Source organism: Leucothrix mucor DSM 2157, from assembly GCF_000419525.1.
In the GTDB taxonomy this organism is placed as follows: domain Bacteria; phylum Pseudomonadota; class Gammaproteobacteria; order Thiotrichales; family Thiotrichaceae; genus Leucothrix; species Leucothrix mucor.
Genome location: NZ_ATTE01000001.1, coordinates 2,872,501 through 2,987,843 on the forward strand (window position 1 = coordinate 2,872,501; position 115,343 = coordinate 2,987,843).

99 protein-coding genes and 1 tRNA gene (2 of these 100 only partly in view) are annotated in these 115,343 nt (G+C 47.3%); 38 read left to right on the plus strand and 62 right to left on the minus strand.

Annotation, left to right across the window (positions count from 1 at the left end; all coding sequences use genetic code 11):
• The 11 genes from LEUMU_RS28575 to LEUMU_RS0113045 form a co-directional block, all read right to left on the minus strand.
• Positions 1-1,286, minus strand: partial view of a glycoside hydrolase family 9 protein gene (locus LEUMU_RS28575; protein ID WP_211223027.1) — the 5' portion only. It extends 1,153 nt beyond the left edge of the window; 1,286 of the gene's 2,439 nt are visible here — the first part of the coding sequence; it begins with the start codon at positions 1,284-1,286; the stop codon falls past the left edge of the window.
• Between the two features lie 264 nt (positions 1,287-1,550).
• Positions 1,551-2,744 (minus strand): amino acid aminotransferase, encoded by a 1,194-nt coding sequence (locus tag LEUMU_RS0113000; protein ID WP_022952720.1) that lies wholly within the window; start codon positions 2,742-2,744, stop codon positions 1,551-1,553.
• Between the two features lie 81 nt (positions 2,745-2,825).
• Positions 2,826-3,818 carry a hypothetical protein gene (locus LEUMU_RS0113005; RefSeq protein ID WP_022952721.1) on the minus strand — a complete coding sequence of 331 codons (993 nt, stop codon included), beginning with the start codon at positions 3,816-3,818 and terminating at the stop codon, positions 2,826-2,828.
• 83 nt (positions 3,819-3,901) lie between these two features.
• Positions 3,902-5,209 carry a 3-phosphoshikimate 1-carboxyvinyltransferase gene (aroA, locus tag LEUMU_RS0113010; RefSeq protein ID WP_026744741.1) on the minus strand — a complete coding sequence of 436 codons (1,308 nt, stop codon included), beginning with the start codon at positions 5,207-5,209 and terminating at the stop codon, positions 3,902-3,904.
• Positions 5,210-5,217: 8 nt separating this feature from the next.
• Positions 5,218-6,084 (minus strand): prephenate dehydrogenase, encoded by an 867-nt coding sequence (locus LEUMU_RS0113015; protein ID WP_026744742.1) that lies wholly within the window; start codon positions 6,082-6,084, stop codon positions 5,218-5,220.
• A 9-nt stretch (positions 6,085-6,093) separates the two neighbouring features.
• A complete protein-coding gene (pheA, locus tag LEUMU_RS0113020) occupies positions 6,094-7,221 on the minus strand; it encodes a prephenate dehydratase (RefSeq protein WP_022952722.1) in 1,128 nt (375 codons plus the stop codon).
• Positions 7,218-8,300: a 3-phosphoserine/phosphohydroxythreonine transaminase gene (gene serC, locus LEUMU_RS0113025; RefSeq protein ID WP_022952723.1), complete on the minus strand. Its 1,083-nt coding sequence runs from the start codon at positions 8,298-8,300 to the stop codon at positions 7,218-7,220. Before serC ends, pheA begins: the two co-directional genes overlap by 4 nt.
• A 27-nt stretch (positions 8,301-8,327) precedes the next feature.
• A complete protein-coding gene (gyrA, locus tag LEUMU_RS25980; protein WP_022952724.1) occupies positions 8,328-11,027 on the minus strand; it encodes a DNA gyrase subunit A in 2,700 nt (899 codons plus the stop codon).
• 118 nt (positions 11,028-11,145) lie between these two features.
• Positions 11,146-12,186 carry an ABC transporter ATP-binding protein gene (locus LEUMU_RS0113035; RefSeq protein WP_022952725.1) on the minus strand — a complete coding sequence of 347 codons (1,041 nt, stop codon included), beginning with the start codon at positions 12,184-12,186 and terminating at the stop codon, positions 11,146-11,148.
• A complete protein-coding gene (locus LEUMU_RS0113040) occupies positions 12,183-13,829 on the minus strand; it encodes an ABC transporter permease subunit (protein ID WP_022952726.1) in 1,647 nt (548 codons plus the stop codon). The genes LEUMU_RS0113035 and LEUMU_RS0113040 overlap by 4 nt, the downstream gene beginning before the upstream one ends.
• Before the next feature lie 75 nt (positions 13,830-13,904).
• Positions 13,905-14,927, minus strand: a complete 1,023-nt coding sequence (locus LEUMU_RS0113045; RefSeq protein ID WP_022952727.1) for a Fe(3+) ABC transporter substrate-binding protein — start codon at positions 14,925-14,927, stop codon at positions 13,905-13,907.
• A gap of 226 nt (positions 14,928-15,153) precedes the next feature.
• Between LEUMU_RS0113045 and LEUMU_RS28080 the strand changes: the two genes are divergently transcribed.
• Positions 15,154-16,221: a glycosyltransferase family 4 protein gene (locus LEUMU_RS28080; protein WP_022952728.1), complete on the plus strand. Its 1,068-nt coding sequence runs from the start codon at positions 15,154-15,156 to the stop codon at positions 16,219-16,221.
• Here LEUMU_RS28080 and cobC read toward each other — a convergent pair.
• The 6 genes from cobC to LEUMU_RS25990 form a co-directional block, all read right to left on the minus strand.
• Entirely contained in the window at positions 16,212-16,808 is a 597-nt protein-coding gene (gene cobC / locus LEUMU_RS0113055) for an alpha-ribazole phosphatase (RefSeq protein ID WP_026744746.1), read from the minus strand. The two genes, LEUMU_RS28080 and cobC, sit on opposite strands and share 10 nt — an antisense overlap.
• A gap of 64 nt (positions 16,809-16,872) precedes the next feature.
• The gene (greA, locus tag LEUMU_RS0113060) at positions 16,873-17,352 is read right to left on the minus strand and encodes a transcription elongation factor GreA (protein ID WP_022952730.1); all 480 of its coding nucleotides are present in this window, start codon (positions 17,350-17,352) and stop codon (positions 16,873-16,875) included.
• Complete coding sequence (carB, locus tag LEUMU_RS0113065; RefSeq protein ID WP_022952731.1) at positions 17,349-20,579, minus strand: carbamoyl-phosphate synthase large subunit; 3,231 nt, start codon at positions 20,577-20,579, stop codon at positions 17,349-17,351. Before carB ends, greA begins: the two co-directional genes overlap by 4 nt.
• Positions 20,580-20,584: 5 nt before the next feature.
• Positions 20,585-21,721: a glutamine-hydrolyzing carbamoyl-phosphate synthase small subunit gene (gene carA / locus LEUMU_RS0113070; protein WP_022952732.1), complete on the minus strand. Its 1,137-nt coding sequence runs from the start codon at positions 21,719-21,721 to the stop codon at positions 20,585-20,587.
• 263 nt (positions 21,722-21,984) lie between these two features.
• Positions 21,985-22,992 (minus strand): hypothetical protein, encoded by a 1,008-nt coding sequence (locus tag LEUMU_RS0113075; RefSeq protein ID WP_022952733.1) that lies wholly within the window; start codon positions 22,990-22,992, stop codon positions 21,985-21,987.
• Positions 22,993-23,303: 311 nt separating this feature from the next.
• Positions 23,304-23,627 carry a DUF4190 domain-containing protein gene (locus LEUMU_RS25990; protein ID WP_022952734.1) on the minus strand — a complete coding sequence of 108 codons (324 nt, stop codon included), beginning with the start codon at positions 23,625-23,627 and terminating at the stop codon, positions 23,304-23,306.
• 138 nt (positions 23,628-23,765) lie between these two features.
• Between LEUMU_RS25990 and LEUMU_RS0113085 the strand changes: the two genes are divergently transcribed.
• The 7 genes from LEUMU_RS0113085 to LEUMU_RS0113120 all read left to right on the plus strand — a co-directional run bounded on the left by LEUMU_RS0113085 (position 23,766) and on the right by LEUMU_RS0113120 (position 31,550).
• Complete coding sequence (locus tag LEUMU_RS0113085) at positions 23,766-24,263, plus strand: paraquat-inducible protein A (protein WP_022952735.1); 498 nt, start codon at positions 23,766-23,768, stop codon at positions 24,261-24,263.
• A gap of 248 nt (positions 24,264-24,511) precedes the next feature.
• Positions 24,512-25,867 (plus strand): OmpA family protein, encoded by a 1,356-nt coding sequence (locus tag LEUMU_RS28085; protein ID WP_051156031.1) that lies wholly within the window; start codon positions 24,512-24,514, stop codon positions 25,865-25,867.
• Between the two features lie 56 nt (positions 25,868-25,923).
• Complete coding sequence (locus LEUMU_RS28970; protein ID WP_022952738.1) at positions 25,924-26,073, plus strand: hypothetical protein; 150 nt, start codon at positions 25,924-25,926, stop codon at positions 26,071-26,073.
• A gap of 2 nt (positions 26,074-26,075) precedes the next feature.
• Positions 26,076-28,115 (plus strand): helix-hairpin-helix domain-containing protein, encoded by a 2,040-nt coding sequence (locus LEUMU_RS26000; RefSeq protein ID WP_022952739.1) that lies wholly within the window; start codon positions 26,076-26,078, stop codon positions 28,113-28,115.
• A 202-nt stretch (positions 28,116-28,317) separates the two neighbouring features.
• Entirely contained in the window at positions 28,318-28,785 is a 468-nt protein-coding gene (locus tag LEUMU_RS0113110; RefSeq protein ID WP_022952740.1) for a DUF4124 domain-containing protein, read from the plus strand.
• A gap of 88 nt (positions 28,786-28,873) precedes the next feature.
• The gene (locus LEUMU_RS0113115) at positions 28,874-30,583 is read left to right on the plus strand and encodes a proline--tRNA ligase (RefSeq protein ID WP_022952741.1); all 1,710 of its coding nucleotides are present in this window, start codon (positions 28,874-28,876) and stop codon (positions 30,581-30,583) included.
• Positions 30,584-30,806: 223 nt separating this feature from the next.
• Complete coding sequence (locus LEUMU_RS0113120) at positions 30,807-31,550, plus strand: Spy/CpxP family protein refolding chaperone (protein ID WP_022952742.1); 744 nt, start codon at positions 30,807-30,809, stop codon at positions 31,548-31,550.
• 63 nt (positions 31,551-31,613) lie between these two features.
• On the opposite strand, the gene ntrC is transcribed toward LEUMU_RS0113120, so the two are convergent.
• Both ntrC and glnL read right to left on the minus strand, forming a co-directional pair.
• Positions 31,614-33,020, minus strand: coding sequence for a nitrogen regulation protein NR(I) (gene ntrC / locus LEUMU_RS0113125; RefSeq protein WP_022952743.1), 1,407 nt, complete (start codon positions 33,018-33,020; stop codon positions 31,614-31,616).
• A gap of 13 nt (positions 33,021-33,033) precedes the next feature.
• Positions 33,034-34,068, minus strand: coding sequence for a nitrogen regulation protein NR(II) (gene glnL / locus LEUMU_RS0113130; RefSeq protein WP_022952744.1), 1,035 nt, complete (start codon positions 34,066-34,068; stop codon positions 33,034-33,036).
• 384 nt (positions 34,069-34,452) lie between these two features.
• On the opposite strand from glnL, the gene LEUMU_RS0113135 reads away from it, so the two are divergent.
• The 6 genes from LEUMU_RS0113135 (at position 34,453) to LEUMU_RS26005 (ending at position 39,633) form a co-directional block, all read left to right on the plus strand.
• Positions 34,453-34,791, plus strand: coding sequence for a P-II family nitrogen regulator (locus LEUMU_RS0113135; protein ID WP_022952745.1), 339 nt, complete (start codon positions 34,453-34,455; stop codon positions 34,789-34,791).
• A gap of 15 nt (positions 34,792-34,806) precedes the next feature.
• The gene (locus LEUMU_RS0113140) at positions 34,807-36,090 is read left to right on the plus strand and encodes an ammonium transporter (RefSeq protein ID WP_022952746.1); all 1,284 of its coding nucleotides are present in this window, start codon (positions 34,807-34,809) and stop codon (positions 36,088-36,090) included.
• A gap of 121 nt (positions 36,091-36,211) precedes the next feature.
• Positions 36,212-37,291, plus strand: coding sequence for an A/G-specific adenine glycosylase (mutY, locus tag LEUMU_RS0113145; RefSeq protein WP_022952747.1), 1,080 nt, complete (start codon positions 36,212-36,214; stop codon positions 37,289-37,291).
• Positions 37,288-37,557: an oxidative damage protection protein gene (locus LEUMU_RS0113150; protein ID WP_022952748.1), complete on the plus strand. Its 270-nt coding sequence runs from the start codon at positions 37,288-37,290 to the stop codon at positions 37,555-37,557. The genes mutY and LEUMU_RS0113150 overlap by 4 nt, the downstream gene beginning before the upstream one ends.
• A 9-nt stretch (positions 37,558-37,566) precedes the next feature.
• Positions 37,567-38,313, plus strand: a complete 747-nt coding sequence (locus tag LEUMU_RS0113155) for a ferredoxin--NADP reductase (RefSeq protein ID WP_022952749.1) — start codon at positions 37,567-37,569, stop codon at positions 38,311-38,313.
• A gap of 9 nt (positions 38,314-38,322) precedes the next feature.
• On the plus strand, positions 38,323-39,633 hold the full coding sequence (locus LEUMU_RS26005) for a DASH family cryptochrome (RefSeq protein ID WP_022952750.1): 1,311 nt from the start codon (positions 38,323-38,325) through the stop codon (positions 39,631-39,633).
• On the opposite strand, the gene LEUMU_RS0113165 is transcribed toward LEUMU_RS26005, so the two are convergent.
• The gene (locus LEUMU_RS0113165; protein WP_022952751.1) at positions 39,609-40,193 is read right to left on the minus strand and encodes a DUF4124 domain-containing protein; all 585 of its coding nucleotides are present in this window, start codon (positions 40,191-40,193) and stop codon (positions 39,609-39,611) included. The two genes, LEUMU_RS26005 and LEUMU_RS0113165, sit on opposite strands and share 25 nt — an antisense overlap.
• A gap of 102 nt (positions 40,194-40,295) precedes the next feature.
• Between LEUMU_RS0113165 and LEUMU_RS0113170 the strand changes: the two genes are divergently transcribed.
• Positions 40,296-40,652 (plus strand): DUF4870 domain-containing protein, encoded by a 357-nt coding sequence (locus LEUMU_RS0113170; RefSeq protein WP_022952752.1) that lies wholly within the window; start codon positions 40,296-40,298, stop codon positions 40,650-40,652.
• Positions 40,653-40,709: 57 nt separating this feature from the next.
• Here the strand turns inward: LEUMU_RS0113170 and LEUMU_RS0113175 are convergent, their stop codons facing one another.
• Entirely contained in the window at positions 40,710-41,255 is a 546-nt protein-coding gene (locus LEUMU_RS0113175) for a hypothetical protein (protein WP_022952753.1), read from the minus strand.
• A gap of 486 nt (positions 41,256-41,741) precedes the next feature.
• Between LEUMU_RS0113175 and LEUMU_RS0113180 the strand changes: the two genes are divergently transcribed.
• Positions 41,742-42,164: an anti-sigma factor gene (locus LEUMU_RS0113180; RefSeq protein WP_157474339.1), complete on the plus strand. Its 423-nt coding sequence runs from the start codon at positions 41,742-41,744 to the stop codon at positions 42,162-42,164.
• A gap of 22 nt (positions 42,165-42,186) precedes the next feature.
• Here LEUMU_RS0113180 and LEUMU_RS0113185 read toward each other — a convergent pair whose 3' ends face one another.
• Positions 42,187-42,486, minus strand: coding sequence for a non-heme iron oxygenase ferredoxin subunit (locus tag LEUMU_RS0113185; protein ID WP_022952755.1), 300 nt, complete (start codon positions 42,484-42,486; stop codon positions 42,187-42,189).
• A 12-nt stretch (positions 42,487-42,498) separates the two neighbouring features.
• Between LEUMU_RS0113185 and LEUMU_RS0113190 the strand changes: the two genes are divergently transcribed.
• From LEUMU_RS0113190 to LEUMU_RS0113205, 4 genes are all read left to right on the plus strand, one after another.
• On the plus strand, positions 42,499-43,362 hold the full coding sequence (locus LEUMU_RS0113190) for an SDR family oxidoreductase (protein WP_022952756.1): 864 nt from the start codon (positions 42,499-42,501) through the stop codon (positions 43,360-43,362).
• Positions 43,363-43,492: 130 nt separating this feature from the next.
• On the plus strand, positions 43,493-43,912 hold the full coding sequence (locus LEUMU_RS0113195; RefSeq protein ID WP_022952757.1) for a rubrerythrin family protein: 420 nt from the start codon (positions 43,493-43,495) through the stop codon (positions 43,910-43,912).
• An 85-nt stretch (positions 43,913-43,997) separates the two neighbouring features.
• Positions 43,998-45,329, plus strand: a complete 1,332-nt coding sequence (locus LEUMU_RS0113200; protein WP_022952758.1) for a heterodisulfide reductase-related iron-sulfur binding cluster — start codon at positions 43,998-44,000, stop codon at positions 45,327-45,329.
• Positions 45,330-45,341: 12 nt separating this feature from the next.
• A complete protein-coding gene (locus LEUMU_RS0113205) occupies positions 45,342-45,923 on the plus strand; it encodes a DUF3501 family protein (RefSeq protein WP_022952759.1) in 582 nt (193 codons plus the stop codon).
• Between the two features lie 227 nt (positions 45,924-46,150).
• On the opposite strand, the gene LEUMU_RS28090 is transcribed toward LEUMU_RS0113205, so the two are convergent.
• The 5 genes from LEUMU_RS28090 to LEUMU_RS0113230 all read right to left on the minus strand — a co-directional run bounded on the left by LEUMU_RS28090 (position 46,151) and on the right by LEUMU_RS0113230 (position 51,581).
• Positions 46,151-47,215 carry a glycosyltransferase gene (locus LEUMU_RS28090; protein WP_022952760.1) on the minus strand — a complete coding sequence of 355 codons (1,065 nt, stop codon included), beginning with the start codon at positions 47,213-47,215 and terminating at the stop codon, positions 46,151-46,153.
• A 152-nt stretch (positions 47,216-47,367) separates the two neighbouring features.
• Positions 47,368-48,879, minus strand: a complete 1,512-nt coding sequence (locus LEUMU_RS0113215) for a Ppx/GppA phosphatase family protein (RefSeq protein ID WP_022952761.1) — start codon at positions 48,877-48,879, stop codon at positions 47,368-47,370.
• A 3-nt stretch (positions 48,880-48,882) separates the two neighbouring features.
• Complete coding sequence (gene proB, locus LEUMU_RS0113220) at positions 48,883-50,010, minus strand: glutamate 5-kinase (RefSeq protein WP_022952762.1); 1,128 nt, start codon at positions 50,008-50,010, stop codon at positions 48,883-48,885.
• 12 nt (positions 50,011-50,022) lie between these two features.
• Positions 50,023-51,063, minus strand: a complete 1,041-nt coding sequence (gene cgtA, locus LEUMU_RS0113225) for an Obg family GTPase CgtA (protein ID WP_022952763.1) — start codon at positions 51,061-51,063, stop codon at positions 50,023-50,025.
• Positions 51,064-51,092: 29 nt separating this feature from the next.
• Positions 51,093-51,581 carry an FKBP-type peptidyl-prolyl cis-trans isomerase gene (locus LEUMU_RS0113230; protein ID WP_022952764.1) on the minus strand — a complete coding sequence of 163 codons (489 nt, stop codon included), beginning with the start codon at positions 51,579-51,581 and terminating at the stop codon, positions 51,093-51,095.
• Between the two features lie 174 nt (positions 51,582-51,755).
• On the opposite strand from LEUMU_RS0113230, the gene LEUMU_RS0113235 reads away from it, so the two are divergent.
• The 4 genes from LEUMU_RS0113235 (at position 51,756) to LEUMU_RS28095 (ending at position 56,369) form a co-directional block, all read left to right on the plus strand.
• Positions 51,756-52,160 carry a DUF4332 domain-containing protein gene (locus LEUMU_RS0113235; RefSeq protein WP_022952765.1) on the plus strand — a complete coding sequence of 135 codons (405 nt, stop codon included), beginning with the start codon at positions 51,756-51,758 and terminating at the stop codon, positions 52,158-52,160.
• 44 nt (positions 52,161-52,204) lie between these two features.
• Positions 52,205-53,491 (plus strand): lipid IV(A) 3-deoxy-D-manno-octulosonic acid transferase, encoded by a 1,287-nt coding sequence (gene waaA, locus LEUMU_RS0113240; RefSeq protein WP_022952766.1) that lies wholly within the window; start codon positions 52,205-52,207, stop codon positions 53,489-53,491.
• Between the two features lie 136 nt (positions 53,492-53,627).
• Entirely contained in the window at positions 53,628-54,443 is an 816-nt protein-coding gene (locus tag LEUMU_RS26015) for a phosphate/phosphite/phosphonate ABC transporter substrate-binding protein (protein WP_022952767.1), read from the plus strand.
• Positions 54,444-54,467: 24 nt separating this feature from the next.
• Positions 54,468-56,369 (plus strand): response regulator, encoded by a 1,902-nt coding sequence (locus LEUMU_RS28095; RefSeq protein ID WP_022952768.1) that lies wholly within the window; start codon positions 54,468-54,470, stop codon positions 56,367-56,369.
• 66 nt (positions 56,370-56,435) lie between these two features.
• Here LEUMU_RS28095 and LEUMU_RS26025 read toward each other — a convergent pair whose 3' ends face one another.
• From LEUMU_RS26025 to hemC, 5 genes are read right to left on the minus strand one after another with little or no spacing between them, the layout of a single operon-like run.
• Positions 56,436-57,668: a PilT/PilU family type 4a pilus ATPase gene (locus LEUMU_RS26025; RefSeq protein WP_022952769.1), complete on the minus strand. Its 1,233-nt coding sequence runs from the start codon at positions 57,666-57,668 to the stop codon at positions 56,436-56,438.
• 57 nt (positions 57,669-57,725) lie between these two features.
• The gene (locus LEUMU_RS0113260; RefSeq protein WP_022952770.1) at positions 57,726-58,973 is read right to left on the minus strand and encodes a heme biosynthesis HemY N-terminal domain-containing protein; all 1,248 of its coding nucleotides are present in this window, start codon (positions 58,971-58,973) and stop codon (positions 57,726-57,728) included.
• On the minus strand, positions 58,970-60,049 hold the full coding sequence (locus tag LEUMU_RS0113265; RefSeq protein WP_022952771.1) for a uroporphyrinogen-III C-methyltransferase: 1,080 nt from the start codon (positions 60,047-60,049) through the stop codon (positions 58,970-58,972). Before LEUMU_RS0113265 ends, LEUMU_RS0113260 begins: the two co-directional genes overlap by 4 nt.
• Positions 60,050-60,066: 17 nt before the next feature.
• The gene (locus LEUMU_RS0113270; protein ID WP_022952772.1) at positions 60,067-60,837 is read right to left on the minus strand and encodes a uroporphyrinogen-III synthase; all 771 of its coding nucleotides are present in this window, start codon (positions 60,835-60,837) and stop codon (positions 60,067-60,069) included.
• Positions 60,837-61,769 carry a hydroxymethylbilane synthase gene (gene hemC / locus LEUMU_RS0113275; RefSeq protein ID WP_026744752.1) on the minus strand — a complete coding sequence of 311 codons (933 nt, stop codon included), beginning with the start codon at positions 61,767-61,769 and terminating at the stop codon, positions 60,837-60,839. Before hemC ends, LEUMU_RS0113270 begins: the two co-directional genes overlap by 1 nt.
• Before the next feature lie 82 nt (positions 61,770-61,851).
• On the opposite strand from hemC, the gene LEUMU_RS26030 reads away from it, so the two are divergent.
• Positions 61,852-62,367, plus strand: a complete 516-nt coding sequence (locus LEUMU_RS26030; protein WP_022952774.1) for a thioredoxin family protein — start codon at positions 61,852-61,854, stop codon at positions 62,365-62,367.
• On the opposite strand, the gene LEUMU_RS0113285 is transcribed toward LEUMU_RS26030, so the two are convergent.
• The 7 genes from LEUMU_RS0113285 to LEUMU_RS0113315 form a co-directional block, all read right to left on the minus strand.
• Positions 62,351-63,100, minus strand: a complete 750-nt coding sequence (locus LEUMU_RS0113285; RefSeq protein WP_022952775.1) for a metallophosphoesterase — start codon at positions 63,098-63,100, stop codon at positions 62,351-62,353. The genes LEUMU_RS26030 and LEUMU_RS0113285 overlap by 17 nt on opposite strands.
• A gap of 8 nt (positions 63,101-63,108) precedes the next feature.
• A complete protein-coding gene (locus tag LEUMU_RS0113290; RefSeq protein ID WP_022952776.1) occupies positions 63,109-63,951 on the minus strand; it encodes a DUF7281 domain-containing protein in 843 nt (280 codons plus the stop codon).
• Positions 63,936-65,177: a hypothetical protein gene (locus tag LEUMU_RS0113295; protein ID WP_022952777.1), complete on the minus strand. Its 1,242-nt coding sequence runs from the start codon at positions 65,175-65,177 to the stop codon at positions 63,936-63,938. Before LEUMU_RS0113295 ends, LEUMU_RS0113290 begins: the two co-directional genes overlap by 16 nt.
• Positions 65,174-65,800: a condensin complex protein MksE gene (locus tag LEUMU_RS0113300; protein ID WP_022952778.1), complete on the minus strand. Its 627-nt coding sequence runs from the start codon at positions 65,798-65,800 to the stop codon at positions 65,174-65,176. Before LEUMU_RS0113300 ends, LEUMU_RS0113295 begins: the two co-directional genes overlap by 4 nt.
• Before the next feature lie 2 nt (positions 65,801-65,802).
• Entirely contained in the window at positions 65,803-69,900 is a 4,098-nt protein-coding gene (locus LEUMU_RS0113305) for an ATP-binding protein (protein WP_022952779.1), read from the minus strand.
• 72 nt (positions 69,901-69,972) lie between these two features.
• Entirely contained in the window at positions 69,973-71,091 is a 1,119-nt protein-coding gene (locus LEUMU_RS0113310; RefSeq protein ID WP_022952780.1) for a GGDEF domain-containing protein, read from the minus strand.
• Between the two features lie 4 nt (positions 71,092-71,095).
• Positions 71,096-71,695 carry a putative pterin-binding protein gene (locus LEUMU_RS0113315; protein WP_022952781.1) on the minus strand — a complete coding sequence of 200 codons (600 nt, stop codon included), beginning with the start codon at positions 71,693-71,695 and terminating at the stop codon, positions 71,096-71,098.
• 145 nt (positions 71,696-71,840) lie between these two features.
• Between LEUMU_RS0113315 and LEUMU_RS0113320 the strand changes: the two genes are divergently transcribed.
• The 3 genes from LEUMU_RS0113320 (at position 71,841) to queF (ending at position 74,595) form a co-directional block, all read left to right on the plus strand.
• Entirely contained in the window at positions 71,841-73,328 is a 1,488-nt protein-coding gene (locus LEUMU_RS0113320) for a protein adenylyltransferase SelO (protein WP_022952782.1), read from the plus strand.
• A 177-nt stretch (positions 73,329-73,505) separates the two neighbouring features.
• On the plus strand, positions 73,506-73,964 hold the full coding sequence (locus LEUMU_RS0113325; RefSeq protein ID WP_157474343.1) for a zinc ribbon domain-containing protein: 459 nt from the start codon (positions 73,506-73,508) through the stop codon (positions 73,962-73,964).
• 166 nt (positions 73,965-74,130) lie between these two features.
• Positions 74,131-74,595, plus strand: coding sequence for a preQ(1) synthase (gene queF, locus LEUMU_RS0113330; protein WP_026744753.1), 465 nt, complete (start codon positions 74,131-74,133; stop codon positions 74,593-74,595).
• Positions 74,596-74,657: 62 nt separating this feature from the next.
• Here the strand turns inward: queF and LEUMU_RS0113335 are convergent, their stop codons facing one another.
• From LEUMU_RS0113335 to LEUMU_RS0113355, 5 genes are read right to left on the minus strand one after another with little or no spacing between them, the layout of a single operon-like run.
• Positions 74,658-75,107: a potassium channel family protein gene (locus LEUMU_RS0113335; protein WP_022952785.1), complete on the minus strand. Its 450-nt coding sequence runs from the start codon at positions 75,105-75,107 to the stop codon at positions 74,658-74,660.
• Between the two features lie 58 nt (positions 75,108-75,165).
• The gene (locus LEUMU_RS0113340) at positions 75,166-76,641 is read right to left on the minus strand and encodes a mechanosensitive ion channel domain-containing protein (protein ID WP_245570701.1); all 1,476 of its coding nucleotides are present in this window, start codon (positions 76,639-76,641) and stop codon (positions 75,166-75,168) included.
• The gene (locus tag LEUMU_RS0113345; RefSeq protein ID WP_022952787.1) at positions 76,625-77,674 is read right to left on the minus strand and encodes an AI-2E family transporter; all 1,050 of its coding nucleotides are present in this window, start codon (positions 77,672-77,674) and stop codon (positions 76,625-76,627) included. Before LEUMU_RS0113345 ends, LEUMU_RS0113340 begins: the two co-directional genes overlap by 17 nt.
• Before the next feature lie 40 nt (positions 77,675-77,714).
• Positions 77,715-79,094 carry a Na+/H+ antiporter NhaA gene (gene nhaA / locus LEUMU_RS0113350; protein ID WP_022952788.1) on the minus strand — a complete coding sequence of 460 codons (1,380 nt, stop codon included), beginning with the start codon at positions 79,092-79,094 and terminating at the stop codon, positions 77,715-77,717.
• A gap of 9 nt (positions 79,095-79,103) precedes the next feature.
• Positions 79,104-79,286: a PLDc N-terminal domain-containing protein gene (locus LEUMU_RS0113355; protein ID WP_022952789.1), complete on the minus strand. Its 183-nt coding sequence runs from the start codon at positions 79,284-79,286 to the stop codon at positions 79,104-79,106.
• A gap of 418 nt (positions 79,287-79,704) precedes the next feature.
• Here LEUMU_RS0113355 and sbcD point away from each other — a divergent pair, with 418 nt between their 5' ends.
• Positions 79,705-81,021, plus strand: a complete 1,317-nt coding sequence (sbcD, locus tag LEUMU_RS0113360) for an exonuclease subunit SbcD (RefSeq protein ID WP_022952790.1) — start codon at positions 79,705-79,707, stop codon at positions 81,019-81,021.
• On the plus strand, positions 81,018-84,713 hold the full coding sequence (locus LEUMU_RS0113365; RefSeq protein WP_022952791.1) for an SbcC/MukB-like Walker B domain-containing protein: 3,696 nt from the start codon (positions 81,018-81,020) through the stop codon (positions 84,711-84,713). Before sbcD ends, LEUMU_RS0113365 begins: the two co-directional genes overlap by 4 nt.
• On the opposite strand, the gene LEUMU_RS0113370 is transcribed toward LEUMU_RS0113365, so the two are convergent.
• Entirely contained in the window at positions 84,691-85,542 is an 852-nt protein-coding gene (locus LEUMU_RS0113370) for a cupin domain-containing protein (protein ID WP_022952792.1), read from the minus strand. The genes LEUMU_RS0113365 and LEUMU_RS0113370 overlap by 23 nt on opposite strands.
• A 111-nt stretch (positions 85,543-85,653) precedes the next feature.
• On the opposite strand from LEUMU_RS0113370, the gene LEUMU_RS0113375 reads away from it, so the two are divergent.
• The gene (locus LEUMU_RS0113375; RefSeq protein WP_022952793.1) at positions 85,654-86,184 is read left to right on the plus strand and encodes a peroxiredoxin-like family protein; all 531 of its coding nucleotides are present in this window, start codon (positions 85,654-85,656) and stop codon (positions 86,182-86,184) included.
• A 66-nt stretch (positions 86,185-86,250) separates the two neighbouring features.
• Here the strand turns inward: LEUMU_RS0113375 and LEUMU_RS0113380 are convergent, their stop codons facing one another.
• The 3 genes from LEUMU_RS0113380 to LEUMU_RS0113390 form a co-directional block, all read right to left on the minus strand.
• Positions 86,251-87,210 carry an NAD(P)-dependent oxidoreductase gene (locus tag LEUMU_RS0113380; protein ID WP_022952794.1) on the minus strand — a complete coding sequence of 320 codons (960 nt, stop codon included), beginning with the start codon at positions 87,208-87,210 and terminating at the stop codon, positions 86,251-86,253.
• A 109-nt stretch (positions 87,211-87,319) separates the two neighbouring features.
• Positions 87,320-88,069 (minus strand): hypothetical protein, encoded by a 750-nt coding sequence (locus LEUMU_RS0113385; protein WP_022952795.1) that lies wholly within the window; start codon positions 88,067-88,069, stop codon positions 87,320-87,322.
• A 116-nt stretch (positions 88,070-88,185) separates the two neighbouring features.
• A complete protein-coding gene (locus tag LEUMU_RS0113390) occupies positions 88,186-88,617 on the minus strand; it encodes a VOC family protein (protein ID WP_022952796.1) in 432 nt (143 codons plus the stop codon).
• Positions 88,618-88,788: 171 nt separating this feature from the next.
• Between LEUMU_RS0113390 and LEUMU_RS0113395 the strand changes: the two genes are divergently transcribed.
• Entirely contained in the window at positions 88,789-89,943 is a 1,155-nt protein-coding gene (locus LEUMU_RS0113395) for a GNAT family N-acetyltransferase (RefSeq protein ID WP_022952797.1), read from the plus strand.
• Between the two features lie 47 nt (positions 89,944-89,990).
• Here the strand turns inward: LEUMU_RS0113395 and LEUMU_RS0113400 are convergent, their stop codons facing one another.
• Positions 89,991-90,962 carry a hypothetical protein gene (locus LEUMU_RS0113400; RefSeq protein ID WP_022952798.1) on the minus strand — a complete coding sequence of 324 codons (972 nt, stop codon included), beginning with the start codon at positions 90,960-90,962 and terminating at the stop codon, positions 89,991-89,993.
• A gap of 205 nt (positions 90,963-91,167) precedes the next feature.
• Between LEUMU_RS0113400 and LEUMU_RS0113405 the strand changes: the two genes are divergently transcribed.
• Positions 91,168-92,928 (plus strand): chloride channel protein, encoded by a 1,761-nt coding sequence (locus LEUMU_RS0113405; protein WP_022952799.1) that lies wholly within the window; start codon positions 91,168-91,170, stop codon positions 92,926-92,928.
• A gap of 5 nt (positions 92,929-92,933) precedes the next feature.
• Here LEUMU_RS0113405 and LEUMU_RS0113410 read toward each other — a convergent pair whose 3' ends face one another.
• The 4 genes from LEUMU_RS0113410 to LEUMU_RS26040 all read right to left on the minus strand — a co-directional run bounded on the left by LEUMU_RS0113410 (position 92,934) and on the right by LEUMU_RS26040 (position 96,175).
• A complete protein-coding gene (locus tag LEUMU_RS0113410; RefSeq protein ID WP_022952800.1) occupies positions 92,934-93,905 on the minus strand; it encodes a hypothetical protein in 972 nt (323 codons plus the stop codon).
• Positions 93,906-94,004: 99 nt separating this feature from the next.
• Positions 94,005-94,787 (minus strand): lysophospholipid acyltransferase family protein, encoded by a 783-nt coding sequence (locus tag LEUMU_RS26035; RefSeq protein ID WP_022952801.1) that lies wholly within the window; start codon positions 94,785-94,787, stop codon positions 94,005-94,007.
• Positions 94,788-94,797: 10 nt separating this feature from the next.
• The gene (locus LEUMU_RS0113420; RefSeq protein ID WP_026744757.1) at positions 94,798-95,532 is read right to left on the minus strand and encodes a UDP-2,3-diacylglucosamine diphosphatase; all 735 of its coding nucleotides are present in this window, start codon (positions 95,530-95,532) and stop codon (positions 94,798-94,800) included.
• Between the two features lie 7 nt (positions 95,533-95,539).
• Positions 95,540-96,175: a peptidylprolyl isomerase gene (locus LEUMU_RS26040; protein WP_040504423.1), complete on the minus strand. Its 636-nt coding sequence runs from the start codon at positions 96,173-96,175 to the stop codon at positions 95,540-95,542.
• A 115-nt stretch (positions 96,176-96,290) separates the two neighbouring features.
• On the opposite strand from LEUMU_RS26040, the gene cysS reads away from it, so the two are divergent.
• Positions 96,291-97,676 carry a cysteine--tRNA ligase gene (cysS, locus tag LEUMU_RS0113430; protein ID WP_022952804.1) on the plus strand — a complete coding sequence of 462 codons (1,386 nt, stop codon included), beginning with the start codon at positions 96,291-96,293 and terminating at the stop codon, positions 97,674-97,676.
• Positions 97,677-97,876: 200 nt separating this feature from the next.
• Here the strand turns inward: cysS and LEUMU_RS26045 are convergent, their stop codons facing one another.
• The 9 genes from LEUMU_RS26045 to LEUMU_RS26060 all read right to left on the minus strand — a co-directional run bounded on the left by LEUMU_RS26045 (position 97,877) and on the right by LEUMU_RS26060 (position 111,402).
• The gene (locus tag LEUMU_RS26045; protein ID WP_022952805.1) at positions 97,877-98,788 is read right to left on the minus strand and encodes a DUF1853 family protein; all 912 of its coding nucleotides are present in this window, start codon (positions 98,786-98,788) and stop codon (positions 97,877-97,879) included.
• Positions 98,781-99,536, minus strand: a complete 756-nt coding sequence (locus LEUMU_RS26050) for a lipoprotein intramolecular transacylase Lit (protein ID WP_022952806.1) — start codon at positions 99,534-99,536, stop codon at positions 98,781-98,783. Before LEUMU_RS26050 ends, LEUMU_RS26045 begins: the two co-directional genes overlap by 8 nt.
• Positions 99,537-99,595: 59 nt before the next feature.
• Positions 99,596-104,944 (minus strand): SdrD B-like domain-containing protein, encoded by a 5,349-nt coding sequence (locus LEUMU_RS0113445; RefSeq protein ID WP_022952807.1) that lies wholly within the window; start codon positions 104,942-104,944, stop codon positions 99,596-99,598.
• Positions 104,945-105,061: 117 nt separating this feature from the next.
• Positions 105,062-106,096, minus strand: coding sequence for a zinc-binding metallopeptidase family protein (locus tag LEUMU_RS28100; protein ID WP_022952808.1), 1,035 nt, complete (start codon positions 106,094-106,096; stop codon positions 105,062-105,064).
• 132 nt (positions 106,097-106,228) lie between these two features.
• Positions 106,229-106,489, minus strand: a complete 261-nt coding sequence (gene rpsT, locus LEUMU_RS0113455) for a 30S ribosomal protein S20 (protein ID WP_022952809.1) — start codon at positions 106,487-106,489, stop codon at positions 106,229-106,231.
• Positions 106,490-106,691: 202 nt separating this feature from the next.
• A complete protein-coding gene (gene groL, locus LEUMU_RS0113460; protein WP_022952810.1) occupies positions 106,692-108,344 on the minus strand; it encodes a chaperonin GroEL in 1,653 nt (550 codons plus the stop codon).
• An 81-nt stretch (positions 108,345-108,425) separates the two neighbouring features.
• Positions 108,426-108,716: a co-chaperone GroES gene (locus LEUMU_RS0113465; protein WP_022952811.1), complete on the minus strand. Its 291-nt coding sequence runs from the start codon at positions 108,714-108,716 to the stop codon at positions 108,426-108,428.
• 132 nt (positions 108,717-108,848) lie between these two features.
• Positions 108,849-109,331 carry an FxsA family protein gene (locus tag LEUMU_RS0113470; RefSeq protein WP_022952812.1) on the minus strand — a complete coding sequence of 161 codons (483 nt, stop codon included), beginning with the start codon at positions 109,329-109,331 and terminating at the stop codon, positions 108,849-108,851.
• Between the two features lie 97 nt (positions 109,332-109,428).
• A complete protein-coding gene (locus LEUMU_RS26060; protein WP_084708102.1) occupies positions 109,429-111,402 on the minus strand; it encodes a sensor domain-containing protein in 1,974 nt (657 codons plus the stop codon).
• A 321-nt stretch (positions 111,403-111,723) separates the two neighbouring features.
• Here LEUMU_RS26060 and LEUMU_RS0113480 point away from each other — a divergent pair, with 321 nt between their 5' ends.
• The 4 genes from LEUMU_RS0113480 to rimP all read left to right on the plus strand — a co-directional run.
• Positions 111,724-112,041, plus strand: coding sequence for an H-NS histone family protein (locus tag LEUMU_RS0113480; protein ID WP_022952814.1), 318 nt, complete (start codon positions 111,724-111,726; stop codon positions 112,039-112,041).
• A 283-nt stretch (positions 112,042-112,324) separates the two neighbouring features.
• The gene (locus tag LEUMU_RS0113485; protein ID WP_022952815.1) at positions 112,325-114,805 is read left to right on the plus strand and encodes a protein-disulfide reductase DsbD; all 2,481 of its coding nucleotides are present in this window, start codon (positions 112,325-112,327) and stop codon (positions 114,803-114,805) included.
• Positions 114,806-114,882: 77 nt separating this feature from the next.
• Positions 114,883-114,959 (plus strand) — tRNA-Met (locus tag LEUMU_RS0113490).
• A 128-nt stretch (positions 114,960-115,087) separates the two neighbouring features.
• Positions 115,088-115,343, plus strand: the 5' portion of a protein-coding gene (rimP, locus tag LEUMU_RS0113495) for a ribosome maturation factor RimP (protein WP_022952816.1). 188 nt of this gene lie beyond the right edge of the window; 256 of the gene's 444 nt are visible here — the first part of the coding sequence; the start codon lies at positions 115,088-115,090; the stop codon falls past the right edge of the window.

Genomic DNA, 115,343 nt, shown 5'->3' on the forward strand with positions numbered 1-115,343 from the left:
AACGTTATCCCCTCCTCGGCAGTCATTTTATTTGATCCCCAAATAACCCGGTCATTTGCCAGATTAAACGCCGAAAGCTGAGTGCGGACCAAGAGCTCATCGGCACGAGCCATCAACTTGCGCCTAACGTCAGCTCGAATACTTCGTAACTCAGGGCTTTTATCTTCATGCGTCAAATGCCACAACGACAATGAAGAAGCATCTTTCCACTCATACAGTGAATAATCCTTCTCCGGTTCAAACGCCTGGATGTAATCCCTGTAAATTGCCTTTCCGGTTGTTAGATACAACTCGACAGCAGCCGTGACTCGGTCATCGGTATCTGTTTCCAAATTTGCTTCAGTATCAGTTTTGGAGCTCAGGTAACTCCCAGAGCCAGTATCGTCTTCTTTCTTCCAATCAACACTTTGCTCTGGTTGAAACTTCAACCAATCCCATGCTTTCTCTGCTGCAACCAAATAACTATGAGCACGCTCAGGATCTTGCTTTCGGTATGCCCGGGCAGCCAATGCCATACTGGCACTAAATTTCCCAGTTTCAGGTGATGAAACTCCATAGATATAACGAGGTTGCGTATCTTCATCCGGCGATATAACACTTGGCCACTTTGCCCCTGACAATTTGCGATAAACCGCACCATCAGCACGCTGCATTTTGATCATCCAATCCAGTTCGTAGGCAACTTCATCCAACAAGTCTGACACTTTATTACCAGACTCCGGAATCCCTAACGCGCCATCCGGATAACGGTGTGGCGCTCTCAAGTACAAACTCAGTAAACGATTGACCGTCACCGAAGCGGGAGCCAGATACTTTCCATAGTCGCCGGCATCATGCCAACCACCGACAGCATCTTGAAACTCACCACCTTTATTGACCTCATCATCACGTGCATAAACACCATCACTTAAGTGGCAGGCCTGATGTGACAATCCAGTCTCTTCATCCAATAATTCCACACCGCAACGCTGTAAGTAATAGCTACGTAACAATAGTCGAGTCGTATTCTCAAATGCTGTCTTACTAATACTGAAGCTGACGGAACGTAAATCACCACCTTCAAGATAATATTCACCAGGCTCGGTTACTTTACTGAAGTCTAATATTTGAGTTTGTATTCCCTTGCCACCGGACTGCGCCGGCTCAGGTGTAATCATTTGAATCGGATCGCCTGTTGATTTTTCTATCAGCGCTACAAACTCGATCGAGGGCTCATTAATGATCATTGCACGCTTAGGCCAATCAGGGTGGTAACCGACCTGATTCAATACAATTGCGGCTTTCACCTCTTCGGCTTTTACACTGGTGTGACTGCTAAGAACTAGCAGACTAAAAAGCATCAATTGAAGAAATAATGCGGGAAAATTTAAGTATTTTGTGCGATGCATGAATAAGCCTGAAATTAGAATGTGACGTCTGGTTGTTATACTTTTCAGCAGGCTATCATAGGAGCCCTATCCTTGGCTGAATAACACCGATAGGGTTTATTTCAGGCATAAAAAAGCCCGACACATTGACCTGTCAGGCTAGATAAGCATGTTACGGCTAAATTACGCGTCGCTGGAAACGGCTAATACCGCTTGGACAAAACGCTCAACATTAGCTTCTTGCATACCGGCAATATTGAAACGGCTGTCACCGATAATATAAATCCCAAACTCCGTCTTCAGACGTTCAACTTGCTCTGGCGTCAGCCCTAACAATGAGAACATGCCCCGATGTTCTGCGATGAAATCAAAACGATTGCCACCACTTTGCTTACGGAAACCTTCTGCTAACTGAGTGCGTAGACTTAGCATGCGCTCACACATGGCATCCAGCTCATTTTTCCATTGTTGACGTAGCTCGGCATCTTCCCAAATGATCCGCACTACTGCAGCGCCGTGATCTGGCGGCATTGAGTAAATCCCACGACCAATATTTTGCAGATGCGCATAGGCAACATTGGTGGTTTTCGCATCCGCGCCCATCGCAAAAGCACAACCAACGCGATCGCGGTAAATACCAAAGTTTTTGGAACAAGACACGGCGACCAACATCTCTTTCACCGTATCTGCAAATTTGCGCACGCCATAAGCATCCGCTTCCAAACCATCGCCAAAGCCTTGGTAAGCAATATCGAAAAATGGCAAGAAACCAGTCTCAGCAGCAATTTGCGCAACTTCATCCCACTGGGCATTGGTTAAATTAGCTCCAGTCGGGTTATGACAACAGCCATGCAGCACAACCACATCATCCGGACCGAGAGTCCGCAACTTGGCCGTCATCGCTTCAAAGTTGACTGTGCAAGTCTCAGGGTCAAAATAAGGGTATTCACCAATTTCAACCTGACCGGTTTTCAGCAATGCATAATGGTTGGGCCAAGTGGGGCCACTTAACCACACTCTAGCATTTGGACGCATACGCCCCATCAACTCAGCCAGCACGCGCAGCGCACCACTTCCACCCGGCGCTTGAATACCGTTAATACGGTCATTTGAAACCGCATCTTCACCAAACACAATTGCCTTCATCGCCTGGTTGTAACCTAAGTCACCCGCCAAGCCCACATACGTCTTGGTTTTTTCTTCATCCAACAGACGCTTTTCAGCCGTCTTAACTGAGTCCAGAATAATCGTTTCGCCACGGTCATTCATATACACACCAATACCGAGGTTCATTTTATCAACTCGGGTATCGTCTTTATAAGGAGCCATTTGTGCAAGGATTGCATCGGGCTTTGGCGGAGTTAGTGTCTCAAACATAATGAACTCTGTTTATGGTCAGTCGTAAGGCTAAGTATACGTAAATTCGGGCTAGCGAATACAGCATTTCCGCCCAGAAAATTAGTTTGCTTTGCGTTTGCCGCCAATGCTGGCAACAAACATTAAGGCACAGAATAATGACACTAAAGCACTGAGGATTAGCTCAATGGTCAGACGTAACATTTTCACTCCTCGAACCGCACCTTTTCCCAGTAAACGGAAGATGCCGGTCGTCTGTACACCATAGCGCTGAGTGACCCGATGCAGTCGGCTTAAATCTTGCGTGTTATCAACATATTTCAGCAAATTGACACTGTCGGCTACTGAAGTGCTTTTGCGAATATCGTTGGCTTGCCCTGCGATAGCACTTAATCTATTAGCGGCTTGCGGGTTATACATTTGTTTGGCAATTCGGGGAATCGAACTCAAGCTTGCGCCCTTTACCTGAGTGAAAAAGGCATCCCAGTTAAATACTCGGCCGGCAATATGTGTCAACTCATCACGAAAGCCCCGTGTCAGTCGATTCATTTTAGTGGCCAGCTTTAAGGTGGATGCGCCTGCTTTTACCGGAGCTGCAAAGCCTGCCGAGCCAATGGTCGCAGCGGTCAACCCAACACCAACCCCCGCTAAGGATGTGACTAGTTGATTAATCGGTAAGCCTTGCTGATATCGCCCATACTGCTCATTTAAATCACGCACATCCCCAACAACGGTAAAATCAGCGACTAGAGCACCCGCCACACCGGAGGCTTCCTGCCCCTTTCCTGAAATAAAGCCATCGGCAAAGCCACTGACCTGACGAACAAGTCTGGAGGTAGTGGTGTCGTGCTGAATGAGATATTGCTGGTAGGCGGGATAATCAAGCGGGTGGTTAAACTGTTGAGCGGTGGTGAGTAGCGAGCGAGCTTCGTCAAATTGCTCATCGCGTAACGCGGTATCGATTTCAGTTTTGATTTGCTGAGTGCTGACCTGAGTGGCAAGCATCTTATCAATGTCAGGCGCTTTAAAGTCGTAATCCCAATACTCGGCAATACTTAACACTCCGAGCACAAATCCGGCCAGCCAGACAAGCATGAATAATTGCCGGATCAGGGATAACATAATTTTTTAGAAGCACTCTGCGACTGAAAAGTTCATCCGCAGAGTGTTTTTACCATTTACTCTGCGCTTACCTGCAAGCCAACACCGGATGCCAGTGTGACAAAGCCAGGGAATGAAGTATCAACATTAGCACAATTTCGGATTGTCAGCGGTGCTGTTGCACGCAAAGAAGCAATTGAAAATGCCATTGCAATACGGTGATCGCCATGACTCTCTACTTCGCCGCCACCAATCGTACCGCCATTAATGACGATACCATCTGGCGTCGGCTGCGCATCCACACCACAAATAATCAAGCCATCAGCCATTACCTGAATGCGGTCACTTTCCTTAACTCGAAGTTCTTCTGCGCCAGTCAATATGGTTTGACCTTCTGCGCAAGCGGCAGCCACAAACAATACTGGGAACTCATCAATCGCTAACGGGACTAAATTTTCAGGAATATTGATCCCTTTCAGCTTAGCTGAGCGAATACGAATATCAGCCACTGGCTCACCACCAGCCTCGCGCTCGTTTAGCACTTCAATATTGGCACCCATTAAGCGCAAAATATCGATAACACCGGTACGGGTTGGATTGATCCCTACGTGCTCCAGCGTCAGGTCAGAACCTTCAGCGATGCTAGCACCTACCATAAAGAATGCTGCGGATGAAATATCAGCTGGTACATCAATGCTGCAAGCGGTCAATTTACCGCCGCCTTGCAAACTCATGTGATTGCCAGTAGTTTTTACATCGTAACCAAAGCCACGCAACATACGCTCTGTATGATCACGCGTAATTGCAGGCTCACTGACAGAGGTTTCGCCATCGGCATACAAACCCGCCAGTAAAACTGCTGACTTGACTTGGGCGCTCGCCATGGGCAAATCGTAGTGGATACCTTTTAACTGGCTACCGCGTTGAATCTTTAGCGGTGGCGTACCATCGCTTTCAGTCTCAATAGCCGCGCCCATCTCTGACAAAGGCTGCGTGATACGACGCATTGGACGGCCATTTAATGACTCATCACCAAACAGGGTCACTTCAAAATCTTGCCCAGCCAACAAACCCGCCATCAAACGCATTGCCGTACCGGAGTTACCCATATCTAAAGCAGCAGTTGGTGCCTTCAAGCCGTGCATACCGACGCCTTTAATCACGACGCGCCCTGCTTCAGGCCCTTCGATTTCCACACCCATTTGGCGGAAGGCTTTCAGAGTTGCCATGCAATCTTCGCCATTTAAGAAGCCACTGACTTCGGTGGTGCCGTCAGCAATCGATCCCAACATAATGGAACGATGAGACATAGATTTATCACCCGCAACACGCAGGGTTCCGCTCAGGCTGCCGCCGGGCTGTGCAATAAAGGTAACTTGGGACATAGGGCTCTCTAAGATTGATTCTTCATGTACGCATCACGTACCGATTTTGCATGACTAAATACGTCCAGAATGCCATCACTGTCGGCACCTGCAACTTGATCACGCAGTTGTTGTAAATTTTCCTGAAAATACTCGATGGACTCCAAAATGGCATCACGATTTTCTAGACAGATATCTCGCCACATCACCGGATCGCTGGAGGCAATGCGGGTAAAGTCACGAAAACCACCAGCTGCGTAATGAAAAATCGCATCCGAGGCTTTGGAGTGTGACAAGGTATCCACTAAGGCAAAGGCTAGAACATGGGGTAAGTGACTTGTGGCTGCCAGCACTTTATCGTGCTTTAACACATCCATACTCTCAACTGCAGCGCCGCTGGCTTGCCACATTTGTGTGACTCTTTGCTCAGCTTCGGGGTCCGTTTCAGGCAGTGGCGTCACGATCACCTTATGCTTTGCATACAAGTCAGGAATCGCTGCTTCCACACCACTTTGCTCACGACCTGCAATCGGGTGAGCAGGCACAAAACACGGTGGGATTTCACCAAACACTTCACGTGCTGCAGCTACAACACTGGCTTTGGAGCTGCCAGCATCGGTAATGATAGCGCCAGGTTCGGTATGCCCTTTGATTGATAGCAGCACAGAGCGCATTGCGCCCATCGGAACGGCCAGCAATATCATGTCTGCGCCTTTAACGGCTTCAACTGGGTCCAGCGTGTAACTATCAACCACGCCCAATTCACAAGCGCGTTTCAAATTGGCTTCATCGCGACTGCAACCAACAATCTGCTCGCAATAGTGTTGCTGCTTTAAAGCCAGAGCCAAAGAACCACCAATTAAGCCAACACCAAATATAGCCAGTTTCTTAATCATTGATTGCGCCTACAGAATGGCTTTGGCGTAAGAGCCAAGCACACGCACGTATTCCGCTTCAGCTTGTAACTCAGCCATGGCAGCCTGCATCGACTCACTCGCAATATGACCGTTTAAGTCCATAAAGAAGAAGTAATCCCAATGCGTATCCGGTGCTGGTCGTGACTCAATGCGAGTCATATCCAAACCGTGGCGCATTAGTGGCTCTAATAGATGATACAAAGCACCCGAGCGGTTATGTGTGGAAATCAGAATCGACGTACGATCGTTGCCACTGGGTGGCACTTCTTCCTTACCAATCACTAAGAAGCGCGTCACGTTATTGGGTGAGTCTTCAATGTGTGGCGATACAATTCCCAAATCATACAATCGAGCTGCGTTTTCACCAGCAATCGCTGCTGCAGTGCTATCTTGCGCAGCCAATCGAGCGGCCTCTGCATTACTAGCAACGGCAATTCTTGCAAGATCAGGGTAATTGCGATCCAACCAATCGCGGCACTGCATCAATGATTGTTCATGTGAATAAATGCGCGTAATACCGCTCATATTGCGGCTTTTACTCATTAAATTCTGGTGAATAGCCAAGTGAATCTCGCCACAAATTTTCAATGGTGAATTAACAAAGCGATCTAAGGTATGGGAGATTATGCCGCCAGTTGAGTTTTCAATTGGCACCACACCATAATCGGCGGTACCTGCTTCAACTTCACGGAACACTTCTGGAATCAGCGCAAATGGCACGGTCGCAACCGCTTGGCCAAAATGCTTCTGTGCGGCTGACTCGGTAAAAGTACCCGGTGGACCCAAATAGGCCACCTTAATCTGCTGCTCTAAAGCCAGACAGGATGAGATAATTTCACGGAAAATAGCCGTAACGCGCTCATCTTGTAGTGGACCTTTATTGGTCTCACTCACACGACGTAAAATTTGTGCTTCACGCTCTGGGCGGTAAAACTTAATATTCTGTTCGCCGGCTTCACGCTTCGTGGTCGCGACTTCTTCAGCACAGTTAGCCCGCGCACTTAAGAGATCTAAAATCTGCGTATCGATCGAATCAATACGCTCACGAATCGCGCCTAATTTTTCGGTGATTTCCTGCTCGATAGCAGCCTGTTCCGGATTCAGCTCGTCACTCATACACTCGTCCGCTCAAACTCTTTCATGAAAGCAATCAGGGCATCGACGCCAGCTTCGGGCATCGCATTATAAATACTCGCGCGCATACCACCCAACAAACGATGTCCTTTCAGATTCACCAATTGATGTGCGGCTGCTTCCTGCATAAAGGCCTGCTCACGTGCCGCATCACCTAATAAGAAGGTGACATTCATCCATGAGCGACTGTCTTTAGCGACCACATTGCGGTAGTAATCAGATTGATCGATGAAGTCGTATAGCTTGCTGGCTTTGCGCTGGTTTAATGCGGCCATCGCATCCAAACCACCCTGCTGCTTTAACCACTCAAACACCAAGCCCGCCAGATACCAACTGTAAGTCGGCGGCGTGTTGTACATCGAATCGTTTTTGGCATAGACCTCATAATCAAACATGGTCGGCGTTGCAGGTCGGGCGTGACCAATCAAATCATCGCGCACAATGACAATGGTTAGGCCTGCGGGCCCGATGTTCTTTTGTGCACCTGCATAAATCAAACCAAACTGACTAACATCCACCGGACGCGCCAGAATATTGGATGACATATCACAAACCAATGGCACGCCATTCGCTTCGGGTACTTGATGGAACTCAACACCAGCGATGGTTTCATTCGCGGTGTAATGCAGATAAGCCGCGTTTTTATCGCATTGCCAATCTGAAAAATCAGGCACTTGCATATAGGACTGCGCTTCACTGCTGGCAGCAACACGAACATCACCCAAAATACGGGCTTCGTTAATTGCTTTCTCAGCCCAAATACCGGTGTCGATATAATCGGCAGAGCCACCGAGCGGCAATAAATTCATTGGCACCATTGCAAACTGGCTAGTCGCGCCACCCTGCATGAACAGGACTTTATAGTTCGCCGGAATCTTCAGCAGTTCACGAAGATCTGCCTCCGCTTTCTCGGCAATACCAATATAGTCTTTACCGCGATGGCTCATTTCCATCACAGACATGCCCGTGCCATGCCAATCCAGCATTTCCTCACGGGCCTGTTCCAGTACGGCTTCCGGCAATACTGCCGGACCCGCACTAAAGTTATAACAGCGGCTCATAAACCATCCTGTTTGATTTGTCTAAACCTACTCGTCACCAGTGTCGTCAGTGCCTGCAGCGGCACTATCGCCTGCATCACTTTGACTATCTGCTTCGTTCGCTGTTGGCGTATCGCTTGCCTCTGGAGTATCGGCTACATCGGCGTCAACCACTAGCTCACCGGACTCAGAAAGTTCGCCTTCTTCAGCGTCCTCTTCTTCGCCAGCCATGCGGGCAATTCGCTCAACCTGTGTTAAACGCTCACCTTTGCTCAGCTTAATCAGCGTCACACCCTGTGTGTTACGACCAGTGATCGATACATTATCAACCGCTGTACGCACCAAAGTACCACCATCAGAAATCAACATGATCTCATCATCGTCAGTAACTTGAACCGCGCCAATCGCCTGACCATTACGCTCAGAAGTCTGGATTGCAATAACACCCATACCACCACGCTTTTGAACAGAGAACTGATCAACTTCAGTACGCTTACCAAAGCCGTATTCTGTTGCCATCAATAAGCGGCCTTCACTAAGAATCAGCAGCGCATTAACCTTCGCGCCCTCTTCCAGCTTAATACCACGTACACCAGCAGCCGTTCTGCCCATGCCACGCACGTCATTTTCATTGAAGCGAATCGCTTTACCATTGCTGGTAAACATCATCACATCACTGTTGCCATCTGTAATGGCAACATCAACCAGTTGATTGTCATCACGCAAGTCGATAGCAATAATTCCGGCTGCACGCTGATTAGAGAATGCCTTCAAATCGGTTTTCTTAACGGTACCGTTTTCAGTGGCCATAAAGATAAATCGATTATCTTCATATTCACGAATAGGCAATACCGCCTGAATCTGTTCGCCCTCTTCTAGTGGCAGCAAATTAATCATCGGCAAGCCACGCGAGTTGCGGCTAGCCATTGGCAATTGATACACCTTCAGCCAGTAGAGCTTTCCACGGCTAGAGAAACACAGAATCGTATCGTGAGTGCTGGCAACGAATAACTTCTCGATAAAGTCTTCATCTTTCATCTTGGTTGCCGCTTTACCGCGACCACCACGACGTTGCGCATGATACACATCCAAGGCTTGGGCTTTTACATAGCCGGCATGAGATAGCGTAACCACCACTTCTTCATCGGGTACCAAATCTTCCATGCCGAGGTTTTCGCCAATCGCATTGATTTGGGTACGGCGCACATCACCGTATTGCTCACGCATTTCTTCCAGCTCTTCACGTATAACCTGAAGCAAACGCTCAGGGTTCGACAGAATATCCAGGAAGTCGATAATGCGGACCAAAATCTCACGGTACTCATCCAGAATCTTATCTTTTTCAAGACCGGTTAAGCGGTGTAAGCGTAATTCCAGAATCGCAGAGACTTGCGCGTCGGATAGCCAGTAGCCATCGTCTTTTAAGCCAAAGCGTGGGTGCAGGTCTTCCGGGCGGGCATCCGAAGAATTACCGCGTGACAGCATTTCCAGCACAATTTCAGCTGACCAAGGCTTCGCCAATAATGCGATACGCGCATCCGCAGGCGTCGCGGAGGACTTAATGGTCGCGATAACTTCATCAATACTGCCTAATGCAACCGCCAGACCTTCTAAAAGATGCGCACGTTCGCGGGCTTTTCTTAACAGGTAAATCGTACGACGCGTGACAACTTCACGGCGGTGACGAATAAACGCCGCCAGAATTTCTTTAAGGTTAAGTAGCTTAGGTAAGCCATCAATCAGCGCGACCATATTGATACCAAAACTGGCTTGCAACTGGGTGTGCTTGTAGAGATTGTTCAGAACGACTTCAGGAACTTCGCCACGCTTCAGGTCAACGACCATCCGCATACCGTCTTTATCCGACTCATCGCGTAGCTCTGAAATACCTTCGATCTTTTTATCTTTAACCAGCTCGGCAATCTTTTCGATCAAACGCGCTTTGTTAACTTGATATGGCAGTTCGGTTACGACAATCTTATCGCGACCGTTTTTATCCTGTTCAAAGTCAGCCACACCACGGATGCGAATACTGCCGCGCCCTGTGTGATAAGCCTGATGAATTCCTTGTGAGCCGTTGATGATACCCGCTGTTGGGAAATCAGGACCGGGGATAAACTCCATCAGGTCGCTAATATCCATTTCAGGATTATTAACCAACGCCAAGCAGCCATTAATGACTTCAGTGAGGTTGTGCGGCGGGATATTCGTTGCCATACCTACCGCAATACCGGAAGAACCGTTGATCAGCAGATTAGGTAAGCGTGTTGGGAATACGGAGGGCTCAGATTCAGAACCATCGTAGTTTTCAATAAAGTCGACCGTCTCTTTATCCAGATCCGCTTGCAAATCGTGCGCCAGGCGCGACATACGCACTTCGGTATAACGCATGGCCGCCGGAGAGTCACCATCCACCGAACCAAAGTTACCTTGACCATCGATCAGCATATAGCGCATGGAGAATGGCTGGGCCATCCGAACCATGGTGTCATAGACTGCGGTATCACCATGAGGGTGATATTTACCGATTACGTCACCGACCACACGGGCCGATTTTTTATATGGCTTGTTCCAGTCGTTATTTAACACGCTCATCGCGTACAGAACACGACGGTGAACAGGCTTGAGACCATCACGCACATCAGGCAAAGCACGCCCAACGATAACGCTCATTGCGTAATCCAAATAGGATTTTCGCATCTCATCTTCTAAATTTATTGGAATAATTTCTTTTGCAAATTCAGCCATAATTATCGTCTACGACACTTCATAAAATACGTCGACGGAAGTATAACAGAATTGTTACACGATGGATTGTTTTGAAAGGCATTTAAGGCAATTTCAATACCTTATCTCAGCGCATAGATTATGGGTTTGCAAACAGGCTTAGTTGGTCCGTGGATAATGAGATTGCAACCGACTCTCCAAGCTCATGATCTGCTAAAGATGAGAGCAACATTTGCACGGTTTCATCGCTAGGTAAGCGCAAAGTATAAAGGTAATAGCCGCCTCTAAAATCTCTGGAAATCAGCGTCGCAGGCACACCATTTTCCTGATCGAGCTGCAAGTACTCAGGGCGAACTAACACCTTGACGGTATCGCCGGATTTGTGACCCGATAAAGACGCCGCTGAGACCGTCCCAATCGCCGTTTTTACCCCATCATCGCTTACCGTGCCCTCTAAGAAATTGCTGCGCCCGATAAAACGTGCCACAAAGGCCGTCTTTGGATGATGATATAAGGTTTGCGCACTCCCCCATTGCAACAACTGACCACCACTGAGCACACCAATCTGATCCGCCATACTAAAGGCTTCATGCTGATCATGCGTCACCATTACCGTCGTAATACCCTCATGCTTTAGAATCTCACGAATCTCTTTGGCCAACACCCCGCGTAACTCCACATCCATACTGGAAAAGGGCTCATCCAATAACAACAAACGTGGCCTAGGTGCCATTGCACGCGCTAATGCCACACGCTGCTGCTGACCACCAGATAATTGATGTGGGTAACGCTCACCAAAGCCTTGCAAGCCAACCAGCTCCAATAATGCCTCCAAGCGTGAACGCTGATCCGCCTCACTTAACTGCCGAATACCGAAGCAAATATTGCGGGCAATACTCAAGTGTGGGAATAAGGCAAAATCCTGAAACACCATGCCGATTTCACGCAGTTCAGTCGCAACACTCTGCTCTGGCGTACTCAGCACGCGGTTACCGGCTTTAATCACACCATGCTGAAGCGGCTCAAAGCCTGCAATCGAGCGCAACAAAGTCGTCTTGCCGCAACCACTAGGGCCAAGCAAACAGGCAATCTTCCCATCTTCGACTTGCAGCGAGATACTTTCCAGTACCTGCTTACCATCGTAACTTAAGCTGACATCTTCCAGTATCAGTTCACTCACTTTGTCTCTCCTGATGGGTTTGCGTGGGCAATTGCGCGGCTCAATAAAATAACAGGCAATATACCTGCCAATACAATCATTAGGGATGGCGCGCCGGCATCCGCCAATCGCTCGTCGGAAGCCATTTCATACGCCCGCAGTGCCAAGGTATTAAAATTAAAGGGACGTAGAATTAAAGTGGCCGGCAGCTCTTTCAGTACATCCACAAAAACCAACAGTAATGCGGTGAGCACGGTGCCTTTCATCAATGGCAAATGGATATAGCGCAATACGCCGAAGGATGACAAACCCAAACTGCGACCCGCCTCATCCATCGAAGGCTTAACCTTGCTAAGCCCTGCATCCACCGCCTGCACAGAGACGGATAAAAAGCGTACGGTATATGCGAAGATCAAAGCAAATAAGGTGCCGGATAACAGCAAACCACTAGAATAATCAAAATTATCCCGCAGCCACTGATCCAGCGTATTATCAAACCAAGCCAGCGGTAATAAAATACCCACGGCAATAATGGTGCCGGGAACGGCATAACCCATTGACGCGAACACGACACTCACAGTCACCAATGGCGTTTTCATAGTGCGCTTGGCATAACTAAGCAGTAGCGCCAAACATACCGCAACCAATGCAGCAGTAGCTGCCAGCCCTAAGCTATTAATTGTCAGGTGGAAAAACTCGGGCGTTAGCGAATATTGAGAGGTGGCAATCGTCCAATACAATAATTGCGCTGCCGGAATAATAAAACCAAAGATCAATGGCAATACGCAAGATAGCGTTGCCCAAAACGCCATCCAGCCACGCAGCTGGTAGCGACGAGGCCGCACATCTTTACTGGAAGTATGATGGAAGCGCGCTTTACGCCGCGAATAGCGCTCCAGCAAAATCAGCATCACGACAAAGCCAAGCAGCATTCCCGATAACTGAGCGGCAGTGGCACTATCATCCATTCCATACCAAGTACGGAAAATACCGGTGGTAAAGGTGTTTAATCCAAAATATTGAACGGTGCCGTAATCGGCTAAGGTCTCCATCAAAGCCAATGAAAGGCCAGTGATAATGGCAGGACGTGCCAGGGGCATTGCTACTCGGTAAAAGCCTTGTAACGGAGAATTCCCTAAAGTACGACTGGCTTCAAGCACGGCAACGGACTGCTCTAAAAATGCAGCGCGCGCCATCATATAAACGTAGGGATATAAAACCAGAGATAGCATGGCGATGGCACCCGGCAGTGAGCGCACTTCAGGAAACCAATAGTCCCCATAGCTCCAACCGAACCAATCACGCAACTGACTTTGCACAGGACCTGCAAAATCTAGAACCCCAGTATAGGTATAAGCAACAATATAGGCCGGGATGGCCAGAGGCAGCAGCAGCATCCATGATAGCAATCGACGCCCGGGGAATTCACAAATCGAGGTCAACCAAGCGGTTATCACCCCCATACTGAGCACACCGACACTCACTCCCAGCATGAGCCACAGGGAGTTCGCAACATAATCAAATAAGAGATTATCGACCAGATGTTGCCAGTTTTCATTAAACGGCTGCAGCAAAAAACTCGTCACCACCAGAACCGGCAGCGACACAATTAGTGCGATCAGTACCACCCACCAGGATCGGGCATTTTTTACCAGTGCTAACAATTCAGCTATCCTACTTAAAAACAAAAACCCTCCGAAGCGATCCGGAGGGTCAATTAATCAGTACAGCAGGAAAAATTACTTCCAGCCGGCGCGATCCATTAATCTTACCGCGTCAGCATTGTTTTCACCTAATTTTGCCAGATTCAATGTGTCTGATTTGAATTCACCCCATGATTTCAGGATATCACTTTGCTTAGCGCCTTCCAGAACTGGGAACTCGCTGTTCACTTCAGCGTACCATGCTTGTGACTCAGGGCTCACCAAGAACTCCATCAGCTTCTTAGCATTTTCAGCATTTGGCGCTGCTTTAGTCATGGCGATACCGCTAACATTCACGTGAGTACCACGGTCATCTTGGTTAGGCCAGAAGATTGCCATTTTATTCGCTGCATCAATCTGATCCTGATCACCGCTGGTTAACATGCCACCAAAGTAATAGGTATTGGCAATCGCAATATCACAGATACCTGCTGCTGCCGCTTTGATTTGATCACGGTCGCCGCCTTTTGGTGGCTGCGCAAAGTTTGCAACCAAACCTTTGGCCCACTTCTCAACCGTTTCTTCATCATGCGCTTCCAGCAATGATGCAACCAAAGACTGGTTATAGATATTAGAGGAAGAGCGGATACAGATACGGCCTTTCCACTGCGCATCAGTCAATGCTTCGTAAGTTGATAACTCTTTTGGATCAACCTTACCTTTTACATAAAAGATAGGACGCGCGCGCTGAGACAATCCAAACCAGTAGGACTCAGGATCACGTAGATGCTCTGGAATTGCCGTTTTTAGTGCTTCGGATTCAACTGCCTGAATAACCCCCACTTCTTTAGCGCGGTGTAAACGACCGGCATCCGTTGTAATCAACAAATCAGCTGGAGTGTTTTTGCCTTCAGACTGTAAACGCTTCAGCAGTGCATCAGCACCACCGGTAACCAAATTAACCTTAATACCCGACTCTTCAGTAAACTTGTCCAGCAGTGACTTGATCAGTTGCTCTTTGCGTGCAGAGTAGAGATTAACTTCATCCGACTCAGCTGCTTCCACAGCACCGACCAGTGAAAAAAGACCAGCTAGCACGGCGATACTTAGAAATTTCATTTTCGAACATCCATTAATTTGAAAACAGAAATGCTAATGCAAATAGAAATGATTCTCAATATCTTTATCATCCTATCCGCCAGATATATTCATTTATCCGTTAAAAGATGCAGTCATTTCACTCTTCACTTAAACTGGTCAAACAACTGAGCGATGAAAAATCAAATCACGAAACACCTAACGCTCGTATAACCGCACAAAGCTAATAATAAAGGCCACTATTGCCATGGAAAAGATCGCCCTGATTATCAACTCGCTAAGCTCAGGTGGCGGAGAACGCGTTGCTGCAACCCTGTCACAAGGCTTTGCCAAGCAATACGATGTCACCATTGTTGTGTTTGATAGTAGGAATATTGATTATGAATTCGGCGGCAAGCTGGTTGATCTCAACTGCCCTGAAAAGCCATCGATTCCGGGTAAAAGCTACAACCTGCTTAAACGGGCCTATAAATTGCGCAAACTCTTTGATGACCAGAATTTTGACCATATTTTTGGTTTTATGGAATCAGCTAATTACCCGTCAATATTGGCTTCACGCAAAACGATTGCCTCACTGCATATCGACTTCAACTTTCTAAATAAAATTGAGCGCGCCTTGGTCCGCCACACTTACCCACGAGCAAGATGGGTGGCACCTGTTTCGGATGATATCGCCAGCACACTGAGGCAGCAGCTCAATCTGAAAAATGTCGCTCGCATATACAACCCAGTACCCTTTGAAGAAGTAATTGAACTCGGTAGTGCTCCCTTTGAACACCCACGCAAGTTCATTGTCGCCGTCGGCCGTCTGACTTACCAAAAACACTTTGATCTGATGATTGATGCCTTTGCCGAGTCAAAAGCACAAGAAAGTTGTGACTTGATTATTTTAGGTGATGGCAAGCTAAGAGAAGAATTGCAAACTCAGATTAATCGCTTGGGCATGCAGGATAAAGTACATCTACCAGGCCGCCTGAAAAATCCGTTTCGTTATATGAAAAATGCTGAGTTCATGGCTTTATCAAGTCGTGCGGAAGGCTTTCCAATGGTGATGATCGAAGCGTTAACCCTGAAGTGTCCAGTCATTGCGACTGACTGCCCAACCGGGCCACGTGAAATTATTCAGAATGAAGTAAATGGCTTGTTGATTGAGATGGATAACAAGCAGCTACTGACCGAGTCGATCGATCGATTGTATTTTAATGAGGCCCTACGCAAAACGCTTAGCGACAATGCGCAGGACTCGGTTACTCATTTATCCGTTGAAAACATCTGCAATGAGTGGGTAAAGCTGTCTAAAACCAATCAGCCGTGAGAGATTAGGGTTCCCCACTCTCCGGTTTCATCGTGATAGATACGAATCTTTGTCATACTGGCGTAATCAACATTCAGGCGGAATAAATTTTCATCCTGCATGCCAAGAATATGCATCATAATCACCCGAATAACACCGGCATGAGTGATCAGCAACAGATTCTCACCTTCGTATTTCTTAGCCATTTCATGGAATGCTTTTAACACACGGCTACGAAAATCCAGGAATGCTTCACCTTCTGGTGGTACAACACGAGTCGGTGACTTCCACCACTCACTCAGCAATTGACCATCTTCTTCCTGAATAATTTTAGGACTACGGCCTTCCCAAGCGCCAAAATCCATCTCTTTAAACTCAGGGTTAACCAACAGCTCGACTTCTTCCTGAGACGCTAGCGACTCAGCAAACTCAAAGCAACGCTGTAATGGTGAAGTGATAATTCTGTTCCAGCTTTCCTCATCCTCTAATGACTTCTGCATTTGCGCCCAACCGAGGTCGCTCAAGGTCGCATCGGTGCTTCCGCAAAATACATTGCCTAACTCTACTTCACCATGGCGAAGTAGATTAATTATTGTTGTTTCGGACATATTATAATTCTTTGGACGCGCCAATGGCGCGTCCATCCTTGTGATTACCGGTCAACTGAGCTAGTCAGTCAGTATAAGTGGCCGAAAGGATCTCATACTCACGCAGGCCATTAGGGGCTTTTACAACTGCAACATCACCCTCTTCACGACCAATTAATGCACGAGCAATAGGAGAAGAGACGGCAATTTTATTTAGCTTAATGTCCGCCTCAATATCTCCCACAATCTGATAGATCACGATATCGCCGCTTTCCAGATCTTCTAGTTCAACCTTTGCCCCAAATACCACTTTACCCTGAGCATTCAGCGAAGCCACATCAATAATCTGGCCAGAAGACAATACAGACTCTAGCTCTTGGATGCGCCCTTCAGTGAAACTCTGCTGCTCACGAGCAGCATGGTATTCCGCATTTTCTTTAAGATCGCCATGCTCTCGAGCATCGGAGATCGCCTGAATAATGCGCGGGCGCTCGATAGTCTTCAAACGCTGCAATTCAGTTTTAAGTAGTTCTGCGCCTTTAGCGGTTATTGGAGCTCTGTTCATGATGCCTTATTTAATCCTTGATGTAGGTCCTGCAAGCTATACACCTGCTCTTTATCCTTAAATGCCATCGCTTCGCACAGCGCCCACGCACCTGTAATGGTCGTGGTGTAAGTCACTTTGCCCTGCAATGCTTCACGACGTATCTCGTAGGAATCGTTGATCGCTTTTTTGCCATCAGTAGTGTTAACGATCAAGTTTACTTCATCATTCTTGATCATATCAACAATATGTGGGCGACCTTCGCGCACCTTATTCACACTGTCGCACTGAAGACCAGCATCCGTCAACAAACGAGCGGTACCGCGAGTCGCAACCAAACTGAAATTCAGATCGATTAAACGCTTGGCAATATCCAGAATATACTTACGGTCAGCTTCACGCACACTGATAAAGGCTTTACCGCCGGTGTCTGGCAGGTCAATACTTGCACCACGCTGAGATTTTCCGAAAGCTTCGGCAAAACTCATACCAACACCCATAACTTCACCCGTCGACTTCATCTCAGGGCCAAGAATCGGATCAACACCAGGGAACTTGATGAACGGGAATACTGCTTCTTTAACAGAATAATAGTTTGGAATAACCTCATCCAAAATACCCTGCTCTTTCAGTGATACACCCGCCATGCAACGTGCAGCGATCTTAGCCAATGGACGACCAATTGCTTTAGATACAAACGGAACTGTTCTTGATGCACGTGGATTCACTTCCAGCACGTAAATATCGTCGCCTTTAACCGCGAACTGAGTATTCATCAGACCGATAACGCCCAGAGCTTTAGCCATTTTCACGCACTGATCACGCATGCGATCTTGCATCTCTTCGCTCAAAGAATATGGAGGCAAAGAACACGCAGAGTCGCCGGAGTGAACACCAGCCTGCTCGATATGCTGCATGATGCCGCCGATCAGCACATTTTCGCCGTCACAGATTGCATCAACATCCACTTCAATCGCGTCATCTAAGAAGCGATCCAGCAATACTGGAGAGTCATTAGAAACTTTAACCGCATTAAGCATGTAGTGACGCAAATCATCTTCATTGTAGACAATCTCCATCGCACGCCCACCCAATACATAAGATGGGCGCACCACTAATGGATAACCAATCTCAGCGGCCAAACGCACACCCTGCTCTACGTTACGCGCAGTACGGTTTGGTGGTTGCTTCAGATCCAAACGCTCAATCATCTGCTGGAAGCGTTCACGATCTTCCGCCAAGTCAATAGAATCAGGGCTAGTGCCAATAATTGGCGTGCCACTGGCTTCTAATGCTTCTGCCAACTTCAACGGAGTCTGGCCGCCGTACTGGACAATAACGCCCTTTGGCTTTTCCAGATCAACGATTTCCATGACATCTTCTAATGTTAATGGCTCGAAGTACAAGCGATCAGAGGTATCATAGTCAGTTGAAACCGTCTCAGGGTTACAGTTAACCATGATTGTTTCATAACCATCATCGCGCATTGCCAGTGCGGCATGCACACAGCAATAGTCAAACTCGATACCTTGACCGATACGGTTTGGACCACCACCCAATACCATGATTTTTTCACGATTGCTCGGTGCAGATTCACACTCTTCATCATAGCTAGAGTACATGTAAGCCGTGTCCGTTGAGAACTCAGCTGCACAGGTATCAACACGCTTGTAAATTGGGCGAACACCCAAATCACGACGGTGCTTGCTCATCACTTTCTCGCTCACATTCAGCAATTTTGCCAAACGACGATCAGAGAAGCCTTTACGCTTTAGCTCAAACATTTCAGGCGCATTCAAATCATTAATGAATTTACCAGCGAGCGCCTGCTCCATCTCAACTAATTCCTGAATTTGATCCAGGAACCAAGGGTCGATAGACGTCTGCTCGAATAGCTCTTCAGCCGTCATACCAAAGCGGAAACCATCAGCCACATACAAAATGCGCTCAGGACCTGCTTCAGTTAACTCGCGACGTAGCTCATCTTTAGGATCTTCAGCCGTCAGATCAAGACGCTCATCCAAGCCATCAATACCCGTCTCCAAACCGCGCAAGGCTTTCTGGAATGACTCTTGGAAAGTACGGCCAATCGCCATAACTTCGCCCACAGACTTCATCTGTGTCGTCAAACGGTGATCTGCTTTCGGGAATTTTTCGAACGTGAATCTTGGAATCTTAGTTACAACGTAGTCAATCGTCGGCTCAAATGAAGCCGGCGTTGCGCCACCTGTAATTTCATTGCGAAGCTCATCCAGCGTGTAACCAACCGCCAGCTTAGCCGCGATTTTTGCAATCGGGAAACCGGTTGCTTTCGACGCCAATGCAGAAGAACGTGATACCCGCGGATTCATTTCGATAACCACCAAGCGGCCATCGGCTGGGTTTACCGAGAACTGTACGTTAGACCCACCAGTATCCACGCCGATTTTACGCAGCACATCAACGGAGGCATTACGCATGATCTGGTATTCTTTATCCGTCAGCGTTTGAGCTGGCGCTACAGTGATCGAGTCACCGGTATGAATACCCATTGGATCTAAGTTTTCGATGGAGCAGATGATAATGCAGTTATCTGCAGTATCACGCACCACTTCCATCTCATATTCTTTCCAACCTAACAGAGACTCTTCCAGCAAAATCTCAGTGGTTGGCGACATATCCAAACCGCGTGCAGCAATATCTTCAAATTCTTCGCGGTTGTACGCGATACCACCACCGGAACCACCCATGGTGAATGACGGACGAATAATCGTTGGGAAGCCTAAGCCCTTTTGGATTTCACGTGCTTCTTCGATAGAGTGAGCAACACCGGAACGTGCTGACTCTAATCCAATCTCATCCATTGCCTGACGGAATTTGGAACGGTCTTCAGCCATATCAATGGCTTCTTTCTTGGCACCAATCATCTCGACGCCATATTTTTCCAACACACCTTCGCGATCAAGATCCAACGCACAGTTCAGTGCAGTCTGACCACCCATGGTTGGTAGCAGCGCATCAGGACGCTCTTTTTCGATGATGTTAGCAACGGTTTCCCACTGAATCGGCTCGATGTAAATGGCATCGGCCATTTCAGGATCCGTCATAATCGTCGCAGGATTCGAGTTAACCAGAATCACGCGGTAACCTTCTTCGCGAAGTGCTTTACAAGCCTGAGCACCGGAATAGTCAAACTCACAAGCCTGACCGATAACGATCGGGCCAGCACCAACAATTAAAATACTTTTTATGTCTGTACGTTTAGCCATGAGAATTAACCTTGCCCTTCCATCAGTACAATAAACTTGTCAAACACGGGTGCGATATCGTGTGGCCCTGGGCTTGCTTCAGGGTGGCCCTGAAAACTAAATGCCGGACAATCCGTACGCTCGATACCTTGCAAACTTCCGTCAAATAATGAACGGTAAGTGGGTCGCAGTGTATCCGGCAAAGTGTCTTCATCTACCGCAAAACCGTGGTTCTGGCTGGTAATCATAACCTTTGAGGTTTCCAGATCCTGAACCGGATGGTTAGCACCGTGATGACCAAATTTCATTTTGACCGTCTTTGCGCCACTGGCTAAGCCCAATAACTGATGGCCTAAACAAATACCAAAGGTAGGAATCTTTTTCGCCAAAATCTCCGTGATTGCTTCAATTGCATAATCACAAGGCTCTGGGTCACCAGGCCCATTCGACAAGAAAACGCCGTCTGGATTCATGGCTAGCACATCAGCAGCAGGTGTTTTAGCGGGTACAACCGTGACATCACAACCGCGGTCAACCAACATGCGTAAGATATTGCGCTTCACCCCGAAGTCATAAGCAACGACTTTAAAACGAGCTTTATCCGCATCCAGTGTCAATTGAGCGCCCGGCTTTAGCTGCCAGCTGCCTTCATTCCACGAATACGTTGTCGCAGTGCTGACTTCTTTTGCCAGATCTAAGCCCTTAAGGCCGGGGAATGCTTTAGTCGCTTCTAGTGCGATTGCTTCATTCAGGTCATCACCTGCAACGATACAACCACGCTGCGCACCCTTCTCACGCAAAATGCGGGTCAGACGTCGAGTATCGATATCAGCGATAGCAACAATGCCTTTACGGACCAGATAGTCTGGCAGACTTTCTTTTCCACGCCAGCTGCTGTACAAACGAGGCACGTCTTTGACAATTAAGCCTGTTGCAAAGATCGTGTCACATTCCTCATCTTCCTCATTCACACCGACATTACCGATGTGTGGGCAAGTTAAGGTAACCATTTGCTGAGCGTAGGATGGGTCTGTCAGGATTTCCTGATAACCACTCATTGCCGTGTTGAAGACAACTTCGCCGACGCTAGTTCCATTAATTCCGATTGATTCACCCTGAAAGACACTTCCATCTTCCAAGACTAATAGTGCACGTTTTTTCAACGTTGCCTCCACAGTAGACTGTTCAAGAGTTTGGTTGTTAACGGCTGTTGGACGCCTCGGCAGAAAACCTTCTGGCAGCCTGGCGCAGGGAACAATACCCGATACCTGTATGTTTCACATACGAAACGGGATGGGTATTCATTATTGAAAACCCATCCCGTCTTTGTGTCAGCGTAAACCTCCGTTATTCTACTAGAAACACGGAGCAAGATCTATGCTGAAACGACTAAAAAACATGGCGATTATAAACCTACGCTGAATCATTATTTTGTTGTTAATTCGATAATCTTTTGATTAATTAGATTAATTTTTTCATCCATCTCGCGATTTTGGCTCGCCGCCTCAACAAAGCGGTCTTTAAGTGCTTTGTTTTTCTCATCTGCCCGACTTAGTTTACTAGTCACCAATTGCAGCTTTGCGTAGGTTTCCCGATATTGCTCACTCAGCTCACCTACACCATTCATTAATTCATCATCCGGGTCAGGAATACTAATGACTGCGGGCTCTGGTGTCTCACCACTGACTAACACTGAAGTTTCTGCAACCTCGATCTCAGCAGTATCCCCTGTAGCAGAATTCAACTCAACCTCTACAGACTCCAAGGTTTCCGGCACTAATTCCGGATCTGCTGCCACCGAAGCAACGACAGTCTGATACTTAGTTAAATCTTCGTTGATATCATCCAGAATCAAATCATCCCCTTCAATCAGCTTCAAATCGATAGAGGTTGTTTCTGTCAGATTCAAATCCAAAAAGCCCGTTTGCTCTGGCAGGACATCCACATCGGAATCAACAGCAAGCATTGGCTCAGTGCCCTGCTCTTCTTCCGAAGTATCAAAACCACTCTCAACTGAAGCAAGCTCACTACCTTCTTCTGCAATCTCTACAGATGGTTGCTCATTCTCAGAGGCTACTTGTTGATCAGGCATTGCTTCTTGGGCTTCAGGTTGAGCTAGCACTTCCTGCGCAGACTCATCCTGATCTAATTGATCTTCCGTAGACACAGCCTCTTCCACTTCGGCCAGCACTTCAGCAATATCACTTGAAATAGACTCTGGCTCAGAGACCTCAACTTCAACGGCTAATCTCTTGGCAGTCTCAGCGATTTCACCCGACACCTCAGCGGCATCCAATACTATTACGGGAGATTGAGTCTCGCTCAGCCCTTCCGAGACACTCTCAGTAGAAATCACCGGATTAATATCAACCAACTCATCGGATGCACTCTGGGTGATCGCTGGAACTGGAGGCGCAGGCTCATCACTCATCATTGAAGTATCCGATACAATCTCAGGCTTACTACTAAGGAAGCTATATATCAGTCCAAAAAAAATAAGGACTAACAAACCAATAAGGATAATTTTTATATTACGTTTTAACATCTGATCTATCTCGTCGCTAGAGCCTGAGACGCAGTGAAGACACAGCACTACGTTGCGCAGAAGGATTAAGTTGAGAAATAGATTAGATCAAAGTAAGACAGAAGCACGGGTGGTTCCCGACGAACTACCCGAACTCAAAGCCCGAATGAAGATAGGTGGTTTTGTATAAAATCGAACGCGTGGAAACACATGACGAACGGTTAGTAGTGAACACTCTCCGCCAAAATTAAACTCTGGCCAGTGTGATGCGCGACCCACTCCAGGTACTCGGGATAGATAAACATGCAGGTGAAAAATACCAGACTCATTAATAAGCCCAGATAGCTAATACTCAAACCCGCTAATGCCAAGCGAGAACCACCAAAACGATACGGATTATTTTTAATTCTGGCTCGTGCAATGTGCCCAACAATAATGCCGGGAATCGCCGCCACTAATCCTAAAAATAACGATAACACACCACAAAATAATGCAGCTATCGACATACGCACACTTGGAAAACCTATACTAACCGGCATTGACATACGACACTCCCTCCTTGCAGGGCTGACTCTCGGTCCTTCGAAAGTACTTAGTTCAACAAATCTACCACCGGGGGATGGCTGTTTGTTAGAATATGTTAACAGTAAAACAAAACAATATAAGCTAATACATAGGCAAGCATGACAAAATCTCTTATCAGACGTTTTACCAAACAGGGTATTGCGATCAATATACTCTTACTGTGCAGCTTGGTAGCATTAGTCATTGGAGTTACTGCACCTCTATTAACACTACAGAAACTCTATTTCATAGAAAACACCATTTCTTTAATTTCCACCATTAAAAGCCTCTATAATGATAAAGAATGGCTACTATTTGTCATAATTTTGTTATTTAGCCTAATTATCCCAGTGATAAAAATAACCAGCCTGCTGCTAATTACCAATCTTGACCATAATCCGGGCTCACCACTTGATAAAACACTGTCGCTGATCGAGACTTTAGGTAAGTGGTCAATGCTAGATGTCTTTGTGGTCGCACTACTGCTCGTTTCCGTAAAACTTGGGGCATTGGCTAAAGTAGAAGTGCATTATGGGCTTTATGTTTTTGCAGCCTCTGTCATATTGACCATGGGGCTTAGCTTCTGGATCTACAAACTAGCCCACAATCAACAATAAACGGCCATTTTTAAAAAACTACAAGCCTATCGTTAATTAAAGTTTAATCCTTTTGGGAGATTTCACTACTACCTAGACAGTATTATGTCGGACACATATCATTAATTGATAACCGAAAGCCGGATTAGCGGTTGATTTCATATACACAATATTCACAAAAAACCGAAGATGCATATCGATCAGGCACTGACATTAGCCCACAAAGCTGACTCCGTCTGACCAATCATTTACAGGAGATAACATTCATCATGATAAAACGAGCATTACTATTGCTGCTGTTAACCGCCGTTTGGGCATTTGGTAGCTGGTGGTATTACACCTGTATGATTAAAGGCTTCTGCAGAGCAAATGGTGTTTTTACCAGTGCCGCTGAACGAGCAAACACTGCAGCACTTCCGGCGACTGTCGCAGCAACTGGCGCACTTGCGCTGGCTGACTCCGATGCAGACACAAGCACAGAAACTGCCGCTGACACGAAAGCAGATACGCCTGTAGCACCAGTGACAACCACCACTGACTTTATCGATGCGGATAACGATGCGATCTCCGATGAAACTGAGCGCAGCCTCGGCACTGATCCTGAAAATGATGATAGCGATGGCGATGGTATTAAAGACAATATCGAGCTAGGAACGGATCTGAAGACACCAGTCGATACTGATGGCGATGGCATCATCGATGCGCTGGATGAAGATGATGATAACGACACCATCTCTACCATGGATGAAACCACTAATGGCACCGATCCTCGCTCCGCTGACAGCGATGCCGATGGCTTAAGCGACTCCATCGAAAACAAAGCCACTGGCAAGCTTGGCACTGACCCAATGAGTCCTGACAGTGATGGCGATGGTTTGAACGATGCGGCCGAAGTTGGCCCAGATCCTGAAACCCCAATTGACACGGATAAAGATGGCATTATCGATGCATTGGATGACGATGATGATAATGACGGCATCCCAACCAGCCTTGAGCTTAAGCTAAACAGCGATCCAATCAATGCTGATAGCGATGGCGACGGCATCAAAGATGGCGATGAGCTTGGCGAGTCTGGCATGCCTGCCGATACCGATGGCGATGGCGTAATCGATTTGATTGATTCCACCAACGACACGCCTAACGATGCTGACCTAAGTGCGGCACCTGCAGACGCTCCGGCTGATGACAAAGCGGCGGTAACTGATGAGCCTGCTAGCGATGATGAAGTCACAATCACCTCATCTGAAGATGGAACAGGTGCCAGTGCCAATGCTGACATTACTATCCAGAAGAGTCGTCTGTACTTCCCATTCCACTCAGCGAATCCAAAGCTGTCAAATGCTGCGACCAACTACTTTAAAGAAGTTGTGCAATGGCTAAACAGCAACCCTGCTCACAGCGTAGTGCTGACCGGGCATACGGATGACATTGGTAAAGCTAAGAACAACCTGAATCTGGGACTCAAGCGTGCGGTAGAGATCAAAAACATGATGATCAAACTCGGGGCAAATGCCACGCAGATTGATGTTGCATCCATGGGTGAGACTCAACCAATTGCCAACAATAAGACAGAATCCGGCCGCCGTAAAAATCGTCGCGTCGAACTGGTTCCGTTAATTAAATAATAAGCCCTGATACCAAAGGCCAGCTGTTATCAGCTGGCCCAGCCTGAGGATACGAAATGTTTGAACATGCTGTTACTAAAACCTATGAAATGAAGGATGCCAGCCTGGAGTTATTGATTATGCTGGCAGGCGCTTTTTTATTAGGCTGCCTGTTTTGCTGGGCGCTAGGCTCTCGCAAACGTAAGCGCAATGTGAAGGAGGTATAATTATGCTGCCTGAAAATTACACTTTAATGGATGCATCGCTCGAAATTGCTCTGATGCTGTTAGCGGCATTTTTGCTGGGTTGGTTATTTTGCTGGCTCATGAAGAAATTATTTGGCAAGAAACAGATCGATGAGATCGAATACTCTGCTGATGCTGACATGCCTGATTTAACGGCCAACCGCCCATTAAAAACGGGCTTATCGGCCAGTAGCCGTGAGCGCCTGTATGACCCAGAGGTAGGAATCCCTCGTGGCGATGCGGACGTTGAAATCCCAACCGTAAATACACCCGAAGTTAACGTTAACTCGCCAAGTGTATCTGCCTCGGCCGCACGCCCACGCATCGATTTACCAGACCTTGATGGACCAAAGCTTGACCTAGAAGGCAAATTAGATGCTGGCCTAAGCGCAGGTAAAGGCGCACTCGGCAAAGGTGCTGGTATTGCTGCGGCAGGTATCGGCTCTATTGCTGCAGGTGCGGTGGCACTTAAAGGACAGATCGGCGACAAAGTTGATGATATTGATTTGAAAATGCCATCGGCTGAGATACCAGACATTGATCTGCCGGATGCCTCATTGCCTAATGTGAATATCCCGGATATTGACCTGCCTGATGTTGAGCTTCCGGATGTCAATATTCCAGAGATTGATTTGCCGAGTGCTGAATTACCGGATGTCGATCTTCCAGAGCTTGAGCTTCCAGATGTTAATGTGCCTGAGATCGACTTACCTAGTGCCGAACTACCGGATGTTGACTTACCTGACGTAGAGCTTCCGGATGTTAATATTCCTGACATTAATTTGCCAGATGCTGACCTCCCGGACGTAAACATCCCTGAAATCGACCTTTCCGGCAAATTAGATGCTGGTGTGGAAATGGGTAAAGGTGCTTTGGGTAAAGGCGTCGGCGTTGCTGCAGCGGGCCTAGGCTCAATTGCCGCAGGTGCTGCTTCACTAAAAGGCAAAGTAGGCGAAACGATTGATGGCGTTGATCTTAAAATGCCCTCTGTCGAAACTCCTGAAATCGACTTACCAGATGCTGAACTGCCTGACGTTGAACTACCAGATGTTAATGTGCCTGACATTGATTTGCCCGATGCAGACCTGCCGGACGTGAGTGCACCTGATATTGATTTACCAGATGCTGAAATACCAGATGTCGACCTTCCTGACGTTGAGCTACCGGACGTTAATGCAGCAGACATTGACCTACCCAATGCGGAAGTGAACTTACCTGATGCCAAGCTTCCTGACGTTGACGTCCCAGACCTCTCCGGAGAGTTAGATGCCGGCTTGGAAAAAGGTAAAGGTGTGCTTGGAAAAGACGCTGGAATTGCGGCAGCAGGTCTTGGCTCACTTGCCGCTGGCGCCATGTCGCTTAAAGACAAAGCGACAGATAAAGTTGATGACATCAAGGAAACACTTAATGCACCGGACTTACCAAAAGTTGCAACGCCAAGCAAAGGCACCAGCACTGTAACAACACCCCACTCTGGTGACGATCTGACTCGCATCACCGGTATTAACGATAAAGTCGTTAGTGCACTGAATGCCAATGGCGTAAAAACCTATGCGGATTTGGAAAAGCTTGATCGCACCACACTCAAGCGTTTTCTGAATGAGACAGATGATGCCTCACTGCATATAACTGAACCCGCCAGCTGGCCTCATCAGGCGAGACTGTGTTCAGAACACAACTGGTCGAAGCTTCGCGAGTATCAGGACTTTCTATCGGGCAACCGACCAGAACTAACTGAGCAAACACCTGCCGATGACGATGGCTCAAGCTCTGCCCGCGACAATCTGAAGAAGATTGAAGGTATCGGTCCATTCTTTGAGCGCACACTCAATGAAGCGGGTATCACCACCTTCGCTCAGCTGAAAAATGCAGACCGTGATACGCTCAAAGCGATCATTGATGCGGCTGGCCCTGAGTACCACTCACACGAACCTGAAACCTGGCCTTATCAAGCCGGCCTTGCCGATCGTGGTGAATGGAAAAAACTGAAGGATTACATACACTTCATGACAGGTCGCAGCTAAGCTATCAAGCTTAGCTAAGTACTGAAAGCTCTCGTTTTTACGAGGGCTTTTTTTATGGCCGTCAGTCCGATTCTTTAACATAACAGACGGGCTGTAGTGGCACTTTATGTACTTGAAAGCCGTCCATGGTAATATCAACTCGGTATATTCTGTTTATCTTATATAGACAGGCAAAAATAATTAAAACAAGCAAGGTATCAAAATGAACAAGCTAATCCTGCCATTCTTATTGCTTGCTGTTGGATTAAGTTCGACAGTGCAAGCCGAGATTTACAAGTGGACAGATAGTGACGGCAAAACTCACTATTCGGCAACCCCGCCACAAGACTCAAGTGCTAAGGCTGAACAGATCGGCGAAAAAATCAAATTCAATGTCGGCAAAGTGAAGTCCTCTGAAGAAAAAGACGATGAGCCAGAGCAGACAGCGACACCGGCTGCTGAAGAAGCTGACAAAACGCCTAGAAAAAACATCTACAAAGGTGATCGCTCACCGGCGCGTTTAGCCTATTGCAAAAACCTTGAGAACAATATTCATATTCTGGAAAATAATGAGAACGCCAACATCATCGAAGAAGGTGGCACTGAGCCACTAGGGACTGATGAGCGTAACTTGCGTCTGACACAAGCCAAAGAAAAGCTGGCGAAAAACTGCGAAGACATTTCCTCATAAGGTCGACTGAGTGCTGCAGTGCTTTCTGAATGTTTGATTTAACAGTATACTAATCTGCTACATCAACTTCAGAAACCTGCAGACACACATGAAAGTATCCCAGTTCCCTATTTCCACTTTACGTGACACTCCGGCTGATGCCGAGGTGATTAGTCATCAGCTGATGCTAAAAGCCGGCCTTATCAAGCGACTTGCTTCTGGCCTTTACACTTGGGGCCCGTATGGCCTTCGGGTTATGCGCAAAGTTGAAAATATTGTCCGTGAAGAAATGGATCGCGCCGGTGCTGTTGAAGTCCTGATGCCGACCATTCAACCGGCAGAACTGTGGCAGGAATCTGGCCGCTGGGACGAATACGGCCCTGAGCTGTTACGTGTAACCGACCGTAGTTCACGTGAATTCTGTTTCGGCCCAACGCACGAAGAAATCATCACCGATTACGTGCGCAATGAAATTAACAGCTATAAACAACTGCCGGTTAATTACTACCAAATTCAAACTAAATTCCGCGATGAAGTACGCCCACGTTTTGGTGTGATGCGCTCTCGTGAATTTATCATGAAAGATGCTTACTCATTCCACCTGACTGAAGAATCGCTACAAGAAACTTACGACACCATGTATGCGGCTTATCAGCGCATCTTTAACCGCTTAGGTTTAGACTTCCGTCCAGTACAGGCGGATAACGGCTCCATCGGTGGTAACGCTTCTCATGAATTCCATGTATTAGCGGACTCTGGTGAAGATGACATCGCATTCTCAGATACCAGCGACTATGCCGCGAATATCGAGATGGCAGTTAATGCCCCAAGCACAACCCCTCGCCCTGAAGCGACTCAGGAGATGGTGGAGTTTGCAACGCCGGGCCTGAAGACAATAGATTCACTGGCTGAAGCGATGAATATCCCAGCCACTCAGCAAATTAAGATTTTGCTGGTTAAAGGTGAAGAAGGCTCAACTGTTGCACTGCTAGTGCGTGGCGACCATAACTTAAATGAAATTAAGGCTGAAAAGATTGATGGCATTTTATCGCCACTGACGTTTGAAACCGAAGAAAAGATCATTGAGTTAACAGGTAGCAGACCTGGCTCACTGGGTCCGGTTGGCTTATCCATTCGTATTATTGCTGACCATGCCACGGCACCACTGGCTGATTTTGTGTGCGGCGCGAACAAAGAAGATCACCACTTAAAAGGTGTGAACTGGGTACGCGACTTACCAGAGCCTGAGTTTGCCGATCTGCGTAATATTGTAGAGGGTGACCCAAGCCCGGATGGCCAAGGTAAGGTACTGATCCGCCGTGGTATCGAAGTGGGTCACATCTTCCAGCTAGGCACCAAGTATTCTGAAGCGATGAATGCAACCGTGCTGAATGAAAACGGTAAGAGCCAGACAATCACCATGGGTTGCTATGGTATTGGTGTTACCCGTGTTGTGGCCGCCAGTATCGAACAGAACTACGATGACAACGGTATTATCTGGCCTGCATCAATGGCACCGTTCCAGATTGCTATTGCACCGCTGAACTACAACAAGTCTGAAGAAGTGAAAGCAACTGCAGATAAGTTGTATGAGGAACTGGTTGCAGCGGGTTATGAGGTGTTATTGGATGATCGCATTATTCGTCCCGGCGCAATGTTTGCGGATATGGAGCTGTTAGGCTTACCACATCGCATCGTTATTTCAGATCGCGGCCTGAAAAATCAACAGCTTGAGTACAAATCACGTACCGCAGCTGAAGCCGAAGTGATCGAACTGGCTGACGTACACAACGTTATCAAAGCAAAACTGGGCGCATAACCCAATCAATCGGCAGTGACGAGTCTCCGTCACTGCCGATACACTACTTCCTCCCCTCGCAAACCCCACCGCTCACCGCTTCTTTCCCGACCAACTGCACTAGCTTTACACGGTCTTTACGCTCGCTTTACCCAAACTAACATTTACTCAGTGCATAATTCCCTTATCAGCTCAACACACAGACCGAGTTGGCAAAATTCAAATATCACTAAAGGGAAGAAAAATGAATAAAACTAAAACTGTATTAGCCGCTTTATTGGTAACAGCAATGAGCGCTGGCGCAACGACTGCAATGGCTCACGATGACGATGGTCACCACGGTAAGCGTAGCCACGATTACTCTCAGGAAGGTAAACACCACGGTTCAAAACATCATGGCGAGAAACGTCACGATGGCGAGCGTCATGGTAGTAAGCATCACGGCGAAAAGCGCCACAATGGCGAGCGTCATGGCAACAAGCATCACGGTGAAAAGCGCCACGGCGGCAAAGGCCATGGTAACAAGCACCAACATGGAAAACGCCAAGGTGGCGAGCAGATGATGCGCTTCATGGCAAAGAAACTCAACATGACTGATGCACAGAAAATGCAAATTAAAGAATTACGCACCGCACAAAAAGCTAAAATGCAGCCTCTGCGTGAGCAAAGCCGCACACTTCGCCAAGAAATGATGAAGCTGGATACAACTAGTGCCGATTACAGCACTCAAGTTGCAGCACTAGCTGACAAGAAAGCGAACATTGATCGCCAGAGCTTTATTCTGAAGAGCGAGCTTCGCCAACAGTTTAATGCCGTTCTGACCGATGAGCAGCGCGCAACGATGAAATCTATGCAGGAAAAGCGTCAGGAACGTATGCAAAAGCGCATGGAAAAGCAGGAAGCAAAGAAAGCAGCTAAGGCAGAAAAAACCAAAGCTGAGACCCCAGCGCCAGCTGAAGCAGATAAAGAAACTAAAGCCGCTGAATAATCTCTCAGCAGCTTGCTAGCATGATAGGCGGCACTTCGGTGCCGCCTTTTTTGTGCCTTAAAATTACTCGGGGTAGATATCTTTTAGCTTACGAGTGAGTGTATTGCGCCCCCAGCCTAGCAAGTCAGCGGCTTCTTTTTTACGCCCTGCCGTTTGCTGCAATGCCACTTCTAGCGCCAAACGTTCAAACTCCGGCGTCAAATCATCCAGAATACGGGTCTCACCGGACACCAATCGCTGTTGAATTTCCTGACTAAGCAAGGCTCGCCAATCACCACTCGGCTTGACCTCCTCCGTGTCCATTAGCTCTGGCGGCAGATCATCCATGGTAATTTCACGACCCGATGCCATCACGGTCATCCAACGACTAACGTTTTCCAACTGACGAACATTACCCGGCCAAGGCAAGGTTTGTAAAAACTCCTGCACTTCAGGTAATAAGACTTTGCGTTCTGTTTGCAAGTCTTCAGCGGCTTTCTGCAAAAAGTGGGTCAGCAATAACGGAATATCCGTACTGCGATCGCGTAGCGGTGGAATTTGCACACGGATAACATTTAACCTGTGAAATAAATCCTCTCGGAACAAGCCTTGGCGAACACGCTCTTCCAAATCCTGATGCGTTGCCGCTACTACTCGCACATCCACATCAACCGGCACATGGCCACCGACCCGATAGAATTTGCCATCCGCTAGCACGCGCAGCAGACGCGTTTGCAGGTCTGCCGACATATCACCGATTTCATCCAGAAACAGAGTCCCTTGATTGGCTTGCTCAAAGCGGCCTTTACGCAGCGCATGCGCACCGGTAAATGCGCCCTTCTCATGACCAAACAGCTCTGACTCCAAAAGCTCTTTAGGAATCGCCGCGGTATTAATCGCAATAAATGGTTTTTCTGCGCGGGGACTATGTTCATGCAGTGCGGCGGCAACCAACTCTTTACCGGTACCCGACTCACCCGTAATTAACACGGAGATACTGGATTTACTCAGGCGACCAATTGCCCGAAACACGCCCTGCATCGCAACTGATTTACCGATAATGCCAGACTCGGTAATTTCATCAGATTCGTCAACGGCAGTCGCCTTAACCTCTTTTACCCTGCCATGCTCACAAGCACGACGCGCCAGCTCGGTTGCCTCATTAATATCAAATGGCTTGGGCAGATATTCAAATGCCCCACTCTCAAATGCCGATACCGCGCTATCCATATCAGAATGCGCAGTCATAATAATGACGGGCAGGTCTTGATAATCGCGCTGCACGGCTTCGAGTAGCTCAAAGCCATCCATATCCGGCATCCGGATATCGCTGATAATCGCTTCAGGGCGGTCACGTTTTAAGGCACGTAATAACTCAGTGGCAGACTCAAAGGTTCGGACAGACATCTGCGCACGGGTCAGTGCGCGCTCCAAAACCCAGCGGATAGATTGATCGTCATCCACGACCCAGATTGCTTCAGATTGAGGCATGCAGTTTTATCTCCTAAAGCACTTGAATTGGTAGTAATAAAGTAAAGCAGGTATCGCCAGGCGTTGATTGAAATTCAATTAAGCCATCATGCGTATTAGCCAGTGATTGCGCGATTGAGAGCCCTAATCCCGTACCTTCAGCAGAGCCGCTGACCATTGGGAAGAAGACCTTGTCCTGTATCGCTGGCGGGATACCGCCGCCGTTATCAATAATTTGTAGCTTGAGCACTAACTTGTGCGTTTTATGATTCAGCATAAAGCGGCGTAATACCCGAGTTCTGAAGATCACCTTACCCTCATCGCCCACGGCCTTTAGCGCATTCACCACGATATTTAGTACGATCTGAATCAGCTTATCTTTGTCGGCGCGGATTTCAGGAATACTGGGGTCATAATCAAACTCGATTGTCACGCCTGGCGACAAATCAACACTCACCAACTTGCGCACGCGCTCCAGTACTTCGTGAATATTCACATTTTCCTGAATCGGCGGCGACTGTGAGCCCATCATGCGATCAACCAATACCTGTAATCGGTCTGCCTCTGAGATGATGATGCTGGTGTATTCTCTTAACTCCGGGCTGGGTAGCTCAGTCTCTAATAGCTGCGCTGCGCCTCGCAAACCACCTAATGGGTTTTTGATCTCATGCGCCATGCCCTTTACTAAGGTCTGCGTAGTACGCAATTGGCTTAGTAATAGTTCTTCCTGTGAAATCCGTAACTGCTGGTCAATGCGATAGAGCTCAAGAATCAAACCCTGCATTTCACCTTCAGCTATATAAGTACTCACCACTAAATCAGCGATGACCATTTCACCTTGCGCCGTTTTTAAGTGAAGCTCCCTTAAAGACTGATTCTCATGCGTCTCCAGCGCCTTCTCCAGCGCAATATCTAAAATCTCTTGCTCCAGTAAGCGCTTATAAGACTTACCTAGTAGCCGGCCTCGACTGTTGCCAAACAACACTTCGGCGGCAACATTCATGTAAGCGATCTTCAGCCCCTCATCCAGCATGACCACCGAGGTGGCTAATGCATCTGTAATACTCATATATTTAACTCATCCTAATTTGCCACAGTCAGTCTTGCCACGAGCAAACAGTTAATCTCCATCAATACCTGCAGTGGTAGCAATTATCAGGCCAACTAAAAACACCCTGACCAGCCGGTCAACACGCCCATAGCGCACCATAATAGTGCAAATGCACGATTTTATGCACCTCATTCCACCCTTTGCACTCAAATAGCGCACCGCTTTCAAACATTAACAAGCGGTAAAGCTAGGTTTTATCACTGCTTAGAAAAGTTGGCACGGGAAATGCTTGTGGCTATATAGCAACAGAAAAGCACAGCGAAACAGCTGCGGCAGAAAACCAAGTTTGATTCGGTGACTGTCAGTTGTTTGTTAAATTTTTTATTCAGGAGAGTATCTGCAATGAAGCTAATCACTGCAATTATCAAACCCTTTAAATTGGATGACGTTCGGGAAGCACTATCCGAAATCGGCGTTGCCGGTATCACCGTCACCGAAGTAAAAGGTTTTGGGCGTCAGCAAGGGCACACAGAATTATACCGCGGCGCGGAATACGTTGTTGATTTCCTGCCGAAGGTAAAAATCGAAGCTGCTGTTGATGCAGCACTGTTGGATCAGGCGATCGAAGCGATCACCAAAGCAGCCAACACGGGCAAAATCGGCGACGGTAAAATCTTTGTTACTGCTCTGGAGCAGGCAATCCGTATCCGTACTAATGAAACCGGCCCGGCAGCGCTTTAAAGACAGGAGATAACAATGGAAAACAATATTTTTCACTTGCAGTACGCGATGGATACTTTCTACTTCCTAGTGTGTGGAGCACTGGTTATGTGGATGGCAGCCGGCTTCTCTATGTTAGAAGCAGGTTTAGTTCGTAGTAAAAGTACCACTGAAATTCTGACTAAGAACATTGTTCTTTTTGCGATTGCTTGCACCGCATACTTAGTGGTCGGTTACGACATTATGTACGACGGCGGCATCATGCTTAAAGATATCGCACTGGATGGCGCTGAAAACGCAGACGCTTTAGTGGCTAAAGTACTGGCAGATTCAGCAGAAGCCGGCTTCGAAGGCGATTCTGTTTACTCAAATGCTTCTGACTTCTTCTTCCAGGTTGTATTCGTTGCTACGGCAATGTCTATCGTATCGGGTGCGGTTGCTGAGCGTATGAAGCTGTTCGCATTCTTCGTATTTGCTTTAGTGATGACTGCCTTTATCTACCCAATGGAAGGCTCTTGGACTTGGGGTGGTCAATCAGTATTCGGCCTATACTCTCTAGGCGATGACTATGGATTCTCTGACTTTGCGGGTTCTGGTATCGTTCACATGGCAGGTGCTGCAGCGGCATTGGCTGGCGTAATTCTATTGGGCGCTCGTAAGGGTAAGTACGGTAAAGATGGCAAGATCAACCCAATCCCTGGTGCTAACCTGCCAATGGCGACACTGGGTACCTTCATCCTGTGGATGGGCTGGTTCGGCTTTAACGGTGGTTCGGTTCTGAAACTGGGTGATATCGCTAACGCTAACTCAGTTGCAATGGTATTCCTGAACACGAATGCGGCAGCAGCCGGTGGTGTAATCGCGGCGCTGTTTGTTGCAAAAATCCTATTCGGCAAAGCTGACTTAACAATGATCCTGAACGGCGCGTTGGCTGGCCTGGTTGCTATCACTGCTGAGCCTTCTACCCCTTCTCCAATGATGGCGACCATCATCGGTGCAGTCGGTGGTGTATTAGTTGTCTTCTCAATCCTGTTCTTCGACAAGATCCGCATTGATGATCCAGTGGGTGCAATCTCGGTACACGGTGTTGTTGGTCTGTGGGGTCTGTTAGCAGTACCTCTCACTAACTCTGGTACCACATTCATTGGCCAGTTAGTTGGTGCAGGAACAATCTTTGTTTGGGTATTTGTTACTTCATTCATTGTTTGGTTACTGATCAAAGCCATCATGGGCATTCGTATCTCTGAAGAAGAAGAGTACGAAGGTGCCGATATTGGCGAGTGCGGTATGGAAGCTTACCCTGAATTCACTAAGGGCTAATCAAGCGCTAACCTACTGAAAAGTAATGGCCGGAGCAGCAATTGTTCCGGCTTTTTTGTGCCTGCTTTCAAACACCTAAAGCAATGCGCTACACTGCCGTTTTGAACAAGCAGCCTATCTTATGCCTGATATCGCCCCATTCCCCGATCGCATACTTAATTGGTTTGATCAGCACGGTCGTAAAGACTTGCCATGGCAACATCCGATCACGCCGTATCGGGTTTGGATTTCAGAGATCATGCTGCAGCAAACTCAAGTGCAAACAGTCATTCCTTACTATGAGAAATTCATGCAGCGCTTTCCGGACTTACACAGTCTGGCCAATGCACCAACTGATGATGTGCTCAAGCACTGGTCGGGATTAGGTTATTACGCACGTGCTCGTAATCTGCATAAAGCGGCACAACAGATTCGTGATGAGCATGGTGGCGAGTTTCCAGATACATTGGAGCAAGTCACTGCGCTTAGCGGGATCGGTCGCTCCACCGCCAGCGCCATCTTATCGATCGCCTTTAAACAAGCGCACCCTATTTTAGATGGCAATGTAAAACGCGTACTGGCTCGCTTTCATACCGTTGAAGGTTGGTATGGGCACACGGCGGTACAAAAGCAGCTGTGGGCTTTAGCAGAGCAACACGTGCCTGAACAAGTTGAGCCACAACGCTATGCGGATTATACCCAAGCAATGATGGATTTGGGGGCGACCTTATGCAGCCGCAGCAAGCCACGCTGTACCGAGTGCCCTTTGCAAGATGACTGCATGGCGCATCAAACTGAAACCGTCAGCAAATACCCCACCCCCAAGCCAAAGCGCACACTGCCCGAGCGACAGGCGATTATGCTGCTAATGCACCAAGATCAATCCATCTATCTGGAGCGTCGGCCACCCAGCGGAATTTGGGGAGGACTCTGGAGTTTTCCGCAATTTGAAGACGCTGATTCCGCACGCAATTGGCTAGAGAAACAAGGGCTTGATCGCAGTGAATTGGAAACCGGTACGCCGCTTCCGGAGTACAAACACACTTTTAGTCATTACCGCTTAATGATTCAGGCAATTATGATTAATCCACAAAAACCGGATACTAGTAGTGTGATGGAGACCGACGGCAGCATTTGGTATAACATTAACGACGAATTCGATGGTGGTCTCGCGACCCCGGTCCAAGATTTATTGAAAACCTTTAAGGAAAAAACACTATGAGCCGAATGGTAAACTGCGTCCTGCTAAAAAAAGAAGCGGAAGGTCTTGAGCGAATGACTTACCCGGGTGATCTAGGCAAGCGCATTTTTGCAAATGTTTCTCAGGAAGCTTGGAAGCAATGGGTTGGCCACCAGACCATCCTGATGAATGAGTACCGTTTATCACCAGTAAACCCAAAAGACCGTAAGTTTTTGGAAGAAGAAATGGAAAAGTTCTTCTTTGGTGATGGCCCATCTCAGGTTGATAACCTGACTCCACAGGCTTAAGGCTGATATATGGCTTCTGCGTTTATCCCTGCAACCGTGATTAATAACCAGCAATGGGCTGAGAACTTATTCACATTGACACTGGACACCGAACTGCAGCCCTTCAAGGCCGGACAGTTTGTACGTTTACAACTGTCAGTGGATGGCGAGCAGATCGCCAAGCCCTACTCGCTGGTTAACCCACCACAGCAGGCAAGCGCGGAAGTCTTATATAACACAGTCCCTGATGGCGTGATGTCGCATGCGCTGGCTGCGCTTAAAGCCGGTGATGTGATCGAAATATCTCAACCAGCCTATGGCTTTTTTGTGCTGGATGAGCTGCCTGAAACCAAGCACCTTTGGATGTTTGGAACCGGCACTGGCTTCGGCCCCTATTTATCGATTTTGCAGGATGGTGAAGTCTGGCAACGCTTTGAAAAAATTGTACTGGTGCATGCTGTTTCTTATACCAACAACTTGGTATATCAGGAACTCATTGAGCGGCTCCTTTTGGAGCATCCGGATCAATTTATCTATCAGCCAATTATTAGCCGAGAGCCCCACAGCGGCGCACTGCAGGGTCGCATTCCAGCACTGATTGAAAATGGTGAACTGGAAGCTGCAACAACTCTGACTATTACACCAGAGCAAAGCCATATCATGCTCTGCGGCAATCAACACATGATTACAGATGCCCGCACAGTACTGGCTGAGCGTGGCCTGAAAAAACACTTACGGCGCAAACCCGGCCATATAACCACTGAACAATACTTCTGATTAATAACGATGACAAAAACAGACGGCATACTTTGGTTTCGAAAAAACCTACGCATACATGACAATCCTGCACTGCTACAGGCAAGCGAATCCTCAGAGCGACTGCTGTGTGTTTTTATTTATGATGAAGTGATTCATTACCAGCAACATGGTGTTGAAAGTCTGGGCCCCTATCGGGCCGAATTTTTATGGAATAGCCTGCTTGATCTGAAGCAATCATTACAAGCACTTGGCAATGATCTGGTTATTCTTAAAGGCAATGCCAGCACTGTACTAAAAGAACTAGTCGAGAGAACCGGTGCACGCACGGTGTACGCACCGTATGAGTGCGGCTATTGCGAACGACTACAAGATGATGTCATTACCCAATTTTGCGATTTAAAGCTGATTGGTGGCGCGACACTGTTAGATATCAATGATCTGCCCACTGACCCCGCCACGCTACCCAATAGCTATATCATTTTCCGTCGTTTGATTGAAAAGAACTGGGAAGCAGACATAGGCACGGTTTCAGCGTGCTGCAAGACGCCAACACAATTGCCAGCAGCTCCAGTCATTCCACGACTTGAAAGCATCACGGAAAACCCTGTCGCAGATAGCCGCCCTGTTCCTGATAAGGCAGTACTTAATTTTAAAGGCGGCGAGCACGCTGGCCTGCAGCGCTTGAATGATTTTATATGGGAAGGCACGGCGCTAGAGTCTTACAAGCAAACCCGCAATCAATCGCTGGGCAGTGATTACTCCAGCAAACTATCGCCTTGGATTGCCAATGGCTCTCTTTCTGCGCGTTTTTTGTATCATGAAATCCGTCGTTATGAAGCTGAGCGACTCACCAATGAGTCAACACACTGGATGGTATGCGAGTTACTCTGGCGTGACTATTATCACTTCTCATCCATAAAACATGGTGCGGATTTGTTTTTGCACGATGGCGCTCAAGGACCAAATTGCTCGAAACGCCCGGTTAACAAAACCAATAAAGCCAAAGCACAAAGCTGGTGTGAAGCTAAAACGGGACAGTCATTTATTGACGCGCACATGACTGAGCTGCTGGAAACTGGCTATATGAGCAATCGGGGCCGCCAGTGCGTGTCTGCATATTTTGTACGAACGCTAGGATTGGATTGGCGCTTAGGAGCCAGCTGGTTCGAACATTTCCTGTTAGACTTTGAGCCTTGTAATAACTACGGCAACTGGAATTTTCAGGCAGGGATTGGCCACGACAGTAAAAACCTGCGCAACTTTGATGTCGAGGTCGAAGCCAAGCGCTACGACCCGAATGGTGAATATCAGGCTTACTGGTTGGATTCGTTTAAATAAGGATTGAACGGCTTTTTATTTAGCGCAGAAGCCCGCAACACACTAAAGCTCGCGCCACTACTTTTCAATACAGTATTTTTGCGATCAACAATTGAAACTTCCAACTGATGTGATCCACGGCTTAGGTTACTTAAGTTAGCAACCCGTTGAGTGCCACGGTATTTCTCTACACCATCCAGCTTGATGACCACATTATCACCCGCTCGCAGCTTTGGTGATAAAGTCAGCGCGACCGACACATCGCCATCATTTGCCCTTATGACTTGCTCAGGCTTTGGCGCAATAAGGTTAAGCGATTTATAATAGTCCGTTGCAGTTGCTGGTTTAGGCGCGGATGTCGATGTACCACGTGTATTAACAACGCCAGCATTTGTTTTATAACGAGTGGAAAAATTCTCAAGTACGGTGAGCTTGGGCGGATTAATCGGCTTAGCCACAACGGACTCGGGAGGGCTATCGCCAAATACCAAATTTCCTGACTCATCAGTCCAGCTATAGATACCACCCGCTGATGCGGTTTGCACTACGACACACAGCGCGAGCAACAATATATTCCGCATACACTTAAACCTATCGGCAATTATTTCTAACATTGATTGTAGCAAGACCTTGAAAACATCGGCGAAATACCCGATAACAGGGCATTAAACAAGGAGCAAGGGATGACAGAGCAAATGACTACAAAAGAAGAAAGTATCTGGGGCATGGGGGCGCACCTCGCGGCTCTAAGTGGCATTTTAATCGTACCTGGGTTGGTACTAGGCCCATTAGCCATTTGGATACTGAAGCGTCATAAGAGCAGCTTTGTTGAAGCCAATGCCAGAGAGGCCATGAACTTTCAAATCACCATATTGGTTATTGCTTTTGTAATGGTGCTTCTATCCAGATTCAGCAGTTTGTTTATGATCCAGGCGATGATTGTTGGCATTATCGGAATAGGCTACGCGATCTACGCAGCGCTACAGGTAAGTAAGGGAAAGCAGTACCGGTACCCCTTTGCCATCCGACTGATTAAGTAATTTACTTGGATTACCGGCGATATACTAGCTGCATCGCCGGTAAATCCAACGCTCTAGCTACTGACAATTACAGTCTTCATATTCAGGAAAATAGGCTTCCTGCAGATCATCATTCACCGCCGCACTATCTGTTGTGTAGCTTCCAGTATCAACATAACTAGTATCCGCCTTTTCAGGCACATCATACTCATGCAAGGTTGTGACCCCGACATAAGGCTCGATCTTATGACTGCTAATTAAGAAGTCAGCCCCAGCCGTCAGATAACTTCCCGTGGCACCTGCTGTTAGCAAGGCTTGCTTCTGCTGCAAGCTATATCCAGCGCCATAAGTGGCCTGCATATTCTCATCACCAGTAACCGCTTCCAGCTTGATTTTATCCACGCCAGCATGAGGTCGGTACGACACACTGCCCTGCCAACCATCAGCATCACCGTCGGTTTCAACATCGACCGAGCGGTAACCAATAGTCACATCCGGCTTTAGCGTTTCTGAGCCAAATGTCCAGGTCAATGCTGCAAAAGGATTGCTCTCATCTTTTGCTAACGCGGCATTGCTTATGCACATCACTGCCGTAAGACAGGCGACAGATTTCCATATCTTCATTGCGCACTCCTTATCTAAAGTTCGGCGACAATCTCATGACTATCGCAAAGCTTTAGACAAGGCGGCCGGACAATAAACTTTACAGCTTACCGCCAAATTAATACCATTCATCGGCGGACTCTCAGACACCGCTCAGGCAATCCCCACTTAAACTAAAGGGCCTCTTAGTGACGCTAAAATTTACTGGCATCTGAAGCCAATCATTTTTCGTATTGCTAACACTAGGTGGTGGCTTAACAGGCCTTATCGCTTGCTCAGAAACCCAGCAGGAATTTTTCGTTGACGCGTTATCGCTCACGCCATAACGTTAAAAATAGCGTACTATACCTCTCACAATATTGAATTTACTGACCCCCAAAATACAAGATGCCCTCAGATTCGCCTTTTAAACCAAGTCACACCGACCGCAGTTCAAACTGGATTTGGCCAGTCTTGATTATTGCGATCGCAACGACGATTGCTGCTAGTTTGCTCTATGTGCAGAAAATGTCTAAGCAAATTGACACCATCACTGAGCAGCAACAGGCGCAATACGAGTCTCGGAAATTTTTGCTGAGTAGTCCGGATGTAATCAATGTTAACTGGATGCGCACCCTCAACCCGCTGGCTAAGAATATTAGTGGCGATATCGTCTGGAGCAGCCTGAACCAGCAAGGGATTATGCGTTTTGCGAACCTGCCAAAGCTTCCTACTGATCAGCAATATCATTTGTGGATTTACGACTTAACCAAGCGCCCTGATGATGTGATTTCTGTTGTGGAGTTTGCACCGGTGACTAGCCTACCAACTGAGCTACTGATCCCCTTCACCAGCTCACGCCAGATTGAAAAGCCCTATAAATTCATGATCATGCTAGACAGCACAGAAACAGATTTCACCCCACAGCCACTATTACTGGGCCAACCCTAACAGCGCTTATTGATAGCCAAGACTAGCCATCAATAAATACGCCATCCTCCTGAATCACTACTGGAAAGGTCTGTAAAGCACAGTCCGCAGGCTCATGCGTTGGCGCACCGTTTCGCACATCAAAGCGCGCACCATGCAGCGAACATTCAATATCATTCCCTTTCAGGCAGCCGTAAGACAATGGAAAGTCTTCATGGGGGCACAAGTCCTTAACTGCGTAATATTCCCCACCCACATTGCAGAGTAACAACGCCTGATTGGCGCTTGTGATACGCTTAATTTTTCCGGGCTTGAGCTCATTTATTTCAGCGGCTTTAATCATAGGATAGGCATCATGAAGAATATTTGGATTATTGGCTGCGGCGACATTGGGCGGCGCGTTGCCAAACGGATCAATGCATTGTATCAAGGCCAAGTGTACCGCATTAGCGCACTCGTCAGTAGCGAAGCATCGGCTGCCAAGTGTCGGGCGCTTGGTATAAATACCCTGATTCACGACCTTGATAGTGATGTCGCATTACCTGTGTCAGAGTTTCAGAATGCAGAGCTCTATTACTTTGCACCACCTCCGGGCAATGGCGAACAAGATAGCCGCCTGCAAACCGTACTTACCCAGTTGGGCGACTTGCCAAAGCGTATCGTACTAATCAGCACCACCGGCGTATATGGTAACTGTGAAGGTGGCTGGGTCGATGAAAACTCACCCGTGAACCCACAAACCGATCGCGCCAAGCGTCGAGCCTCCGCAGAGAGCATCTTGCAACACTGGGCAGAACAATATCAGCGTGAATACATTATTCTGCGAGTGCCCGGCATTTACGCACTAGAACGCTTACCGCTCGAACGGCTTCGCAAAAATCTGCCCGTGGTGCAACGTAGTGAAGCGGCTTATACCAACCGAATTCATGCCGACGACTTGGCTGCAATTTGTATCACAGCGATGGAAAGCTCACTGACGGCTGAGATCTTTAATACAACCGATGGCCATCCCAGCACTATGGTTGATTACTTTAATCAGGTTGCTGACTATGCAGGCTTACCTCGCCCTCCACAGATCAGCTTGCAGGATGCGAATGAAAAATTAAGCAAAGGGATGCTTTCTTACGCGCTGGAATCGCGCCGCATAAAGAATGATAAACTATTGAATTTATTAGATATTGAATTAATTTATCCGGACATTTCCAGCGCCTTAAAATAATCTTCGTTTTTATCGATCGAAACGATCTAAATAATCTATTGCGCCCACGGTGTTTATTTCCTATTGTAATGTTGGCTTACTATGCAAAACATGGTAAGCCAATCATCTTTACACCAATCCGGAGCACGCCATGTCACTTAAAGGAAGCAAGACCGAACAGAATCTCAAAGACGCCTTCGCGGGTGAGTCTCAGGCAAATCGTCGCTATCTTTACTTCGCATCAAAAGCAGACATTGAAGGCTACAACGATGTTGCAACCGTTTTCCGTTCCACCGCAGAAGGCGAAACTGGCCATGCGCACGGCCACTTAGAATACCTCGAAGAATGTGGAGACCCTGCAACAGGGATGCCATTCGGTGGAACTGCAGCCAATCTGGCAACCGCCATTGCTGGCGAAACTCACGAATACACAGATATGTACCCAGGCATGACCAAAGAAGCTCGCGAGGAAGGCTTTGATGAGATTGCTGACTGGTTTGAAACACTAGCCAAAGCGGAGCGTTCTCATGCCAACCGTTTCCAGAAGGCGCTGGATAGCTTGGATGCCTAAGCAGCCTAGCTAGCGACCGTTAGCATTTCCCTCTCCGGAGGTTTTGGAGGGGGAGATCTGTCATCTTACTTGTTTGGAGAGGCTCATGGCACAACGTGAAGGCAATCTGGAAGCACCCACACGACATCCCCTTGACTGGAAATCCGACGACTTTTACAACGAAGACTCGCTCAATAAAGAGCTGGAACGTGTGTACGATATTTGTCATGGCTGCCGCCGCTGTGTCAGCCTGTGTAATTCATTCCCCACCCTGTTTGATCTGATCGATGAATCTGAAACCTTCGAAGTGGATGGCGTCGATAAAAAAGATTACATGAAGGTCGTCGACCAATGTTACTTGTGCGACCTGTGCTATCTGACCAAATGCCCTTACGTACCGCCTCATGAATGGAATGTCGACTTTCCTCATCTGATGCTGCGTGCTAAGGCGGTAAAATTCCAGAAAGGCGAAGTTAAAACCCGCGATAAAATTCTCTCCGCCACCGATACGGTCGGTAGCCTCGCAGGAATTCCAGTGGTTTCCACCATTGTAAACGCCATGAATAAAAATGGCCTTGCCAGAAAGGGGCTGGAGAAAGTACTACAAGTCCATCCAGATGCTGTGGTGCCTGAATATCACAGCAAGACTGGCCGCAAGCGCTTAGCGAATCACAACTCAGCACACACTGCCGAACCCATTGGCCGCACAACCGGTAAAGTTGCCTTATTTGTCACCTGCTATGGCAACCGCAACGAGCCACACATCGTTGAGGATATGGCGAAAGTCTTTGAGCACAATAAAATCCCACTCGCCTTAGTTGATAAAGAACAATGTTGCGGCATGCCAAAGTTAGAGCTAGGCGACTTAGAAGCCGTTGCCCAAGCTAAAGATGTGAATATTCCAGAGCTGATTAAAAAGATCGATCAGGGCTACGACATTATTGCGCCGGTGCCTTCCTGTGTTCTGATGTTTAAACAAGAATTACCGCTCATGTTCCCAGATGACGCCGACGTGCAAAGAGTTAAGGCGCATATTTTCGACCCCTTTGAGTATCTGATGCTGCGCCATAAGGAAGCTAAGCTCAATACCGACTTTAGCCGCAGCCTTGGCAAGGTCAGCTACCACGCCTCCTGTCATCTACGGGTTCAAAAGATTGGCCTGAAAACACGCGAGCTGCTAGAGCTTATTCCAGAGACTAAACTGGATGTGATTGAGCGCTGCTCTGGTCATGACGGGACTTATGCAGTGAAATCCGAATACCACGAAATCTCTATGAAGATTTGTAAGCCGGTGATTACTCGCGTACAAAAAGCAGAATCTGATTATTACAGCAGTGACTGCCCGATGGCCGGCCACCAGATTGAAAACGGTATGAAAGACGACTCCGTGCCGCACCACCCGATGACACTGCTGCGCATGGCCTACGGCCTGTCGTAAAGGAGCTATACGATGCAATTGACCCGAGATGACTTACTCTCATTGGAACAATATTCTGCCGAGCGCAATGCGATGCGCCAACAGGTAATGGCACATAAGAAAAATCGCCGGTTGGCAATTGGTGAGCACTTGTCGCTGTACTTTGAAGATAAGCTCACCATGCAATACCAAATTCAGGAAGTACTGCGCGCGGAGCGCATTTTTGAAGCGGCAGAGATCAATCAAGAACTGGACGCCTACAATCCATTAATTCCCGATGGGTCTAACTGGAAAGTGACGCTGATGGTGGAATATAAAGATCCGCTAGAGCGAGCTTCTGCACTCTCTAAGCTGATTGGTATTGAGCGCCAAACTTGGTTGCAAGTGAATGGCTTCGATAAAGTTTATGCAATTGCGAATGAAGATCTGGAACGTGAGACCGAGGAAAAAACCTCAGCCGTTCACTTTCTGCGCTATGAGCTTAGCCCTGAAATGATTGCGGCGGCTAAGCAAGGCGCAGCCATTAATGCGGGCGTTGAGCATGAGAACTATAGTCATTCATTGCTGCCGATTCCTGCCAATATCCGAGATTCTATTGTTCAAGATTTTGAGTAATACGGCAATATAGCGCCCATAAAAAACACCGGCCTGCTTTATGCAGTGACCAGTGTTTTTTGAATAGATTTTATCGTATAGTTTTATCAATCGTAGAATCAGCTCGCTTAGTTTGAGTTCCCAGAGCCCATCATTTCAAATAATTTACTTAGCTTGTGTACCTAATGTTAATAATCTCAAACAACTAGCATTAGCTTATGCAGCTAATGCTAGTTGCTTCATGCAACTCACTTAGTTTGAGCGCCTAGCGCCAACCACTCTTTGACAACTTCGTCAGCTGACAAATGCTGCACAGAACCCAGGGCAATCTCACGGCAATGTGCTAACAAATCCTTATCAGAATATAGACGATCCATGGCTTTACTCAATGCATCTGCATTTTCATTCTCAACCAACAAGCCGTTCTCACCTTCTATTACAATCTCACGCGGCCCTGTAGGGCAATCAGTCGCCACGACCGGACATGAGAGAACCAAAGCTTCAATCAGCACCATCGGAAAAGCTTCGGTGCGACTGGATAATACTAAAAACTCAGCATTCGCCAAATACTTAAACGGGTTTGACTGCACGCCTTCCAGAATCACTTTGCCTTGCAGTGACAAATTGGCAATCTGTTGCTCCAGTTCTGGACGACACTCACCCTCACCCACAATCAGTAAATCGCAGTGCTGCTGTAACTCTGATTTGGCATAGGCCTCTATTAAGATATCCAGTCGTTTAACTTCAGATAAACGCCCAAGCGCCACAATATAAGGTCGCGGGTGCGAGTAAGGCTCAGCGCCTTGCTGCTGGATATCATCAAATGACACCAGATTATAGATTCGGGAAACCGCAGGCATTTTGTATTCTTCGCGCAGCAAGGTTGCGACATCTTCAGAGACGGCAATAATATGTTTTGCGCGAGGGTAAGTCAGCTTCATCAGTAGTGTTTCAAAGAAGCCCAACTCGTGTGGATTACAGTGTACAGATAGTAGTGAATTGGGTTCAGCTAAGGCTGTTGGATAGTTAGCCGACTCCATGAAGCCAAACACATAATCGTATTTTTCCTGCCGAAAATGCTGCTTTAACCTAACCGTACGCTTTAAAACATTGTAAGCTTTAAAAAATAGGCCAAACTTCTCAGGACAATTAAGATTTACCTGACGGCACGGAGACTGATAATGCATATCAGTATCCTGAAAAATCACCAAGGTTACGTCGTGGTCTTTGGATAAGGCACTTGCCAAATTGAGGGCCGAGCGCTGCCCGCCTCCCAGTTCCAGGTCGGCAATCACTATCGCTATTTTTTTCATTCGATTACACGCCAGTTTCTACATTTATGAGTTAAATAATTAAGCTTCACTGATGTACAAACACTACGCGTGTAAACTAATAGTGTAAACCTTTACAAGACGAGTAGACCTTGTCCGAAGACCAACGACCAACGACCAACGACCAACCTTGCTTATTCATAGTCCAACTGATACGCCAATCGTTGCAACCAATTGTGCTCACGGCGCAAATCGGCTTCCAGCAATTCACGATCATCCAGACCACGTTTGGTGGTCAGTTGAATCTTACGGCCCTTTGCTGTTAAGAATGGCCGTATCTTATTAGAGTCCCGGCGTCGGTGTAGCAATACCGACAATCGCAATAAGATACTTAAACGAATAATCATTTCACGGTCTTGCTTGGGGAAATCGCTAAACCGACCCAGGTCAATTTTCCGACGATGTGACTTCACCAAGGTTGCCAACCAAACCTGTTCACGAAGCGAGAAGCCCTGCATAAAGGCATATTTCAGAATGTAGGCACCCTGAAAGTGATGTTTACTGTGGGTAATAATTAAACCGATCTCATGCAGCTTGGCACCCCAAGACAACATCTCGCGGGCTGCTGGCGGCAAGCCCCAACTTTCAGCAACCTGGTCAAACATATACAATGCGGTACTGCGCACGCGCTCTGCTTGCTCGGTATCGACCTGAAAGCGAGTTGAGATCTCTTCAATACTGCGGTCACGCACGTCTTCATGCTGTATGCGACCAAGCATGTCGTATAGCAGACCTTCACGCAAAGCCCCTTCAGACACCGTCATATGATCGATTTTCAGCGCTTCAAACACCGCAATTAATACCGCCAAACCACCGGCATACACAGGCAGCCGATCATCACCCAAGCCCGGTAAACTTACTTCGCTGATGTTCTTGGCTTCGATCATTTTGTCACGAATCGCATACAGCGCAGTCAGCGTAATGCCAAACGGCTCTAAGCCCAAAGCCAAAATAATATTCAGGGTACTGGTAATCGTGCCAGAGGAGCCTGTCGCACGCGACCAGCGTCCCTGCATATAAGTCTTTTGTATTGGGAGAATTTCCAGACGAATTTCAGTACTAGCTTTGGCCCAATTCTTCGCACGAACGTCACCATTGCGGAAAAAACGCTGCGTACTGCTCGCCGCACCAACATCTAAACTTTCCAAATCCTGTGGTACAAAATCTTGCCCGATAATAAATTCGGTACTGCCTCCACCAATATCAATAACCAACTGCTTGCCGCGATCATTAGATAAGGTGTGCGAGACGCCAAGATACACTAAACGCGCTTCTTCACGACCCGAGATGATATCGATTGGATGCCCTAATAACTCACTACCACGACGCACAAACTCATCAGAATCACGCATGCGCCGCAAGGTATTGGTTCCGGCAATCCGGACATTTTCAGGAGGGATTGAGCGTAGGCGATCGCCAAAGCGCTTCAGGCATTCATAAGCACGAGCCTCGACGTCATCATCGAGAATACCATTCTCATCCAGCCCGCCACGCAGACGAACCATTTCTTTTTCTTTATCGATTAGGGTGAAGCTGCCGTTTTCATCACTGCGCGACACAATCATATGAAAACTATTCGAGCCCAAATCAACTGCTGCCAGCATTCTGCCGTTCAGCGAATTCTCTTCTACCGCATTATCTGCCATAACTTAATCTTCCAGTACCAGATTATCACGATGGATCAGTTCAGCCTCCCCCATATACCCGAGTACTTCAGGGATAGACTGACTAGGTGTTTTACAAATTAGGCTAACATCCTTGCTGGCATAATTACAAAGGCCACGTGCAATCACACGGCCCTGAGCATCTGCGCAATCAACCCGATCGCCTCGCTCAAAGTTTCCTTCACAACGCTCTACGCCAACTGGCAACAAGCTCTTACCTAATCGTAGCAATGCGTTAACCGCCCCATCATCCAGATACAAAGTGCCTTTAGCCTGTGTTTGGCCAGCGATCCATTGCTTACGGGCAGCCAGTTTACTGTCATCGGGTGTTAGCAAGGTGCCTAAATTCTCGCCTTTGCGTAGGCGGGTTAGCACGTCTTTCTCACGACCTGAGACGATGACTGTAGCACAACCGGCTCGCGCTGCACGACGTGCGGCTTTTACCTTAGTTGCCATGCCACCACTGCCGATGGCCGTTCCCGCTGCGCCAGCAAAACTGACGTAGTCCGGATTCATCGCTGCGCCTTCGCTGATAAATTCAGCGTCAGGGTTATGTCTCGGATCTTTGTTATACAAGCCTTTTTGGTCGGTGAGAATGACTAATAAGTCCGCCTCAACCAAGCTGGCAACAACTGCGCCAAGTGTATCATTATCACCCAAACGAATTTCTTCAAACGCCACGGTATCATTCTCATTAACAATGGGAATGGTACCTAAGCGAATCAACGTTCTTAAGGTATTACGAGCATTGAGATAACGCAGACGATGCCGAACATCATCATGCGTTAATAGAATTTGAGCGACTTGGACTTGGTATTTTTGAAATTCAGTCTGATAGGTCTGAATCAGACCAGCCTGCCCTACCGCAGCAGCAGCCTGCAGCTCTGGCAAGGTCGTCGGGCGGACTTTCCAGCCCATCCGACTCATGCCTTCGGCAACTGATCCGGATGAGACCAGAACGACCTCAATCCCTTGCTCACGAAGTGCCGTGATCTGGCCAGCCCAGTCTGCAATCGCAGCATAGTCCAACCCTTCCCCGTCGCGCGTGAGTAAGGCACTACCAATTTTTACAATCCAGCGCTGGCTTTGCTGAGTATATTTAATGCGACTCATAGAGGTTCACACTTAAGGGGCGTGACTCGATACTTCGGCTTCCATTGACTTCTCATCCATATATTGCATGATTTTATAAGCCAATTCCTGAGTACCATTTTTGGTGGCGGCAGAGAGCATAAAGACCGGTTTATCCCAGCCCAGCTCATCAATGATCGCCTGACAATGCGCTTCACGCTCATCCTCAGGTAACACATCAATTTTGTTCAGCACTAACCAACGCTCACGATCACCCAACTCATCGCTATATTGGCGAATTTCGTTTTCGATGATACGGAACGCTTCTGCCGGACTACTTTCATCCAACGGTGCGACATCCACCATGTGCAATAGCAAGCTGGTGCGGGTTAAGTGCTTAAGGAATCGTACCCCAAGCCCAGCACCCTCTGCCGCACCTTCGATCAAGCCCGGAATATCGGCAATCACGAAGCTTTTAAAGTCACCGACGCTAACCACACCCAAGTTTGGATAGAGTGTAGTAAACGGGTAATCTGCGATTTTCGGACGTGCCGAAGACATGCTGGAAATCAGTGTTGATTTACCTGCATTCGGCATTCCCAACAAACCCACATCGGCTAATACGCGCATTTCCAGCCGGAGCTGTCTCAGCTCGCCAAGAGAACCTGGCTTTGCCTGACGTGGTGCGCGATTAACCGAGCTTTTATAACGGAGGTTACCAAGCCCATGAAAACCACCCTGAGCAACTAACAAACGCTCCTGATCGCTAGTGATGTCACCGATTAACTCATCGGTTTCATCATCATAAACCGCCGTACCGATAGGGACTTCGATAATTTTATCTGCCCCACGGTGTCCGGTCATATTATTGCCATGGCCGTTCTTTCCGCGGTCCGCTTCATAATGACGCGAATGACGGAAATCAGACAGGGTATTCAAGTCCTTACTGGCTTGAAGGTACACGCAACCACCATCGCCGCCATCGCCGCCATCCGGGCCGCCGAACTCGATGTATTTTTCACGCCGAAAACTCACGGCTCCGTTGCCACCGTCGCCGGCTTTAACCTGGATGCGTGCTTCATCTACAAATTTCATGGGATTATCTTAGCTTTCCTAAAGGTGCCTTAGTGGTGGTGGCCGCCTGGGCCGTGTGGGTGACCATGGCTGATTTCTTCAGCCGATGCTTCACGCACGTCAATCACATTGACATCAAAGTTTAAGGTCTCACCAGCCATTGGGTGATTACCATCAATCTTAATGGTATCGCCTTCAATAGCGGCTACCGTAATAATTTCTACGCCCTGATCAGTCTGCGCCTGAAATTGTGCGCCAACCACCATATCTTCATCCGTCACGCCAGCGAACATTTCGCGAGGTACGTCTTGAGTCAGGTTAGGGTTGCGCTCGCCATAGGCTTCAGCCGGTGGTACTGATACCACAATATTATCGCCAGCAGCAGCGTTCTCAAGTGCTTTTTCCAGACCTGGAATCATACCACCCACACCGTGCATATATAAAAATGGGTTGTTCTCGTCTGCAGTGTCGAGTACTTCGCCATCATTATCTTTCAGGATGTAATGTAATGTAGCGACTGAGTTTTTAACAATATTCATGCGACTTTCCAAGCTTTGGCAAATTCGGGAATTTTGACACAATTAAAGAGGCAGTGATAGTAAATGGCCTATTAAAAATACAGCTTGTCGTATGGTACTTCGCCTCAGCCTCTTTTGGGTGTTAAAATTATCCACAAAATATGACCAAGCAAATAACTAATAAAAAGGTACATTATGGCAAAGCTCTCTGAAATCAAGGGAATAACCATCCGAATTTCCTATACCATCGAAGCGCAGGGCATCAAAACTGTTGAAGCATTGCTCGCCACTTGCAGCACCCGTAAGGGCCGTGAGGAGCTAGCACGCAACACAGGATTCTCTGAAAAAGACATCTTAACCTGGGCAAACCGTGCGGACTTAGCCCGTATCAAAGGAATCGCCACTCAAAATGCAGACTTGCTCGAAGCAGCGGGTGTTGATACCGTGCCCGAACTGGCTCAGCGTAATCCGGAAAACCTGCATGCGACTATTCTGGAAGAGAATAATAAGCACCGCATTGTTTCCAAAATGGCCAGCCTGAATCAGGTAATTGACTGGATTAGTCAAGCCAAACGATTACCCCGCGTCATTACTTACTAACTCTGCCACAATGAATATGGCAGAGTTCATGCAAGGAAATATTAATGTCCCTGTATCGCCTGCTGTATTCATTGCTGTGGTTTATCCTATCCCCTTTCGTATTGCTGCGCCTGTTTTGGCGTTCCCGGCAAAACCCTGCACACCGTAATAATTGGCAGCAGCGACTCGGATTGATTAATCTGGAACCTGCGCCAAGAATCTGGCTGCACGCGGTTTCAGTGGGCGAAACCATGGCAGCCAAACCGCTAATCGAAGCCCTGCTCGAACAATACCCCAAACATCGCTTACTCCTTAGTAACACCACAGCCACTGGCTCCCAAACCGCGCAGCGATTGTTTGCCGACCGGGTTGAGCACGCCTATTGCCCTTATGATCTCCCCTTTGCGGTCAGCCGTTTTGTAAAATCTGCCAAACCTGAGCTACTGGTGATTATGGAAACTGAGATCTGGCCAAACTTGATTGCCAGTTGCCATAAACAAAGCATTCCAGTGATGATTGCCAATGCCCGTTTATCCAAGCGCTCAACCAAAGGCTATTCGCGCCTTAGCAAATTGATTCAACCAGCGTTGCAGCAAGTATCCAGTATTGGCTGTCGTAGTGAACAAGATGCTGAACACTTCAAACTGCTTGGCGCTAAACCAGAATCGGTCATGGTTACGGGGAATATCAAATTCGATATTCTGCCAAAAACTCAAACCACTGATGCGCCAGCCTTGCGCCAACAACTAAAACCCAACGCTAAAATCTGGGTGGCGGCCAGTACTCATCAAGGTGAGGATGAGCAAATTCTGGCGTGTTATCAGCAGCTCAAAACCCAACATACCGAGTTGGTATTAATTTTAGTGCCGCGCCACCCCGAGCGTTTTGAGGCGGTTTATCAGCTCTGCATCAATACGGATTACACTGTACAACGGCGCAGTGAATATGCCAGCTTTAGCGCTGACTGCGACATTATTCTAGGCGATAGCTTAGGTGAGATGGCTTACTGGTATAGCGCTGCTGATATAGTATTTATGGGTGGCAGCTTAGCTCCAACCGGTGGGCATAACCCGTTGGAGGCCAGCGTTTATGGCATTCCAGTGGTCAGTGGGCCGGCTATTTTTAACTTTAATGATGTGTTCGACATTTTGTGTGATGCTGAGATTGCTTGGGTTGAAGCCGATCAACATGATTTGCAATCACGAATTTTAAGCCTATTACAACTCACCGAGGCTGAGCGCAACGCCATCCATCAGCGTGCAGAGCAAACCTTAAGCCAACACCGTGGTGTAACGGACAAATTATTGAGACAAATCAACAGCCTAGTGGGTAAGCAACACGCTGAGCATTAATCAAAACCATACCAAGCATTAACAGCGCCTCTCATTACGGCCCTTCATCGTTAAAAACTGGACACTCGTCGACCTGATCTCTAATGTGGGGATAACAATAAAAATCCCCCTAAAAATCAGAACGTCGAGTGTAGCCATGCGTGCCATTGTCCTAAGCTTAATCCTCTCCAGTGTTTCCGGAGCAGCCTTCGCCGAAAAATACACACTGGGTATCGTCCCCCAGCAAAGCCCTCTGAAAATGTTTAAGGCATGGAAACCCATCGCCGATCACTTATCCAAAGAAACCGGCCATGAGATTGTGTTCAAAACCGAGCGTTCAATCGCCGAGTTTGAAAAAGTCTTATATAGCGGCGGCTACGATATGGCCTATGTGAATCCCTATCATTTTGTGGTGGCTCACCGCACTCAAAACTATCAGGCAGTGGTTCGTGATAGCAAAGTCATTCGCGGTATTTTAGTGGCGAATAATAGCAACCAAGACTTTGACAGCCTGATCAAGTCGAAAGAGACTCGCTTCCTATTCCCCTCACCAAATGCATTTGCAGCGACCTTGCTGACCAAATTTGAGCTACTGAGCAAATACGGGGTTAATATCAATCTGGATAGAACTCAGCAATATGTAAACTCGCACGACTCGGTTTACTCCGGTATTGCACGAGGCACGGGTGAGATAGGCGGCGGTATTCAACGTACCTACAATAATTTTTCGAATACCGATGACAAGAACAAACTTAAAGCCATCTATACAACCAACGCCTACCCCAGCCACCCGATTGTTTTAAAGCCTAGCTTAGATTCAGTGACTCAGAACAAGCTAACCAAGGCTTTACTCGGTCTACCCAAAGCGCTAACTGACAAGCTAAGTATGGTAAAACTGATCCCCAGTAATAACGAAGAATTTCAACCCATTGCAGAGCTTGAAGCTAGCCTCTCCACCATAGAGCGAAATTAATACGCTGACTGAGAGGTAAACATTATGTCATTTAGATTTCGGTTCGTTATTTCCTTTATCTTTCTGGAAACGCTATTCACGCTAGCCATTGTTGCGGTTAACTTCAACTCATTGGATCGTGAATCTCGCCAACTCATGCGGGATAAAACCAGCCTTGCCAGTACCATGTTCAGTGAAGTGGTCACCACCCCATTAATCGTCAATGATTTAGCAACGATTGATGATGCGGCTCAACGCTTTGTCGCAATGGAAGGCGCTGTTCAAGTGCAACTGTACAATACTGATGGTCTGTTATTAGCGCAGGCTTACAGTGATGTGCCGAAGTATCAGGAACCCGCTTTAAAGCAAGGCTTATCCGATAACCTTCAGGACCAAGCGGTCGATGAAAATGGCGTAAAGGAATATGAGAAAAACTTCTTCCTGACAGTGAAAGATCCAATCAGTATTGATGGCTCTGAAATCGGTTCGGCAAAATTTGTGTATGACATTACGCGCAGCATGACCGCCCTGTCCAATAATGCATTTTGGACGTATTTACTGGCAGCGGTTGAAATCTTTATCAGTACCATTGTGTCTTTAGTCATGGGCTATCGAGTGGCCACAGCGATCGACAAACTCAGCTTTGTCACCAAAGAAATTGCACACAATCGACCGGTTGAAATTCCAGTGTATAAACGCCGTGGCGATGAGATCGACCAGCTTTATCAATCGATTCAGCTAATGCGCGACAATATTGATGAACGCACTCAGTCACTCATCGAAGAGTCCAAAAAAACCAAAGCGGCAAACCGGGCAAAGTCCGAGTTTTTAGCGGTGATGAGCCATGAAATCCGCACCCCGATTAATGGCATTGTTGGCTCACTAGAGCTAGTTGAAGATAAAAAGCTCTCACCCCAAAATACAGAGAATATTAATACCGCACTGTGCTCTGCAGAGCTATTAATGGGTACGGTTACCGATATTCTGGATTACTCATCAATTAGAGAAGGCGAGCTTACGCTTGCACCGACTCCGATTAGCATTCCAGTATTAATTAGTGAAATTGACGCGATTTACCGCCCACTGATTGAGCACAAGTCACTATCTTTCAAAGTGGATAGCAGTGAGCTTAATAATCATTATGTGTTTGCGGATAAAAAACGTATTCGCCAAATGCTCAACAACTACCTGAATAATGCCATCAAGTTCACTGACACTGGCACCATTACGCTTAAAGTCTTTAATAATGCCGAAGGTGATACGGGGTTTTCGGTCACGGATGAGGGCATTGGTATTGAGCAAGATGACCTTGGTCGCTTGTTTAAAACCTTCGTACAACTTGATAGTGGGTCAAACCGACACTTTGGTGGCACAGGGCTTGGTTTAGTTATTGTTCGTAAACTCACTGAACTGATGAATGGCTCAGTAACAGTCGCTAGCGTGCCCGGAGTCGGCTCAGTATTTGGAACTATACTCCCGCTTACGCCTGCCACTCAGGCAGACTATCAAGCAACCTTGCCCAAACCAGAAAAACCAAAAGCGGTGGCGACTCCGACGCTTACTGCCGATGTATTATTGGTTGAAGATAATAAAATTAACCAGAAAGTCGCCATGCGCTTACTGGAAAAAGGTGGCTGTACGTTATGGGTGGCCAATGATGGCAAGGAAGCGGTGGATTTAGCCAAACAGCAGACCTTTGATATCATCCTAATGGACTGCCAAATGCCGGTCATGGATGGCCTCACTGCGACAGCAAAGATTCGTGAATTCGATCAGCAGATACCGATTATTGCACTCACTGCTAATGCACAAGAGTCTGATCGTCAAGCCTGCATGCAAAGTGGAATGAATGACTTTATTAGCAAGCCATTTAAGCCGGCTAACTTATTCAGTGCCATGGAAGCCCAGTTAGCGGCTAGTAAACAGCCTTATCTTGAGTCAGCCTGACAGGCATTAAAAAGGGCCGCTTAATACGGCCCTTTGATTCACAACAATACGTTTGTTATTTAAGAATTAACTCTCAACCTTCTCGCGCTGCTGTGCTTGCCTTCTAATCAAAGCCTCCAGCTCGGTTTCACCCTCAACAGAGTCATCATCTTCCTCTTCTTCCAGAATCGGCTCCAGCATTAAGCTATTCAGCTCAGATTCTTTGGCTTCTCTGTTTGCTTCATTATCCTGACCTGGCAAATCCTGCATCAGATTCACTTTTACTTTCATATTATTCGGCGAGTCTGCATTTTTCAGTGCCTCTTCCAGAGAAATACGGCCTTCTTTGTACAAGCGGAACAGGTGGCTATCAAACGTCTGCATGCCCTGCTCTTCCGATTTATCCATGATTTCTTTCAGCGCGTGAATATCGCCCTTCATAATCAAATCCTGAACCATTGGCGTGCCAATCAAAATCTCAATGGCTGCCACGCGTTTGCCATCAATCGTTGGGATCAAACGTTGAGAAACGAAGGCTTTAATATTTAGCGAGATATCCATCAATAGCTGATTACGGCGCTCTTCCGAGAAGAAATTGATAATACGGTCCAACGCCTGATTGGCACTATTGGCATGCAAGGTGGATAAGCAAAGATGGCCGGTTTCCGCAAAGGCCAAGGCATGTTCCATGGTTTCTTCGGTACGAATCTCACCAATCAAAATCACATCAGGTGCTTGGCGTAAGGTATTTTCCAGAGCATCTTCATAGCTATCGGTATCCACACCCACTTCACGCTGGCTGACCAGACATTTTTTATGCGGATGCACATATTCAATCGGGTCTTCAATGGTGATGATATGGCCGGTGGAATTAGCATTTCGATGATCAATCAATGCGGCTAGCGAGGTTGATTTACCAGAGCCTGTTCCACCCACAAACAGAATCAGGCCACGCTTTTCCATGATGATGTCTTTGAGCACACTCGGCAAACCGAGCACATCTGCATTGGGAATATCCACTTTGATATTTCGGATAACCATTGCCAGATGCGTGCGCTGCTTGAAGATATTAATCCGGAAGCGACCAATACCCGGCTCATCCAGTGCCAGATTCATTTCCGGCTTTTTCTCAAACTGCTTTTGCTGATCTTCATTCATCAGCTCTTTAGCCAACTCATCCAGCGTTTCAGCATCGAGCTTGTCTGGCCCTAGCGCACGCAAGGTACCTTGAAACTTGGCGGCAGGCGGCGCGTTGAATGTTAAATAAAGATCTGATCCGTCATTGCGAACCAAGATTCGCAGCAAGTTTTTAAAGTCCATATCGGGCACCGATTTTGTTGTTATTTTGTGCCAGTTTACGGTATTAAACGTTGCAGCTTAAGGCTTTTCCGATAAGGCGGTTACTTGCTGCAGGTCTCGCTTAAAGGGGCGTGCCTTGCCTTGAACGCAATAACGTAAACCTTGTCTATTACAGCGTGCTGAGTTCTCAATATCACCTATTTGCCAAAGCAGCTCGGCAAACTCATGATACACACGTTTATCCGGCACCAGCCCCAACGCTTGCTCGTAAAAGTCTGCACTCGCTTTCATATCTTTGCATTGCTTAGACAGTCGAGCCATGCAGAGCATATACTCCGGATCGCCCGCCATCGCTAGCTGCCATTGCTTGGCATGAGCTAAGGCTTGCTCGGGGTAACGGTGCTGAATACGCCCATAACAGGCGACTAGTTCGCGCTGTGGTTGTTGATCAATTCTAGCTTCCAGTAAAGGTGCGACTAAGTCACCACCACCGGCATTGGTCAAGGCTTTGCAGTAAGCCTCAAGCGCATAGGTTTCCGCTTGCAGAATCTCAGGGAAATGCTTCCAGATGGCTTCAAGCGCGGGTAAATCTTGCTTGCCAGCCGTGGACTCAAATAAACCAATGACTGCACGCTGCATATAAGGCACATATTCTGCAATATCCGCAGGATTTTTCTCCACTAACTCGGGTACTAACTGTGCCAACTGCTTCCAATCTTCCTGTAACAAATACACTTTCGCCAGTAATTGATTGGGATAAGGATGCTCTGGAGACAGCTTTCTAAGATGAATCAACGTCGCCCGAGCTTGTTCAATTTGCTCACTTTCCATCTGCATGGCCGCTTGTGATACGGCAACGGCAATCTCAGCCTCTTCACCATAGGCGCTGGCCGCTTTGAGATACTCATCACGCTTCAGGTAGTTTTGCTTCATGTGAGCCGCTCGTGCAGCCCCCAGATAGTTTAGTAATGGAGTTTCAGAATCAAACACACTGGCGACTAGAGCAGTTTCAGCTTGATCCCAATGCCCTTCAACCAGACTCACCAAACCACTGTTTAACTGATTTTGTGCCTGCGTAATCCGCTTTTGCTCACGGGCTTTAGCCACTCGACGCGGCATTGAAAATGTCCAACTCAGTACCATCAATGCGAAGTAGCCCACAATAAAAGCTGCCAGTAAGCCAAACACCAAAGCAAAGGTACTCGTCTCAATCGTGACGCTATTTCCCCACAAGATCACCAGATCCTGAGAGTTGCGCAACAGCATCAACCCCGTAATGTAGATAACGCCGATAAATACGAGGATTAGAAAGGGATAAAGAATCATTGGTGAGCCTCATCCAGTGTTGCCAGCAATTCATCGAACTGTTTTGCCGCCAACAGCGCAGGTAGTGGTGGGCGAAGATTAACCCGCTCCAGCTCGGCCAAGCTATCGGTAATCGCTGGGCTAACACCCGTTTGCTCCTGAGTTAGCAAAACACGAATTTGTTTAAGCTGTTGTTGATACGCCGCTTGCTCACCCCGCAGTGCCAACAGGTTTAAACTCTCCAATCTCAAGCGCAGCAGCTGATAGCGCACTTCAGTGGCATCGCCACTAATCTGTTGGGCCAAGGCTTCGTCATAAGGGCGCACCACAATGGCATCATTAATGCTGTCTTTCATACGATCGAGTAATGAATCATTACGTCCGCCGCTCTCCAAGAGCGGAACGGCCTCACCAGTCGTTGTCGCCGTCACAATCGCAGCCGGTTTTAAATCCTGCATCAATCGGTCGATACGGCTGTTAAATGCGGCAAAGTCTAGCGGCTGATAGTTTTTCAGCATGGCTATATCGCGGCTAATTTGTGCCCGAATCGGCAATAAGTCCGGGTGAGCCAACTCCACCAATAAGGAATCAGCCTCTCTTAAAGCCTGCTTGGCACTCAGCGAGTCACGCTCCAATGTCAGTTTTCGGGAAGCCATGCGTAGCAGATAGCGTACTTCATTAAGCTGCCATTGCTGCGTTTTCAAGGAGGGAGAACTTACGATGTGTTGCTGGATGGTTAAGGCTTTGACTTGATCATTCAATGCATCCGCAACCTGAGCCGTACTATCCTTTATGACCCGCAGCTCTTCCAGTTCATTGGCATACTGCAGGCTGCTGGTTTTTAATTGTTGGCGAACGTCACGCTGCCAGCCTCCTACGTCATCTTTACGCGCCAGTTGCGGTAACAAGGTTTTGGCAATCTCGGCATCAGCTTTCGCTTGAGTCGCCCGATCATGCACCCGCAGGAAGTTTTTATAACCCGCAGCGATACCAATGAGTGTAAAAAACAGTGCCATCCACGTTAGAAATAACGTGAAAATCGATCGTTTACGCAAGGTTTTGAGTTGCTTTTCAACGCCTGCTGACTGCTCAATCATTAGTATTTACCTTATATTTATAAATGCCGCGCCCAATCCAAAAGTGCCTGATACATACTGTCATCACTAGGGTCTGCTGCCAGATGAACTGGCCCATGGTGCGTTGTTTCTTTAAGCGCTAATTGCATGCGCTCACTGCCTAGCAATAATGCTACCCCATCCAGCCACGCCGCGCCGCCTGCTAATGTAAAAAGATTACGCAAGCTTTCAGCACTGGTCAACGCGATTATATCCAGTTGCCCCCCTTGCTGAAACTTAAGCAATGGCAATAAATCGTGCGCAGGACAAATACGGCGATACACATCAATATAATCGACGCTAGCACCACGTAGGCTTAAGGTGGATTTTAATAAGTCGCGACCGCCCTCACCCCGAATGATGGCAACGCGCTTACCCTGCATTTGCTGAAACTCGGGCTCTGCCAGCAATGCTTCGCTATTAAACACCGCATCGGGCACGATGGAGACTTGCACTCCAAAGCGCTCCAGACTTTGCGCAGTTTTTTGCCCAATACAGGCAATGGTCGCTGATTCCGGAATGCTTGCGCCCAGTTTCTGCAGTGCAGACTCGACCGCATTAGGGCTGGTAAATAAAAGCGTATCGTAATGCGCTAGGTCAGCTAATTGCTGCTGACTGCGGGCAATATTCTGAGGTTCGGCAATTCCCAGTAATGGAAACTGCAACACTGTCGCGCCCAGTAACTCCAGACGCTGGCTCACCGGTCCGGCTTGGTGCGCAGGACGGGTAATCACAATGCCCCGCCCTTTTAACGCTAAGCCGGCTTCCATCAGGCGACGTGAATGCCAATACTTTCCAACACGCTGCGCCCGCCTTGTGCCAACAGGTCTTCAGCGACCGCAACACCAATCGCTTCGGCGTCATTCACAGATCCGGTCATTTCTGCGCGGTAAATCTTTGAGCCATCCGGAAAACCGATTAGTCCACGAAGGTAAATCTGATCGCCATTCAGCTCAGCATAACCCGCTACCGGCACCTGGCAACCACCATTGAGGCGATTGTTTAAAGCGCGCTCAGCACGAACTCTGATTGAGGTTTCTTCATGCGTTAATGGGGCTAATAAGGCATTAATTCTCGGATCATCACTACGACACTCAATACCTACAGCACCCTGCCCAATGGCTGGCAAACTTTGCTCGGTGCTAATGCCTTGGCGAATTCGGTCTTGAAAGCCCAAACGAATCAAGCCAGCGGACGCCAGAATAATGGCATCATATTCATCGTTATCCAGCTTGGCTAAGCGCGTATTGACGTTGCCGCGCAAATCCAGAATTTTTAAGTCAGGGCGGTATTCGCGAATTTGGGTTTGGCGGCGCAAACTACAGGTTCCCACTCGCGCATTGAACGGCAGCGCATCAATCGATTCAAAGGTATTTGAAACAAACGCATCGGTTGGGTCTTCACGCTCCATTATTACCGGTAAATGCAGCCCTTCCGGAAACGCCATTGGTACATCCTTCATCGAATGCACGGCAATATCCGCCACGCCATCAAGCATCCCAGTCTCTAACTCTTTAACAAACAGGCCTTTACCCCCTACTTTTGCTAATGGAGTATCCAAAATAATATCGCCACGTGTCATCATACCGACCAGCTCCACCTGAAGATCTGGGTGGATCTGTTTTAAACGGCTAGCGACGTGTTCTGCCTGCCAGAGCGCCAACGCACTCTTGCGCGTTGCGATACGTAGAATATTGGACATAGAAGACTTTATGTTAACGGCTTGAAAGTGCAGCACTTTACGATAAAAGCGGCTGCTAGGCAAAATCAATCAGGAATTACAAATGAAATTACAGTTGGCGTGTATCGTATTCTTTATCACACTATTTAATACCAGCTCGCTATTGGCTAATGACAGCGATATAAGCCCCACACCATTGAAAGAACGCGTACTGATTGAAGCACACGACCTGCAAGCACTTGGCAAAACCATGCGTAGTGATCAATTGGGTTTGGTGATTATGTTTCACGCGGAATATTGCGAGTATTGCAAACGGCTAGAGGCGGATTTATTGCAACCGATGCTGCGCAGTGGCGACTATGACGATAAGGTATTAATCCGCAAAATTCAGATTGATGGCGCGTACGATATGGTCAATTTTAATGGTCAGAAAATCGCCGCCAGCCAGCTAGCCACACTCTATGATGCCTCAATGACGCCGACCTTGGTGTTTGTCGATGCTAATGGCGCTGAGCAAGCGAAGAAGCTATTAGGCTATACCTCACCGGACTTTTTCGGTGCGTATTTAGACCGTGCAATCGGGCAACTGCACGCGGCAGTGATTAAGCCGTCTCAATAATCAATTGGTCGTTAAACGCGGTACCCTTTTCCTTAGGATAGCCTCGCGGATTACAAATCACCCGACATTCTCCAATCATATAATCACTCAGATTATGGCAATGACCATGCAACCAATAATCCGGCTGCCAGCGATCGATAAAGCCCTCTAAATTTGATAAAAAAGCCGCTGTCATTTCATCGTCACTATAGCATTCTGCGGAAGATTTCAGGCTTGGGCCATGATGGCTTATTACGACATTGCTTGTTGCCTTGGAGCTTTCCAGGCTTTGAGCCAGCCAGTTTAGTGAGTCGGTATGGATTTGCTGGGTGATATCGGGCGTCAGGTATTTGGCGCTGGGGTCATACCAAATGACTTTATAATCCGGCATCGCATATTGGGCCATGGCCTTGCCAGTCCACTCTTTGCCGTAGAGTTTAAAATCAGTCCACAAGGTCGCGCCATGAAAGGCGACGCCATCTAGCTCTAAAGACTCATTCTCCAGAAAATGGACATTGCTGCCTGCAGCCGCTGCCCGAAGCTCGGCCTGTAGCGTGGGATAAGCTTGGTTGTAGTATTCATGATTTCCCGCCACGTAGATCACAGGAATATCCAGCCCCAGAGAAACCGCCCATTCGACGCCTTTAGTGCCGACATGAATATCACCCGCCAGCACTAACACATCTGCTGCTGCGTAATTGGCCTCAAACTCTGCAAATTCTAAATGCAGGTCGCTCTGAAGCTGGATTTTCATGGGGTCTCCTAACGGTTTGTTTCGATGAAATACTCTTGCGGCAATCCTACACCATGCTCGCGAATTAGCGGCCAGTATTTAAGGATATCAGGGTGGTTACTATTATTTAGCGTTATCTGCCAAGTTCCCAGCTGTTTTTGATAGCGCTCATGATTTTTACATTGCTTGAGAGCGGCTAGCAACTGATCGTCAGGCGGGGCAATTAATTTCCCAAAGCAAGGTAAACTCTGTGCAATACCTAAACCAGCCGGATCAAAATCACCAAAATAAAACACGGGCACTTGCATCGCCTCTAAGAGCGACATAACCCATTTTTGATTATATTCATCTCCCCCTCTGAAGATGACTAGCGGGTTATCTGCATACTGGGTGATATCAAAATTTATTTTGTGAATATTCTCAAATGCTTCCCAGTTCTCAACAGCCATAATGCTGCGGTGTTGACAGTTATCCAACAACCACTGCCAGTTCACATCCAGACTACTGCCATCAGGCAGCGTTAACCTTTCAATGCCAAGTAACAAAGCTTGTGCAGGTAGAGCCTTCACAGCAATCCGATCTTCACGAACAGGACGGGTAGTTAGTTTTTCATTGCTCCCCAGCTTTGAAGCTTCAGCTCGGGTTAGGTCATTAAATTGCCCTGCTTTAACTTTATCAGGATCAACACCCTCACCTTGAATCAGTAGACTCTTGATCAGAGCTTTATCCTTCTCTGAAAACTCAATCTGAGTACCAACTAAACACCCAAGCCCATAAGTTTTGCTAAAGCCTTTTAGCATAGCCGTTGCTTGAACGCGGCTCTCTTCACTTTGAACTAACTTCAATAGTCGATTTATTAAACGCCTTTCCATACAGAAATATCCGAAACAGTAATGTTCCCGGACAGCCCATAGGCCGCCGGGGCCTCCATGCGCTCAACCTGTAACTTGCGCCAACGCGCATTGGTACTCACATTTAACATCTGCGTGGCATGCAGTACATACAACAACCACATTTCATCTTTCAGCGAAGAAAACTCCTCATGTTGCTGTTTCCACTGAAGCGCCGAAAGCGGCTTGGCCGACTCAATCGCCGCCCCTACATAATGATGAAAAGCCAGTTGAACAGGGTTCGGCTTGATTGTCACCGTGGCTTTATCATGACCTTCACCGACCAAACTTCCCGCTTTACGCTCACGATCAATGGTCATAGGAGCAGGCGGAATACTTTGCGCCACTTCTACCAATGCTTCTCTGGTACGGTTTTCACTTAAATCCGGATGGATTTTTAAGCGCAAGCCATCAAATCGCGCCGACCACGCTGGCAGTTCCAGCAGGTCTTCGGCATCCGGCACCTGATAATCCCGATTCTTATTCAAGAAATGGGCAAAGTTACGAATGCGGCGCGCCTCAGGCTCCACTTGGCGCAAGCGATATAAATAGTTTTTCAGTGTGCTAGTAATATCCAGCAAGGAAGCGCGCCACTCCGGCAACATATTTTGCAGCTGATATTGGTAAACACCAAATAGCGGTACCAACAAATCCGAGCTACTTAACTGCTCGTTCAGACCATCCTGCTGTAATGCCCGTAGTGCATCACTAATTTTCTCTGCCTGATGAATGTAGTACTCATTTTGCCGACGCTTTTCATCTAAGGTACTGACATTCGCAAAGCGGTTTTCAGTGAGGGTACGCAGAAACAGCAGCATCGAATCAATCCCTTCGCGCAGCTCAAACACGCCAGACTCGAAGTCGTTTTCATAGGTATCGCGATCTTCCGCGCGATTTTGATGACAGGCTTCTAAATACTCATCAACCAGATGTTCCAGCCGGTTAATTTGCTCGCCAAAGTTTCCACTCAGTGCATAGTTACGCTGGCGCTGAAACACTTCATCTAAATGGCGGCTAAGGCTCGGACTTAAACGATATTCATCCTGCACATACGGCAGCAATACCCGATGCTGCTGCAAACGGCGAATAGCCCGCTGATTTTCAGAATCGAGGTGTACGCCATTATTATGGTAAGCCTCTGAAATCAGCTGCTTATGGTTATGCAGCACATTCAGATAAGCAACAATGCTATCGGCATCCTGACTCACAGCAAATCACCTGCCTGATTCAACTCGGGCTCTTCATCAATATCAGTGACAGATTCGTGCTCCATCAGGAACTCAATGGCTTCTAGAATGTATTCAACTTTGCCGGTCATGCGGTAAATTTCACGTTCGGCATTGGCCAAGGTCAGATAGCCGTGATCTTTAAAATAACTCAGCACTTTATTGAGCCGCTGATGATCCGTGCCATCGGAAGATTTACCCTTAATCTGGTTTAGCAGCGACTGCAGCTCATTGCGAAAACTAGGGTTAGCATCAATCACGCTCATGAGTTTATTCACCTCAATCACCGCGCCGACTTCCAACATATCATCACGCTCCAGCGCGCGCATCAGTAGCTCTAAAAAGCTTACCACCGGCCGCAAGGTATGCTTGATTTGGCGGAAGGTTTCCTTTGCCGCTTTTTTCTCATCCGCCTCAGTATCGATATGTGCACAGAAAAACGCACCACCATGGCGAGTGGTACTCAGTTTTAAGCCCATCTGCTCTAAATAGGCATCGATCTGCGCATAATTGTCAGTATCACTTAAAAAAGAGAAACCATCCTGATGCGACACCGGACAAATAAACTCGCCACCCAATAACTCGGGTAAAATCTGCTTAAACATACTCACGCCATCTCCCCAAGTTCAATTTTCACTTCGGCCAAACGACGGTCTGGCTCTACGGTAAATCGATTTTTAAACAAGGAAAGCGTATCGGGATCAGGATCTGGGAACGCTGAAACCAATGTGATGTTATTGCGTTTAAGCAAGGCCATTAGCTGTGGCACATTTCCGCTATCCAAGTCTTTCAACTCGTCCAGCGCCCACACAATATTGACCGGCGCATTGCGGCGAATGCGATTAATAAAGGCGATAAAAATCGTCACCAGTATCAAATACGACAAGCCATTGGAGGAAATCCCCTCCAGATCAGACGCTTTACGGAAAGTACGGCGATTGCCATTTTCCACCACTTCACCCTGAATACGGATTAGGTGTTTCAGGTCGGCACGAATGCCAGACTTCACTTCCCAATGCTCCAACAAGCGCTCTAAAGTTTGTGCAAATTCCGGCGGTGGCAGCTCATTGCTGAGCGCATCTAACCAATGACGATTAGTTTCAGCAATATCACAAATGGCATTCCAGTATTTCAGCTCTTTAATAGTGGAAATCACTTCCACACTCACTTCGCTAATGCTTTCAAACGTTAGACTGGTATCCAGGTGCGTTTGCAACTCGCGGTTAAATTGCAGCACTTTGCGATGAAAATCTTCCATCGTATGGTGAAATGCGGAGATATCACTGGCGATGGTTTTGGCTTCAGTCAGCAAAATACGCTGATACTTAAAGTGTTCCTCATCGAACCAGCTTTTCAACGGTGCAATCCATTTGCGGCTAGACTGCATATTTTCATTATTATGGCTCTGGAAGAATTGCTCCGGTGGCGTATCAATATGCACACGGAAACCACGCTGCATGGCAGTCACCAGCTGATGAATTTCCCGGTTTAACTTGCTTGCCTGATCGCTGTATTGATTGGCTTGAGCAGTGAGCATATCCAACGTCCAAGTGACATCATACTCCGGCGCTTCAAGTTGCGGGTATTGGCTCATGCCGTCCAGATGCTGACGCACCAAGCGTTGCTGTTCATACAGAGCTTCTAAGTTTTTATTTAGCTCGCTCATTTGCTGCATAAAGATCGCATGCTGCGCTTTCCAGGCGGCATCAGCTTCGTTAACCGCCGTTTGGTGTCCCTGCTCTATCTTGCGCGACTCTTCTGCGCGAGCGCGGAATGTGTCCATCTGTGGCCACTCATTACGACACCATAACTGCCACTGCTGTACCGCTTCAGTGATCTGGTCAATCTTGGCCAATGATTGATTAATGGCCTTTCGCTCATCTTCAAGCTTTTGTACACGCTCAGAGTCCACACCCTCGGCTTGCAGGGCGAGATGGCGCTCAGAATCCAACTGAGAAATCGCCACCTGCTGACGCGCCTGTGCATCAGCTAGCTGTGTTTTTAACTTAGCCTGTACCTCATCGCGCTTCGCTAAACGCGCTTTGCGGGATTGCTGGTATTGATTCTGGCGAGTCTGGCGCTCATTTTTTGCCTGTTGCTCAAACGCCGCCAAACGCTGACGACCGGTGCTCAGTTGCTGCTTAGACTCAACCACCGCAGCTTCGGCGTGTTGCTTGGCCAAAGCCCGACTCTCAGCCACTTGACGCTGCGCCGCTTGTACCTCTGTTTGCACTTGCTGAATACGATGATCGCATTGCTGCAAGGCTTGGCGCTGCGCCTGGTAATTCGACTCAGCCTTCTTGCGGTCCACGCCAGCCTGCTGCAGATTTTGCTCGGCTTTTTCTAGCTGCTGCTTCAGCATATCCAGACGCGCTTCAGCCTCTTCAATAGCTTTAGCTGCCGCTGAGTGATCCGCTAAAGGATGTGCCTGTAACTTCTCCAGCTCCAACGACACGCCATAAATACTTTGCGTCTGCTCCAGCAATGCAGGCGATAAATCTTTCTGCGTTAAAATATCACCACGAATCACCTTGGCAATATCAACAGTCCAGTCCGGCCGCTCATTACGCAGAAAGTGCAGCAAGGTACCGGCTTCAGGCGCATAAAATCGCTCAATCTCAATGCGCTTTTGCTTTGCATTCTCCAGCTCAGATTGCGCATGATTTAGCAAACGCTCCTGCTCTTGAAAGGCTTGCTGCGCGCTTTGATAAACACGGCTCAGCTCACTGGCTTTTTCTTCCTGAAGTGACTTATGCTGATGCGCCGCATCTAAGGCTTCGCGCTTATTCGCCAGCAAAGCTTCCAGCGATGCATCAGGCATTGGATTAGATACTGCCTGCTCATTTCGAGCATTTAATTGCAGGGCTTTTTCGATCGCCTCCTGCAACTTTTGCCGAGCCGGAGTCAATGCTTCATCCGCCGTCTGCTCAGCCTGCTGATACTGTGACTCCAGCGCCACCAAGTCAGCTTCCGAGCTTCCAGCCTCAGCCATTAGCTGTTCCTGAACTTGCTCGCGGATGTCATTAAATTTTTCTTTTTCATCCTGCTTATGGCGTTCGTAGCGATTAAAGATTTCGCTTTGTTTACCCAGCAGCGTTTCACGTCGGTCTTCCAGATTTTTACGCTCTGAACGTAGCTGTGGCGCTTGCTCTACCAGCTCCGCCTGCTGCTGGATCTTTTGGCGATCATAAGCATCCGATTGCGATTGTAAATCAGCCACTTTTTTCTCAGCTGACTCCGCATCATTCTTAGCCTGCGTGCGCTGTTCGATTAAGCGGGTACGCTCCACATCATAAGCATCTTTAGCGCCATTACCGGTGACCTCAAGCTCACGTTTAGCCGCCAGCTTTTCCTCTATTGCTGCATCCTGATGATTGGCTAAGCTTTGGTATTTTGCGCGAATTTCACCTAAGGATTGCTCGACTACCTGCAGCTTATTATCCGCTGCTTCCGCCTGCTCCATTTTCGGAGCCAGCGCCATAACTTCGCGGTACGACTTAAAATGCCGTGGCCAGTCTTCGATTTTACGACGATCTCCAGACAGCGATAAATCACCGTCCTGCAAAGCCACGCAATCCACCGTCATGCTTTGCAAATCTTCAAAATTCGTTTTACGGCGGAACATGCCGCTTACAATTTTTTCGATTTGTCCTAAGGGATGATTAATGGAGGTGCAGGCGTAATCTGCAGTCAGTGCCCGAAGGTATTTTTGGCGCTGACGGTCACGCGTGCCGCTGCCAACGGCCTGAATAATCGCGCGGTATTCGGTAAGGGATTCAATCTGTTTTTCGCTGTAATGGTAGCCAGATAACTTCAGATGACGGACTAAATCCTGCGCCTGCACAATTTTGCCATCTTCCGTAATAAACTGATTCAGCTCAAAGCCATGGCGCACAAAGCGATAGAAAACGCGCTCGCCACTGCTATCCGCATACGCCACAACTAAGCGCTGCTCGCCGGCTTCACGCTGGTATTCAAAGATAATATAGGAAGTAGAACGTGGCAGGTAATAGCCAATAAAGGAATCGCGACCCGCTTGTGCGGTGACAATCCGGTTCGGGCTTTCCCCGTAGAACAGCATCAGGAGTTGGAGTAGTGAGGTTTTGCCGCGACCGTTACGGCCGGTCAGTACACTACCGCCATCAACCGGCATTTCAACAATGCGGCCAGTGCTCAAGGAGTCGACCAGAATCATACGCTGCAAACCGAAACTACGGTCAACTGCTGGTGCATTAGCCGCTTGATCTGATTCAGACTCAGGCAAGTCCAATATGAGCTCTGGCTCGGCAGGTGACTCAAGCTCTAGCGAAAGCTCAGTCGATGGCTTGGCTTCTAGTACTAATTCAGAGGCATCTACCTCAACACCAATGGGCGGCTCTGGCTTGACGGGAGCAATAGGAGACTCTGCCTCACCATCTGCAGTTAGCACTAGCTCAACAGCATCAGGCTTAGCTTTCTCATCAGTACTCACTTTGCGCTTAGCTTTTGAGGGTTTAGCCTTCAGCTTTTCAGCCGGTGCTGGCTCAAGCAACGCAAACTCTTCGGCAAATAGCTCAATCGTATCAGGGTCCTTATGAACTTCCGCCGCCTCGTCTTCAGTCGATACTTCGGGTTCTGCGTCCTCTGCTTCCAACGTTGCCGTTGGGGGTAATTCTATTTCAGCTACTAAGCCCGATGAGAATATATCGGTCTGAAACTCTGCCATTTACCTGTCCTGTTTAAAATATTTCTCCAAGCCGCAGCATTTTACTCTGATGACAGGCTCACGTGTAAATATTTAACAGCAGACTTCTAAATGAGATGGCTGATCTTGCCAACAAATGGTTTTTAATTGCCCGCCTTTAGCTTGGTACATCATTGCATCAGCTTCTTCTAACAAACCAGTCACACTAAACCCGACCTCACTCGCTTTCGCACCGCCCGAACTCACACGTACTGGTATTTGAATATCGCCATATTGATAAGGTGCTTTTAAGGCTTCAATCAAACGCGCATGGTAACGATCAACCCGATGCTGATTTTCGGTATGACACAGCCATAGGAATTCATCACCACCGACCCTGCCCACCAAACCAATTTCTGATAACTGCTCAGTAAACTGTTTTGCTAAATAAATCAGTATCTCATCGCCCGCCATATGGCCATGAGTATCATTGACTTGTTTAAACTTGTTCAAGTCAAAAGCAACCAAGGTGCATGGTGTTTTCGAGCGACAATATTCTTTGATCTTACCCATAATATGATCACGGCTGGCCACACCAGTCAGCGAATCATGATCCAGCATAAACTGATGAATCGCACGCTCGCGCATTACGAAGTACAACGAAGAACCAAGATAAACAATAAATGCCAAGACAACTGAGGAGAGCAATGACAACGCTTTTAATAACTTACCCCAGGCAGCATGTGAATACTCACCATCCGCATCCGTCACCTCATGAATGAGATACTGGTTCATATTATTGCTGTCTTGCTTGAGTATGCTGGCCCACCTTAGTAAGCGTTGCGGGTCAATTTCACTGGTGTAAAGATCCGGCTCCATCGCCTTAACATGTTCAAACACGCTGGAGACTAAAAAGTACAAACCTTGAACCTGCCCCAGCATATCGTCTTTTTCCAAGCTATTTAAGCTCACCGGCAAGCGGCTCCACAACACATCGTAGCGCAGTTGCAGGGATTTCAAATCATTCGCACCCGCCACATACAACTGCGTTTCATATTGCGTCGCTTCCAGCTCCGCAATAAGGTGCCCTAAGCTCCATAAGGACTCCCGCTTATAGTTTTCCAGCAAAAAATAGGTCGACACTAAATTGAGTGCCGACAAATAAATTGCTACGAGCAATACCGGCGCGAGAAGCCAGTGAATCCATTTGCTCTTAATACCTAGGTTGTTCATAGCACTACTTAGTTTCCAGAATCTTGATGTGCGAAAGCTGCCAAACCAGAGCCTCGTCCAAACTACGCTCCGGAACGCTGGTATGCTTATCGAATGGAATCATGACCCAGATCGGACCTTTATTACGAATCGTCAAACGCTCACCATTCATGCTTAATGCAAGTACCGGCTCATATTGCTTAATCTTGTCAAAATCCAGATCAACCTGATAATCGTTGATCGCTTTTAACTTCAGTTTGCTAGCTTTAGGACATACCTGATTCAAGACATCCTGCAACAAAGGGCCTGAAAACTCGTCCGCCTCTTTACTCCAGGTGTGATGGGTTTTAAATGTTTGCTGCGGTAATGACAACAACGCGGTGTCGCTCAAGTTAAACGCTAACGGGCAACCAATCCCCTCGACTGACTCCATCTTTAACAATGCGTCATCCGGGTTGGCCGTCGTTACAAGATTCACCGTGGTTTTTGGCTCACTGGTGTCAATACTGACTTCGATAGGGTCATCGATTTGGGTAGGAATTAGCGACTTGCTGAAATAAAAACCAGCCAGCACTAATACAAGACCTAAAACTAATGTTAATACACACGACTTTCCACATTTCATTAAATAAATCCCTTTAAATTAAGTTTAGGACATAAAACACCGCTCATCATGACATTCAATAGCTGACATACACCTGAACGGGTTACTCGCTTTCCGCTGCCTCAGGCGTTAGCATGAAGCCTATTTTTAGCAACGGCCCAAAGTAATGTCTAACGCTCCTCTTTTTAACTTTGACAATAGCTATGCTCGTTTATCAGATTCATTTTATGCCCTTGTACCGCCAACCCCGGCGATGTCCCCTGAGCTAATCCAGTTCAACCAACCACTCGCCGAGTCGCTAGGGGTTGATTTTAGCGCGCTATCAAGCGAAGAAATGGCACTTATTTTCGGTGGAAATACCATTCCGGAAGATGCTGAACCTCTGGCCATGGCGTACGCTGGCCACCAATTTGGTAACTTAAACCCACAACTGGGCGATGGCCGAGCCGTATTGCTGGGCGAAACCATTGGCAAAGATGGTTTGCGTTACGATATTCAGCTTAAGGGTCCAGGCCGCACCCCGTTCTCCCGGAGCGGCGATGGCCGTGCAGCACTTGGCCCGATATTGCGTGAATACTTGCTCAGTGAGTCCATGGCAACCCTGAATGTGCCCACTACTCGCGCCTTAGCCGCCGTCACCAGCGGCGAATTTATAATGCGTGAACGCATGGTGCCGGGTGCGATCATTACCCGCATATCCCGCAGTTTTGTGCGCGTAGGAACCTTTCAGTTTTTCGCGATACGGGATAATCCCGAAGCGCTAAAAGAATTAGCCGACTATGTGATCGCTCGCAACTACCCTGAACTAGAGGGCAACGACGCACCTTATCTGGCTCTGCTTAATGCAGTCATTAAACGCCAAGCCAGCTTAATCGCTCGCTGGATGCAGCTCGGCTTTATCCACGGCGTCATGAATACCGACAATATGTCGATTGCCGGTGAAACCATCGACTATGGCCCCTGCGCATTTATCGACGAATACCATCCTGAAAAGGTATTCAGCTCGATTGACCGTGAAGGCCGCTACGCCTATCAAAACCAACCCGCTGCCGGACACTGGGATTTATGCCGACTGGCCGAAGCCCTGATGCCTTTGCTGGATGAAGATCGCGAGGAAGCAGCCAAGCTGGCTCAAACCGCGATTAATGAATTCCCGCCACTGTATACCGCCTACTGGCTCACAGGCATGTGCAATAAACTTGGCCTGACTGAAGTACAAGATGGCGACAAGGAACTCGTGGAAGACCTGCTGGAACGTATGGCCACTAACAAAGCCGACTTCACGCTAACTTTCCGACACCTCTCTGATGCCTTAAGTGGCAGTGATGAGCGAGATCAGCCAATTCGGGACTTGTTTACCAATGCGGCCGACTTTGATGGCTGGGCAGTGAAATGGCGGATACGTTTACAGCAAGAGACTCGTAACGACAGCGAGCGGCAACAGGCAATGTATCAGGTGAACCCTATCTACATTCCCCGCAATCATTTGGTAGAAGCCGTGATTCGCGCCGCTGAAGATAATCAGGACTTTGGGCCATTTTATGAGCTACTAAAAGTATTAGAGCAGCCCTTTAGCCAGCAGGAAAACCGGGAGCAGTATGCCTTGCCGCCAAAACCTGAACAGGAAGTATTACGCACCTTTTGCGGCACCTGATTAACACCTAAGGTGTGCAGCAATCACGATTAGGTAAGCGATCACTGTTTATCTGATGATCGCTCGTGAGCTTTGACAATGATCAAGCCAGCTCACATGATAGAGGAGCGTTAATCACCGGAGGAAGTTGCGATGCGCTGTCAAAGTACTGCGGGAAAAATATGCCTGGCTGTCTCAGTGTTTTTTGTCCTTACAGCCCTGCTGGTCCCTTTTACCACCGATGCCAATTGGTTAGATGGCATGCTTGGTTTACTAATGTTTGCAGCACTGGCGGGTTTACCCGGTTGGCTACTGTGCTCTCGTGACAATCGCCAGCGACAAGATGTCGACCAACTATTCAAAGGCTTTATTCGAAGCCGCGATAGCTTTTACATGCCTGATCTGGCCGAGGCTGTTGGCTTGCATGAAATCGAGACCCGCCGCAAAGTGCTCAAGCTCATTCAAAATGATTCGTTGGATCTGATTTATGACTCCGATGCCGACTGCTATATCCGCCGCAGTAAAGTCACCGTGCAGCAAATCATTGAAGAATGCCCTTCTTGTGGCAGTAAGATCGCCGCCAGCAAATACATTGGCCATCAGGATGTAAACTGCCCGTACTGCGGCAACTCCTTACCGCAAGAATCGAATCATTAAGCGCCTGCAAATAAGCTAAACCCGATGCGGACTCTGTGGTATAAATCCCGCCCATTTTAATGCGGCTATCTGTAATAGCCTCTGTCATTGCATCAGGTTGATTTGATTTCGAGCGCGCCATGCGCAGTACTTCAGATTGCCTGCTAGCTTTCAAAGGAATACGAGTATGAGCGACAATATTTACCAAAATCTGGAACAACTGGGCGGCCAAACCAAACTGCCAGACAGCCCTGAAACGGCTATTTTAGAAAGCGTACAAAACCCACAGGCAGATGTGGATTATGTGGTGCGCTTTACTGCGCCGGAATTTACTTCGCTATGCCCAATGACCGCTCAGCCAGACTTTGCCCATCTGGTGATTGATTACATTCCGGATCAGTTATTGGTAGAGAGTAAATCGCTGAAATTGTTTTTGGGTTCGTTTCGTAACCATGGTGCATTTCATGAAGATTGTACTGTGAGTATTGCCCGTCGCCTGATTGATGAGATTAAACCGAAATGGCTACGCATTGGTGGCTATTGGTATCCACGCGGAGGGATTCCGATTGATGTGTTTTATGCCTTTGGGGAAGTGCCGAAAGGCGTTTGGCTGCCAGAACAAGGCGTTGCTGGGTATCGTGGGCGGGGTTAAATTTAACCACATTTGAGGCTGGGAGTTATGCCAGCCTCAAGACCATCAAGGCGTATGCCTGCTTATTCCTCAATCTGTGGCACCCACAGGCGCTGCATCTCAATAAACATAAAGGAAGCGGTCCAGGAAATCAGTACCAAGCCGGCCAACGATTCAAGTCCGGCTAAAAAGCGCACGTCTCCAATCGGCTCGATATCGCCAAAGCCCAGAGAGGTGTAGGTGGTAAACGAGAAGTAGCTACAATCCATTAAGCTACCACTGAAAACACCGGGAGGCCCTCCCCTAAGCTCTCCGAAAGCCTTATCCTGAATCATATAGAAATACGCAAAAGCAAACAGCCATACTTCCATGACATGTGCGATTAAAGCACCAAAGACAGCCACTAAAATACGTAGCCTTGGCTTGAGAAAACTCAGCCGAGGAATCAAGCGTGAGAGGCGGTACAGCATTTCATAATGTACCAACACCGCAGCCGCCACTAACACACTATTAATAAGAAAAAGTTTGATCATCCAATAAGGCTAACACTCAGCCAAGGCAAATCAAATATCTCTTAGGTAAGCGGTGTAGCTACTCTTTTTTCGCTTCTTCGTTGAGTAGGTTTTCGCCCTCACCTTCGTGGTTTTCTTTGGCTTGCTCTTCGATGACTTTGTTTTCCACGGTGCGGTCTGGCGTCACATCCTGCACATCGCGAATATCATCTTCATCGGCCACCGGAGTGACCGCCACCTTTGGCTGCTCAACCGGCTTGATGATTGGCTTACTTGCTTGGCTTGATTGACTTGGCTCTGCCGGTACCACAGAGGCCGCGCTAACCAAATTACTCACCTGCCCATCGGCTTGCATTAAGCGCAAGGTATAGGTTGGGTCTGGCATCACAATATTGGCTTCATCGTAAGCTTGTTTCACAGCGCGAATGGTTTCACTGCGCACTTTAGCGTAGCTGTATTGCACCTGATTAACCCATGCATAAATGCGGATAATGACATTAGAATCGCCTAATTCCTGAATAACCACCAGTGGCTTGGGGTCGTCCAGAACACCTTCGGTGGCTTTCAACACCTTCATGGCTAACACTTGCGCTTCCAGCAAATCCTGCTCGGTATCAATCCCTACATCAAACTGGAAACGACGCTCTTCATGACGCGTAAAGTTAGTGATTACCGCTTTAAATACTGTCGCATTAGGAATACGAATATGATTACCATCGGGCGAAATCAGAATCGTGGCTCGTGAGGTTAGACGTAAAACGTTACCCTGATTGCCGTCAATACTCACAAAATCATTCACCTGAAACGGGTTTCTTAAGCTCAATAAAATACTGGCAATGTAGTTTTCAACCGTATCGCGAACCGCAAAACCAACCGCCAAACCGACGATACCCGCCGCACCCAGAATGGTGCCAATCAACGCTGTGGCATCGAGCAACACCAACGCAAGCACGATACCCAAAACAATAAAAATCAGGTGCGTGATCTGGCCTAGCAAATTCGCAATAAAATGGTTCGGAGTAATGTGTTTATAAAACTCACGATTCGATATCCAACGACCACCTAACCAAAATATCACCAGCACTAATACCGCAATCAAAAATAGAGGCAGGCTGGAGGCCGTTTGCTTAGTTAAGGCCCAGAGTTTATCCGTGGTATTTTTCAGGCGAAGCTGCAGGCTGCGATTGACCGTTAACTCATTCTCAACCTCGACTACGCCCTCAACCTGACTGGCTAATTGCAGCGCTTTGGTTTCTGTTTTGCTGGAATCCACTTCACCAGATAGCGTGATAACGCCTTTGTTTACCGCAATGCTGATGCCCGATAGAGAGTCCAGCTCAATAAAAATCTCGCGTAAACGCGTTCGGATTTTAAAGTCACTTTGGATTGAGCTATCAGTAGTGATAACTTTATCGGTGGTGGTCGGGGCTTCGCTGGCCGCTCCGGTCAGCAGTTCGGTCAACTGGTCGGCCTGAGCCATCGGGGTCAGCCCAAGCATGACCGCAAATAATAGCCATCTCAGCCGACCCATGAGTCTGTCACTTCTCGCTTCCATGCGTACCTGCCTCCTTACGTTGATCAAAAATGATTTTCGCGATTACCAATAATGGCACGGCCATAAAAATACCTGCCATGCCCCACAACCAGCCCCAGATCAGCACAAACAAAAAGACAATGACTGGGTTAATCGTGAACATTCGCCCAATAAACATGGGCTGTATAAACTGCCCTTCCAGTAGGTTTAGCAGCAATAACATAGCTGGCGGCAATAAAATCTGTCCTAAACTATCAAAGGTAATTAATGATACTAATGCCACTATGCCTAAATTAATGGCTGGCCCTACATAGGGTATATAGTTTAAAAAGGCGGCTGATGCGCCCCATACCAATGGCGTTGGCATATCAAGAAGCCACATAACACCCGCAATCACTAATCCCAATACCGTATTAATCACGGTAATGAGTAACAAATAGCGACTGACTTTAGATTGCACGTCGGTCGCGATTTGCGCAATATTGGCTTTATAGCCTTGATCCCGAAAAAACAAACCAATCTTTATGGTGAGCGAATGGCCAAAAGCTAATAAAAAATACAACAACACAACAAATGAAAGCACACCTATTAAAAAGGCCTGCGTACCATTTAATAAGGCATAGAAAATATTGGGGCCTTTAACCACCACGTCCGGCGCTTTTTTCTTACCTTCATCCATCGAGGTAATTTCTTGCACCGTTTCGGTTGTTTTCTGCATGGTCTCGATGGAGTCTTTAAATGGCGACAGCTTTTTCTCAATCTGCTGTACTTCCGTCGGCAGGCGATCTATCCACACACCGACGGGGTCAGACAGGTAATTTAGCAAGCCGACGATTAAGCCGGAGACCAGCAAGATTACAATCGCGCTGCCCAGTGAGCGAGGTATGTAAAACCGCTTGAGCCAGCTCACCAGCGGCGACAATAACAGCGCAATTAAGATCGCTAAAAAGATCGGGATAAATATGGACTTAGCCAGATAGAGTGTCGCCATCAGGCTGATAATAAACAGTCCCCACAACGGAATTTTCAAACTCTTAAGCCGCTCTTGTTGCATGAAAGCACCATCCCTACATTAAGACCTGAGGTACGTAAGCTTAGGACAAGCTACGCTTATTCAGCACTAACAGCAGTGAAATACCTGCTAAACCGGCAATGCTGGTAGCCAGCATGATACTCGCTTTTGCTTCCGTCAGTAACTCAGTCGCGCTCTCAAAACTTAAGGTGGCTACAAAGATGGACATGGTAAATCCTATACCGGCCAGCATACCCACGGCTAACAAATGCCACATGGTGACATTCTCCGGCAAAGTACCCCAGCCGAGCTTCAGGTTAAGCCAGGTCATAAACACAATCCCTAAGGGCTTACCCACAACCAGCCCGAGAATAATGCCATGCGCCAAACTGGAGGTTTCCATCGCTTGCAAGGTCGACATACTCAGTATGATGCCCGCATTGAGAAAGGCGAATAGCGGCACGATTAGCAAACTCACCGGACGCTCCATAAAGTTTTCCCAGCTGCGCAGCGGCGTTCGGGTGTCTTTGGCCTGCTGCTCGACGGACTCTAAAATACGGTCTTTTTTACCGCTACCCAGAATGTGATGCTCTGGGTTTTCTTTATCAATCTCTTCCATTTCGGAGGCGGCTTGTTGCAGTTTTTCAGCGGTTTTATGGGGATGTGCTCGCGGTCTTGCCGGGATTGCAAAAGCAGCTAATACACCCGCAATGGTTGCGTGCACTCCTGATTGCAACACCACGTACCACAGCGCAATACCTAGTAATAAATAGAGCATTGAACTGCGAATACCTAAGCGGTTAATTGCCATCAAGGTTGCTAATACTCCGGCGGCTAACCACAAGTAATCGGTTTGCAAGGTGTCGGTGTAGAACAAGGCTATAACAATGATCGCACCGATGTCATCGACAATCGCCAGCGCCACCAAAAACACTTTTAGCTCTGACGGTATGCGAGAGCCCAGTACGACTAATGCACCTAAGGCAAAGGCTGCATCGGTTGCCATAGGGATTCCCCAACCACTTACCGTTTCTTCGCCCAAGTTGAAGCCAATATAAATGAGCGCCGGAAACACCATGCCGCCAATCGCCGCCATCACGACCGTGCTGGACTGGCTAAAGGTTTGCAATTCACCCGCGATAAATTCGCGCTTGATCTCCAAACCCAACAAGAAAAAGAACAGCACCATCAAGCCATCATTGACCCAATGGTGCAGTGTTTTACTGAGCTCAAAATCCTGTACAAAAAAGCCGATCTTTACCTCTTCCAGCGCAGCATATAGCGGCTGAAACGAGGTATTGGCCAGAATCAATGCCAGCAAGGTCGCGCCTAATAGTAGCATCGCGCCAGTGGTTTGATTATGGATGAAACGGCTAAAGGGCTTACCTACCTCTTCGAACCGTTTCTCCAGCGGTTGCTGCACATCAAGACTATCTGTCTGTTTGGAATTTTGTTCACTCATAGGGACGGTTTACCCTCCCTTTGGGCCTGCAAAAAACCACAGCAGCAAACCAATCAATGGTAATAACAGAATAATCACAACCCAGATCGCTTTACTTCCGGTACTGGCGCCGCTTTGAACGACTTTGATAATGGCTAAAACATCGAGAACCAAAATAATAAGTCCAAATATACCGCCTACTTCAATACCCATGGTACTTCTCCCTGATACGTTGTTGACTAATTAGAATTGCGAATGATATTTAATTTTACACTCAACTAAACAGTTCATTCTTTAGCTGTTTAGCGAGTCAAAAAGACTTGGATTTTATGTAGCCTGGAAAATGGCTATGCGCTAGTTAGATAGCGATATGATGTGAAACTAAATCTATTAAGCATCTTGTAAACCTTTCCATCAACATAATCCAGCGATTAAAAAGTTAAACCGTTCTTAGTGACTTATATTTCTTACGTGAAGACAATCAAAAGTGGATTCAATTGTTGCAAATTATATTTTCTAGCTACATTAACCTGATATTTGACAAGGATAACTATTTTTAAAATCCAAACTCTTCTTTAAGCTTAAATCATGGCTGCGCTATAATGCTGCATCGCCCAATAGAGAACAAAAAATGCACATTCTACATACCTCCGATTGGCATCTGGGCCAGCACTTCATCAGCAAAAGCCGTGCCGCCGAGCATCAGGCATTTATCGACTGGCTGTTACAACAGGTCACCGAGCAGCAGATCGATGCGGTAATTATTGCTGGTGATGTGTTCGACACCGGCACGCCACCAAGCTATGCCCGCAAGCTGTACAACTATTTCGTGGTTGAAATGAGTAAGCGGGAATGCCAATTGGTTGTATTGGGTGGCAACCATGACTCGGTCTCTACGCTGGATGAATCCAAAAGCTTGCTGGCCTACTTAAACACGCATGTGATTGCCAATGTGCAAGGTGATTTGAGTGAGCAGATTCTGGTATTGAATGATAAGACTGGCGCGCCGGGAGCGATTTTGTGTGCGATTCCCTTCATTCGTCCGAGAGATGTCATGACAAGTCAGGCTGGGGAATCGGGTGCTGATAAGCAGCAAGCATTAGGGCAAGCAATCGCTGCGCATTATCAGGCATTGTATGAATTGGCACAGCAAAAGCAGGTGGAGTTTGAAAAGCCTTTGCCGATTATTGCCACTGGCCATTTAACCGCGATGGGGGTGAAAACCTCCGACTCGGTCCGAGATATTTATATTGGTACCTTGGAAGCGTTTCCGGCTAGTGCTTTTCCGCCTGCTGATTATATCGCGCTAGGGCATATTCATCGCCCGCAAGTGGTCGCTAAATCTGAACATATTCGTTATTGCGGCTCCCCTATTCCTTTGAGCTTTGATGAGCTGGGTAGTCAGAAACAAGTGCTGATGGTGGAGTTTTCAGAGGGTAAATTGCAGCGCGTTGAGCCATTGCTAGTTCCAAGATTTCAGCCTATGCAGGTGATTAAGGGAGACCTGAGCCAGATTGAAGCGCAGTTATTGGCATTAGATAATTCGGGTGATAAACCCAATACAAAGGCATTGGACGATTCGAGCGATAAATCTAGTACCAAAGCCTCGGATAAGAATTTAGATAATAGCGCAGACAATCTACCTGTATGGCTCTGCATTGAAGTAGAAACTCAGGATTATCTCAGCGATTTGCAGGAACGCATTCAAGCTATGACAGCGGATATGAATGTTGAAGTACTGCAACTGAAACGTGCCCGTAGCGGCAAAGCGGTACGCACTGAGCAGCAGGAAAAAGAAACCTTGGCAGAGCTAACGGTTGAAGATGTTTTTGAGCGGCGATTGGCGTTGGAAAACTTTGAAACAGAAGCAGAGCAACAACGCTTGGGTCGGCTTAGAGAGTCCTTTAAGCAAATTACCGAAGAAGTCAGAACGGGGAGTGAGTTATGAAAATCCTCAGTTTGCGCTTTAAGAATATCAACTCGTTGAAAGGCGAATGGAAAATTGATTTCACCGCTTCACCATTTTCTGAGAATGGGCTATTTGCGATTATCGGCCCTACAGGTGCGGGCAAAACCACAATTTTAGATGCGATTTGTTTGGCGCTGTACCACTGCACGCCACGCTTGAAAATAATTTCCAGTTCAACCAATGAGCTAATGACCCGCGGCACTGCAGACTGCTTAGCCGAGGTCGAGTTTGAAGTAAAAGGCATCGGCTATCGTGCGTTTTGGAGCCAACGCCGCTCTCGCGACAAGGTGGACGGCAATTTGCAGGCAGCCCAAGTGCAGCTGGCTCAGTTATCTGATGACAGTATTCTGACCGACAAAATTGGTGAAAAGAACCAGTTGGTACAATCTATTACCGGACTCGACTTTGCCCGTTTTACTAAGTCGATGATGCTGTCACAAGGGCAGTTTGCCGCGTTTTTAAATGCAGATACCAATGATCGCGCTGAGTTGCTTGAAGAGCTAACTGGTACCGAAATTTATGGTTTGATTTCAGAAAAAGTCCATGAGCATTATACCGAGCGAAAGCAGGCTTTGGCGCGCTTGGAGGCTAAGGCTGAAGGCGTGGAGCTGCTGGGTGATGAGCAAGTACAAGCGCTTGGTGAGCAGCAAGCTGAGTTGGCAACACAAGAGCAGCTAAGCACCAAGCAGCTCAATGACTGGCAGACTCATCGCGAATGGTGGATGCAGTTTAATCAGGCTCAAGAATCACTAGCGCGCAGCTCTCAACAATTTAATGACGCACAAGCTGAGCAGGTAGCCGCCAGCGATGATCTCGCGCGTTTGGCGCAAAGTGAACCTGCTGAAAAACTGCGGGGTTTATTTACGCGCCAGCAAGAAACCGCTGCCAACCTGAGCAAAGCCGCTACCGAGCTAGGGCAACTCACTCAAGCAATTGAGGCTGGTGAAAAAGATTTCCAGCAACATGAGAAAGCCGTTAAGCAATCAGCACAGACATTTGCTGAAGCAGAGCAAGCACATCAAGCGCTAGAAACGCTGTTAAATGATGTGGTCGTCCCGCTTGATGCACGCTGTAAAAGCCTCTCGGAAAAAGCACAAACGATTGATGCTCAGTCTAAAAAACTGGCTGAGCAACAGCTGGCTAATGCCCAAGTCGTTAAAAGAAAACAAGCCGAGAAACAGAGTGGCCTCAAGCAGCTGACACAGTTAGAGGAATATAAACAAAGCCACGCACACGATGCAGCATTACTTGAGAATCTGGGACTGTGGGAATCGCAGTTTGCAGAACTGCATAAGCTAGCAGGCCAGCATGAGCGCTATCAGTTGGAGTATAAGCAGATTGTTAGCGAACAAAAGCAAGCAGAGCATTTACAGCAACAACAGCAAACCGAATTAACCGCCCGCAACGAAGCCTTAGAGCAAAATAAGCAACTCGTCTCCACCGCTGAAGCTGCTTTAAATACTATTCTAGCAGGTCAGAACCTTGCCGACTTAGAGCAACAATACCGACAACTGACGGAACAGCAAAGCAGCCAGGTTCAGCTGCAGCAGCTAGCTGAACGATATGCTAAAAACCAACAGGATTACACTAAGGCTCTAAGTGCTCGCGACACTCTGGGCGGTACCACTAAAGACTTAGAGCAACAGCTCCAAGCTTTGCAGTCCCAACTTCAAATTAGTAAGACTCACCTAAAAGACTTAGAAACTTTAGTCGCTCAGGAGCAACGCATTAATAGCCTGACGGCTGAACGCGATCGTCTTCAAGCAGATACCCCCTGCCCGTTATGCGGGTCAAAATCACACCCATTGATTGAACGTTACCAGCAGCTGGATATTTCCGAAACGGAAACACGGCTGCAACAAGGTAAACAAGCACTAGCTGGCCTAGAGCGCAAGATTCAACACACCACAACCGAGCTAACTAAGGCGCAAACCCAAGCCGAAGGTTTGGATCAGCAGCTAGCCTCACTCAAAGCCGCATTAACTAACGATCAGTCTCAGTGGGATATCGCACTGCAGAAACTGGAGTTAAAACTGGCCATTGATGATAGCGTCGCGCTGGAAGACTATCTAAAAACTGCCGACACAACGCGCCATATTCTCAGTCAGAAACTGGAACAGATTAAGCAGCTAAGCACTCAGCAACAAGCCGCACAAACGGCGCTAACTCAAGCTCAACAGCAACACGATAAACTCACTCATCAAATTGCATTAAACCAGCAAAGCAGTGACACGCTGCAGCAACGACTGGCGCAAACATTGCAATCTGGCCAGCAAGCCAAAGCAGAGCGAGAGGCGCTCACAGACTCCATTGAAAACCGTTTGACCGCGTTTAATCTCACTCTGCCAGATATAAACCAGCATATACAATGGCTGGCAGAAAAGCGTCAGGCAGCCAGTGATTGGCAAGCCAATGAACAGCAGCTCACCAGTACCCAACAAGCAATTAACTTGCTGGTTGAAACACTGAAAAACCTTGAAGCGAAGCAAGCTGAATTAGCTGAAAGCCAAGCATTACTGAATGATCAACAAACTACGCTTACCGCAGAATTAAGCGATGCGCAAAAGCAACGCTTCGAGGCATTTGGAGATAAAGATATTGGTGAAGCGCGCAAGAAATCACAGGACGCTAAACAGTTAGCCAACGAACAGCAGCAAACCACTCAAGCTGCTTTTCAAGCGGCTCACGCACAGCTACAAGGTTTAAAAGGCCAACTAAGCGCGGCCAAACAGCAGCAAACCACCCTGCAACAGACTTTACAGGAACAGAAGCAACTTTGGGATCAGCAACTATCTGTCAGCCCATTTGCTGATCAACAAACCTTTGAAGCCGCTCTGCTTTCAGAGCAAGAACGCGAAACGTTACAACAGCTAAAACAACACATTGAAACTCAACTGGAGCGCAGCAAGGCGTTAAAAGAACAAGCAGAACAACACTTATCTAGCTTACAGAGCAGCGCTCAACAGCAAAGCTTTGCTGAAATACCGTTGGAACAAGTACAAGAAAAAATCGCAGACCTAAGCGCGCAGCTAAAACAAATCAATGTGCAACAAGGTGATATCCAAGGCCAACTCACTAACGATGCATTACGCCGCAGCCAACAAACCAGCCTGCATGACGAAATCGCAAAGGCCAAAGAACAGTTTGATGATATCGCGTATCTGCACTCCTTAATCGGCTCTCAAAAAGGTGACAAATTCCGCCGCTTTGCTCAGGGTTTAACACTGGACCATTTAGTGTATTTAGCCAATCAGCAATTGGATCGCTTGGATGGTCGCTACTTGCTGCAACGTAAAGCGGGCGAAGCGCTAGAACTACAGGTAATGGACACTTGGCAAGCGGATAATCTACGCGACACCAAAACCTTATCTGGTGGTGAAAGCTTTTTAGTAAGCCTCGCATTGGCATTGGCACTATCTGATCTCGTCAGCCACAAAACCAGTATCGACTCGCTATTTTTGGATGAAGGCTTCGGCACTTTAGATAGTGAAACGCTGGATGCCGCTCTTGATACGCTGGATAGCTTAAACGCCTCCGGCAAAATGATTGGCGTGATCAGCCATGTGGAAGCCATGAAAGAACGCATTCCAGTGCAAATTCGGGTGCGCAAAATGAACGGCCTTGGCGTCAGTGAATTGGAGTCACAGTTTAAAGTGGTGACTCCGACGTAGCGGCGCTCTGCTTGCGTAATGCACCAGGCGGCTTGCCAATAATTTTACGAAATGCGCGCCGAAATGCGGCCTCATTTTGATAACCCAGTTTTTCGCTGATTTGAGCGATGGACTGGGTGGTTGCCGACAGCCATTCACTGGCTAAACGCATGCGCCATGAGCTTAAATATTCACCCGGCGGATAGCCCACAACTTCATGAAAACGCGTGCTGAATGCGGTGCGTGACATGCCTGCTTCCTGCGCTAAGGTCTGCACTGTCCACGGGATTTCAGGGTGATCATGCATGGCCGTTAGCGAGCGCCCTAAACGCACATCACCCAAACCACCGATAACGCCCTGACTCAGCACCATATTCCCCATTAAAAACCGCAGCAATTTAACCAGTAATACTTCAGCCAGACGCGCCAAAACCAAGGCATTGCCACAACGTTGGCTCTGCGACTCGGCAATCATCAATTCCACTAACGGGCGAAGCTCTCCGGACTCGTCAGTATCGGCTTGCAGCACAATCATTTCCGGCAGAGTTTCCAGCAATGGGTTGAGATGTGCGGAGCCAAATTGCAGTTGGATATGCACAAACTCAGTACCTTGCTCACCCGCTTTTAACTGGTGCTCACCACCACCCGGCAGCCAGATCACATCATAAGCATCCAGCTCGGTAGCCGTTTCATTCTCGGTTGCAATACTCAAGGAACCTTTAGCGATTAAATACAGGTCCGCTACCGGCTGATGGCTGTAGCTACAGGCCTTATTTTCCGACAGTTCACGGTACATTACCTGCTGAATGGAAGGACTGAAGTGATTAAGTAAAGTTGAAAGGCGATCCATGTTTTGTACCATCTGCATCAAATAGCGAATGATTAGAATACCATTAATTCACAAAGCATCGATACAATGGCTCCACTAAAAATATTCACAATCTCACACAGGAGCGACATCATGATTGTTTTAAAACCTCGTGAAGCAATGCCAGCATTAAACCTAACGACTTTAGATGGCCCTTGGTCTTTGCAAGAACAAACACCTAAGAACTTCACCATGATGGTGTTTTACCGTGGTCTTCATTGCCCACTTTGCCGCACTTATTTGAAAGAACTGCAGAAATTGGCAGGCGATTTTGCTGAAATGGGGATCTCTATTCTGGTCGGCAGCAGCGATACTAAAGAGCGCGCAGAACAAGCTCGCACTGAATGGGAAATCCCTGATTTACAAATGGCTTATGGCTTAAGCATTGAAGATGCACGCGCATTGGGTTTACATCGCTCAGCAGGTCGCGGCGTAACCTCTATCGGCATTGAAGAGCCGGCAGAATTCAGCGAACCAGGCTTCTTTATCTGCAAGCCAGATCACACACTGTACTTCTCAAATATCAGCACGATGCCATTTGCCCGCCCTCACTTCCGTGAGATTTTGGGTTCTATGGATTTTGCACTGAAAAATGATTATCCAGCACGTGGTGAATTGAGCTAAACACTTAGCACTCTTCATTGAAAAACAGTCGCCACCTTAGCTAGGGGCGACTGTTTTTAATTCCGCTTAGCGCTTCACCACTACTTCGTAACCAGCTTCTTCCGGTTCATCATCCGTCATTTCTGCCGGGAATCCGGGTGCACGAATATCCAATCCCGTTGCCTCTTCTAAGCGTTTAATAATATTGGGCGATAACTCCCTCGAACCAAACCGCGCTTCGCCATCTTTGAAGATATCAATCATTAACGGTGCGATTTCCAGTGGCACATTATTGCGCTTGGCGATTTCGTAAAATAAGCCGATGTCTTTACTTACCAAGTCCATAGTGAAACTGATATCGCGGCTACCATTTAAGATCACCTGACTTTCAGTTTCATGCACAAAAGAGTTACCTGAGGAAATACGGATGGCTTCATACGTAGTGGCCAGATCCATGCCTGCGGCTTTGGAAGTGACCAAGGCTTCGCACAGAGTAAGCAAATTGGCGGTAGCAAGATAGTTAGTCATCACCTTTAAAACCGAGGCCGAGCCTAAACGACCCGTGTGCAATACTCGTCGACCCAGCACGGTTAAGATCGGCAACATGCGCTCAAACGTTTCCCGTTCACAACCTGCCAGAATAGCAATATTGCCAGTTTCCGCTCGATGACAACCGCCGGACACCGGACAATCGACAGGCTCTGCTCCAACGGCTTTCACTTTCTCACCCAAGCGCAATACTTCAGCTTCATCGGTGGTACTCATTTCTGCCCAGATTTTACCGGCACTTAAACCCGCTAGAATGCCATCCTCGGCTTCCATCACCATGGCACTGGCCGCAGGACTAGGCAAACAGGTAATGATAATGTCTACGGCTTCGGCCATCGCTTTTGGGCTTTCTCCCCAATGTGCGCCCTTATCCAGAAACGACTGTGCCAGCTCGCGATTCAGATCTCGTACGGTCACCTCTATGCCGTTACGTAATAAACTCCCTGCTAGTTTTCCACCGATATTGCCCAGCCCGATAAAGCCAACACTTGGTTTCATTGCCGTTCCTCAGTTTGATTGTGTGATTCCTGAGTATTTGATAAATAGGCAGCCCCGACAAACAGCTATAAATTAGCCTGAGACATCAAAATATTTAACACGACTAACTCTAGCTTTCTTGTTTAAGCGTTTGTGAACGGTAATTGGCAATAGCGCTGCGGGATAAATCATAGTGGTAGGCCATTTGAGCTTGGGTGTACCGATGCTCGGTGGCAACCGGGCAAGCCTGTCTCGCTAAACAATTTGAATGGCATTGGCTGCCTTCGCTGAGGCGGTAATCGGCGCAAGCGCTTAAATCGGGCATGCGTTTTGCGCTAAGTGCTGAAGCCGGACAAGCACTAATACAAGCCTGAGTTTCACACTCTGCACAGATGGTATTAGCTGTGGCCGGGACTGTTTTATTGCTTCGATTTTCTGGTGTTTCCAGCTCTGCATCCAGCCACCATAAAGCACGATAGGCGCTCCACAGGCCATACTCGGCATGAATTCCCATACCTAGCGGAGATGGGCTATGCCAGCCCAGCACTCGGCCGAGTGCCATTAGATTCACAGGGCAGTGATCATCCGGAAATAAGCACTGCCGTGTGGTATTTGGAAGGTAAGCTTGAAGCGCTTGTTCGCTAATCTTTGCACTAAATTGATCAACGGGGTCAGAGCCTTGCGGCCACGCACTGGAAATCGCCTTCCAAAAAGCAGTTCCCGCATGACCGATCAGTAGCAAACTGCCACCTTGAAAAGCAGGTTTATCAAGCCAGACTGAATCAGGCAAATCAGCAATAGCCACCAACTCACATAGCACTAAGCCGTGATCAGCTAATTGTGCTTTGAGTGACTCCATTGACTCTGGCTTCAATACCATAACTTCCCCAGTTGGCTATTGATCATACTGAAAATAACCATGGCCACATCAACCACAGCATGACTCTTCAAACCTATTGAACATAGCTCGACATAATGCATCGCTGTTAAAGCAGCTTACTTGGCAAACAACTGCCCTAAATCAGCAAAAGCCTTAAACTCCAGCGCATTACCAGAGGGATCTAAAAAGAATAAGGTCGACTGCTCTCCGGTTTCACCTTTAAAGCGCGTATATGGCTCAATAACAAAGGTCACTTGCCCTTGTAAACGATCTGCCAGCGCCTGCCAATCAGCTTGTGTGAGCACTACGCCAAAGTGAGGAACCGGCACACCTTTACCATCCACACCATTATAATGCAGTGGCACTTTGCCCTCTGCGCCGAGGTTTGGATTCAAATGTGTGACCAGCTGATGACCGTACATATTCCAATCAATCCAATCCTCACTGCTGCGTCCTTCGCTAAAGCCCATGACTTCACCATAAAAAGTCCGCGACTCCGCAATATCGCGCACGGGCACTGCCAGATGAAATGGTCGTAATTCACTCATTGATTTAGCCTCAAAATAGTCTTAGTTTTGGCATCATACACCTGTAACACTCCGTTCGTCATGGCCATTCATCCTTTGACATTAGCGCCGATTTACCAAGACGAGACTATCCGTAGACTAAGCCTATTAATGAATAAAAATCAGCCCCGACTTGGAGATAGACTTCAGATTATGCCAACTGAATATCGCGAGATTAGCGTTATCAATCAGCTTAGTGACTTTGCTGCGATGCGCGATGAATGGAATCAACTTAATCAGCGCTCAGAAAAAGGAACCATCTTCTCATCATGGGAGTGGCTCTATAGCTGGTGGGAAATCTATCAGGATCAAGGAAATCGTGAATTATTCATCCTGAGTTTGCGCAAAGATGGCGAGCTGATTGCCTTGGCACCGTTTCAAATACTCAATCATCCGAAAAAGTACTTCCCCTGCTCCAAGCAATTAATTTTGATTGGCACTGGTGAAACGGATGGCGGCTTGGTGCTTTCGGAATATCTGGATTTAATTATCGAGCCAGGCGCGGTGTCACATGCCGTGAGCACATTCACTAATTATCTGATGGATAAGCAATCTCAATGGCAGGGTTCGTTATTTCAGCAGCTATTGGATGATTCTTATTTGTCATTGCTATTCGGCGGTCAGAATTTGTCGATCCAAGCAGAAAGCAAGCCTAATGGTTTTCGCACACTGATTGATCTGCCCGAGACCTACAAAGACTACCTGATGAGTTTGCAGAAAAAGAAGCGTAATAACATTACGCGTATGCTGACTCGCCTGCAAAAAGAGCAAGACTATGTGGTGGATAATTTAAGTGATGGTTTAGATCCTGAGAAAGCCATTACCGAATTGGCTGATCTAAATCGCGAGCGTCGTGAGAATTTACAGCAACCCAGTGCCTTTCATCAGCCAAATTTTGAAGCCTTTCACCGCTTGGTGGTTAAGCGATTACTGCCCACTAATCAGGTACAAATCCGCATTTTACGTATTGAAGGTAAGCCGGTAGCGGCTTTATATACCTTGATTGATGGCGCTACCATGCACGCTTACCAAAGTGGCTTTGAGGCTGAGCTTGGCCATCGCTATGCGCTGCTGACCATGATGATTACTCAGGAAATTTCTCACTGCATTGATGATCCGCGCCTAAAGCGTTTTAACTTTATGTATTCTGCGGATGAGAATTCCTACAAGTTACGCTATTCAGCCTATACTGAGCCGATGTTTGATCAGTCTTACTTTCCTAAGAATGTTCGAACCTCACTGCATAATTTGGTGCATGGCCCGGTTAAGCAAACCATTAAACAGATTCTTAAAAAGAACGCAGCCTGAGGAATTTCCTCAGGCCTTGGTCTTATCAATCGAAATACAGTCGCCGCTTAATCTGCAAATGAGAAAGCGGGCAACGTAGTTTCACTGCGTTCCGAGATACCTTGCGGATGCTGCGGATCAACTTGTAAATTAGATTGATAGCTCGCTGTTCGGCTGCCCGGCTTCAAAAACTTCAGCCGCTTCAGCACGTAGTAACTAAACGATTTAACTTCTGCAATAATACCCACACACTCGATTGAACGCTTTTTAACCCCCAGTGGCTTTAGGATGTAATGATTAAAACCATGCACACCTATTTGCCGACGGCTTTCTCGTGAGCCATAGCTGGTGGTTAGCGATACATTAAAATCTACATTTTCCACCCGGTGCGGCGAATGCTGCGGCCAACTCACCACTTCACCCGGCTGTAATTCATGGGCAAAAGCGTACTGATCAAAGCTGCGCTCATACGGCACATTTTCATGACGTGATTCGCCAATGATCTCTTCGACATAGGTTTGCGGTGCGAAGCGATCGTCCCGTGCAGGATACACCCACACCCGCTTGCGCCCTTTCAAGTGCCACAACATATTGGCATCCGCATCGACATGGCAGTAAACCTGCACACCCGGCGATGAAATCAATAACGCACTAAACGACGCTTTGGCATTACTAATGTGATTACAATTGCCATTAATGACTCGATACATCTGCGTAATCAAATCGGCATATTCACCATTGTACTGATCAATTTTAATGACATTGACCCACATACGCCCTTTCTTCAGCGCTTCTAAAATCTCTTTTCCACTGCAATCAGCAATGTGTACCGGCGTCCAATCCTGATGGCGCTCCGGATTATCGCCCATGGTGTAACACTGCAGCCATTTGCGCGGATAGTTATCCAGCAGAGCTTCCAGCGCTGCATCGCTAAACAGGTCTAACTCATGAAATTGGTGTTGTGAAATTTGCGGAATTTTGCCGAAATTCTGGTACTCACTGTCACTCCAGTTAATACAATCGGAATAATGTGCTGGCATCGTCAAGTCTCTTATCAATTTTGATTGTTTGGCTAATTATTGAGTGTTCTAATATGGCTTAGGCTATGCTTGAGAAGTGCTAGCCGGCAATCATTCAACGATTAATGGTTGAAACACCACGCGCAGCGGAAAACTTCCTGCGCCGGCGCATTTATATGCTTCATTGATGATACAAAAATGACAAAAAGAGCTTAAACTCAAAGCTATGGTGATACTCAGAAAAGCAAAAGCATGGTGGCTCCAGTGGCTGGAAAGCGAACGCATTCATCTGGCCCGTCCGGATGCGGCCATGCACATGGCAATGGTCGGACTGATTACCGGCTTTCTTTCTGGTGGCGTGATTATTATCTTCCGCCTTGTGGTCGAAACCATTCAAGAACACATGCTGCCGGGGCAAGGCTCTGAGAACTACGAAGCCTTACCCATCTTCTGGCACTTCTTCCTGCCGGTAATTGGTGGTGTATTATTGGCGCTACTCTTTTATCATTATTCTAAAAATCTCCGCGTATTTGGCATTGCCAAGGTCATCGACCGGCTGACCTATCACCAAGGTTACTTCACCGTTCGCGGCTTTTTATTGCAATTTTTTGGCGCGGCGATTGCCATTATTTTTGGCCATTCTGTAGGCCGTGAAGGCCCCCACGTTTACCTTGGCGCGTCGATCAGTAGTTTGTTTGCGCAAGTGTTTTCACTACCCAATAACAGTATTCGAACCATGGTGGCCTGCGGGGCTGCCGCTGGTGTATCGGCCTCCTTCAACACCCCTTTAGCAGGCGTCATTTTTGCGCTGGAAGTGGTGATGATGGAGTTCAGTATGGCTAGCTTCATTCCAATTATGTTGGCCTCGGTGGTCGCAACCACTTTATCCAATGCCGTGTTTGGAATACAGCCCGCTTTCTTAGTACCGGAAATGAGCCTTAACTCATTGAAGCAATTGCCTATTATTTTGATACTCGGCATCAGCATCGGAACTGTGGCCGCCTTATTCAACCACATGCTAGAAAATGTCTCCAAGCATAGCCGTAATATTGATATCTGGTGGAAGCTGTGTGCGGCGGGTGTGATTACAGGGCTGTGCGCATTAGCCGAACCCCGAATCATGGGCATTGGCTATGACTCGCTGACCGAGCTCATGCAATCGCCACTCTCCTTTTCAATTACAGCATTGATTAGCCTGATCTTTTTCAAGCTAGTGGCGACCAGCTTTTGTGTGGGCTTAGGAGTTCCGGCGGGGATGATTGGTCCGGCCTTTATTATTGGTGGGGCTATCGGCGCCATTGCCGGTATTTTTGTTAGCTTTACCGAGGGCTGGACTCACACGGATATTGGTTTTTATGCGCTGCTAGGTATGGGTGCAATGGTCGGTGCATCGCTCCAAGCCCCGCTGGCCGCACTCACCGCAATTATCGAGCTCACTTATAACCCCGGCGTGGTCATGCCCGGCATGTTGACGATTGTGGCGGCACAACTGACCTCTCGGGTAATTTTCAAGAAGCAATCCCTGTTTATTACCATGCTACGGACTGCCGATCAGGATTATCAAATTAACCCCATTTCGCTCACCTTGCGGCGAATTGGCATTGCCAGTATGTTGAAAAAGGATTTCACCCGCACCGATCGGGTGATCAATCGGGTGCTGGCAGAAGAGCTGGTCAAGAGTGATTTACGTTGGGTCATTATCAGCAGTGATGGCAAACCCAGTTTAGTCATTCCTTGTATCGATATTGCAAAGTATCTGACCTTGACTACCGAAGAGTCAGACACGATTGATCTAATCGAAATACCCGCTCAACGTTTACAATTAGAGCCGATCTCGCTGCAAAGTAATTTACATGAAGCGCATGTGAAATTTCGCAATGGGGCCGAGGCGCTGTACGTTGTTTTCAAAGAGAAAAGCTGCTCAGACCACGACCGCATTTACGGTATTTTAGTCCCTGAAATGGTGACTTCGGCGTATCGTATTTAAGCGATTTATTCGGCTACAGCAAAGGCTGTCGGGGTACTTTCTTTTCTCACCGACATGCCTTCGGGGTGCTTAGCGTCTAACTCCAAGTCTGACACATAACTGGCGGTGCGCTTACCTCGCTTGATCAGGCGTAAGCGGTGCATTGCGCGATAGCTAAATTCTTTTAGCGCCGGCACCATTCCATCTAAATCCATTGAGCGCTGCTTAATGCCCAAAGGCTTTAGAATGTGATGGTTCGCACCATGCACACTGAGTTGACGGCGGCTTTCAGAAGAACCATAACTGGTGGTTAGCGACACATTCAAGTCCACATTTTCAACCCGATGCGGGGAATGTTGTGGCCAACTAATGGCCTCACCGGGTAGTAGCTCATGGCTAAAAGCATGATCATCAAACCAACGCTCGTATGGAATATCTTCGTGACGCTCTTCGCCCACAATTTCTTCGATATAGGTTTGCGGGGTAAATCGTTCATCACGCGCAGGCCAAACCCATAAACGCTTGCGACCTTTTAGGTGCCACAACATATTGGCATCCGCATCAATATGGCAATACACCTGAATGCCCGGCGATGACAGGATCAATGCGCTAAAGGCTGACTTGGCATTAGTAATATGCTCGCAACCAGCATTAATCACCTTATACATGTCAGCAATCAGCTCAGTGTATTCACCCGAGTAACGATCGATATGAATGGCATTAATCCACATCCGGCCTTTTTTTAGGGCCTCCAAAATCTCAGCACCCGAGCTATCGGCGATATGTACAGCTTTCCAGTCGCTATGATTTTCAGGATCAAAGCCCATGGTGTAGCACTGCAGCCATTTACGCGGATAATTATCTAATAAGGTAATCAGCGTCTCATCACTGAATAAATCCAGTTCGTGATAGCCATGCTTGGAAACTTGAGGGACTTTTCCGAAGTTTTGGAATTCTTGCGAATTCCACTGAATGCAGTCAGTGTATTTTTTAGCCATAGGTCAAACTCGAAGCTATTTTAATTATTAGTGAGTAGATCTCGAATCAGATCAACTGCTTAGCTTTTGAGTATAAAGCCCGACCTTGGGCATCAACAGTTATTTATGGATTAGTGGTGTTTCAGATTTTGCTTGTGACTCGGCTAAAACCTGCTGTGCGGATGCCTGTATTTGAGCCGCCAATTCTTTACGCGTTAGCGCTTCTGAAGTAGCAACCGGTTGCATGAAATACACATGTGCAGTGAGATTGCGACTACCCAATAAGCCCCAGAGATTTTGCACTAAGGTTTGCTTGCCAATAAAGGCCGCTAACTCACTAGTGTGACCATCACTATTATCATCGGTGTAATGAATCACGATGGGCTGCACAGGTGCTTCACACGCAATTGCAGCGCCAAACAGACGCGGGTAAAAGAAGCCAATCCCTTGCCCATCGGTTGTGGTGCCTTCGGGGAATATCAGGATGTGATCCTGCTGCTGCAAACCTTCAACAATCGCAGCACTCGCTGCTTCAGCCGCAGAATGATTACCACGGCGAATAAATAAGGTATTAAGCTGCTCTGCCGCCCAGCCGATTAGAGGCCAGTTTCGAACCTCAGATTTAGATAGAAAGCGTGGGGTACAAACACTGGCGATAACAGGAATATCGACCCAGGAAACATGATTGGAAACCAGTAAGACAGGGCCAGTAATCGCAGCACCCTGCTCTATGACTAGTGTAATACCAACCAATTTACAGGAGCGCTGATACCAGCGTTGTACTTGTAGCACAAAGGCAGGGTCTTTCGGCTTACGGCCTAATAAACGAACCTGCACCACAATCAAGCCGACGCCATACAACAGATGCAGGATCAGCAACAGTATCTTAACTAGTTTAATCATAAACGCCGGTTTAGCTCAGAAAGAACTGACCCTGAGAAACCCGCAGACTGCTCACTTGATCATACCAATCACCAAGCACAATGCGCTTGGCAGGCTCACCATCCAATTCAAACTCATGAATTGCCGGACGATGGGTGTGGCCATGAATCAATTGTGTAACGCCCGCTTCGCGCATTGCGCTCTCCACGGCGGCTTGATTCACATCCATAATTTCTTCAGACTTTTCTTTCACTTTTTGCAGGCTGGCTTCACGAATACGCGCTGCTTCAACCTGTCGTCCCGGAATATCTAATGCCAGAAACTGTTTACGCAAATCTTCGTTATAGAACATCTTGCGCAGCTCCTGGTATTCCAGATCATCCGTGCATAAGGTGTCGCCATGCATGACTAGCGTTGGAACGCCCTGCAAGTCGATTACCTGCTTTTCTGGTAATAGCTGACAATCCGTCATATCAGCAAACTGCTCGCCAATCAGGAAGTCCCGATTGCCGTGGGTGAAGTAAAGCTCGGTGCCGCTGTCTGACAGCTGGCGCATACCATTTAATAATGGCAGCACCAGCTGACCGGCTGGCGTATCGACAATGTCATCGCCAATCCAGTATTCAAACAGGTCACCTAGAATATACAGCGAGTCGGCCTGACCTCGGATCTCCCCCAGAAACTGCATAAAAGCCTGCACAATGTGCGGACGCTTCATGTCCAAGTGTAAATCCGAAATAAACCAAGTGCTCTGCTGCATACTCATATTGTCATTACTCTACGATTGTCATACTGTCGATAGTGATTGTCTCAACTGGCACATCACCGTGGTAGCCTTTGTTTCCAGTCTGAACTTTAGCAATCGCGTCAACCACGTCCATGCCATCAGTCACTTTACCAAATACAGCATAGCCCCAGCCAGATGCTGATTCGCTAGTGTGGTTCAGGAAGTCATTGTCTTTCAAGTTAATGAAGAACTGTGAAGAAGCAGAATGTGGGTCATTAGTACGCGCCATTGCCAACGTACCACGGTCGTTTTTCAGGCCGTTGTTTGCTTCGTTCTTAACCGGAGGACGCTTGTCCGCTTTTTCACTCATGTCAGCGTTCATACCGCCACCCTGAACCATGAAGTTAGGGATTACACGGTGGAAGATCACACCATCATAAAAACCATCTTCAATATAAGCTTTGACATTAGCAACCGTTAAAGGGGCTTTCTCAGCGTCTAATTCCAGCATGATAGTGCCTTTGCTGGTTACCATTTTAACATTAGTCATCGATTTTTTAACTCCGGAAGTTTCAGATTCAGCGGTTGCCGTTTCAGGCGTTGCCGCTGGTGTTTCTGTTTTTGCCTGACACCCTGCCAGTAAAACGAAAAAGGCTAAAAAGCCTACCAGAAAGCGCTTCATATTATAACCCTGCATTATTTTTTGCGTTTAAAGCGCGCATCATAGCGGATTCATAACGGCTCTGCTACTATGCGGCCTAACCCTTTTTACCCTATGACCGGTACGCAAAATCGCTATGTTACGAATCTATAACAGCCTGACAAATCAGAAAGAAACCTTTAAACCCATCGTTGAAGGCGAGGTAAAACTCTACGTCTGTGGTATGACTGTTTACGATTATTGTCACCTTGGCCATGCTCGTGTATTGGTTGCTTTTGATGTGGTTTATCGCTTCCTGAAAGCCCGTGGATATGATGTGACTTATGTACGTAATATCACCGATATTGACGACAAGATCATCGCACGTGCTAATGAGAACAACGAAGAATTTTTGGCTCTCACCGAGCGCTTTATCGATGCCATGCATGAAGATGAGCGCGCGCTGGGCGTATTGCCGCCAACTTTCGAGCCAAAAGCCACTGACAATATTCCTCAAATCATCGCTATGATTGAAACCCTGATTGAAAAAGGCCATGCCTATCAGGGTAGCACTGGCGATGTATATTATGACGTTTCCAGCTTCCCGGAATATGGCAAATTATCAGGTCGTAAGATCGAAGACTTACGCGCTGGCGAACGCATTGCAGTCGATAACGCAAAACGCGACCCACTGGATTTTGTATTATGGAAGCCGGCTAAGCCAGATGAGCCATCCTGGGAATCCCCTTGGGGCAATGGCCGTCCGGGCTGGCATATCGAATGTTCAGCCATGTCGATGGATTTGTTAGGTAATAACTTTGATATTCATGGCGGCGGACACGACCTGCAATTCCCGCATCATGAAAATGAGATTGCACAAAGTGAAGCTTGCTCGGGTGAGCATTTCGCTAACTTCTGGATGCATAACGGCTTTATCCGGATTGATGATGAAAAAATGTCTAAATCATTAGGCAACTTCTTTACCATTCGCGATGTACTGAAAAGCTATTCTGCAGAAGCCGTGCGTTACTTCTTGTTATCTAGCCACTACCGTAGCCCGCTGAACTACAGCACAGAGTCGTTAGATGGCGCGATTGCCGGGTTGGATCGCCTGTACAACACGCTACGTAGCTTGCCTGAAGCCGAAGCTGTTCGCTGGAGTGCTTATGAAGATAAGTTTTACGCCGCGATGGATGATGACTTTAATACACCAGAAGCATTGGCTTCGTTGTTTGACCTTGCTCGCGATGTAAACAAAACAGCCAATAAAGAAGGCCCTGAAGCCGCTGCGCCAATGGGTGCTTTGCTGAAGAAGCTGGGTGGCATTCTGGGATTGTTGCAGTTGGAGCCTGATGAATGGCTACAGCGCGATGATAGTGGTGATGGCTTAGATGTTGCAGCGATTGAAGCTAAGATTCAGGCACGTATTGAAGCTAAGGCGAATAAAGATTGGGCTCAGGCAGATGCAATTCGTGATGAGTTGAAGGCCGCTGGCGTTACGCTGGAAGATCAGGGGCCTGAGACTACTTGGCGTCGCGATTAATTACGCGCCAACCTTAGAACTGGATATTTACGCGGCAAGCAGGGATATATTTTGTTTGCCGCGATATTCGCTTAAAGCAGCTCACCGCAACAATCACCTTCCTCAGAATACTTGCTAATTTTCGACACACCGTAGAAAAAGAATGACTATTTTCGATGCGCCTTAAAACAGTAATAAATCGGGGATAAAACGAATCAAGTTTACGAGTCGCCGCTCACGCTCTCGAAATATCCTGCAGGAAACTCAAAATACCGTATTAACTCCCGCTCGGCATTAACGATTACAAAACAGGTTGGAGACTTTTCAGTAGAGACCTTAGTAAAGTCAGAATCTACTGCCACCTCATATTTCTCAATATCCCGCACACTAAACTCCGATAACCATTGCGGCTTATTAATAGCCAAGTATTGGCTATTTGATGGCACAAACTCTAAGTCGTTATCACTGACAAACCCTGCAACATCCTCTCCCCAAACCCCACGTAAATGATTTGGATTGATGCCATTTGGACCGCGTGTACCACTCTCCTGTTCCGGATAAAACAAGCGCCCCTTCACACAACAACAGCGTTGATCAATCGTTTGCGGCATTAGCTCTGGATACAAAACACTCAACTGCGTTTGATGTTGTTTCAGGTGATCAATTTTTTTACCTAGGCAATCCTTTAGGTTAGGGCCAAACCAGTAGTATTGACTGGCTTGCGGCGTGAGCCCCATATAGAACTTCACTGACACCTCAAGATGAATAACCGCATCACTTCGCAAATCACGCACAATGAAGTCCAATTCGCCTAAAGTTCGCCCATCATGATGCAATTGGAGATTACGCGTTAAAATTTGGTAGTTGGGGCTAATCGTAAGCCAGTAGCCAATCAATGCTTCAAAGCGATGCCCAAGCGCCCTACTCTTTAGTTGACTTAGTACGCCTAACAAGGGCTGCGGATTCTGATCTAAAGCCATTAAAGCGGGCAGGCAAGCTTGATACTCTTGGGCGCAATGATCATCGTCACACCAATTCACGCCATCGAAGTCACCACAGACCAAAGGCGGGCTGGCAATAACCCAAGCCAAGTCTCTCACGATGCGATGCTTAAATCGCAATACATCAAGCACGGGCTGTGTGACTATGCTTGGCCAACACCCGTTGGATTAACCACATCATCACAATAAATATTGGCAATGCCAAAACGACGAGCAAGATGGCAATGTAAGCAAACAAATCAGGCGCCTTCATCATCGTACTCATCAGCGACTCTTCATAAAAGAAAAACCACTTATGCTCGACGGGAAATGCCCAGACGTGCAGTTGATAGAAGACTTTATGTGGCCCAATCAAAAAGATAATCGCAGTAATAGCCAGCAAGACAATTATCGCCGTTAGCAGGATTGAGCGAAATGATGGCATGGCTTGACGGCTGCGATAAAGCCAAATCAGTAAACCAATAAAGATAACTGACAACACCAACAGTAACAAACGCATTCGGTCAATCAAGGTAGCCACGTCTTCGAGGTGTAGAACCTCATCGTGCGTTAGTAAGCTATCGATGCGCTGGTTTTTCGGTGTGTGGTACGCCAGTTCAGCAAGCCCTTCACCGTGCTGATGGATGGAGGTAACAATTTCAGCGAACAAGCGAAAGCGCTCTTGCTCATCGGTCTGCTGAAAGTCTTGCTTATGGATATTTTTGGGCGCGTAGGTCGCGATATGCTGGTCGATATTGATCGCACTGTACAGCTGCTGATAGCCAAAATTCAGTGGCGTCAGCAATATCCAGCTAACGCCAAGCGCCAAACAAAAGCTGATAAAGGTAAGGCACAGCCATCGCAATCTTCCGCGTGACTGTGCCTGAGATTTAGCCGTCATAATCTACCCAATTAGTATCGTATGCGGCTAAGTTTAGCATTGCTCTGAGTTAAATACTGCTAGTTATCAATGCGCACCTCATACCTAACCGAGCCGCTATGACCGCCTAATAATGGGCCGGTAAACTCCCAACGCACAGCATCAAAACTCTCAACTGGTACACAGTTCATACCACTAGGAATAGGAGTCACACACTTAGCAGAGTTAGCTTCTAAACTTGTATAAGCCGGAGTCCGGTCATTCACCTGTAACTCTGTGAGCGGGCCAGTGCCGGTATTGCTGTAGTAGATCCGATAGATCAATACATCACCAGGGTCCGCCTGATTCACGGTCTCAGTTTCAGCAGTTCCCTTCGACTTATTCTGCACACTTTTGCGAAGCTCAAGCCGTGAAGGCCCAACTGCCGGAGTGACAGGCGTCGCAGCAACAGCTGGTTGCGCAGGCGTTGCATCAATCGCTGGTGTCGCTGGCGTAGTTGGTGTGGCATCTACCGCAGGCGTTACAGGCTGGGCTGGAGCAGCATCGACTGCTGGCGTTGCCGGTAAAGCGGGGGCAACAGACTGTGCAGCAGTTGTTACATCCGTTACTGTCAAAGCAATACTGCCTAAAGCACTGCCACCAAACTGATACGTCGCAGTGGTAGTTACCCGATAACGGTCACCCGCAGCCACATTAGATGGCGCATATACCTTATCAATAATACAAACCGAGTCACCGGCATCAACATCAATTCCAGTCGTGCTTAGAGCCATCTGCCCTTCGGCGCCATTTAGCACACCGTCGCAGTTGCTATCGCGATACAACAAACTAGCCCAGCCCACACTTTTGTTAATGTCGCTCGTGCGATCAAAAGATACTGTTCCAGCAGCCTGTGTTTTAAACTGGTGCGCATAGAACACAACATTGCCCGGTAAAATTTCACCGGTATGATCAGGCTCAAACACTGGCTTGCGCACATCACCAAAATCTAATCCGGTGAATTCGGTTGCAGCCGTCGCGGTAAAGCTAATGGCGTCATTACTGGAACTATAGCTGCCGCTGGTATTGCCTACCTCAGCACCCGTCGTTACATAGCCATTTGGGTCATATTCACGCACTTCAACATTTGTCGCCGTTCCGGGCACGTATAATACATAGCTACCATCGGTTGCTGTGCGAGTCGTATCATAGACCGTTCCACTGCCATCACTGGCAACTACCTTCACACCACCAATACCCTTCTCGCCACCATCCTGCTTTTCGTTGGCTGACGTACCGCTGGATAAGCCGTTATCATCGAACACCGTACCGCGAATGATAATGCCGTTGTAGTCACCAAAGTCCTGACGCCTAACATGCGTTTCATACACATTGATATTGCGAGTATTACTCGTGGTTGAAGTGTAAGTGTCAGGGTCACCCGTTGTCGGTGGGCAAGTCGCGTAACCAAAAGGTGCATCTGACTGGTCTGACTCGAAGATCTGATAAGAGCCAGTCATGACTTTATCAAACTTATAAAAGCCATTCGCATCAGTATCCACACTACGGCATCGCTTATCACCCCATGGCGCACCATAGAGAACAACCGTTACATTGGGAATACCTACTTCTGTGCGCTCGCGTAGACCATTATTATTGGCATCATTCCATACGGTTCCGGTGACTTCATAGGTATCTGGAACCAAGCCCATATCTAAGGTTAGGTTGGAAAAGTCATCGCCCGTAGGGTCAGTAATAAATGCAACGTTGTCTCCCAACGGCTCGTTACCCAAGGGAATACCACCAGGCACTGGTGGCGTTGCTGACAAGGTCACTGTGCCGGTACGAACACCATCGACTGCCGGCGTACCGGTTGAGTAAGCGTGTTGATCGACCCCTTCATCATTATCATCGTCGGCTGCGGTTAGCAACTGTGAGGTCGTCCAGTGCTCAAGCAACGCACCATCCTGAAACTCAGTCGCCGGAATTTCGACATAATAGTCACCAGAGTCCAGCACATTAAAGACATAGCGCGCAGTTTTTTCTAAACCAATCGTCGTAGATCTGACCAGAGTACCATCGGCTTTTCTCAGGTTAACAACCACACCATCAGGCGCGGTATAATCCACTTCCGGATCGTACTTACCATCATCATCAATATCTGCGAAGACAAAGTCACCAAGAGAATATGATGCGATCTGTACCGTTGCATTACCGGACTGGAAGAACTGTGCCGCCGGCAAGGTAGAAGAATCTAATGAGAATCGGTTGGTATAGACATCGCCAGACTTATTAGCACCTGTGGAGTCAGGATCAACACTATCACCGGCTTTTAATACCAATTTAGTATTCATACCTTGGCGTGGATTGCCGTCCTTCTCCAAAGGATAGTTTGACATAAACTTAACAGCCGTCACATCAGCAAACTCTGTAGGACAGTCACTAGTATTGAAATCCGACTCCAGACACCAGTTCGACGTATTGCTATCCGGGTCGACATCAATGGTAGTGGGATCATCGATTGAGTAATACCAAGTACCAATCGGGTCTTCCCCGCCCGTCACTGACGTATCAGGTACTGAGCCATCTAGCCACGCAGTAGTCGGTGCTTGCACCAGCTCAAGAACGCCGTTAAAACTTGATGGTGGACTGCGCTCTAAAATGCCATCGCCATTAAACGGTAGAATATCAATCGCTACCGGGTTATTGATTCTTATCGCTGCCGAGAAGTTAGACCAAGACATGGTATAGACCTGCTCATCATTTCGATCATCCAATGGAACATCTACGGTTTTCGAAACCTGAATCTCACCAACTTGCTCAAGACTGATCGTGTGAGTATCGGAACGGGCGGCTAAGGATGAGAGTACATTGTCAGCACGAATTTCAGCATAATTGATCACTGCGGTTCCATGGTCTGCCAACGGGTCACTGTCTGTACAGATGATACGAGGAGGTATGACAGTATTGGCCCTTAAATCGCCCAACTCCCATATAAGGCGCGTGTAACCGGGTGCTGCATTACCGTCTTTATCCGTATTGTATTGTACCTGCCCAGCGGGTGTGCCACCTTCATAAGCGACCGTACAGCTGTGGTTATAGCTGGCACTAGGCGGCAACACATCAATTATTTTTAGATTTTCAGCAATACTGGGTTCGGCTAATGTTGACTGCACTGCAGTATCAACCTGCCAAATGATCTGCTTACCTGCAAGTGTTGAAGTTGTATTAGCTGGTGCGGCATAAGGCGAGATGCTATGTGAGTCCAATACCATTTTCAAACGAGTTAACGTTACCCGATCACCATCCACAGAGCCCGTCTCAGGCGAAGGCTCATAGCTCCTTGTTAACCAGTTTCGTGACCACTCATCAGATCGAAAATTACCAAAGTTAGCTAGCACCGTTCCAACTGGAATAATGTCACCATCGTGAGGCCCGCCGTTAAAACGATCACGTGCTTTAAGTGGTGTGATAAAGCGAATTTGATGACTGGGTTCAAATGCTTGTGTTGTATCAGTCATTCGAGCACGGGCAGCGTTAACACCATCGATCCCACCGGGGACTTGTGTTGGGTCGGTATACCACTGACCATCGGAAGGACTTGCATCATCACAACGAGCTGCCGATTGTTTTGCCCATGTTCCATTATAGCGACCAGTGGCGACATCATAATCATACCCCACAACCCCATCACCATTGAGCGGGTCATCTCCACTCAAATCTATATTTGCATATTCGATGGTGTAATCACGATAATCATGCCCTCCAGGCGCGTAAGTCCCCATGAAGGCATAAGAGCCTGGCGTAGAAGTTCGAGTGGCCGCAACATCACCGCGCTCAGTAAGCTGCTGTGTGGTGTTATCAAAGATATCGCAGGCAATCGGGTTATAGAATGGTACGGTTCCTTGGTTATAAACAAGTATCCAACCAGCATAAGTCTGACCAGACTCCAGCTCACCATCACCAGAGTGGTAGTTGGAAGTTCCTGAGTAAGCATAACTAAGCACTCGTTGATCAGTGTACTTTAGATTGCGCTTGCTGAAATTACCTTTGGGTACCAGCTGAAACAAGGCAGGACCAAGCTGATTGTTGCTCCTCTCGCCGTCAATTAAATTACCGTTATATCCTGGCTCTTTAAGACCACCATAGTTTTCAACGCCTGATGGACTAGTTGGATCAAAATCTTTCAGTAAGCTCGATAGCCAAACTTCACCAGTATTATTACCTAGAATACCATCAGTTAAATCGACAGACCGGAAAGGAATCCAGATTTGTACTCGATGATTCATGACATAGTACGGCCCTGCTGTCAGATCAGTTCCTCCAACTGTTCTGGAGGGGTAGTGAGTACCCGACAAGTCAACATCATCGATTGTTACTGTAAATGATTTGGAGGTTGGGTCCGCATCATCACGTTCGTATGTACAAGTTCCGGAATCCAAAACATGTTCAGAGTCTGGGCGATCAGTACGAATACTCATGCTCCCCCAAGTCTCTGTCCCCCAGCCGGATGGATTGGAAGTACATTGCGTGACGTAAAATTCTAAATCATAGTCAGGACCTGCAGAAGAGCCTGTAGTTGCTTTAAACACGTCTTTAAAAACGATTTCTTGCTCTATTGCTTCGATACCTGTGCGACGACCTGCGGCCATGCGGATCTGCATATACCCGTAAAACCCAAGTTCTGGGCCATTCCCTGTACCTAGATCACGCTTACCAACAGAGGAGTTCAGCATTGCCTGAGTAGAACTTACGGAATGAATCAAATCATAAGCTGGTGCTGCCGAGATCATGATCGGGCGATCATCCACAAAGGTGTTTACCTTTGCATTCTCATCCCCATCTTCATCCAATGAGTAAACGCGCTGAGTGGTAGTATAACTTGAGCCATTTTCCGAGAGCCCCGAAGCCTTAACACCCACACTAAAGATGCGCCCCTGCCCCTCAATAAACTCACCCAAGTTACACGTTAAAGTAGAACTCCCATCTGCATTGGCCACAATAGACGAGGGAGGGTTGGTTCCACCGCCGGCATCTTCACGGCAAGCCGTGGGCAACGTATCAAAAGTAACAACTGCAATTGGTCCTGGCCCAGCCGAAGGATAAATAGTCTGCTCAATAACGACATCGGTAAGCACAGGATCACCTGCGAGAATGGAATCATCGCCGCCATTTACCGAGACCGACCAGTTATGTGTTACCAAATCCTGAGTACGAACGACTCGGTTTGTTTCACCGCAATCCGCGCCAAGCAGATCTGTATCGCTGGCGGAAGCGCAAGGAAGAGGATCCCCTAACGCGTCATAAACTGAACTACCAAAGGGCTCGGTACCATCGTTTACGCCGCCATCTAAAGGGCCAAAGACAATTTCTGGCTCTGCGGCTAGTCCTATACTCGCTGATCCAGACAACATTATGCAGACCAAGAGCTTGGTCAGTCGCTTATGCATAGTAACCTCTTGTTTTTATTATTTAGTTGATTGCATGCATAAAAATTAACATGCTAGCGCATACAGTCAAATTACGCTTAATCGCACTACAATAAAGGTTAGCTACTGAATAAAAACTTAATCGAAAAAGTCACTCAACCGGCTAATAAGCCGTGTCATATAGGCTGAATCATCGGATTTATGTCCAGAAATATCTTTAACTGTTTGATGAAGTGCCTGAACGACCTGAGCCATTCGCTCATAGTTTAAGGGCAAGGTTTCGGCATTACTCGCCTCTGGTGCACGCAGTGACAAGAGGTCGGAAATTTGCAGCGCAGGATAGTCATTCAACCAGAAATTAACGTGATCAGAGCCTGAGACCATGGGGAAGTTTTCAGGCGCACTTAAAGACTCCACTAGCAAGTCAGGCACCCTTCTGAAGCTCTGCTTAACTGAACGAGTCACCATGAAGTCTTCAAGACGACTCGTGAGACTGATGAAATTACCAACATCAGGGTACAACATCTTCATGAATGAAAAAGGGTAACGCTGTGAGTGAATCTCATCACGGTAATAGCCAACACTTTGCAGGGCAATCATCAGCTTCACTGGCACGTTACGTTTCTTAAGTGCTTGGGAATGGTGGTAACTTCCCATGTCTAACGTGCCATTAGCGGCAATACCGGCAGAGGCATATGCCATTAACTGAACCCGTACAGGAAGCTCGTCAGCATGCTCTGAAAGCATCCGTGCAGCTTCCAGCATGACAGCCACACCACTAGGGTTCCATTGATCACGTAAAGGACTCGTTGGCGGGAGGTACTGAACTCCTATGACAATACGCTCAGCCGTTTTAGGCCCAAGCATTAAACTGACATTATTATAATAGCCACTCATGGTCGTGAATGGCTGGAGCTGTGGGCTTCCTAATCGGGCAAAGTAATTATAGATGTAATTATCAGGCGTTAATGACTCACCTGACTGCTCGGAGGAGGCAACAATACGACGCAAATTAATGACGTGATTTTGTAGATTCTGCTGATTGGCAACCGGCAGTTTTTCGATTTCATTAACCGGCAGCAGTGGCTGGGTAATGAAAAACCACAACAACAGGCACACGACGGCAATCGCTATTAACCAGTCTGATAACCGGGCAATCATCTTATTGAGCATGGATGCCAAACCTTTCTCGAGTTAGCGCCTGCTAGTTATTATTACTTTGTTGAGGCGATGCTGTTATGCATAAATTTCTGACACAAAAAAACCGGCTAGGTGCCGGCTTTTTCAATTCAACACACTAAATAATTATAGTGCGCGAATGCGAGAATTCAAACGACTCTTATGACGAGCAGCTTTATTCTTGTGAAGCAGGCCTTTGGTAACGCCTGAGTCGATAGCTGGTACTGCTGCTGTGTATGCTGCAGTAGCGGCTTCTTTATCACCAGATTCAATGGCTACAATAACTCGTTTGATCTGAGTACGCATTGTAGTTGTGTAGTGTTTCTTGTGTACACGACGCTCTTCTGAAAGGCGTACGCGTTTTTTTGCAGATTTGATATTAGGCAAAACTATTCTCCCACCCGGGCTCCTAAAATAAGACGCGTAGTATGCCGCTTCTATTGAGCAACGGCAAGATGAAATTTCATCTTTTTTACGAATCTAAATAAAAACACCGACAATATTAAATATTGCCGGTGTTTTTGAATCTTTGGAGGCTATTCCCAACCGAGAATAACCTCCTTAGCTGTCAGAATGACAAGCTACATGATTACATCATGCCGCCCATGCCACCCATTCCGCCCATGCCACCCATATCTGGCATTCCGCCGCCAGCAGATGCTGGAGCAGGCAGGTCAGCAATCATCGCTTCAGTCGTGATGATCAGACCAGCAACCGATGCTGCATTTTGAAGTGCTGCACGCGTAACTTTAGTAGGGTCAAGGATTCCCATTTCGATCATATCGCCGTACTCAGAAGTACGTGCGTTGTAACCGAAGCTAGTGTCACCTGCTTTAACAGCATTCAACACAACAGAAGCTTCGTCACCTGCATTGGTGCAGATTTGACGTAGTGGCTCTTCCATTGAACGACGTAGGATGCTGATACCCATGTCTTGATCGTGATTTTCGCCAGTCAGTGCTTCCAAAGCAAGAATTGCACGAACCAACGCAACTCCACCACCAGGTACCACGCCTTCTTCTACTGCAGCGCGAGTTGCATGCAATGCATCTTCAACGCGTGCTTTCTTCTCTTTCATCTCAACTTCAGTTGCTGCGCCAACTTTGATTACCGCAACACCTCCGGCCAGCTTAGCAACACGCTCTTGCAGCTTTTCAGTATCGTAGTCAGAAGTAGATACTTCAGCTTGTGCACGAATCTGGTCAACACGCGCTTTGATGCTGTCAGCATCGCCAGCACCATCAATGATGGTTGTGTCATCTTTAGTCACAGCAATACGCTTAGCTTGACCAAGATCTTCCAGTGTTACTGCGTCAAGGCTCAGACCAACTTCTTCAGAGATAACCTTACCGCCAGTCAGTACTGCGATATCTTCCAGCATTGCCTTACGACGATCGCCGAAGCCAGGTGCTTTAACTGCAGTGACTTTAACGATACCGCGCATGTTGTTAACAACCAGAGTTGCCAACGCTTCGCCTTCGATATCTTCAGCAATGATCAACAAAGGACGGCTTGCTTTAGCAACCGCTTCCAGTGTTGGCAGCAAATCACGGATGTTAGAGATCTTCTTATCGTGCAGCAGGATGTAAGGCGCTTCTTGCTCGCAAGACATGCTTTGCTGATTGTTGATGAAGTAAGGAGACAGGTAACCACGGTCAAACTGCATACCTTCAACGACACCCAGCTCATCCTGTAAAGAAGTACCTTCTTCAACAGTGATGACGCCTTCTTTACCTACTTTGTCCATTGCTTCTGCAATGATGCCACCGATAGTTTCATCGGAGTTCGCAGAGATTGTACCAACCTGTGCGATTGAAGCAGAATCTGTACAAGGCTTTGACTGTGACTTCAGAGACTCAACCGCAACAGTAACCGCTTTGTCGATACCGCGCTTCAGATCCATTGGGTTCATGCCAGCTGCAACAGCCTTCATGCCTTCGCGAACGATAGCTTGAGCCAATACAGTCGCAGTAGTAGTACCGTCACCAGCGATATCAGAGGTTTGTGAAGAAACTTCCTTCACCATCTGTGCGCCCATGTTCTCGAACTTATCTTCCAGCTCGATTTCTTTAGCAACAGAAACACCGTCTTTAGTCACAGTCGGCGCGCCGAAAGCTTTATCCAAAACAACGTTACGGCCTTTAGGACCCAGTGTAACTTTTACCGCGTTTGCCAAAATATTGACACCATTCACCATACGTGAACGTGCGTCATCACCAAAACAGACTTCTTTTGCACTCATTCTTGCTTACCTCTAAAAAACTTTAATGCTAAATCGTCGCTAACTGAGCAGGCTCAACGAGCAACGGTCCAATAAATTTATTTATGCTTCGATTACAGCCAGGATGTCATCTTCTTTCATCATCAGTAACTCTTCGCCGTCAACTTTGATAGTTGTGCCAGCATACTGACCGAATAACACCTTATCGCCCACTTTTACATCCATAGCGCGCACGTCGCCAGAATCAGTGATTTTGCCGTTACCCGCTGCAATAACTTCGCCACGGTTTGGCTTCTCTGTTGCACTATCAGGGATGATGATACCGCCGGCACTAGTACGTTCTTCTTCCATGCGACGTATCACAACGCGATCATGCAAAGGACGAATATTCATGTTTTCACTCCATCAATTAGGGTTATAGATTTAAGACAAACGAAATGCTTTTAGCACTCCATGCTTGTGACTGCTAATAATAGGGACGCACTTGAGCTTCTTCAAGAGAACCCAACTAAAAAAAATTAAAATTTAATCTCGATCGATGCGTGCATCAGATTTACGACTGTATTCACCTTCATACACATCACCATCCGTCGGACCTGTTTGCTGGCCAGAAGCATTAAAACTTCCACCCATTACTGCAGCCCCACTGATCACGGAGCGCTTTATCATTTGCTCAACAAGGAAGCGACGAGAGAACGGAAGCAGGCACAGAAAGCCCATGGTGTCGGTAACAAAACCAGGCGTCATCAACATCACTCCACCAACCAACAAGATAATGCCTTCCAGCATTTCTTTTGCAGGCATAACACCCGCGGCTAGATTAGATTGAAATCGGGAAAGAGTTGAAAGCCCCTGCTGACGTAGCAAGTAGGCACCAATCACTGCAGTCGCAATGACTAGAAGAATGGTCGGTATGGCACCAATCAGCGAGCCAACCTGTATTAACAGGTAGATTTCAATGATCGGAACAACCAGAAAGAAAAAAGCAAATATCGGAAATGTGCGCACGGCAGTGCCCTAAAATCAGTAATTATGAATCTTTATAATGATTCCATAGTTACTGATTTCAAGGCTCATGGGTAAATTCTATTGCAGAACTGAGCGCTCAACTGGCTTCAGCAAGATAAACTTCTTCAAAAGCAATTGGCTTGCCACAGTGATACCCTTGAGCATAATCTACGCCCATTCGCTTCAATAATTGGCGGGTAATATCATTTTCAACAGACTCGGCAATAATGCTTAACTCCATTACCTGCCCTACTTTGTTGATTGCATCGACCATGGCAGCATCCACACGATTTTTACTCATGCTGCGAATAAAGCTGCCGTCTATTTTAAGGTAACTAACTGGCAAATCACGCAAGTAACTTAATGATGAGATCCCACTACCAAAATCATCTAGCGAGCCAGAAGCACCAATAGCCGCCAGTTCACTTAACAAGGCTTGAGCACGCATAAAGTTAGCCAGTACGATTGATTCTGAAATCTCAAAACACAACATCGATGCTGGAACGCCTCGATCTTCCAGTACCGCAGAAACAAATCCTACAAAGCTATCGTCGTTAACACTCTCGGCCGATAGGTTAATGGTAAACACCTGCTTAAATGCACTGTTTTGTACGAACTTACCTGCGGCAATGCTATTAATTGTCTTATTGACTACCCAGCGATCTAAGCTTGCCATTAAACTCAGGCGCTGTGCTGCAGGCATAAAGCTACCAGGCGCCAATATTTCGCCCTGATGGGATAGCCTAATTAATACTTCATACTGACACTCTAGACTCTCAGCATCCGATTCTATTTGTAGTGGCACAATTGGCTGGACGTATAACAGGAAGTTATCGTGATTGAGCGCACCTTTAAGCACGGCCTCCCAATTCTCCCCACTATCCTGCTTATCATTTTTAGATGACTCATCTTCAGGATCTTTTACGTAAAGTTGATTACGGCCGCTTTTCTTAGCCATGTAACAAGCTTCATCAGCGCTTAGCATTAAACTACCCATATCAGTAATACGGGAACCAAAATCAAATTCCACAGCACCCAAACTCACGCCCACTTGAAAGGTATTCTGGTGCCAAGTGAATCGATAGTTTTGAATATCCTGCAAAATTCGACCCAAAATTATTTTGGCCCGATTAATTCCACAATTTGTCAGCAGTATTGCAAACTCATCACCACCGGTTCTTGCCAGGCGGTCAGTACTTCGTACGCGCTTAGCAAACAGATCCGCGACCTGTTTCAATAATTCATCACCCGCAGCATGACCGCAAACATCATTCACTGTTTTGAAGTGATCTAGGTCCATATAACAAAGCACATTGACGTTTTTATTCTCTTCACCATCAACCAGCGCCTTCTCTAGAAACTCCTGAAAACTCTTTCGGTTATATAGCCCAGTCATTGAATCACGAGATGCCTGATTATAAAGCTCTTCCATCGCGGCACGATCATCAGTCACATCTTGAATAATCAGTGCCACATAATCGATATCGCCTTCTTCATTTTGGATGGGAGCCGTTTTAATCTTTACGTACTTGACCTCTGAGCGCTTACTCATCAGCTTGATGTCATGAAGGTCAAATACGCTATCGCGCTTCGAGAACTGCTCCATAACAATTTGTTTTAAGGTTGCAGCACCCTTCCCTCCTTGCACATTAACAACGTCTTCGATAGAGCAACCTTGCGCATCGGCAAGCTGCCAACCGGTCAGCGACATCGCCATTTCATTCAGATATTCGACTTCAAGCTGTTTATTAATACGAATAACGCCACCGACAGCAGCGCCTAAAACGGCTTCGGTATTCTTAAAGGATAATCGGGAGGCCTCATGGGTGAGCCCCATAATATCCTGACTGCGCATGGAGTCAGATTTGATTTTGTAAAATGCAATGCCGAGAGTGACTGCGATCAACAATAGCGCTGATTGCACCATGGGTAAGTAAACCTGAACTCCGGATATCCTATTTATATCTAACAATTGCCAGCCTGAAAGCAGCACACTAAGTACTACTAGAAGAACCAGCGTCATAACAGGCATGACATTATTTTGCTCAGATTGGACATTTCGGAGTTTCATAACTATGTTTTTCTTATTTTTTTAGTTACTCCAACCCTACCGATTTAAGTGGAATTTTACTACGTTTTTCTCAAGGATTCCGACGAGCTGCCAGCGACAACCCTCTTCTGCAAACAAACTTCAATATCAAACTTATCCTCAAGGTGATTAGACAGAATTAATTCAATTACTATAGCAAATAATAAGAACAGTACAAACTGACAGGGCTATTTAGCCAAAACAATAATAATAGACCCATTTCAAATAAGTCACTTGACTTTAATTAGCATGTATTTATAAATTAAGACTCTATTTACCAACCATTCAAGTATTAAATTAAATATGAGCACTATTGATTACTCTACATTAAGTCACTCACAACTCGTTCAAATGCTGAAAGAGATCCCAGTTGAAATTAAAAAGCGTGAGAAAGTTGCAAAGCGTGATTTAATTCGCAAGATCGAGCAATTAGCAGAAGAGTCCGGCTTTAGCCTTGATGAAGTAATGGCGACTACTAGCAAGCCAAGCACTAAAAAAGCGGCGCCTAAATATGCTAACCCAGAAAATGCAGAGCAAACATGGACTGGCCGCGGAAGAAAGCCACACTGGGTTCTCGATGCGTTAGAAACAGGTAAAACACTGGAAGATCTTGCTATCTAAGTAATCTACCAGCAAGACAACACCGCTCAAAATAGCTTCAAGCAAAGACTTGCTGGCAATGAACACGTTGCCAGCAAATGCGGCGCTGACTACAAACCGCTGTAGCCAGCGCGACGGGGTTTCACTATAATCACTGTCTAAAATATAACAAAGTGTGGATTTTTAACACGTCAGGCATCCAAGCCGTAGCGCTTATCGTAAAGGATAGCAACGCGGATAAATAACTGACTCATCCACCAATAATCGAAAACAATGGACTGTATCCCTACAGGATTTGTAAGACATGATAAAAGCAATACTCGCGGTACTCTTCGTACTTATGTCTCCCAGCTTTGCGGCGGCTGCCACAGTCGAACCGTTACGCCCTAGTGAAGCCTTCAAGCTCTCTACCGAAGTTATAGACGAAAACACCATTCGCGCGACTTGGGATATCACTGAAGGTTACTATCTTTATCGAGACAAGGTCGACTTCGTTAGCGAGACCGAATCGGTAACCGTTAACGACTACAACAAACCTGCCGGCAAGCAAAAAAAAGATCCAACTTTCGGCGATGTTGAAATTTATCGTGGACAAGTAAGCTTTAATCTTCTGCTGGACCGCCAAAATCCTGACGCACAAATATTAAAGTTACTTAATAAATCACAAGGTTGCGCTGACCTTGGTATTTGTTACCCACCTCAAAAACAAACCATAGAAATTAAACTTCCGGAAAAAGAAGTTACGGTCGATGCGATTGCTTCTATCTCAGGAATAACCAACACTCCGGATAAGCCATTCTTTTTAGCAGATCAAGCTGAGCCAACCGGCATTAGCTCAATTAGTGGCATAACAGGTATTGCTGATATTACCGGAGGCAGTGCCAATACCGCTGACGAATTATTACCTCCCGACGAAGCTTTTCGATTTGATATTGCAGCCCTGGATGGCCAAACGCTGACCGCACGCTGGAATGTAACTCCGGGTCATTACCTATATCAAAATAAAATGAAGTTTTCGATCGTCGATGCACCAAGTGGCGTCACTCTCAGCGAACCAGACTTACCTGAAGGTCATGGCTATGACGACCCCTACTTTGGCTATGTTGTTACATACGAAGAAGATGTTGAAATAAAAGTCCCTGTAAACGGCATTAGCAATAAACTAACCATTAAAACGGAATACCAAGGCTGCTCTAAAGTCGCAGGCATCTGTTATCCACCTCAATTCAAAACTGAGATTGTCGATTTATCATCATTTAATCCAGTTGCAGATTCAGCTCCTGATGCAGAGATAACAAAAGAAGCACCTCAAAGCGAAAGCACTTCATTAACTACTGCAACTACTGCAACTACTGCAACTACTGCAACTACTGCAACTACTGCAACTACTGCAACTACTGCAACTACTGCAACTACTGCAACTACTGCAGTTTCGACACCACCTGAGTCAGAGCAAAGCACGCTAAATGATATATTAAAGAATAAAGGTATATTTACCATCATCGGCGCTTTCTTCGTTGCAGGACTGCTTTTAACATTCACTCCCTGTGTGTTCCCAATGATTCCAATCTTGTCTGGTATTATCACCGGCCAAAGCGGAACGCCATCACGCGGCAAATCTTTCTTACTGTCATTAGCCTATGTAGTACCGATGGCATTAACCTATGCCCTGGCTGGCGTTATTGCCGGATACACAGGTGCTAATCTACAAATTGCCTTGCAAAACCCTTGGGTTATTAGCATTTTTGCCCTGCTGTTTGTCGCGTTGTCATTCTCCATGTTTGGCTTCTACGAATTGCAAATGCCAAGCGCCATTCAAAACCGACTAAATTCAATCAGCAACGGCCAACGTGGTGGCAGCCTAGTTGGCGCGGGCATTATGGGCGTGCTATCTGCGCTAATCGTTGGCCCTTGCGTCACTGCCCCATTAATTGCAGCGCTGACTTACATCGCCAATACTAAAGATCTCGTTTTAGGCGGAGTCTCATTGTTTATGCTGGGCATGGGAATGGGCGTCCCACTCTTATTAATAGGTATCACGGCAGGTAGCGTTCTACCCAGAGCTGGCGCATGGATGGATACCGTTAAGCACATCTTCGGTGTATTGATGCTGGGCTTAGCCATCTGGATGCTTGACCGTATTGTTGCCCCTCAGATTACATTACTACTAACCGGTATTTTGCTAATAGGCAGTGCAATCTACTTGGGAGCAACTGATACGCTGACAGAATCTTCGGGCAATATGAAGCGCTTATGGAAGAGTTGCGGACTGGTATCTCTATTATTAGGCGCAATCCTGATTATTGGCGCGGCTTCTGGCAGCAAAAGCTACTTCTCACCATTAGCTGGATTGACGGCAGCCAATGCCACCAACAACACACAGCCAACACCAAACCAAACAGCCCACACCAGTGGCGTACAGTTTAAGCGCATTAAAAACCTCTCTGATCTTCAGACGACCTTAGATCAAGCTGCCGCATCTCAGAAACCAGTGATGTTTGATTTCTACGCCTACTGGTGCCTACCCTGTCGCGCAATGGAAGAAGAGGTATTTAACAATGCAGGAACCGCTAAGTTACTGGGCGATACGATTGTGATCCAAGCCGATGTCACTGCGGTAGACGATGAAGATACCGAGCTCATGAAAGCCATGGGTGTGATTGGTCCACCACAAATTCTGTTCTACGATCGCAATGGCAAGGAAAACAAACCCTATCGCGTTGTTGGAGAAATGGACCTTGAAACCTTCCAGTCGCATGTAAAACAGTTCCTAACCACACTGTAAGGTTTGATTAGCAAAAATAACTGCGATACATCTTGCATATACTATAGGCACCCCCTATAATCCGTCCCTCATTCTGGTGCGGGGTGGAGCAGCCAGGCAGCTCGTCGGGCTCATAACCCGAAGGTCGTAGGTTCGAATCCTACCCCCGCTACCAATTTTACGAATGAATATTTTAAGAACTTTTGTTACAGATCTTGATACCTTCACAGGTCTGTATCACAATAAAAAGGCCCCGATAATCGGGGCTTTTTTATTATCTGCACTACGGGATAGAAAACAAGCATGCAAGAGCAATTAGATCAGCTGATCAGGTCCGTTGTCACCGGCTTAGGCTTCCAAGTTTGGGGCTACGAATACCGTCCACAGTCTGAAAGCGCCCTGCTACGTATCTTTATTGAAAATGAAGGTGGCGTATCCATCGACAACTGCACTCAAGTAAGCCGCCAAATTGGTGCCGCTTTAGATGTAGATGATCTGATTCCAGTTGCCTACATATTAGAAGTATCTTCACCCGGCATTGATCGGGTACTTTTTAGCC

Coding starts and splice junctions, on each gene's coding strand:
- LEUMU_RS0113000 (WP_022952720.1), bottom strand. CDS start 2,744: ATGTTTGAGACACTAACTCCGCCAAAGCCCGATGCAATCCTTGCACAA.
- LEUMU_RS0113005 (WP_022952721.1), bottom strand. CDS start 3,818: ATGCTTGTCTGGCTGGCCGGATTTGTGCTCGGAGTGTTAAGTATTGCC.
- aroA (WP_026744741.1), bottom strand. CDS start 5,209: ATGTCCCAAGTTACCTTTATTGCACAGCCCGGCGGCAGCCTGAGCGGA.
- LEUMU_RS0113015 (WP_026744742.1), bottom strand. CDS start 6,084: ATGATTAAGAAACTGGCTATATTTGGTGTTGGCTTAATTGGTGGTTCT.
- pheA (WP_022952722.1), bottom strand. CDS start 7,221: ATGAGTGACGAGCTGAATCCGGAACAGGCTGCTATCGAGCAGGAAATC.
- serC (WP_022952723.1), bottom strand. CDS start 8,300: ATGAGCCGCTGTTATAACTTTAGTGCGGGTCCGGCAGTATTGCCGGAA.
- gyrA (WP_022952724.1), bottom strand. CDS start 11,027: ATGGCTGAATTTGCAAAAGAAATTATTCCAATAAATTTAGAAGATGAG.
- LEUMU_RS0113045 (WP_022952727.1), bottom strand. CDS start 14,927: ATGAAATTTCTAAGTATCGCCGTGCTAGCTGGTCTTTTTTCACTGGTC.
- LEUMU_RS28080 (WP_022952728.1), top strand. CDS start 15,154: ATGGAAAAGATCGCCCTGATTATCAACTCGCTAAGCTCAGGTGGCGGA.
- cobC (WP_026744746.1), bottom strand. CDS start 16,808: ATGTCCGAAACAACAATAATTAATCTACTTCGCCATGGTGAAGTAGAG.
- greA (WP_022952730.1), bottom strand. CDS start 17,352: ATGAACAGAGCTCCAATAACCGCTAAAGGCGCAGAACTACTTAAAACT.
- carB (WP_022952731.1), bottom strand. CDS start 20,579: ATGGCTAAACGTACAGACATAAAAAGTATTTTAATTGTTGGTGCTGGC.
- LEUMU_RS0113075 (WP_022952733.1), bottom strand. CDS start 22,992: ATGATGAGTGATGAGCCTGCGCCTCCAGTTCCAGCGATCACCCAGAGT.
- LEUMU_RS25990 (WP_022952734.1), bottom strand. CDS start 23,627: ATGTCAATGCCGGTTAGTATAGGTTTTCCAAGTGTGCGTATGTCGATA.
- LEUMU_RS0113085 (WP_022952735.1), top strand. CDS start 23,766: ATGACAAAATCTCTTATCAGACGTTTTACCAAACAGGGTATTGCGATC.
- LEUMU_RS28085 (WP_051156031.1), top strand. CDS start 24,512: ATGATAAAACGAGCATTACTATTGCTGCTGTTAACCGCCGTTTGGGCA.
- LEUMU_RS28970 (WP_022952738.1), top strand. CDS start 25,924: ATGTTTGAACATGCTGTTACTAAAACCTATGAAATGAAGGATGCCAGC.
- LEUMU_RS26000 (WP_022952739.1), top strand. CDS start 26,076: ATGCTGCCTGAAAATTACACTTTAATGGATGCATCGCTCGAAATTGCT.
- LEUMU_RS0113110 (WP_022952740.1), top strand. CDS start 28,318: ATGAACAAGCTAATCCTGCCATTCTTATTGCTTGCTGTTGGATTAAGT.
- LEUMU_RS0113115 (WP_022952741.1), top strand. CDS start 28,874: ATGAAAGTATCCCAGTTCCCTATTTCCACTTTACGTGACACTCCGGCT.
- LEUMU_RS0113120 (WP_022952742.1), top strand. CDS start 30,807: ATGAATAAAACTAAAACTGTATTAGCCGCTTTATTGGTAACAGCAATG.
- ntrC (WP_022952743.1), bottom strand. CDS start 33,020: ATGCCTCAATCTGAAGCAATCTGGGTCGTGGATGACGATCAATCTATC.
- glnL (WP_022952744.1), bottom strand. CDS start 34,068: ATGAGTATTACAGATGCATTAGCCACCTCGGTGGTCATGCTGGATGAG.
- LEUMU_RS0113135 (WP_022952745.1), top strand. CDS start 34,453: ATGAAGCTAATCACTGCAATTATCAAACCCTTTAAATTGGATGACGTT.
- LEUMU_RS0113140 (WP_022952746.1), top strand. CDS start 34,807: ATGGAAAACAATATTTTTCACTTGCAGTACGCGATGGATACTTTCTAC.
- mutY (WP_022952747.1), top strand. CDS start 36,212: ATGCCTGATATCGCCCCATTCCCCGATCGCATACTTAATTGGTTTGAT.
- LEUMU_RS0113150 (WP_022952748.1), top strand. CDS start 37,288: ATGAGCCGAATGGTAAACTGCGTCCTGCTAAAAAAAGAAGCGGAAGGT.
- LEUMU_RS0113155 (WP_022952749.1), top strand. CDS start 37,567: ATGGCTTCTGCGTTTATCCCTGCAACCGTGATTAATAACCAGCAATGG.
- LEUMU_RS26005 (WP_022952750.1), top strand. CDS start 38,323: ATGACAAAAACAGACGGCATACTTTGGTTTCGAAAAAACCTACGCATA.
- LEUMU_RS0113165 (WP_022952751.1), bottom strand. CDS start 40,193: ATGCGGAATATATTGTTGCTCGCGCTGTGTGTCGTAGTGCAAACCGCA.
- LEUMU_RS0113170 (WP_022952752.1), top strand. CDS start 40,296: ATGACAGAGCAAATGACTACAAAAGAAGAAAGTATCTGGGGCATGGGG.
- LEUMU_RS0113175 (WP_022952753.1), bottom strand. CDS start 41,255: ATGAAGATATGGAAATCTGTCGCCTGTCTTACGGCAGTGATGTGCATA.
- LEUMU_RS0113180 (WP_157474339.1), top strand. CDS start 41,742: ATGTCTAAGCAAATTGACACCATCACTGAGCAGCAACAGGCGCAATAC.
- LEUMU_RS0113185 (WP_022952755.1), bottom strand. CDS start 42,486: ATGATTAAAGCCGCTGAAATAAATGAGCTCAAGCCCGGAAAAATTAAG.
- LEUMU_RS0113190 (WP_022952756.1), top strand. CDS start 42,499: ATGAAGAATATTTGGATTATTGGCTGCGGCGACATTGGGCGGCGCGTT.
- LEUMU_RS0113195 (WP_022952757.1), top strand. CDS start 43,493: ATGTCACTTAAAGGAAGCAAGACCGAACAGAATCTCAAAGACGCCTTC.
- LEUMU_RS0113200 (WP_022952758.1), top strand. CDS start 43,998: ATGGCACAACGTGAAGGCAATCTGGAAGCACCCACACGACATCCCCTT.
- LEUMU_RS0113205 (WP_022952759.1), top strand. CDS start 45,342: ATGCAATTGACCCGAGATGACTTACTCTCATTGGAACAATATTCTGCC.
- LEUMU_RS28090 (WP_022952760.1), bottom strand. CDS start 47,215: ATGAAAAAAATAGCGATAGTGATTGCCGACCTGGAACTGGGAGGCGGG.
- LEUMU_RS0113215 (WP_022952761.1), bottom strand. CDS start 48,879: ATGGCAGATAATGCGGTAGAAGAGAATTCGCTGAACGGCAGAATGCTG.
- proB (WP_022952762.1), bottom strand. CDS start 50,010: ATGAGTCGCATTAAATATACTCAGCAAAGCCAGCGCTGGATTGTAAAA.
- cgtA (WP_022952763.1), bottom strand. CDS start 51,063: ATGAAATTTGTAGATGAAGCACGCATCCAGGTTAAAGCCGGCGACGGT.
- LEUMU_RS0113230 (WP_022952764.1), bottom strand. CDS start 51,581: ATGAATATTGTTAAAAACTCAGTCGCTACATTACATTACATCCTGAAA.
- LEUMU_RS0113235 (WP_022952765.1), top strand. CDS start 51,756: ATGGCAAAGCTCTCTGAAATCAAGGGAATAACCATCCGAATTTCCTAT.
- waaA (WP_022952766.1), top strand. CDS start 52,205: ATGTCCCTGTATCGCCTGCTGTATTCATTGCTGTGGTTTATCCTATCC.
- LEUMU_RS26015 (WP_022952767.1), top strand. CDS start 53,628: ATGCGTGCCATTGTCCTAAGCTTAATCCTCTCCAGTGTTTCCGGAGCA.
- LEUMU_RS28095 (WP_022952768.1), top strand. CDS start 54,468: ATGTCATTTAGATTTCGGTTCGTTATTTCCTTTATCTTTCTGGAAACG.
- LEUMU_RS26025 (WP_022952769.1), bottom strand. CDS start 57,668: ATGGACTTTAAAAACTTGCTGCGAATCTTGGTTCGCAATGACGGATCA.
- LEUMU_RS0113260 (WP_022952770.1), bottom strand. CDS start 58,973: ATGATTCTTTATCCCTTTCTAATCCTCGTATTTATCGGCGTTATCTAC.
- LEUMU_RS0113265 (WP_022952771.1), bottom strand. CDS start 60,049: ATGATTGAGCAGTCAGCAGGCGTTGAAAAGCAACTCAAAACCTTGCGT.
- LEUMU_RS0113270 (WP_022952772.1), bottom strand. CDS start 60,837: ATGGAAGCCGGCTTAGCGTTAAAAGGGCGGGGCATTGTGATTACCCGT.
- hemC (WP_026744752.1), bottom strand. CDS start 61,769: ATGTCCAATATTCTACGTATCGCAACGCGCAAGAGTGCGTTGGCGCTC.
- LEUMU_RS26030 (WP_022952774.1), top strand. CDS start 61,852: ATGAAATTACAGTTGGCGTGTATCGTATTCTTTATCACACTATTTAAT.
- LEUMU_RS0113285 (WP_022952775.1), bottom strand. CDS start 63,100: ATGAAAATCCAGCTTCAGAGCGACCTGCATTTAGAATTTGCAGAGTTT.
- LEUMU_RS0113290 (WP_022952776.1), bottom strand. CDS start 63,951: ATGGAAAGGCGTTTAATAAATCGACTATTGAAGTTAGTTCAAAGTGAA.
- LEUMU_RS0113300 (WP_022952778.1), bottom strand. CDS start 65,800: ATGTTTAAGCAGATTTTACCCGAGTTATTGGGTGGCGAGTTTATTTGT.
- LEUMU_RS0113305 (WP_022952779.1), bottom strand. CDS start 69,900: ATGGCAGAGTTTCAGACCGATATATTCTCATCGGGCTTAGTAGCTGAA.
- LEUMU_RS0113310 (WP_022952780.1), bottom strand. CDS start 71,091: ATGAACAACCTAGGTATTAAGAGCAAATGGATTCACTGGCTTCTCGCG.
- LEUMU_RS0113315 (WP_022952781.1), bottom strand. CDS start 71,695: ATGAAATGTGGAAAGTCGTGTGTATTAACATTAGTTTTAGGTCTTGTA.
- LEUMU_RS0113320 (WP_022952782.1), top strand. CDS start 71,841: ATGTCTAACGCTCCTCTTTTTAACTTTGACAATAGCTATGCTCGTTTA.
- queF (WP_026744753.1), top strand. CDS start 74,131: ATGAGCGACAATATTTACCAAAATCTGGAACAACTGGGCGGCCAAACC.
- LEUMU_RS0113335 (WP_022952785.1), bottom strand. CDS start 75,107: ATGATCAAACTTTTTCTTATTAATAGTGTGTTAGTGGCGGCTGCGGTG.
- LEUMU_RS0113340 (WP_245570701.1), bottom strand. CDS start 76,641: ATGGAAGCGAGAAGTGACAGACTCATGGGTCGGCTGAGATGGCTATTA.
- LEUMU_RS0113345 (WP_022952787.1), bottom strand. CDS start 77,674: ATGCAACAAGAGCGGCTTAAGAGTTTGAAAATTCCGTTGTGGGGACTG.
- nhaA (WP_022952788.1), bottom strand. CDS start 79,094: ATGAGTGAACAAAATTCCAAACAGACAGATAGTCTTGATGTGCAGCAA.
- LEUMU_RS0113355 (WP_022952789.1), bottom strand. CDS start 79,286: ATGGGTATTGAAGTAGGCGGTATATTTGGACTTATTATTTTGGTTCTC.
- sbcD (WP_022952790.1), top strand. CDS start 79,705: ATGCACATTCTACATACCTCCGATTGGCATCTGGGCCAGCACTTCATC.
- LEUMU_RS0113365 (WP_022952791.1), top strand. CDS start 81,018: ATGAAAATCCTCAGTTTGCGCTTTAAGAATATCAACTCGTTGAAAGGC.
- LEUMU_RS0113370 (WP_022952792.1), bottom strand. CDS start 85,542: ATGGATCGCCTTTCAACTTTACTTAATCACTTCAGTCCTTCCATTCAG.
- LEUMU_RS0113375 (WP_022952793.1), top strand. CDS start 85,654: ATGATTGTTTTAAAACCTCGTGAAGCAATGCCAGCATTAAACCTAACG.
- LEUMU_RS0113380 (WP_022952794.1), bottom strand. CDS start 87,210: ATGAAACCAAGTGTTGGCTTTATCGGGCTGGGCAATATCGGTGGAAAA.
- LEUMU_RS0113385 (WP_022952795.1), bottom strand. CDS start 88,069: ATGGTATTGAAGCCAGAGTCAATGGAGTCACTCAAAGCACAATTAGCT.
- LEUMU_RS0113390 (WP_022952796.1), bottom strand. CDS start 88,617: ATGAGTGAATTACGACCATTTCATCTGGCAGTGCCCGTGCGCGATATT.
- LEUMU_RS0113395 (WP_022952797.1), top strand. CDS start 88,789: ATGCCAACTGAATATCGCGAGATTAGCGTTATCAATCAGCTTAGTGAC.
- LEUMU_RS0113400 (WP_022952798.1), bottom strand. CDS start 90,962: ATGCCAGCACATTATTCCGATTGTATTAACTGGAGTGACAGTGAGTAC.
- LEUMU_RS0113405 (WP_022952799.1), top strand. CDS start 91,168: ATGGTGATACTCAGAAAAGCAAAAGCATGGTGGCTCCAGTGGCTGGAA.
- LEUMU_RS0113410 (WP_022952800.1), bottom strand. CDS start 93,905: ATGGCTAAAAAATACACTGACTGCATTCAGTGGAATTCGCAAGAATTC.
- LEUMU_RS26035 (WP_022952801.1), bottom strand. CDS start 94,787: ATGATTAAACTAGTTAAGATACTGTTGCTGATCCTGCATCTGTTGTAT.
- LEUMU_RS0113420 (WP_026744757.1), bottom strand. CDS start 95,532: ATGAGTATGCAGCAGAGCACTTGGTTTATTTCGGATTTACACTTGGAC.
- LEUMU_RS26040 (WP_040504423.1), bottom strand. CDS start 96,175: ATGAAGCGCTTTCTGGTAGGCTTTTTAGCCTTTTTCGTTTTACTGGCA.
- cysS (WP_022952804.1), top strand. CDS start 96,291: ATGTTACGAATCTATAACAGCCTGACAAATCAGAAAGAAACCTTTAAA.
- LEUMU_RS26050 (WP_022952806.1), bottom strand. CDS start 99,536: ATGACGGCTAAATCTCAGGCACAGTCACGCGGAAGATTGCGATGGCTG.
- LEUMU_RS0113445 (WP_022952807.1), bottom strand. CDS start 104,944: ATGCATAAGCGACTGACCAAGCTCTTGGTCTGCATAATGTTGTCTGGA.
- LEUMU_RS28100 (WP_022952808.1), bottom strand. CDS start 106,096: ATGCTCAATAAGATGATTGCCCGGTTATCAGACTGGTTAATAGCGATT.
- groL (WP_022952810.1), bottom strand. CDS start 108,344: ATGAGTGCAAAAGAAGTCTGTTTTGGTGATGACGCACGTTCACGTATG.
- LEUMU_RS0113465 (WP_022952811.1), bottom strand. CDS start 108,716: ATGAATATTCGTCCTTTGCATGATCGCGTTGTGATACGTCGCATGGAA.
- LEUMU_RS26060 (WP_084708102.1), bottom strand. CDS start 111,402: ATGAAACTCCGAAATGTCCAATCTGAGCAAAATAATGTCATGCCTGTT.
- LEUMU_RS0113480 (WP_022952814.1), top strand. CDS start 111,724: ATGAGCACTATTGATTACTCTACATTAAGTCACTCACAACTCGTTCAA.
- LEUMU_RS0113485 (WP_022952815.1), top strand. CDS start 112,325: ATGATAAAAGCAATACTCGCGGTACTCTTCGTACTTATGTCTCCCAGC.